The sequence below is a fragment of the Aeromonas sp. Y289-2 genome (assembly GCF_027705925.1).
Taxonomy (GTDB): Bacteria; Pseudomonadota; Gammaproteobacteria; order Enterobacterales; family Aeromonadaceae; genus Aeromonas; species Aeromonas veronii.
On the sequence record NZ_JAPDCH010000007.1, the window covers coordinates 113,287 to 212,870 of the forward strand.

General features: G+C 60.6%; 87 protein-coding genes, 2 pseudogenes and 1 riboswitch. Of the genes and pseudogenes, 36 read left to right on the forward strand and 53 right to left on the reverse strand.

Annotated features, from left to right (window positions below; genetic code table 11):
• Window positions 1–341 precede the first annotated feature (341 nt).
• The 5 genes from mdh to OKC43_RS12520 all read right to left on the reverse strand — a co-directional run bounded on the left by mdh (window position 342) and on the right by OKC43_RS12520 (window position 4,321).
• A complete protein-coding gene (gene mdh / locus OKC43_RS12500; RefSeq protein ID WP_005340384.1) occupies window positions 342–1,277 on the reverse strand; it encodes a malate dehydrogenase in 936 nt (311 codons plus the stop codon).
• Between the two features lie 221 nt (window positions 1,278–1,498).
• Window positions 1,499–2,161: an arginine ABC transporter permease ArtM gene (artM, locus tag OKC43_RS12505; protein WP_139494932.1), complete on the reverse strand. Its 663-nt coding sequence runs from the start codon at window positions 2,159–2,161 to the stop codon at window positions 1,499–1,501.
• 3 nt (window positions 2,162–2,164) lie between these two features.
• On the reverse strand, window positions 2,165–2,815 hold the full coding sequence (gene artQ / locus OKC43_RS12510) for an arginine ABC transporter permease ArtQ (protein WP_033114055.1): 651 nt from the start codon (window positions 2,813–2,815) through the stop codon (window positions 2,165–2,167).
• Between the two features lie 3 nt (window positions 2,816–2,818).
• Entirely contained in the window at window positions 2,819–3,556 is a 738-nt protein-coding gene (locus tag OKC43_RS12515; RefSeq protein ID WP_019445594.1) for a transporter substrate-binding domain-containing protein, read from the reverse strand.
• 24 nt (window positions 3,557–3,580) lie between these two features.
• Complete coding sequence (locus OKC43_RS12520; RefSeq protein ID WP_005348895.1) at window positions 3,581–4,321, reverse strand: ATP-binding cassette domain-containing protein; 741 nt, start codon at window positions 4,319–4,321, stop codon at window positions 3,581–3,583.
• A 201-nt stretch (window positions 4,322–4,522) separates the two neighbouring features.
• Between OKC43_RS12520 and argR the strand changes: the two genes are divergently transcribed.
• A complete protein-coding gene (gene argR, locus OKC43_RS12525; protein WP_005340378.1) occupies window positions 4,523–4,993 on the forward strand; it encodes a transcriptional regulator ArgR in 471 nt (156 codons plus the stop codon).
• 90 nt (window positions 4,994–5,083) lie between these two features.
• On the opposite strand, the gene OKC43_RS12530 is transcribed toward argR, so the two are convergent.
• The 5 genes from OKC43_RS12530 to glnK form a co-directional block, all read right to left on the reverse strand.
• Window positions 5,084–5,989, reverse strand: a complete 906-nt coding sequence (locus tag OKC43_RS12530; protein WP_236271933.1) for a Dyp-type peroxidase — start codon at window positions 5,987–5,989, stop codon at window positions 5,084–5,086.
• Between the two features lie 102 nt (window positions 5,990–6,091).
• Window positions 6,092–7,126: an ABC transporter ATP-binding protein gene (locus OKC43_RS12535; RefSeq protein ID WP_236271934.1), complete on the reverse strand. Its 1,035-nt coding sequence runs from the start codon at window positions 7,124–7,126 to the stop codon at window positions 6,092–6,094.
• Window positions 7,127–7,208: 82 nt separating this feature from the next.
• On the reverse strand, window positions 7,209–8,834 hold the full coding sequence (locus OKC43_RS12540) for an ABC transporter permease (RefSeq protein WP_236271935.1): 1,626 nt from the start codon (window positions 8,832–8,834) through the stop codon (window positions 7,209–7,211).
• Between the two features lie 39 nt (window positions 8,835–8,873).
• A complete protein-coding gene (locus tag OKC43_RS12545) occupies window positions 8,874–9,881 on the reverse strand; it encodes a Fe(3+) ABC transporter substrate-binding protein (RefSeq protein ID WP_005340374.1) in 1,008 nt (335 codons plus the stop codon).
• Window positions 9,882–10,139: 258 nt separating this feature from the next.
• Entirely contained in the window at window positions 10,140–10,478 is a 339-nt protein-coding gene (glnK, locus tag OKC43_RS12550) for a P-II family nitrogen regulator (protein WP_005341406.1), read from the reverse strand.
• Window positions 10,479–10,679: 201 nt separating this feature from the next.
• Between glnK and arfB the strand changes: the two genes are divergently transcribed.
• Both arfB and OKC43_RS12560 read left to right on the forward strand, forming a co-directional pair.
• Complete coding sequence (gene arfB / locus OKC43_RS12555; protein WP_021230947.1) at window positions 10,680–11,096, forward strand: alternative ribosome rescue aminoacyl-tRNA hydrolase ArfB; 417 nt, start codon at window positions 10,680–10,682, stop codon at window positions 11,094–11,096.
• A 30-nt stretch (window positions 11,097–11,126) separates the two neighbouring features.
• On the forward strand, window positions 11,127–11,618 hold the full coding sequence (locus OKC43_RS12560) for a methylated-DNA--[protein]-cysteine S-methyltransferase (protein ID WP_236271936.1): 492 nt from the start codon (window positions 11,127–11,129) through the stop codon (window positions 11,616–11,618).
• 360 nt (window positions 11,619–11,978) lie between these two features.
• Here the strand turns inward: OKC43_RS12560 and OKC43_RS12565 are convergent, their stop codons facing one another.
• From OKC43_RS12565 to tapT, 4 genes are all read right to left on the reverse strand, one after another.
• Window positions 11,979–12,404, reverse strand: coding sequence for a hypothetical protein (locus OKC43_RS12565; RefSeq protein WP_005340360.1), 426 nt, complete (start codon window positions 12,402–12,404; stop codon window positions 11,979–11,981).
• Window positions 12,405–12,598: 194 nt separating this feature from the next.
• Complete coding sequence (gene yaaA / locus OKC43_RS12570; protein WP_236271937.1) at window positions 12,599–13,372, reverse strand: peroxide stress protein YaaA; 774 nt, start codon at window positions 13,370–13,372, stop codon at window positions 12,599–12,601.
• Between the two features lie 47 nt (window positions 13,373–13,419).
• Window positions 13,420–14,529, reverse strand: coding sequence for a type IVa pilus ATPase TapU (gene tapU, locus OKC43_RS12575; RefSeq protein ID WP_236271980.1), 1,110 nt, complete (start codon window positions 14,527–14,529; stop codon window positions 13,420–13,422).
• Window positions 14,530–14,557: 28 nt separating this feature from the next.
• Entirely contained in the window at window positions 14,558–15,592 is a 1,035-nt protein-coding gene (tapT, locus tag OKC43_RS12580; protein ID WP_005340354.1) for a type IVa pilus ATPase TapT, read from the reverse strand.
• A 39-nt stretch (window positions 15,593–15,631) separates the two neighbouring features.
• On the opposite strand from tapT, the gene OKC43_RS12585 reads away from it, so the two are divergent.
• The 5 genes from OKC43_RS12585 (at window position 15,632) to OKC43_RS12605 (ending at window position 18,628) form a co-directional block, all read left to right on the forward strand.
• Window positions 15,632–16,333: a YggS family pyridoxal phosphate-dependent enzyme gene (locus OKC43_RS12585; protein ID WP_236271938.1), complete on the forward strand. Its 702-nt coding sequence runs from the start codon at window positions 15,632–15,634 to the stop codon at window positions 16,331–16,333.
• Between the two features lie 142 nt (window positions 16,334–16,475).
• On the forward strand, window positions 16,476–17,300 hold the full coding sequence (gene proC, locus OKC43_RS12590; RefSeq protein WP_236271939.1) for a pyrroline-5-carboxylate reductase: 825 nt from the start codon (window positions 16,476–16,478) through the stop codon (window positions 17,298–17,300).
• Window positions 17,301–17,311: 11 nt separating this feature from the next.
• Window positions 17,312–17,863 (forward strand): YggT family protein, encoded by a 552-nt coding sequence (locus tag OKC43_RS12595; RefSeq protein WP_005340343.1) that lies wholly within the window; start codon window positions 17,312–17,314, stop codon window positions 17,861–17,863.
• Window positions 17,863–18,165 (forward strand): DUF167 family protein YggU, encoded by a 303-nt coding sequence (gene yggU / locus OKC43_RS12600; protein WP_021230942.1) that lies wholly within the window; start codon window positions 17,863–17,865, stop codon window positions 18,163–18,165. Before OKC43_RS12595 ends, yggU begins: the two co-directional genes overlap by 1 nt.
• 43 nt (window positions 18,166–18,208) lie before the next feature.
• A complete protein-coding gene (locus OKC43_RS12605) occupies window positions 18,209–18,628 on the forward strand; it encodes a DUF4426 domain-containing protein (protein WP_005340339.1) in 420 nt (139 codons plus the stop codon).
• 101 nt (window positions 18,629–18,729) lie between these two features.
• On the opposite strand, the gene OKC43_RS12610 is transcribed toward OKC43_RS12605, so the two are convergent.
• The 7 genes from OKC43_RS12610 to OKC43_RS12640 all read right to left on the reverse strand — a co-directional run bounded on the left by OKC43_RS12610 (window position 18,730) and on the right by OKC43_RS12640 (window position 26,157).
• Window positions 18,730–19,926, reverse strand: a complete 1,197-nt coding sequence (locus tag OKC43_RS12610; RefSeq protein WP_005348874.1) for a NupC/NupG family nucleoside CNT transporter — start codon at window positions 19,924–19,926, stop codon at window positions 18,730–18,732.
• 182 nt (window positions 19,927–20,108) lie between these two features.
• Window positions 20,109–21,044 (reverse strand): LysR family transcriptional regulator, encoded by a 936-nt coding sequence (locus OKC43_RS12615; RefSeq protein WP_005340335.1) that lies wholly within the window; start codon window positions 21,042–21,044, stop codon window positions 20,109–20,111.
• A gap of 82 nt (window positions 21,045–21,126) precedes the next feature.
• Window positions 21,127–21,663, reverse strand: a complete 537-nt coding sequence (locus tag OKC43_RS12620) for a glutathione peroxidase (RefSeq protein WP_236271940.1) — start codon at window positions 21,661–21,663, stop codon at window positions 21,127–21,129.
• Window positions 21,664–21,721: 58 nt separating this feature from the next.
• A complete protein-coding gene (locus OKC43_RS12625) occupies window positions 21,722–22,285 on the reverse strand; it encodes an NnrU family protein (protein ID WP_139442975.1) in 564 nt (187 codons plus the stop codon).
• A 232-nt stretch (window positions 22,286–22,517) separates the two neighbouring features.
• A complete protein-coding gene (locus tag OKC43_RS12630) occupies window positions 22,518–23,651 on the reverse strand; it encodes a glycerate kinase (RefSeq protein WP_236271941.1) in 1,134 nt (377 codons plus the stop codon).
• Between the two features lie 9 nt (window positions 23,652–23,660).
• Window positions 23,661–24,923 (reverse strand): GntP family permease, encoded by a 1,263-nt coding sequence (locus OKC43_RS12635; RefSeq protein ID WP_058059709.1) that lies wholly within the window; start codon window positions 24,921–24,923, stop codon window positions 23,661–23,663.
• Between the two features lie 118 nt (window positions 24,924–25,041).
• Window positions 25,042–26,157 carry a sugar diacid recognition domain-containing protein gene (locus tag OKC43_RS12640; protein ID WP_005340325.1) on the reverse strand — a complete coding sequence of 372 codons (1,116 nt, stop codon included), beginning with the start codon at window positions 26,155–26,157 and terminating at the stop codon, window positions 25,042–25,044.
• Between the two features lie 209 nt (window positions 26,158–26,366).
• Here OKC43_RS12640 and OKC43_RS12645 point away from each other — a divergent pair, with 209 nt between their 5' ends.
• Window positions 26,367–26,741, forward strand: a complete 375-nt coding sequence (locus OKC43_RS12645; protein ID WP_026034971.1) for a YacL family protein — start codon at window positions 26,367–26,369, stop codon at window positions 26,739–26,741.
• A gap of 66 nt (window positions 26,742–26,807) precedes the next feature.
• Window positions 26,808–27,104 carry a hypothetical protein gene (locus OKC43_RS12650; RefSeq protein ID WP_270659330.1) on the forward strand — a complete coding sequence of 99 codons (297 nt, stop codon included), beginning with the start codon at window positions 26,808–26,810 and terminating at the stop codon, window positions 27,102–27,104.
• Between the two features lie 67 nt (window positions 27,105–27,171).
• Here the strand turns inward: OKC43_RS12650 and OKC43_RS12655 are convergent, their stop codons facing one another.
• Window positions 27,172–27,909, reverse strand: coding sequence for a substrate-binding periplasmic protein (locus OKC43_RS12655; RefSeq protein ID WP_021230935.1), 738 nt, complete (start codon window positions 27,907–27,909; stop codon window positions 27,172–27,174).
• Between the two features lie 120 nt (window positions 27,910–28,029).
• Between OKC43_RS12655 and OKC43_RS12660 the strand changes: the two genes are divergently transcribed.
• From OKC43_RS12660 to OKC43_RS12670, 3 genes are all read left to right on the forward strand, one after another.
• Entirely contained in the window at window positions 28,030–28,860 is an 831-nt protein-coding gene (locus OKC43_RS12660) for a CPBP family intramembrane glutamic endopeptidase (RefSeq protein WP_270659331.1), read from the forward strand.
• Between the two features lie 198 nt (window positions 28,861–29,058).
• Window positions 29,059–30,375 carry a sphingomyelin phosphodiesterase gene (locus OKC43_RS12665; protein WP_270659332.1) on the forward strand — a complete coding sequence of 439 codons (1,317 nt, stop codon included), beginning with the start codon at window positions 29,059–29,061 and terminating at the stop codon, window positions 30,373–30,375.
• Window positions 30,372–31,217 carry a hypothetical protein gene (locus OKC43_RS12670; protein WP_270804015.1) on the forward strand — a complete coding sequence of 282 codons (846 nt, stop codon included), beginning with the start codon at window positions 30,372–30,374 and terminating at the stop codon, window positions 31,215–31,217. Before OKC43_RS12665 ends, OKC43_RS12670 begins: the two co-directional genes overlap by 4 nt.
• 2 nt (window positions 31,218–31,219) lie before the next feature.
• On the opposite strand, the gene OKC43_RS12675 is transcribed toward OKC43_RS12670, so the two are convergent.
• Window positions 31,220–32,440, reverse strand: a complete 1,221-nt coding sequence (locus tag OKC43_RS12675) for a DEAD/DEAH box helicase (RefSeq protein WP_236271946.1) — start codon at window positions 32,438–32,440, stop codon at window positions 31,220–31,222.
• Between the two features lie 143 nt (window positions 32,441–32,583).
• On the opposite strand from OKC43_RS12675, the gene OKC43_RS12680 reads away from it, so the two are divergent.
• The gene (locus tag OKC43_RS12680; protein WP_236271947.1) at window positions 32,584–33,411 is read left to right on the forward strand and encodes a transporter substrate-binding domain-containing protein; all 828 of its coding nucleotides are present in this window, start codon (window positions 32,584–32,586) and stop codon (window positions 33,409–33,411) included.
• A gap of 58 nt (window positions 33,412–33,469) precedes the next feature.
• On the opposite strand, the gene tpx is transcribed toward OKC43_RS12680, so the two are convergent.
• Entirely contained in the window at window positions 33,470–33,970 is a 501-nt protein-coding gene (gene tpx / locus OKC43_RS12685; RefSeq protein ID WP_203119317.1) for a thiol peroxidase, read from the reverse strand.
• A 184-nt stretch (window positions 33,971–34,154) separates the two neighbouring features.
• Here tpx and OKC43_RS12690 point away from each other — a divergent pair, with 184 nt between their 5' ends.
• Complete coding sequence (locus OKC43_RS12690; RefSeq protein WP_236271948.1) at window positions 34,155–36,626, forward strand: zinc/cadmium/mercury/lead-transporting ATPase; 2,472 nt, start codon at window positions 34,155–34,157, stop codon at window positions 36,624–36,626.
• 201 nt (window positions 36,627–36,827) lie between these two features.
• On the opposite strand, the gene pulA is transcribed toward OKC43_RS12690, so the two are convergent.
• Window positions 36,828–40,892 (reverse strand): pullulanase-type alpha-1,6-glucosidase, encoded by a 4,065-nt coding sequence (gene pulA / locus OKC43_RS12695; protein WP_236271949.1) that lies wholly within the window; start codon window positions 40,890–40,892, stop codon window positions 36,828–36,830.
• Window positions 40,893–41,154: 262 nt separating this feature from the next.
• Here pulA and OKC43_RS12700 point away from each other — a divergent pair, with 262 nt between their 5' ends.
• Window positions 41,155–41,568, forward strand: coding sequence for a hypothetical protein (locus OKC43_RS12700; RefSeq protein WP_058058596.1), 414 nt, complete (start codon window positions 41,155–41,157; stop codon window positions 41,566–41,568).
• 54 nt (window positions 41,569–41,622) lie between these two features.
• On the opposite strand, the gene dmeF is transcribed toward OKC43_RS12700, so the two are convergent.
• Window positions 41,623–42,552 carry a CDF family Co(II)/Ni(II) efflux transporter DmeF gene (gene dmeF / locus OKC43_RS12705; RefSeq protein WP_236271950.1) on the reverse strand — a complete coding sequence of 310 codons (930 nt, stop codon included), beginning with the start codon at window positions 42,550–42,552 and terminating at the stop codon, window positions 41,623–41,625.
• 71 nt (window positions 42,553–42,623) lie between these two features.
• On the opposite strand from dmeF, the gene OKC43_RS12710 reads away from it, so the two are divergent.
• Window positions 42,624–42,899, forward strand: a complete 276-nt coding sequence (locus tag OKC43_RS12710; RefSeq protein WP_021230923.1) for a metal/formaldehyde-sensitive transcriptional repressor — start codon at window positions 42,624–42,626, stop codon at window positions 42,897–42,899.
• A gap of 39 nt (window positions 42,900–42,938) precedes the next feature.
• On the opposite strand, the gene bcsC is transcribed toward OKC43_RS12710, so the two are convergent.
• Genes bcsC through bcsG form a run of 7 tightly spaced genes read right to left on the reverse strand, consistent with a single transcriptional unit; the run spans window position 42,939 to window position 54,752 of the window.
• Window positions 42,939–46,382: a cellulose synthase complex outer membrane protein BcsC gene (bcsC, locus tag OKC43_RS12715; protein ID WP_236271951.1), complete on the reverse strand. Its 3,444-nt coding sequence runs from the start codon at window positions 46,380–46,382 to the stop codon at window positions 42,939–42,941.
• Complete coding sequence (gene bcsZ, locus OKC43_RS12720; protein ID WP_236271952.1) at window positions 46,364–47,473, reverse strand: cellulose synthase complex periplasmic endoglucanase BcsZ; 1,110 nt, start codon at window positions 47,471–47,473, stop codon at window positions 46,364–46,366. The genes bcsC and bcsZ overlap by 19 nt, the downstream gene beginning before the upstream one ends.
• A gap of 3 nt (window positions 47,474–47,476) precedes the next feature.
• Window positions 47,477–49,699, reverse strand: coding sequence for a cellulose biosynthesis cyclic di-GMP-binding regulatory protein BcsB (gene bcsB, locus OKC43_RS12725; RefSeq protein ID WP_265344113.1), 2,223 nt, complete (start codon window positions 49,697–49,699; stop codon window positions 47,477–47,479).
• Complete coding sequence (gene bcsA / locus OKC43_RS12730) at window positions 49,696–52,266, reverse strand: UDP-forming cellulose synthase catalytic subunit (protein ID WP_236271954.1); 2,571 nt, start codon at window positions 52,264–52,266, stop codon at window positions 49,696–49,698. The genes bcsB and bcsA overlap by 4 nt, the downstream gene beginning before the upstream one ends.
• Window positions 52,260–52,928 (reverse strand): cellulose synthase operon protein YhjQ/BcsQ, encoded by a 669-nt coding sequence (locus OKC43_RS12735; protein ID WP_236271955.1) that lies wholly within the window; start codon window positions 52,926–52,928, stop codon window positions 52,260–52,262. Before OKC43_RS12735 ends, bcsA begins: the two co-directional genes overlap by 7 nt.
• Window positions 52,925–53,131, reverse strand: a complete 207-nt coding sequence (gene bcsR, locus OKC43_RS12740; RefSeq protein WP_042084267.1) for a cellulose biosynthesis protein BcsR — start codon at window positions 53,129–53,131, stop codon at window positions 52,925–52,927. Before bcsR ends, OKC43_RS12735 begins: the two co-directional genes overlap by 4 nt.
• Before the next feature lie 13 nt (window positions 53,132–53,144).
• The gene (bcsG, locus tag OKC43_RS12745; RefSeq protein ID WP_223849281.1) at window positions 53,145–54,752 is read right to left on the reverse strand and encodes a cellulose biosynthesis protein BcsG; all 1,608 of its coding nucleotides are present in this window, start codon (window positions 54,750–54,752) and stop codon (window positions 53,145–53,147) included.
• A 454-nt stretch (window positions 54,753–55,206) separates the two neighbouring features.
• On the opposite strand from bcsG, the gene OKC43_RS12750 reads away from it, so the two are divergent.
• Both OKC43_RS12750 and OKC43_RS12755 read left to right on the forward strand, forming a co-directional pair.
• Window positions 55,207–56,403 (forward strand): amino acid aminotransferase, encoded by a 1,197-nt coding sequence (locus OKC43_RS12750; protein ID WP_236271956.1) that lies wholly within the window; start codon window positions 55,207–55,209, stop codon window positions 56,401–56,403.
• Between the two features lie 164 nt (window positions 56,404–56,567).
• Entirely contained in the window at window positions 56,568–57,500 is a 933-nt protein-coding gene (locus tag OKC43_RS12755; RefSeq protein WP_100646832.1) for a LysR family transcriptional regulator, read from the forward strand.
• A 63-nt stretch (window positions 57,501–57,563) separates the two neighbouring features.
• On the opposite strand, the gene OKC43_RS12760 is transcribed toward OKC43_RS12755, so the two are convergent.
• The 6 genes from OKC43_RS12760 to OKC43_RS12785 all read right to left on the reverse strand — a co-directional run bounded on the left by OKC43_RS12760 (window position 57,564) and on the right by OKC43_RS12785 (window position 62,232).
• Window positions 57,564–57,887 (reverse strand): DUF1820 family protein, encoded by a 324-nt coding sequence (locus OKC43_RS12760; RefSeq protein ID WP_005340296.1) that lies wholly within the window; start codon window positions 57,885–57,887, stop codon window positions 57,564–57,566.
• 138 nt (window positions 57,888–58,025) lie between these two features.
• Window positions 58,026–58,928 carry a YjjW family glycine radical enzyme activase gene (locus OKC43_RS12765; protein ID WP_236271957.1) on the reverse strand — a complete coding sequence of 301 codons (903 nt, stop codon included), beginning with the start codon at window positions 58,926–58,928 and terminating at the stop codon, window positions 58,026–58,028.
• 10 nt (window positions 58,929–58,938) lie between these two features.
• On the reverse strand, window positions 58,939–60,465 hold the full coding sequence (locus tag OKC43_RS12770) for a YjjI family glycine radical enzyme (protein WP_236271958.1): 1,527 nt from the start codon (window positions 60,463–60,465) through the stop codon (window positions 58,939–58,941).
• Between the two features lie 122 nt (window positions 60,466–60,587).
• A complete protein-coding gene (locus OKC43_RS12775) occupies window positions 60,588–60,923 on the reverse strand; it encodes an AzlD domain-containing protein (protein WP_005340292.1) in 336 nt (111 codons plus the stop codon).
• Window position 60,924: 1 nt separating this feature from the next.
• A complete protein-coding gene (locus OKC43_RS12780; protein WP_005348822.1) occupies window positions 60,925–61,632 on the reverse strand; it encodes an AzlC family ABC transporter permease in 708 nt (235 codons plus the stop codon).
• Window positions 61,633–61,752: 120 nt separating this feature from the next.
• Window positions 61,753–62,232: a L,D-transpeptidase family protein gene (locus tag OKC43_RS12785; RefSeq protein WP_047434434.1), complete on the reverse strand. Its 480-nt coding sequence runs from the start codon at window positions 62,230–62,232 to the stop codon at window positions 61,753–61,755.
• A 279-nt stretch (window positions 62,233–62,511) separates the two neighbouring features.
• On the opposite strand from OKC43_RS12785, the gene OKC43_RS12790 reads away from it, so the two are divergent.
• Window positions 62,512–65,679 carry a S41 family peptidase gene (locus tag OKC43_RS12790; protein ID WP_236271959.1) on the forward strand — a complete coding sequence of 1,056 codons (3,168 nt, stop codon included), beginning with the start codon at window positions 62,512–62,514 and terminating at the stop codon, window positions 65,677–65,679.
• A 6-nt stretch (window positions 65,680–65,685) separates the two neighbouring features.
• Here OKC43_RS12790 and OKC43_RS21700 read toward each other — a convergent pair.
• Window positions 65,686–65,820 (reverse strand): annotated as a pseudogene (locus tag OKC43_RS21700) (flavodoxin reductase); the annotation flags it as partial.
• Window positions 65,815–65,970, reverse strand: a pseudogene (locus OKC43_RS12795) (transposase domain-containing protein); the annotation flags it as partial. The pseudogenes OKC43_RS12795 and OKC43_RS21700, both read right to left, overlap by 6 nt.
• A 255-nt stretch (window positions 65,971–66,225) precedes the next feature.
• Between OKC43_RS12795 and OKC43_RS12800 the strand changes: the two are divergent.
• Entirely contained in the window at window positions 66,226–66,459 is a 234-nt protein-coding gene (locus tag OKC43_RS12800; protein WP_101530980.1) for a hypothetical protein, read from the forward strand.
• Between the two features lie 145 nt (window positions 66,460–66,604).
• On the opposite strand, the gene OKC43_RS12805 is transcribed toward OKC43_RS12800, so the two are convergent.
• The 5 genes from OKC43_RS12805 to OKC43_RS12825 all read right to left on the reverse strand — a co-directional run bounded on the left by OKC43_RS12805 (window position 66,605) and on the right by OKC43_RS12825 (window position 74,911).
• A complete protein-coding gene (locus OKC43_RS12805) occupies window positions 66,605–66,919 on the reverse strand; it encodes a hypothetical protein (RefSeq protein ID WP_064337383.1) in 315 nt (104 codons plus the stop codon).
• Window positions 66,906–68,156 carry a poly-beta-1,6-N-acetyl-D-glucosamine synthase gene (gene pgaC, locus OKC43_RS12810; protein ID WP_236271960.1) on the reverse strand — a complete coding sequence of 417 codons (1,251 nt, stop codon included), beginning with the start codon at window positions 68,154–68,156 and terminating at the stop codon, window positions 66,906–66,908. The genes OKC43_RS12805 and pgaC overlap by 14 nt, the downstream gene beginning before the upstream one ends.
• Window positions 68,153–70,111 carry a poly-beta-1,6-N-acetyl-D-glucosamine N-deacetylase PgaB gene (gene pgaB / locus OKC43_RS12815; protein WP_236271961.1) on the reverse strand — a complete coding sequence of 653 codons (1,959 nt, stop codon included), beginning with the start codon at window positions 70,109–70,111 and terminating at the stop codon, window positions 68,153–68,155. Before pgaB ends, pgaC begins: the two co-directional genes overlap by 4 nt.
• Window positions 70,111–72,495, reverse strand: coding sequence for a poly-beta-1,6 N-acetyl-D-glucosamine export porin PgaA (gene pgaA / locus OKC43_RS12820; RefSeq protein ID WP_236271962.1), 2,385 nt, complete (start codon window positions 72,493–72,495; stop codon window positions 70,111–70,113). The genes pgaB and pgaA overlap by 1 nt, the downstream gene beginning before the upstream one ends.
• Before the next feature lie 571 nt (window positions 72,496–73,066).
• Window positions 73,067–74,911 carry a M3 family metallopeptidase gene (locus tag OKC43_RS12825; protein WP_236271963.1) on the reverse strand — a complete coding sequence of 615 codons (1,845 nt, stop codon included), beginning with the start codon at window positions 74,909–74,911 and terminating at the stop codon, window positions 73,067–73,069.
• 276 nt (window positions 74,912–75,187) lie between these two features.
• Here OKC43_RS12825 and OKC43_RS12830 point away from each other — a divergent pair, with 276 nt between their 5' ends.
• From OKC43_RS12830 to OKC43_RS12855, 6 genes are all read left to right on the forward strand, one after another.
• A complete protein-coding gene (locus OKC43_RS12830) occupies window positions 75,188–76,870 on the forward strand; it encodes a methyl-accepting chemotaxis protein (protein ID WP_236271964.1) in 1,683 nt (560 codons plus the stop codon).
• Window positions 76,871–77,134: 264 nt separating this feature from the next.
• Window positions 77,135–77,220: riboswitch (cyclic di-GMP riboswitch) on the forward strand.
• Between the two features lie 65 nt (window positions 77,221–77,285).
• Window positions 77,286–78,707 (forward strand): N-acetylglucosamine-binding protein GbpA, encoded by a 1,422-nt coding sequence (gene gbpA / locus OKC43_RS12835; protein WP_236271965.1) that lies wholly within the window; start codon window positions 77,286–77,288, stop codon window positions 78,705–78,707.
• 283 nt (window positions 78,708–78,990) lie between these two features.
• Entirely contained in the window at window positions 78,991–80,253 is a 1,263-nt protein-coding gene (locus tag OKC43_RS12840) for an MgtC/SapB family protein (protein ID WP_236271966.1), read from the forward strand.
• Window positions 80,254–80,339: 86 nt separating this feature from the next.
• A complete protein-coding gene (locus tag OKC43_RS12845) occupies window positions 80,340–80,930 on the forward strand; it encodes a sugar O-acetyltransferase (RefSeq protein WP_236271967.1) in 591 nt (196 codons plus the stop codon).
• The gene (locus OKC43_RS12850; protein ID WP_204420204.1) at window positions 80,927–81,265 is read left to right on the forward strand and encodes a DUF1294 domain-containing protein; all 339 of its coding nucleotides are present in this window, start codon (window positions 80,927–80,929) and stop codon (window positions 81,263–81,265) included. The genes OKC43_RS12845 and OKC43_RS12850 overlap by 4 nt, the downstream gene beginning before the upstream one ends.
• Window positions 81,266–81,379: 114 nt before the next feature.
• A complete protein-coding gene (locus OKC43_RS12855) occupies window positions 81,380–81,592 on the forward strand; it encodes a hypothetical protein (RefSeq protein WP_005348798.1) in 213 nt (70 codons plus the stop codon).
• 85 nt (window positions 81,593–81,677) lie between these two features.
• On the opposite strand, the gene yrfG is transcribed toward OKC43_RS12855, so the two are convergent.
• Window positions 81,678–82,358 carry a GMP/IMP nucleotidase gene (gene yrfG, locus OKC43_RS12860; protein ID WP_236271968.1) on the reverse strand — a complete coding sequence of 227 codons (681 nt, stop codon included), beginning with the start codon at window positions 82,356–82,358 and terminating at the stop codon, window positions 81,678–81,680.
• Between the two features lie 144 nt (window positions 82,359–82,502).
• On the opposite strand from yrfG, the gene nudE reads away from it, so the two are divergent.
• From nudE to OKC43_RS12875, 3 genes are all read left to right on the forward strand, one after another.
• Complete coding sequence (nudE, locus tag OKC43_RS12865; protein WP_236271969.1) at window positions 82,503–83,111, forward strand: ADP compounds hydrolase NudE; 609 nt, start codon at window positions 82,503–82,505, stop codon at window positions 83,109–83,111.
• A 37-nt stretch (window positions 83,112–83,148) separates the two neighbouring features.
• Entirely contained in the window at window positions 83,149–83,961 is an 813-nt protein-coding gene (cysQ, locus tag OKC43_RS12870; protein WP_005348788.1) for a 3'(2'),5'-bisphosphate nucleotidase CysQ, read from the forward strand.
• 437 nt (window positions 83,962–84,398) lie between these two features.
• Complete coding sequence (locus OKC43_RS12875) at window positions 84,399–85,670, forward strand: aromatic amino acid transport family protein (protein WP_236271970.1); 1,272 nt, start codon at window positions 84,399–84,401, stop codon at window positions 85,668–85,670.
• 71 nt (window positions 85,671–85,741) lie between these two features.
• On the opposite strand, the gene OKC43_RS12880 is transcribed toward OKC43_RS12875, so the two are convergent.
• From OKC43_RS12880 to metJ, 3 genes are all read right to left on the reverse strand, one after another.
• Window positions 85,742–86,080 carry a tRNA-binding protein gene (locus tag OKC43_RS12880; RefSeq protein ID WP_270659335.1) on the reverse strand — a complete coding sequence of 113 codons (339 nt, stop codon included), beginning with the start codon at window positions 86,078–86,080 and terminating at the stop codon, window positions 85,742–85,744.
• 72 nt (window positions 86,081–86,152) lie between these two features.
• Entirely contained in the window at window positions 86,153–86,887 is a 735-nt protein-coding gene (locus OKC43_RS12885; protein ID WP_236271972.1) for an AraC family transcriptional regulator, read from the reverse strand.
• A gap of 41 nt (window positions 86,888–86,928) precedes the next feature.
• Window positions 86,929–87,252, reverse strand: a complete 324-nt coding sequence (gene metJ, locus OKC43_RS12890; RefSeq protein ID WP_005340251.1) for a met regulon transcriptional regulator MetJ — start codon at window positions 87,250–87,252, stop codon at window positions 86,929–86,931.
• A 205-nt stretch (window positions 87,253–87,457) separates the two neighbouring features.
• Between metJ and metB the strand changes: the two genes are divergently transcribed.
• Window positions 87,458–88,630, forward strand: coding sequence for a cystathionine gamma-synthase (metB, locus tag OKC43_RS12895; RefSeq protein ID WP_236271973.1), 1,173 nt, complete (start codon window positions 87,458–87,460; stop codon window positions 88,628–88,630).
• The gene (locus tag OKC43_RS12900) at window positions 88,630–91,086 is read left to right on the forward strand and encodes a bifunctional aspartate kinase/homoserine dehydrogenase II (protein ID WP_236271974.1); all 2,457 of its coding nucleotides are present in this window, start codon (window positions 88,630–88,632) and stop codon (window positions 91,084–91,086) included. Before metB ends, OKC43_RS12900 begins: the two co-directional genes overlap by 1 nt.
• A 92-nt stretch (window positions 91,087–91,178) precedes the next feature.
• On the opposite strand, the gene OKC43_RS12905 is transcribed toward OKC43_RS12900, so the two are convergent.
• Both OKC43_RS12905 and OKC43_RS12910 read right to left on the reverse strand, forming a co-directional pair.
• Window positions 91,179–92,444, reverse strand: coding sequence for an inorganic phosphate transporter (locus tag OKC43_RS12905; RefSeq protein WP_005343043.1), 1,266 nt, complete (start codon window positions 92,442–92,444; stop codon window positions 91,179–91,181).
• Between the two features lie 25 nt (window positions 92,445–92,469).
• Window positions 92,470–93,150, reverse strand: coding sequence for a TIGR00153 family protein (locus tag OKC43_RS12910; protein ID WP_005340244.1), 681 nt, complete (start codon window positions 93,148–93,150; stop codon window positions 92,470–92,472).
• Between the two features lie 169 nt (window positions 93,151–93,319).
• Here OKC43_RS12910 and OKC43_RS12915 point away from each other — a divergent pair, with 169 nt between their 5' ends.
• Window positions 93,320–94,288, forward strand: a complete 969-nt coding sequence (locus OKC43_RS12915) for a CYTH domain-containing protein (protein ID WP_236271975.1) — start codon at window positions 93,320–93,322, stop codon at window positions 94,286–94,288.
• A gap of 91 nt (window positions 94,289–94,379) precedes the next feature.
• Here OKC43_RS12915 and dapA read toward each other — a convergent pair whose 3' ends face one another.
• Window positions 94,380–95,252, reverse strand: coding sequence for a 4-hydroxy-tetrahydrodipicolinate synthase (dapA, locus tag OKC43_RS12920; protein ID WP_040067320.1), 873 nt, complete (start codon window positions 95,250–95,252; stop codon window positions 94,380–94,382).
• A gap of 280 nt (window positions 95,253–95,532) precedes the next feature.
• On the opposite strand from dapA, the gene rsmC reads away from it, so the two are divergent.
• From rsmC to glgA, 3 genes are all read left to right on the forward strand, one after another.
• Window positions 95,533–96,561 carry a 16S rRNA (guanine(1207)-N(2))-methyltransferase RsmC gene (gene rsmC / locus OKC43_RS12925; RefSeq protein WP_236271976.1) on the forward strand — a complete coding sequence of 343 codons (1,029 nt, stop codon included), beginning with the start codon at window positions 95,533–95,535 and terminating at the stop codon, window positions 96,559–96,561.
• Window positions 96,562–96,712: 151 nt separating this feature from the next.
• Window positions 96,713–97,930 carry a glucose-1-phosphate adenylyltransferase gene (gene glgC, locus OKC43_RS12930; RefSeq protein ID WP_005340236.1) on the forward strand — a complete coding sequence of 406 codons (1,218 nt, stop codon included), beginning with the start codon at window positions 96,713–96,715 and terminating at the stop codon, window positions 97,928–97,930.
• Window positions 97,920–99,380 (forward strand): glycogen synthase GlgA, encoded by a 1,461-nt coding sequence (gene glgA, locus OKC43_RS12935; RefSeq protein ID WP_270659338.1) that lies wholly within the window; start codon window positions 97,920–97,922, stop codon window positions 99,378–99,380. Before glgC ends, glgA begins: the two co-directional genes overlap by 11 nt.
• Window positions 99,381–99,584: the final 204 nt, after the last annotated feature.

The window sequence follows — 99,584 nt, forward strand, 5'->3', positions numbered from 1 at the left end:
GGCAACGGGTGTGACCGGCTCAGCCGGAAGCAAGACGGGGACTGCCTCAGAGGGCGCTGGCGTAACAGCAGAGACAGGGGCCGCCACCGCAGCACTGCTTGCGGTCGGTGCCGATGCACTTGCTGCAGGCGCATCGCTCGATACGGCAGCCGATACAGCCTCGGCACCATAGAGGGGCGCGGTGAATGCACCGACAAGAATGAGTAGGGTAAGGGGTTTCATCATAAGGATCTCCTGCTGCACTCTGTTATCGGCACCAAGCCCCATCCCCTTAGCCTGCCGGGCGGATCTCATCAATACAAAAGGGAGCCGAAGCTCCCTTGTTGGCACGGTTGACCCGCTTACTTGACGAAATCGACACCCAGCTGGATATCGGCTTTCAGAGTAGCCAGCATGCCTTCCATCGCTTCCTGCTCGAAGGCGCTCAGCTTGCCGTAATCCAGTACGGTTTCGACACCGTTCTTGCCCAGCAGTACCGGCTGCGCGAAGAAGGTGGCGTGCTCGCCGTTGCCTTCCACGTAGGCGCACTCAACAACGTTGGCTTCGCCCTGCAGACCCTTGATGAGGGAGAGACCGAAACGGCAAGCCGCCTGACCCATGGAGAGGGTTGCGGAACCGCCACCGGCCTTGGCTTCAACCACTTCGGTACCGGCATTCTGGATGCGCTTGGTCATGGCTGCCACTTCTTCAGCGGTGAAGGAAGCGCCTTCAATCTGGGAGAGCAGTGGCAGGATGGTGACGCCACTGTGACCACCGATCACGTTGACGCGTACTTTGTCGATGTTCAACCCTTTGGCAGCAGCCACGAAGGTCTCGGCGCGGATCACATCCAGGGTGGTGACACCGAACAGGCGACGCTTGTCATAGACACCGGCTTTCTTCAGCACTTCGGCGGCGATGGCAACAGTAGTATTGACCGGGTTGGTGATGATGCCGATCAGTGCTTTCGGGCAAGTGGCCGCGCACTTCTCGACCAGATTCTTGACGATACCGGCGTTGATATTGAACAGGTCGGAGCGATCCATCCCCGGCTTGCGTGCCACACCGGCGGAGATCAGCACCACATCGGCCCCAACCAGCGCAGGAGTCGGATCTTCACCGCAGAAGCCCTTGATGGCGACGTCGGTAGGAATATGACTGAGGTCAACGGCCACACCCGGAGTAACCGGGGCGATGTCATACAGGCTCAGCTCGGAGCCAGCCGGCAGACGGTTTTTCAACAGCAGAGCGAGGGCTTGACCGATGCCACCAGCGGCACCCAGAACGGCAACTTTCATGATCAACTCCATGTTTAAGCGTAGGTTTAAGGTTGTTTGTTGTTGTGCGCCCAACCTTAATGGATCCCCCCATAAAAAACAATCTGATAACAGTTGCAGTCACGGGTTCTGTGAGCCACGAAACATGCGGGAGCAAAAATTGGAGGGAAATACAAAAAGTTGGAGGAGAAGCACAGTTTTTCTGCACTTCTCCTTACCATAAAGAGGTAGTTCTGAGGGGCTCAGGATTGGAATGCCAGCGCCCGTTTTTCACACCAGCGAAAACCAATTGTTAACAATCCGTTCATCGCCAGATAAAGCCCGCCAGCCACCCCGAACACCGCCAGGGTATCGTAGGTCTGGGCATTCAACCTCTGTGCCAGCCCCATGATATCCATGATGGTGATGGTACTGGCGAGGGAGCTCCCCTTGAGCACCAGGATCACCTCGTTGGAATAGGCGGGCACCAGATGACGGGCGGCATGGCGCACCTTCATCCACAAGGTCTGGCGGCCGTTAAAGCCAAGCGCACGACACGCCTCCACCTCACCGGCCGGGATGGCATCGAGCGCCCCCTTGAACAACCGGGTGGAGTAGGCCGCCGTGTTGAGACCCAGCGCCAGCACGGCGCAGAACCAGGGCTGCTTGAGCAGCGGCCAGAGCGGGCTGGCTTTCAGCCACTCAAACTGGCCCGGCCCGTAGTAAATCAGGAAGATCTGAATGAGCAGCGGCGTACCGGTAAAGAGCAGCACCCACAGCTGCACCAGCTGGGTCGCCACCGGCAGGCGCAGCTCCAACACCCAGGTCATCAGGGCTGCCAACACAATCCCCAGCAGCAGGCTGAACAGGGTCAGCTCCAGCGTGGTGACAAGGCCGCCCAGCAACGTAACGAGATACTCTTGCATCGGTTAGCCTCCGTAGCGGCGGGTGTAGCGGGCGGCCAGCCCGAGGCCGTACTCGCTCACCAGACTGATAGCCAGATAGATGAGGGCTGCGGCAGCATACCAGGTGAAAGGCTCATAGGTACTGGCCGAGGCCATCTGAGCCTGACGCATCATCTCGTTCACCCCGATAAGCGACACCAGCGCGGTATCTTTCAGCAGCACCAGCCACTGGTTGCCAAGGCCCGGCAGGGCATGGCGCCACGCCTGCGGCAACACGATGCGAAAGAAGATGTGGCTCTTGCCAAGACCGAGCGCCAGAGCCGCCAACCGTTGACCTGAAGGCACCGCATTGAGCGCCGCCCGCAGGGTCTGGGTCGCATAGCTGGCGAACAGCAGGGAGAGCGCTAGCACGCCACAGGCAAACGGGCTGAACTCCACATACTCGCCAGTGATGAGGAACAGCACCTGGGTCGAGCCGAAGTAGATGAACAGCACCACCAGCAACTCGGGCAGGCCACGGATCAGCGTGGTCAGGGTGGCCACCGGCCACACCAATGCACGCTGCTTGCTGAGCTCGGCGGCACTGAACGCCAGTGCCAATACCATGCCCCCGACCAGTGATGCCAAGGCCAACCCGAGGGTCATCCAGGCTGCATCCAACAACAGGCTCAACATGGCTTACTGCGCGAAGTATTTGTCGAAGATTTTCTGATAGGTGCCGTTGGCCTTGATCTCGGCCAGCCCCTTGTTCAGCTGGGTCAGCAGCTCCTGATTGCCCTTGGCGACCGCGATGCCAAAGCCGGTACCGAAGTACTTGGCATCGGTCACCGGCGCCCCCACCACCGCATACTCCTTATGCTGCTTCAGCCAGTCGGCAGCAACTGCAGTATCGGCAAAGACACCGTCGGTACGGCCATTCATCATGTCGAGGAAGGCGCTCTGGTAGCTGGCATAAGGCACGGTCAGCAGCCCCTTGCTCACCCAGTTATCCACCAGATAGGACTGGTGAGAGGTACCGTTCTGCACGCCGACTGTCTTGTCGACCATCTCTTCCGGCCCCTTGAAGGCCCCTTTCTTGGCGACGAATACTGCCGAGTTCTCGTAGTAGATGTCGGAGAAGTCGACCTGCGCGGAGCGCTCCGGGGTCACGTCCATGGCGGCAATGGCGGCATCATAGCGACGGAATTTCAGGCTGGGGATCAGGCTGTCAAAGGCCTGGTTGTGGAAGCTGCACTCCAGCTTGGCCTGCTCGCAGATGGCGCGCGCCAGATCGATGTCAAAACCCTGAAACTCGTTCTTGTCATCCAGGTATTCGAACGGTGCGTAGGTGGCCTCGGTGGCGAACTTGATCTCTTTGGCCATGACGGAGGTACTCAACAGGCCCATGGCAGCAACCAACAACAGACTCTTTTTCATGACAGCTTCCTTATCGATTCAGTATCAATGCATCAAGAATTCGGCAAACCGGCTGGTTTGCGGGGATTGGAAAATGGCAGCGGTGCCGGATTCGATGATCCGCCCCTTCTCCAGATAAATCACCTGACTGGCCACCTTGCGGGCAAAGTCGACCTCGTGGGTCACCACCACCTGGGTAATGCCGGTCTGGCTCAGGTTGCGGATGATCTCGGCCACCTCCTTGGTGATCTCGGGATCGAGGGCGGCAGTCGGCTCGTCAAACAGCAGCACTTCCGGGTCCATCATCAGGGTACGGGCAATGGCCACCCGCTGCTGCTGACCGCCAGAGAGACGGGCAGGCCAGGCATCGCGCTTGTCGGCCAGTTGCAGCTGGGCCAGCAGATAGGCCCCCTTCTCGATGGCGGCCTCCTTGCTCATGCCAAGCACCTTGACCGGCGCTTCAATCAGATTCTCCATCACAGTGAGATGTGGCCAGAGATTGTACTGCTGGAACACCATGCCCACCTTGCGACGCAGCAGTTGGGACTGGCGGTTGAATTCGGCAGCAGAGAGGGAGCTCGGGAAAGAAAATTCACTTTCTCCAATCCGCAGAACACCCGCATCCGGGGTATCCAGCAGGTTCATCATCCGTAGCAGGGAACTCTTGCCAGCACCGCTCGGGCCCAGCAACACCAAGGTTTCACCGGGGGATGTCCGAAAGCTGACCTGTTGCAGAACCGGCACCTTGTGCCAGGACTTCTCGATACCTATTAATTCAATACCCATACAGCCCAATTGAATAAGTTTTCAAAATTTCATCCCGATTCTATCCCTAATAAAGGTTGATGCAAGCCATTTTTGAATCAATATGCAGAACAAGCGCCGCTTCCTTGCAAAAAACGGCATATGAATGCAAAATGGCCCCGCTGTTCGTATCTGCCGCCTGTATCGCACAGGCCGCCACACCTCCTCATTCGTGAGACCAAGATGAAACACAACGACAAGCAAGAAAAACTGGCCAAGGCCTTTAAAGCCTTGCTGAAAGAAGAGCGCTTTGGCTCCCAGGCAGAAATCGTCACCGCCCTGCAAGAGCTGGGCTTCGAGAACATCAACCAGTCCAAGGTATCGCGCATGCTGAGCCGCTTCGGCGCCGTTCGCACCCGCAATGCCAAGATGGAGATGGTCTACTGCCTGCCAGTGGAACTGGGCGTGCCCACCACCTCCAGCCCGCTCAAGAATCTGGTACTGGACGTCGATCACAACGGCGCACTGGTGGTGATCCACACCAGCCCGGGTGCAGCCCAGCTGATCGCCCGCCTGCTCGACTCCCTCGGCAAGGCAGAGGGGATCCTCGGTACCATCGCCGGTGATGACACCATCTTTATCACCCCGACCAGCGATACCGATATCGAAGAGCTCTATCTCTCCGCCCTCGAGCTGTTCGAACAGACGCCGTAATGGCCGCTACCACGTCATAGCGGTCACGCCAGAACGAAAAATCCCGGCCAAGGCCGGGATTTTTGTTTTCTGCAACTTCGTCAGGCGGGCTTATTTACCCTGCGCCATCAGAAAACCTTCAGATGGGGCGAAGAAGGCCGCGCCGGTCACTGCCTTGGTAAAGCGCAACAGGTGATCGAAGTGGCTGCCCTCCCCCTTGTACATGCTGGCCAGCATGGCGTTGAAGTGCTGCGGTGTGCGGCAGCAGGAGATGAAGTAGAGCCCCTGCTCGGTCATGGTGCCCCAGGGCATGCTCTGGCGCAGGATCTCCATAGACTCCCCTTTCGGCGTCTTGAGGTTGACCCGCTTGATGTGGGCGGTCAGCGGTTTGGCGGCAGATTCATACTCGATGTTGTCGGGCTTGGTACGACCGATAATGTCTTCCTGCTCTTTCTGCGCCAGCTTCTCCCAGTCGCTCATGGCGTGTACCCAGCGCTGGACATGAATGTAGGAGCCACCGGCAAACTCGCCATCGGCCACCAGCGCCACTTCGGCACGGTGCTCATCCTGCGGGTTCTCGGTGCCATCAACGAAACCGGTCAGGTCACGGCAATCCAGATTGCGGAAACCGCGCACCTCTTCGGCCAGCTCGACCAGTCCGGCCAGCAGCGCCATCACACGGTGACCGGCGTGGTGCAGCACATCCACCCGATCGGCGCGCAGCTGAATAAAGAGATCAAACGGGGTGTTGGGGGCTTCCTGACCGTTGGCGGATTGCGCCATAAAGCTGCGGAACTGGGGCGGACGGGCGGCAGGGTAGAGACCATCCCAGGCATCGGCGCCAACGGCAACCAGACCGCTGAAACCGGCATCGGGGAAATCGGCGGTGACCGCCTGCCACAGGGCGGGCAGTTTGGCCAGACGGCCGACCAGTTCGGCGGCATCGCCGGTACGATTGAACATCAGATAGAGGGCGTGCAGATTCGGCTCTGCGCAGATCCCGGCTTGGGCTTTCATATATCTCTCCCCTGAATAGGCGTAGCGTTACGGGCTATTTGCGTTGCGCGATTATAAACCAGAGTGAATCCAGTTCTTTGATTTCACGACGATATCACGCGTTCAGGGCAAAGGGGCAAACAACACCAGCACATGGGGAGCGACCTTGATCCGTGCTCGCATCCCTTCAAGGGGCTCGCCAATGCTCGCCTCCAGCTGCAGATCGCCACACTCGAACAGCACCCGGCAGTGGTGGCCGAGGAACTGCTGCTCCACCACCTTGAGCTCGCCATCTGCGGCGCTCTCCAGCAGCAGTTGCTGGGGTCTGAGCATCAGCTGCAACTGCTCGCCCACCGCCCGGCCATGAGGCTCGCTGCCACAAATGACCCCGAGCGCCGTCTGTACACAGTGGCTGTCCACCACCTCGGCAGCCAGATAGTTGACCCCCCCGAGAAACTCCGCCACGAAGCGGTTTTGCGGGCGGCGATAGAGCTGCTCAGGCTGACCCACCTGCTCGATATGACCGGCGCGAAACAGCGCCAGCCGATCGGCGAAGGCGAACGCCTCCTCCTTGCTGTGGCTGACGAAGATGGCGCCGATCCCCTGCTGCTTGAGCAGGGCGCGGATCTCGAGGATCAACTTCATCCGCACCTGGGTATCGATGTTGGAGAAGGGCTCATCCAGCAGCATCAGCCGCGGCTTGCACACCAGCGCCCGGGCGATAGCCACTCGCTGCTGCTGGCCACCGGAGAGCTGGTGAGGATAACGATCCCCCAGCCCCTGCAGATTGACCAGCGCCAGCGCCTCGTCCACCTGCTGCTGTCGGGCACCGCGGTCGAGTTTGGTCAGCCCGAAACCGACATTGTCAGCTACCGTCAGGTGGGGGAAGAGGGCGTAATCCTGAAAGATCATCCCGATATTGCGCGCCTCGGGCGGCACGCTGGCACCCGGCCCGTCGAGCAGGGTATCGCCGAGGCGAATCGAGCCCTCTGCCAGCGGCAGCAGCCCTGCGATGGCCTTGAGCAGCGTGGTTTTGCCGCAGCCACTGGCTCCCAGCAGGCAGACGATCTCGTTGTCTGCCACCGTCAGGGAGAGCTGCTCCAGCACATTGCGGCCGTTGTAACGGCAGCTGACATTTTCAACCTGCAAACAGGACAAGGCTGACTTCCTCTCGTTTCTGGCGGTGCGCTGCCTTTCGGTTCAGCACACCGCATGCAATTTCATTGACCGACGCGGCGACTCAGTGGCCCGGACTGTCCAGACTGCGGTTGACCCAGATCAGCGGCAACAGTCCTACCAGCACAATGACGATAGCCCCCAGCGCGCCGCGCTCCAGCATCTCGTCCGAGACGAACTGGTAGACGTGGGTCGCCAGGGTATCGAAGTTGAACGGCCGCAGCAGCAAAGCGGCGGGCAGCTCCTTCATGGATTCAATGAATACCAGCATGGCTCCGGCAAACAGACCACGGCGCACCAGCGGCAGATGGACCCGCCGCAGCATGCCGCCATCCCCCTGACCTAGGGAGCGGGCCGCCATGTCGAGGCTGGGGGAGATCTTGCCCATGCTGCTCTCCACCGAGCCGATGGCGATGGCCACGAAGCGCACCAGATAGCCGAACACGATGGCGGTGATGGTGCCGGTCAGCAGCAAGCCCGGGCCCTGACGCCCGAGCCACTCGGCCAGATCGTTGATGGCAAAGTCGAGGGCGGTGAGCGGCACCAGCACCCCGATGGCGAGCACGGTACCCGGCATGGCGTAACCCATGGCGGCGATGCGCAGGGGCAACAGACTCTTTATCCCGCCATCAAGACGACGGAAGAAGCCGAGCAGCAGGGCGATGCCCATCGCCAGCAGAGCAGTCAGCGCCGAGATGAGCAGACTGTTACCCGCAAAGCGGACAAACTCCGGCGTCCACGACAATTCGAAGTAGCGCACCCCGTAATCGAGCAGGATGACGAACGGCAGAGCGAAACCGGCCAGCACCAGCCCCCAGCACCAGAGACCGGCCAACCAACGGCCAATCCCCTTGAGCGGATAGCGCAGCGGCTGCTCATGGCCCATGGACTTCTGGAACACCTGCTGCCGACTGCGCGAGCGACGCTCCAGCGCGATCAGCAGCACCACAGCCAGCAACATCAGGCAGGAGAGTTTCGCCGCGGTGGCCAGACTGCCATAGCCGAGCCAGGTGTCATAGACCGCAGTGGTCAGGGTGTTGATGGCAAAGAAGTGGACGGTGGCGAAATCGGCCAGCGTCTCCATGGCCACCAACGATACCGCCACCATGATGGCGGGGCGCGCCAGCGGCAGACTGAGGCGACGAAAGCTCTGCCACGGGGTGCAGCCGAGCAGGCGGCTGGAGTGGATCAGGCTGACTGACTGCTCGAGAAAGGAGGCGCGGGCCAGCAGATAGACATAGGGGAACAGCACCAGCGCCAGCACCCAGGCGGCGCCACCAAGGGAGCGAATGGCAGGAAACCAGTAATCGGCAGGGCTGTTCCAGCCAAAGAGTGCTCGCAACCCGGCCTGTAGCGGGCCCGAGTAATCGAGCAAGTCGGTATAGACGTAGGCGACGATATAGGAGGGCATCGCCATCGGCAGCATCAGCGCCCACTGCAGAGCGCGCCGCCCCGGCACCTGACACATGGCCACCAGCCAGGCGGTGGGCACGCCAAACAGCAGGCTGAGTAGCACCACGCCGACCACCAGCCCCAGGGTATTGCCCAGATAGTCGAACAGCACGGTATCGGCGAGGTGGCGAAACAGCTCCCCCTCAGCCGAGAAGGCAGAGAAAAGCAGGGCAATCACCGGTAAACCCAGCAGCAGGGCGATGGCCCAGCTGCCGGTCATCCATCCAAAATTTTTCATGAGACCACAGATGTTGATGGGGCCGTTGGCCCCATCTGATTACAAGTCGAACTTCACTTCATCCAGCAACTGCAAGGCGTCCTTGCGATGCTTGGCGTAATCGCTGACCGGTAGTGCGTCAGACTTGAAACTGCCCCAGGACTTGACCATGGCGGAAGGCTCGACCCCGGCCTTGACCGGATATTCGGCGTTCACGTCCGCATACATGTGCTGGGCGGTGTCGCCAGCCAGAAACTCCATCAGCTTCTGGGCCTCTGCCTTGTTCTTGGCATACTTGGTCATGGCCACGCCGCTCACGTTGACGTGGGCACCGCGGTCAGCCTGGTTCGGGAAGTTGATATAGACCGCATCCGCCCAAGACTTCTGCGCAGGATCTTTCAACATGGCGCCCAGATAATAGCTGTTGCCGAGCGACACGTCACAGATACCATCCTTGATCGCCTTGACCTGATCCCGGTCGTTGCCCTGCGGCTTGCGCGCCAGGTTGGCCTTGACCCCTTCCAGCCAGGTTTTGGTCTCAGCCATGCCGTGATGGGCAATCATGGAGGAGACCAGCGCCACATTGTACTCATGCTTGCCGCTGCGGGTGCAGATTTTCCCTTTGAATTCCGGTTTGGCCAGATCTTCGTAGCTGATGGTATCGAGCTTGCCGAGGCGATCCTTGCTGGAGTAGATGGCGCGAACCCGGGTGGTCAGGGCGAACCAGCGATTCTCCGGATCACGATAGATGGCGGGGATGTTCTCCTGCAGGATCTTGCTGTCCACCGGCTGCACCAACCCCTTGTCCACCAGATCGGTCAGACGGCTGATATCAACGGTCAGCATCAGGTCGGCCGGAGAGAGCTTGCCTTCCCGCTCCAGACGCTCGTTCAACCCCTCTTTGGCGAACACCACGTTCACCTTGATGCCAGATTCCTTCTCGAACTGCTGGATGATGGGCTTGATCAGCTCATCCTGCCGGTTGGAGTAGACATTCACTTCCCCGGCCGCCAATGCCGACTGAGCTGCCAACGCAGAGAAAGCCAGTGCCAACATCTTCATTTTCATCATCCATTCCTTGATTAGCTATACAGAGTGATAACGATTTCCGTTTGCATTCTGCATACATCTTATAAGCGGATCAAGAAAGCTCGCCGTCGCCACATCACATATTTAATCGCCCATAAATGAAAAGGGCCGGATGGAATCCCATTCGGCCTCTTCTGAGCAAAACGTTATGTTGATCAGGCTTCAATAAGCGCTCACTCCATCGGGATTCCCCGAGATCGGGAGGTCAACAGATCTGTACGTCACTGATGCGGTTCATCACAGCGCCTCGTCGTCACTCTCGCCGGTGCGGATGCGCACCGCTTGCAGCAAGTCGTAGACAAAAATCTTGCCGTCGCCGATCTTGCCGGTATAGGCCGCCTTGCAGATCGCCTCGATCACCCCTTCCACGTTATCATCGGCGGTAGCAATCTCCAGCTTCACCTTGGGCAGGAAGTCGACCTGATACTCGGCTCCCCGGTATAATTCGGTGTGTCCCTTCTGGCGGCCAAATCCCTTGACCTCGGACACGGTCAGCCCTTCCACCCCCAGGTTGGCAATAGCCTCGCGGACATCGTCCAACTTGAACGGTTTGATAATCGCACTAATCAGCTTCATCTGGTTGCTCCCAATCCATGGTGTGTCATGAATCGGGTTTCAATTCTTATGCCAAGTATTTTTATTGTTTTATTTCATATAGATAGAGTTTAATGTCGGCGCCATTCGCCAGGCACATCCCCATAACCGGCCAGCACGCCCCATAATGAGGCACCATGCTGCAGCGGTCAGCGGGTATGCACCAAACAAGAGCAAAACAGCATGTTAGTTATCTCCAACAGCGTCACGATTCCCTGGCATGAGCTGCAATTTCAGACCATGCGGGCACAGGGCAACGGCGGACAGCACGTCAACAAGACCGACTCCGCCGTCTGGCTGCGCTTCGATTACCGCAACTCTCCCAGCCTGACGCCCCTCTACAAGGAGGGTCTCGACAAGCTGAGCGACAGCCGGGTACACGATGGCTTTATCCTGATCCGGGTCGAGAGCCATCGCAGCCAGGACATGAACCGCAAGGAGGCGATGAGCCGTCTGGTGGAGTTGCTGAAAAAAGCAGCCTGGCGCCCCAAGGCCCGCCATGCCACCAAGCCGACCCGCAGCTCCCAGCGCAAGCGGGTTGATGCCAAAAAGCGCAAGGGTGATATCAAGTCCGCCCGCGGCAAGCCGGTGCTGGACTGATCCCCCCCAGCCTCCAAAGGATGTCAGCCGATGAGATACAGTTTTTGCGACAGCGCACGCGGCCCCCTGCTGGTCGCCATCGATCAGGATGGCCTGCGCTATGTGGAGTTCGTACAGGGGGAGCAGCCGGTAACTCCGACCGATGAGTGGCTGCGTGATGACCTGACTCTTGCTCCTTTCGTCGAGCAGTTCAACGCCTATTTCGCCGGAAAATTGCAGCAGTTCGATCTGCCCATGGCAGCGAAGGGCACCCCGTTCCAGCAAACGGTGTGGAACGCTTTGTGTGATATCCCCTATGGCGAGACCGTGAGCTATCTCGAGATTGCCCAGGCTATCGGCAATCCCAAGGCAGTGCGAGCAGTAGGCGCTGCCAATGGCCGCAATCCGCTGAGCATCATAGTGCCCTGCCATCGGGTGATCGGACGCAGCGGCGAGCTGACCGGCTACGCAGGCGGCATTCCCATCAAGCGCTGGTTGCTGGCACTGGAACAGACAGGCACAACATTCGAGCTGGCCCCATGAGACGATGACCGCCCCGGAGAGGAACGGGACAATATCGTGGCCAAAATGAAAAGGCTTTCAGCCAGTAGCCACGCTTTGCTGACAAGATGAACAGAAAATGAAGAATCGCCTCAGAACTACTTCAGATTGAGCTTGGCATGATGGCTCCATACTTGAATGGCACGGCTCATTCGCTGATTCAAGTAGCACCCATGTGACGCTTCCAATCTGTCTTTTTCCCCGCGCCTCTTCTGAGGCGCTTTTTTTGTGCCGACACAACAGGCCACCACTTGGGCTGAATGGCCTGAACGCCACAAAATCTGCGCCCGCCCAAAAACCAAGAGGCGAAGGATCATCCTTCGCCTCTGACGTAACAGCTGGCTACTCGCTCTGGGGCAGGAACTGCAGCTCCGGCGCCGAGGAGGTCAGCACATCGGCGCAATAATCCCAGGTCGAGATGCGATAGTGCTGCAGATCTTCATCCAGATGCAGGCCGTCCGACTCCTGATGGAACCAGCTGGCAAAACGGGATGGGGTGATGAGCTGGATCTGCTCTTCGATAGCGTGGCTATCCTTCCCCTCGGCCAGATCGCAATCTTCGATAACCCGCAGGGCGTAGATATGGCGAAAATAGACCCGGCAGAGGATTTGCGGGGGCAGATCGATGCTGCGTGCCCGCCCCAGCATGATGGTCAGAGAGTCGCTCCAGAGATCCTGATGCAGCTCGGCAACGACCAGCCCGGGTGGGAGCTGGCGGGACGGAGCCCAAGGTACGGCAACCTGCCGAATGGCATTTTTCTGTTCCATATTCACCTCGCGACGACTCGCTCCCTGTCTTGAGTCTATCTGAACCACATAGTCCCGGCGAAGGCAATCGATGGACAATAAAAACGGCAATAAAAAAGCCGACGTATCAAACGTCGGCGAATAAAAAGTGCTTACAACAGAGGATTCACATATTCAGACCCGCGGGTCGAAAGATTGGTTCCCTCTTTTTATAATTAATTTTCGGCGCGTTTAAACATCAGGGTATTGGCGTCCGACTCTTCCGGCACGAAGTAGTAGCCCTCGGCGTTGAAACCGGTCAGCTGCTCAACCTCGGTCAGACGGTGCTTGATGATGTGGCGAGCCATCATGCCGCGCGCCTTCTTGGCGTAGAAGCTGATGATCTTGAACTGGCCGTTCTTCTCATCCTTGAACACCGGTGTGACAATCCGCCCTTTCAGGCTCTTGGGCCGTACCGACTTGAAGTACTCGTCGGAGGCCAGATTGATCAGCACTTCATCCCCCTGAGCGGCCAGCGCATTGTTGAGGTGGTGAGTGATCACCTCGCCCCAGAACTGGTAAAGATCCTTGCCGCGACTATTGTCGAGTTTGGTCCCCATCTCCAGCCGATAGGGCATCATCAGGTCGAGGGGGCGAAGCACGCCGTAGAGGCCGGAGAGCATCCGCAGGTGTGCCTGAGCGAAGTCAAAATCGGCCTCGCTGAAATCCTCTACCGCCAAACCGGTGTAGACATCCCCCTTGAAAGCCAGCAGAGCCTGACGGGCATTGGCGGGGGTGAAATCTGGCTGCCACTCGGCAAAACGGGCAGCATTGAGACCGGCCAGCTTGTCGCTGATCTTCATCAGAGTGGCGATCTGGTCCGGGCTCAGTTGGCGGGCCCGGCTAATCAGTTCGGCGGAGTGAGCCAGCAGTTCGGGTTGGGTGAAACGGGGTGTCACCAGCGGTGACTCGTAATCCAGCGTCTTGGCCGGGGAAACCACAATCAGCATAACGTTCCTTTATGGCGAGGGGCCGAACGGCAGAGCGGCCCCATGATTCATTCATCCAGCGTCACATTGTCCAGCGTGCCTGTGCCGAGCCGTTCGCGACCGGAGAGCTTGATCAGCAGTCGCAGGTCGTTGGCCGAGTCGGCGTGGGCGAGTGCCTCACTGTAGCCAATCTGGCCAGCGCAGAACAGGCTGAAGAGCGCTTGATCGAAGGTCTGCATACCCAGCTCGGTGGATTTGGTCATCACCTCCTTGAGGCGATGCATCTCTCCCTTGCGGATAATGTCAGTGATGAGCGGGGTATTGAGCAGGATCTCGAACGCAGCGCAGCGCCGCTTGCCATCCATACTCGGCACCAACTGCTGGGCGACGATGGCCTTGAGGTTGAAAGAGAGATCGAACAGGAATTGGCGGTGCTTGTCTTGCGGCACCAGATGCAGGATGCGATCCAGCGCCTGGTTGGCATTGTTGGCATGCAAAGTGGCGAGACAAAGGTGTCCCGTCTCGGCGAACTGCAGGGCAAACTCCATGGTATCCTGACTGCGGATCTCACCGATCAGGATCACGTCTGGCGCCTGACGCAGCGAGCTTTTTAGCGCCACATCGAACGACTCTGTGTCGATCCCCACCTCTCGCTGGGTCACCAGACTACGACCATGCTGATGAACGAACTCCACCGGATCTTCCACCGTCAGAATGTGACCATCGGCATGCTGGTTGCGATAGCCGATCATCGCCGCCTGGGTAGTCGATTTGCCCGCCCCGGTGGCGCCGACAAACAGCACCAGCCCCCGCTTGGCCATCGCAACCTCTTGCAGGATCTTGGGTAGCTGCAGATCTTCAAAGGTGGGAATGCGGGTCTCGATACGCCGCACCACCATGCCGGGCAGCTCCTGCTGCCAGAAGGCGCTGACCCGAAAACGACCAAGTGCCTCGCGATAGATTGCGTAGTTGGCCTCCTTGGTGCGGATATAGCGCTCGAAGTGATCGCTGCTGAGGGTATCCCTGACCAGCGTCAGCGCCCCCTTCTTGTCAAGCGCTTCGCCCCCCAGCGACACCAGATGGCCATTCACCTTGAGGGTGGGCGGCGAGCCCACCGTCACAAACAGATCCGACCCCTTTCGCTCGACCAGCTCGCTCAGCAGATCATCCAGATTCATCATCTATCCCTCCCTGGGTGCGAGTCTCTTAAATGCTGTTGGGATCGACGGCCTTGGCCTTGGCATCGAGGGATGCCACCACGCCACGACTAACCAGCTGCTTGAGGCTCTGATCCATGGTCTGCATGCCGTGGGTCATCCCGGTCTGGATCACCGAGTAGAGCTGGGCAATCTTGTCCTCCCGGATGAGGTTACGCACCGCCGGAATGCCCATCATGATCTCGTGAGCCGCCACCCGACCGCCACCAATGCGCTTGAGCAGGGTCTGGGAGATGACCGCCCGCAGGGATTCGGAGAGCATGGAGCGCACCATGTCCTTCTCCGCACCTGGGAAGACGTCGATGATACGGTCGATGGTCTTGGCCGCCGACGAGGTGTGCAGGGTGCCAAACACCAGATGGCCGGTTTCGGCGGCGGTCATGGCCAGACGAATGGTCTCAAGGTCTCGCATCTCGCCAACCAGAATGATGTCCGGGTCTTCCCGCAGTGCCGAGCGCAGGGCGTTGCTGAAGCTCTTGGTATCTCGATGCACTTCCCGCTGGTTCACCAGACAGCGCTTGTTCTCGTGGACGAATTCGATGGGGTCTTCGATGGTGAGGATGTGGTGATGGAAGTTCTCGTTGATGTAATTGACCATGGCAGCCAGGGTGGTCGACTTACCGGAACCGGTCGGGCCGGTCACCAACACCAGACCCCGCGGGAACTCGGCGATCTTGCGGAAGATCTCCGGCGCATCGAGATCCTCGAGGCTCAGCACAGTGCTGGGGATGGTACGAAATACCGCGCCCGAGCCGCGCGCCTGCTGGAAGGCGTTGACCCGGAAACGGGCCAGATTGGGCACCTCGAACGAGAAGTCGACCTCGAAGTTCTCCTCCAGCTCCTTGCGCTGATGGTCGTTCATGATGTCGTAAATGAGGGCATGCACTTCTCGGTGTTCCAGGGCGGGCAAATTGATCTTGCGAACCTCACCATCAACCCTGATCATCGGGGGAACCCCGGCCGAGAGGTGTAGATCCGAGGCTTTATGCTTTACACTGAAAGCCAATAACTCTGTGATATCCATAGACTTGTCATTCTCCCATCACAAGATCACTAACGAAATATGAACCAGATTGCCCAGCACCTGTTTCAGGTAAAGGAACGTATTGCCCAGGCCGCCGAACGGGCGAGCCGCAACCTGCAGCAGATCCGCCTGCTGGCCGTGAGCAAGACCAAGCCGGTCGAGGCCATCATGGCTGCCCATGCCGCAGGTCAGCGCTGCTTTGGCGAATCCTACGCTCAGGAAGCGGCGGCCAAGATCGATACCTTGCGCCAGCAGCCGGAATATAGCGACATAGAGTGGCACTTTATCGGCCCTTTGCAATCGAACAAATCCAAACTGGTCGCCGAACGGTTTGACTGGGTGCAGAGCGTGGATCGGGACAAGCTGATCGACCGCCTCAACAACCAGCGCCCAACTACAATGGCACCGCTAAATGTTTGTCTGCAAATCAATATTAGCGGAGAGAGCAGCAAATCCGGAACGTCGGAACAAGAGATTTTCCGCCTTGCCGAGCTGGTCTCCCACAGTGACCGACTGGTGCTGCGGGGGCTGATGGCCATTCCCGAACACACCAGTGACGAGACCGTCTTGGCCGCCCAAATGACCCGCATGCAGACTCTGTTCACCGAGCTTTCGCGACAATACCCCACGGTGGATACCCTCTCGATGGGGATGACCGAAGATCTCGAACTGGCGATCGCCCACGGCAGCACCATGGTGCGGGTCGGCACCGCCATCTTCGGCGCCCGTGACTACTCATAGGCAAGGCCAGCGGATAACCCATACGTCCGCCTCTTGCCGCGACTTCATCAACAGGAGCGTTTGATGGAACACCAAATTCTGGCGTCTGGTGGTGCAGGCAGCACCCACCCCGCCGCGACCCCATGTGCTACAGGAGCATCTGATGCAGAATAGAACGCTGGCCTTTATCGGCGCGGGCAACATGAGCCGCAGTATCATCGCCGGACTGGTCAAGGCGGGTTATCCCGCCGGGCAGATCACTGCTGCCAACCCGAGCCAGCCCAAGCTGGAGGCGCTGGCGAGGGAACATGGCATTCGCATCACCCAGAGTAATGCCGAGGCAGCCCGAGGCGCCGAAGTGATCGTGCTGGCGGTCAAGCCGCAGTTGATGGCCGGCATGCTGGCAGCACTGGTTGAAGAGCTGGGATCCCTTGAGGGCAAGCTGCTCATCTCCATCGCGGCTGGCATCAAGGTGGCGCGCCTTGGCGAGATGGCCGGTGGCCATGACCGCATCATCCGCACCATGCCCAATACCCCGGCCCTGCTGGGTCTGGGCATGACCGGCCTCTATGCGCCCGAGCATATTGCCGCCGCGGATCGCGACTTTGCCGAGCTGATGATGCAGGCGGTCGGCAAGACCCTCTGGGTGGAGCAGGAGTCCGGCATCAACGGCGTCATCGCCGCAGCGGGCAGTGCCCCGGCCTACTTCTTCCTCTTTATGCAGGCGATCGCCGAAGAGGCAGAGGCAATGGGCTTCTCGCCCGAGCAGGCTCGCCTGCTGGTGCAGCAGACCGCGCTGGGCGCAGCCGCCATGGTGGAGCAAAACCCGGAGCTGGCGCTGCAGACCCTGCGTGAACAGGTGACCAGCAAGGGCGGCACCACAGCCGAAGCCATCAAGACATTCCAGCAGCAGGGGCTGATGCCGCTGACTGCGCAAGCCATGCAGGCGGCCGTTGCTCGCGCCACCGAAATGGAAACCCTCTTCTAACAGGAGCCCAGATGAACACTGCTTACTTTCTGATTAACACCGTTTTCGATCTCTACCTGATGGTGATCCTGCTGCGCGTCTGGCTGCAGTGGGCCCGTGCCGACTTCTACAACCCGATGAGCCAGATGGTGGTCAAGCTGACCAATCCGCTGGTGATCCCGCTGCGCCGTGTGATCCCGGGCTTTGGCGGCATCGATCTCGCTTCCGTGGTGCTGGCGCTGGCTGTCGCCTTCCTCAAGCTGGCCCTGCTCAAGAGCATGAACGTGCTGCTGGCGGACTGGCTCAGCATCAGCCTTTTCGCGGCACTGACTGTGCTGAAAAAAGCGGGCTCGATGATCTTCTGGGTACTGCTGATCCGCGCCATCCTGAGCTGGGTCAGCCAGGGCCGCAACCCCATCGAATACGTGATGCATCAGCTGACCGAGCCGTTTCTCGCCCCTATCCGCCGCGTACTGCCGGCACTGGGCGGACTGGATCTCTCGGTGCTGGTCGCCTTTATCGGCCTGCAAGCCATCAACTACCTGCTGGGTGACCTGTTCGGCCAGCTGTGGTGGATGATTTGATGCCAGCCGTCCTGCAACAAGGGGATGAACTGGTACTGCATCTGGTGATCCAGCCCAAGGCAAGTCGGGATCAGATCATCGGATTGCATGGCGAAGAGCTGAAAGTGGCCATCACGGCGCCGCCCGTCGATGGCCAGGCCAACAGCCATCTGATCAAGTTTCTGGCCAAGCAGTTCAAGGTGGCCAAGGGCCAGGTAACCATAGTGCGGGGCGAGCTGGGGCGACACAAAACCGTCGCCATCGACAGCCCCAAACAGTTGCCGCAAGAAGTGAGTGCACTGCTGAATGACACGCAAGGCTGAATGAATCGGCCTGCGCCAACCGTAGATATGAGAGGGATGACAGATGAAAACAGCCTGGATGAGTGGCCTGCTGGCACTGCTGATGACCCTGCCGCTCAAGGCAGAACAGATGAAGGAGCTGGGGCCCTGGTTGGTGCACTACAACGCCTTCAACTCCAGCTTCCTTACACCAGAAGTCGCCAAGGCGTATGGACTGGAGCGCAGCCGCTACAACGCCATCATCAATATCGCGGTACAGGACAAGCAGAAAGTGGCGCAAGCCGTAGGGATCACCGGTGAGGCCAAGAACCTGACCGGCACCATCCGCACCCTGAACTTTCAGGAGGTAAAAGAGGGGGATGCCATCTACTATCTGGCGACCCTCCCCTACCGCAACGAAGATACCTATCAGTTCACCCTGAAGATCATGGGCGGCGGGCAGCAACAGAACCTCAGCTTCCAGCAAACCTTCTACGTCGACTGAGCAGCAACAAGAAGCCCCGACCAAGGCCGGGGCTTCATTTTATCCATATGACAAGGGCGCCATCAGGGCGCCCTTGTTACATCTATTCCGTACCGCAGCGGTTACAGGGCAAGGAACAGACCGGCCAGACAGGCGCTCATCAGGTTCGCCAGCACGCCGGAGAGAATGGCGCGCATACCGTAACGGGCGATGAAGGATTTGCGCTCCGGCACCATGGAGCCCAGACCGCCGATCAGGATCGCCATGGAGGAGATGTTGGCAAAGCCGCACAGGGCGAAGGTCACGATGGCCTTGCTCGACTCGCTCAGGGTCTGATCCTGCACCAGACCGATAAAGGCGACGAACTCGTTGACCACGATCTTGGTACCGATCAGGGCGCCAGCGGCTTGCGCCTGATCCCAGGGCACACCGATCAGCCAGGAGACGGGGGCAAACAGCCAGCCCAGAATGATCTGGAAGCTCAGGTCCAGTCCTACCAGACCGCCAGCCCAGCCGAGCAGGCCATTCAGCATGGCGATCACGCCAACGAAAGCCAGCAGGGTGGCACCGACCGCCACCGCGATATTGAGGCCAGACATGGCGCCATCGGCAGCCGCTTCGATCACGTTGGTAGCGCGGGGGATCTCCACATCCTGATGGTGATCGACCTCTTCAGCTCCCGGCGGCACCAGGATTTTGGCCATCGCCAGACCGGCAGGGGCCGACATGAAGGCTGCCGCGATCAGGTATTTCAGCTCAACCCCGAGGCTGGCATAGCCCACCAGGGTGCCACCGGCGACGGAGGCGAGACCACAGCTCATCACAGCGAAGAACTGGGAATCGGACATCTTGGAGAGGTAGGGTTTGACCACCAGCGGCGCTTCCACCATGCCGACGAAGATGTTGGCGGTCGCGGAAAGACTCTCGGCACGGCCGGTGCCCAGCAGCTTCTGCAAGCCACCACCCAGCAGGGCGATCACCCGCGGCATGATACCGATGTGGTAGAGGATGGCGATCACCGCGGAGAAGAAGATGATGACCGGCAACACGTTGAAGGCAAAGATGAAGCCCAGCTTGAACTTGGCCAGATCGCCGAACAGGAAGGCGATCCCCTCCTGACCATAACCAATCACGCTGCTTACGCTCTCGCTGACCCCGTTCAGCACATGCTGACCGGCAGGCAACCAGAGCACCAAACCGGCAAACATGATTTGCAAGCAGAGGGCAAGGCCAACTGTTCGCAACGGGATACGACGACGATTATCAGAGCATATGACGGCAAGCGCCAGGATACTCAGGATGCCGAGCAGGGCAATCATAGGGACTCCATCAGGTGGGGCAAAAGATGGGCGCGGATTCTGCGCCTCTCACCCCGTCACTGCAAGTCCACTTGGTTACAACCCTGTTAGAAAAAACGTTTGCACGATATCGGTTGCGCCAACTGGCTGATTTGGTTCGATTTTAGTATCAGGAGAAATCGAGAGTTCTTAAATGGAAACAATCATTCCTCACCACCGGACAATTTACCCCCGAGCCAGGGGGCCAGTCGCTGCTCCCAATAGGGTTCGGGGCCAAAGCGGGCCTTGAGGAAATCGATGAAGAGACGGATCTTGGGATCCAGATGTTCACGCCGGGCATAAACGGCGTGTACCGCCATCTGCTGGTTCGGTCGCCACCCTGGCAGCACAGGGATCAGCTTGCCGCTCTGTAACTCCTTGTCCAGCAAGTAGTTGGCGATATAGGCGATGCCGAGCCCGGCCAGTGCCGCATCCCGCACCGCCTCCGCCATATCCACCCGATAGTTGCCCGCCACCTGCACCGTCTGGCGCTCCTTGCCCTGGCGAAACGACCACTGGTGATAGCGCCGCTCCCGACTCTGGTAAGTGATGCAGTTGTGCTGGGCCAGATCCTTGGGATGAAGCGGCGTGCCGTGGCTCAGCAGGTAATCCGGCGACGCCGCCACCACGAAGCCGATGTCGGCCAGCCGCTGTCCCACCAGCCCTTCCGGCTTGTCCTCATAGGTGGTGAGCCAGAGATCCAGCCCCTCATCCACCAGATTGGTTCTGTGGTCAAACAGCGAGACCTCCAGCTCCAGCTCGGGATAGCGATCCTGAAACGCCTTGAGATGGGGAATGACGTGCAGACGGCCAAATGATTGGCCCACCCCGAGATGGAGCACGCCGCTCACCTTGCCGCGCCGCTCGGCGATCATGGAGTCCGCTTCCTGCGCCACCGCCACCAGCGCATGACAGTGACGGGCATACTCCTGACCCAGCTCGGTCAGGACAAAGCGGCGGGTGGTGCGCTGGACCAGCTGGGCGCCAAGGGTGGTCTCCAGCAGCGCCAGCTGCTTGCTGATATGGGATTTGGAGACCCCGAGACGACGGGCGGCGGCAGAGATCCCCTGCTCGCGCACCAGCGCATCGAAGATCACCATTTGAGGAAGACGTTGCAGCACAAGATAACCGGATTGAGTGGCGGGAGCCCATTATTCCAGAGCCGCCCGCCAAGGGGTAGGGTCAGAGCCCCAGCGCCCGGGTGATCTGCAGTTTGAGGGGGTCGTCAGCCGGATTCTGGTTGGCGCCGTAGCTGGCGATCAGCTTGCCATCGCGCCCCACCAGATACTTGTGGAAGTTCCAGTTCGGCTCATCCCCATCAGCGGCCGCAGCCAGCCCCTTGAACAGTGGCACAGCATCGGAGCCCCGCACCGCTACCCGATTGAACATCGGGAAGGTGACGCCATAGTCGCGGCGACACACCTCGGCGGTCTTGGTCTCGTTGCCCGCCTCCTGCCAGAAATCGTTGGAGGGGAAACCGAGAATAATCAATCCCTTATCCTTATAGCTCTGGTAGAGCTTCTCCAGATCGCGGAACTGGCCGCTGTAGCCGCAGTAGGAGGCGGTATTGACCACCAGCACCACCTTGCCCTCGGTCAGCTGACAGAGGTTGTGGCGCTGGGCTTTGTTGAGCTCCCGCATCTCCACATTGAAATAATCTGGGCACGCCGCAGAGGCCGCACCGGCCACCAATAACAGCAACAGAGTGAACCATTTCATCGCCAAGACTCCTTTTGTTTTGTCCATCATACGCGGTTACCAGAGCCGCAGTTCACTCTCAATGCAATGGAATGCCAGTCAGCCAGCCGTGGCCCCAGAACACCAGCAGCGCGGTGGCAACAAGGCCAGCCCCGACGCTGATGCCGGTGCCCGTCCAGTTGGCCGCCGGACGGGGATATCGCTGCCAGTCCCGCACCGAAATCCAGACCATGCTCACCAGCGCCCACAGCCCGATGCCGCCAAACAACACCAGAGAGCGCGCCTCGCTGTTGACCAGCAGATGGGCCACCGCCCAGAGCAGGGTACCGAGCAGTTGGGGATGCACCAGCCAGCGCCGCAGATGGTTGGGCCCCTGGCCGGAGAAAAAGAGGATCAGCGCAAAGGGCATCATCACCGTCATGGTCATCGGCCCCCACTCCGGCAGGAAGTAGAGCGGCAGCGAGTTGGCCGAGCGCCAACCGGCAATGATGCAGGCGATGGCGACAAACACCAGCAGGGAGAAGAGCCCCTTGTAGCGGTTCTCACCCAGCCGCTCGCGCAGTCGCGCCCGATGGGCCACCGCAAAACAGGGGTAGAGATGGATCAGGGTAAACAGTGCAACCCCCAGGGTCAGCAGGAACATGAGTCTCTCCTTGTACTTGGTACGACCACTATGCCGTAAAGGGAGATGTGCGCCTATCAAAACCGCGCTGACCCATGGAGTCAAAAGTGTGGCAAAACAAAGGAGCAGAAAGAAAAGAGCCGATCACGATGGATCGGCAAATAAGTGCCAGGGCAGTCAGACATCTCGCGAGATGGGAGATGCCCCAAACGGGGATATTGAGTGGCCGATGGTACCCATCGGCCGAACCGGATCAACCCTTGAGTTGATAGAGCGCCGCTACGTTGCGCGCAGTGAGTTGAATATTGGTGCTGGCGCTCTCCAGCGCCTCCGGTAGAGACATGGCACGGTTGACCACGGCGAATACCGCGTCCAGTCCGTGATCATGTACCACACCGCAATCATCGGTCAGGCAACCGGAGATGCCGATCACCGGCTTGCCGAACTGCTTGGCGCAACGTGCGACACCGATTGGCGTCTTGCCATGGATGGTCTGGCTGTCGATGCGACCTTCACCAGTAATGACCAGATCCGCATCGGCCACTTCATCGGCCAGTTTCAGCGCTTCGATGACGATCTGGATGCCGGGCTTGAGCTCGGCACCAAGCAGGCCGACCAGCGCGGCACCCATGCCACCGGCGGCACCCGCCCCCGGAATATCCTTCACCTGCTTGCCAAGGGCCTGCTCAATGCAGTCGGCATAACGGGAGAGGTTGGCATCGAGTTGCGCCACCATCTCTGGAGTCGCCCCCTTCTGCGGGCCAAACACCGCGGAGGCGCCTTTCGGACCGCACAGCGGGTTGTTCACATCACACGCCACCTCGATAACCAGGTCGCTCAAGCGCGGATCCAGACTACTCAGATCGATGGTCGCGAGCTCAGCGAGACCTGCGCCACCCAGCTCGATGGCAGAGCCATCGGCTTTGAGCAGCTTGCCGCCGAGCGCCTGGATCATACCGGCTCCGCCGTCATTGGTGGCGCTGCCGCCGATACCGAGAATAAGGTGCTTCACCCCCATCTCCAGCGCGGCCAGGATCAGCTCGCCGGTGCCGAAGCTGGAGGTGAGCAGCGGATTGCGCTGCTCGGGCGCCACCAGATGGATGCCGGAGGCGGCAGCCATCTCGATGACGGCGCGCTCGCCATCGCCCAGCAGGCCGACGAAGCCCTGTACCTTGTTGCCAAGGGGGGCGGTCACTTCGACCGGCAGGATACGGCCACCGGTGGCATCCACCAGCGATTGCACCGTACCTTCACCGCCATCGGCCATCGGCAATTTGACGTAGGTGGCGTTCGGCAGCACCTGCTTGAAACCGGCCTCGATGGCATCAGCCACCGCCATGGCGCTCAGACTCTCCTTGAATGAATCGGGGGCAATAACAATTTTCATATCAATTCCTTAGGCGAGGCCAAACACGCCAAACATCAGGGTGGAGACAGTGGCAATGGTCAGACCGACTGCAGTTTCGTAAGGGATAAGTTTCAGGCGCTCACCCACCCCCATGTGGACGCTGCCACCGGTGGCATGGAAGAAGGAACCGTGGGGCATGTGGTCAAACACAGTGGCACCGGCATGGATCATGGCCGCCCCGGCCAAACTGCTGATCCCCAGTTCAATCAGGGTGGAGCTGAATACGTTGGAGGCCACCACGGTACCGGCGGTGGTCGAGGCAGTCGCCAGCGACATCAAAGCACCGGAGATGGGCGCCAGCAGGTAAGAAGGCAGACCGGAGGCGGTCAGGCCGCTGATCAGCACATCTTTCAGGCCGGAGTTGGCGATGATGCCTGCCAGGGTACCGGTACCCAGCAGCATGATGGCGACCGGCGCCATACGAGCGAGGCCGGAGACCGCAAACTGGTTCACCTTGCTGAATTTACCCATCATCAGGGCGCCGACCAGACCACCGAGGGGTAGCGCAATAAGCGGATCCACCACGATACCAGCGACCGGCCGCAGGGCCAGCAGCAGGATGGCGACCAGCGGCGCGCTGATGGCGGCGGCAAAGCCCGGCAGTTTGGTACCCTCGAAGCTCACCACCTCGTCGGCGGCCACCTTGCTGCCCTTGTTGTTCAGCCGCTTGGCGAGCCAGTAAGCCATCACCAGACCGAACAGACCCGGGATGATACCCGCCGCCATCACAGAGGTGAGGGGCAGATGGAAGGCATCAGCCGCGGCAATGGCGTTGGGGTTGGGGGACATGACGTTGCCCGCCTTGCCGCCGCCGATCATCGCCAGCAGGATGGCCGCCTTGGAGAGGTCGGCACGGCGGGCGATAGCCAGCGCGATGGGCGCCACCGTGATAACGGCCACATCCACGAATACGCCGACCGCAGTCAGGATCAGAGTCGCCAGCGCCAGTGCCAGCAGGGCGCGGGTTTCACCGAGTTTCTTGACGATGGTCTCGGCGATAGTGGTGGCCGCACCCGATTCGATCAACACGCCGGCCAGTACACCGGCCGCCAGGATCCGCATCACCGCAGTGGTGATCCCCTGGGCACCGCCGATCATCAGGGCGACGGTCTGGGTCAGATCGGCACCGCCAATCAGGCCACCGGCCAGGGCACCCACGATCATGCCGTAAGCGGGCGGCACCTTTTTCAAAATGAGGATGATGGCGATGGAGAGCGCCGCGATGGCGCCAAGGGCTGTAACCGGGATCATGACGGACACCTTCAATGGGAGTGAATGGCCGCCATTATGGAGATTTGCAATCAGAATGCTTTGGCTTAAAAACCAAAAATTGCGCCATTTAAAAGTGTTTTTTTGTCCAAATTCACAATCACAAGTCGAGATTAAGGCCGAGATAGAGCAAAAATTTGTCGTCTAACTTGTTGAAATTCAACCCGGTTATCTGCTCTATCCGCCCCAGCCGATAGCGCAGAGTATTGGGGTGAATGAACAGGGCTTCGGCACAGCGATGCAGATCACAATCCTGCAAGAAATAGTGGCGCAGGGTCTTCTGCAGCGCCCCCTTGCCATCTTCCCGGGCCAGTTTCTGCAGCGGTGTGCGCAGCTGATCCGCCTGCCAGGAGTCCGCCAGACTCCCCAGCAGCACCGGCAAGCGGTAATCCTCGAAGAAGTAGACCTGTTTGCGCGGCGCCTGCCGCATGCCACGGCGCAATGTATCTCGCGCCGTCTGGTAAGAGCGCGCCAGCCCGTCGATCCCGGCGAAGTAATCGCCCACCGCGATATGCACCTTGAAGTGGGGAATACGGGCCAGCAACTGCTTGATCCGGCTGCGCTCCTGCGCCGATTGCCAGACGCCATCACTCAATTGCGCCGGTTTGAGCACCACTATCTCGTCGAGCCCGTTGATGGCGACCAGATTGTCCCGCTCCGGATTTTCCAGCTGATGAACCAGCTCCCGCAGACGAGCCGGATCGGCCTCCTCCAGCGCCAGCACGGCCACCACCCGAGGCTGGGCCAACTCCAACCCGAGAAAGCGGGCCGCCTGCTGCAATTGATCGACTCGCCCCTCACCACGTATAAGCTGCAACACCAGCTCCTCCTTGTGGCGCTTGTCCCACTGCAACTGCTCGGTGAGCGCCGCCTGCTCCAGGATCAGTTCGGCGGTCATTCGCACCAGCTCGGCGTAAGCACGCACTTCCTCCGGATCGCCGGAGATACCGATCACCCCGATCAGCTCCCCCTGATAGGAGATGGGCAAATTGATGCCGGGTCGCACCCCTTTGAGCTGCAAGGCAGTCGCTTCGCTGATCTCCACCACTCGGTTTTCGGTCAATGCCAGCACGGCCCCTTCGTGGCGCTGATGAATCCGCTCCGGATTGCCGGACGCAATGATGAGGCCATGTTCGTCCATCACGTTGACCGAGAACGACAGGATTTTCATCGCCCGTGCTACGATCTGGCGGGCAAGGTTATCGTTTAGCTGCATAACATCTCCGGACAAGGGGCTGATCTGGCGGCGCCACCACGGGCTGATTCAGGACACATGGGCGCAAAGATGCCACATCATCAAGACAAGCGAGAGGGGGATCGCTAGAATAGGCCACTTTACCCGATGTGTGCCCCGCCATGGAGCAGGAATTGCGTGCTTGCACCCGCCTGCCCGTGATGGCCCATCCCTCCGATCTGGACTGTGCTATGGATTATGAATTTCGCCGCGACCCGTTTGGTGGCTATCGCGCCCGGTTCTCCATGGGCCATGAAGCCATCGGTCAGTGGCTGATCGACGAGGTTGGCAAGGATGAGGAGAAGCTCGACGAGCTCTTCTCCATCATTGACCAGCTCTCCAACCGCACCCGAGTCGAATACCGGCTCAACGGCGGTGACTACTCCCTGCTGCTGACACATGAAGAGGCGGAGGTGAAAGCCAACGCCCTCAATATCGAGCTGGGTGAGGATCTTGACGATCTCGCCTACTACGATGATGAACAGCTGGCCATGTGCGGGCTGGAAGATTTTGCCCAGGTGCTCACCTCCTGGCGCGCCTTTATCCGTAACGAGGATATGGGCTGATTGACCCAATGTCGGATTACTATGTCGGGCAAACGTGCCCTTTTGCCTAACTCAACAGGATTGACTATGTCTATTTACGATTTTGATGACGAACTGCCGGAAGAAGAAGAACAGGAATCCACCAAGAAAGCGGCTGCACCTGCCAAGAAGAAAGGCAAGCAGGTGATGAACACTCAGGTCAACCTGAGCCCGCGCGATGCCAGCCGTCTGAATGGCATGCACGTTGAAGCGATCACCACCCTGGACGATGTCAGCCTGCCGAAGAACGTGATCTTCAAAGCGGGTCTGATTGCGCTGGGCGAACTGGAAGCCGGCAAGCGCGCTGATATCATCGCCCGCGTGATCGCAGAATCAGGCCGCTAATCGCCCCTGAAGGCATAAAGAAAGCCGGAGCCACTGCTCCGGCTTTTTGTTTTCCGCCTAGGCACTCTCAACGGCAATCGATCCCCTTTCCGGCTCGGGAGACCAGTTGGTCATAGCGACCATCGGCACGGGCGGCAGCCAGGGCATGATTGAAGCGCTCAAGCAGGTTGGCGGCCTCCGGATACTGCCGTGAAATGATCAGGTAAAAGGTGTCGCTCTGACGAAAGTGGGGCAATGCCTGCAGATGGCAGGGGTCGCCAAACAGCTGACGGCTGGCATCCCGGGTCACCGTCTCGTTCATCGGCAGCAGATCGATCCGTTTGCGATCCAGCAGTTGCAGACACTGTGCCAGGGTCTTGGGGCGCTGCAGATCCAGCCCGAAACGCTTGATCACCCCGTCGGCATGGCTGGTGCTCCACCCCAGCGGAATGCAGACTCGCAGCCCTTGCCAGCGGCCAGCCTGAATGGCCTCGCTCCCCCGATAGGTAAACCAGGAGAGGCGATCTATATGAATGGGAGCGCTGTAGTGGAAGAGCTTGGCCCGATCGGCAGTCCAGGCGTAGGGGAAGGTGGCCGCGACCAACCCATTGCGGGTCAACTGATAGCCGCGGGGCCAGGGCAGGTAGTCGACCTGGAGCTCTCGATACCCGGCCTCTTGCAGCAGGGTCGTCACCAGCCGGGTGCTCTCGCCGCCTTCAGGCAGTGCCTTGCCGGTATAGGGGGTGAACTCACCGGTCACCAGCAGCAAGGGTGCGGCCTGCAGCCAGACACACCAACAACACAACAACCACAGACAGTGCTTCATCAGCTGCTCTCCCTTTACCCTGTTGATGAGTATAGAGAAGGGATCCGACCACCTCCTGCGCGGTTGTCCTGCTGACGCCCTCTTGTTAAGGTTGCCGCCTGCCTCGATCAAGGAGATCCAATGTTACCCCTTCCCGACTCATTTATCTGGGGCGCGCTGGCGCTGGCCGTGCTGCTTGCCCTCTTCCGCCAGCGTCTTCCCGCCTTGGCCCTGCTGGGACTCTCCCTGCTGCTGGCACTGTGGCTTGACCGAATGACACTACCCGCCCTGCTGGTCTCGGTCGCAGGATTACTGCTGGCGTGGCGTACGCCAACCCTCCCCGCCCGCCGGGCGATGGCGGCCAGAGTGGTGCTGATCCTCTGGGCGATTGCGCTGACCCTGCACCTCATCCCCGGCTTCAACAATCTCAAGGTGCTGGATCAGGCGCTGGCAGGCCCCGCCAGCGTGCCGTTCAACATGTATCTGAACCTCGACAAGCCGCTGCTGCTCTTTGGCTTGCTGCTGGCCTGCCCGATGCTGCTGGGCAAGGGGGGCGCAATCCGCTGGCGCCCGCTGGCCCTGTTGCTGCTGCCGCTGGGAGCCCTGCTGGTCATCGCCTGGCAGTTGGGGGCACTGAAACCGGAAGTGGGTCTGCCCCACTGGTGGTGGCTGTTTGCACTCAACAATCTGCTGTTCACCTGCGTGGCGGAAGAAGCGCTGTTTCGTGGAGCTATCCAGCAGGGGTTGACCGAGCGTTACCGCCCCTGGATTGGCATCGTCGTGGCTGCGCTACTGTTCGGAGCCATCCACCTGCCCGGTGGCCCGCTGCTGGCGCTGTTTGCGACCCTGGCAGGCTGCTGCTATGGCTTGGCATTCCAGCTCAGTGGGCGACTCTCCGTGGCCATCCTGATCCACTTCGCCTTCAACTTCGCCCATCTGGCGCTCTTCACCTACCCGCTGGCCCACCGCTAACTCCTGAAGGCGCCTGACACGGGCGCCTTCCCTCGCTCTTCCCTCTCTCTTTAAGCGTGCTGCCTCGCTCGCTTTACACCTCCACAAAGCTCCAAACAAAACCAATTCATTTACTTGTAATCAAAATGTAAACAAACTGACCTCTGCATTCGCCATAACAGTCACTTTCCATTGCCCTGCAACCAAAAGGATCCTGTGATGCAGAAAACCCTCAGTTATGCCGCCCTGCTGCTGGTCAGCCAGTTCCCGCAACTGGCACTGGCCGATACCGATGTCTATCTCACCAACAACAGTCCTGAACCGCTTCAGATCGACATCCGCCAAAGCGGCAGCGGCCAGCTGCAACCCGGCAGTCAGTGGAGCCAGCACCGCACCGAGCTGGGCCCGTGGGAGAGCGCCATGGTACTCAGCTTCAATCGCTATGAGGGGGTCAAGGCGGGCAAGAGCTATCTGTTCGAAACCCGCGTGACCACAGCGGGTGGCGACGTCTATCGGCTCAACCAGCTGATGGAGGGAACCTGGTGGAACACCACCTTGCAGCACGGTGGCGAGACGCCGACCGGCGCATCCGGCTGGCAAAACGATCGGGCGATCCATCGCGTTGCAGGGTCACAAGAGCTGGCCTTTGCCGCCAAGTTCACCGGCCGCTACGACGATCTGCACTATATGATCACGCCTCCCCAAAAACGGGAGCAGCCGGAACCGGCAGAAAACAGGCTCAAGGTGGCCAGCTACAACGTCTGGGCGCTGCCTGTGATCGCCTCCAGCATCGGCGAGCGATTGACCTTGCTGCCTGATTATCTCAAGGATTATGACGCCCTGCTGCTGCAAGAAGTATTCGATGGCCGCCGCGAGGGCTTTTTGCAGGCGCTGGCGAAAGAGTACCCCTACCAGACCAAGGTACTCGACAAGCCCGGGATCAACGTCCACGACGGCGGCGTAGTGATCGTCAGCCGCTATCCCATAGTGCGGGAGGCCCAGCTGGTCTATCCCCAGTGCACCGGCACCGACTGCTTCGCCGACAAGGGGGTGATGTACGCCGAGGTGATCAAGGGGGGCAAGGCGTGGCACCTGTTCGCCACCCACACCGCCAGCTTTGACACCGACGAGGCGCGCAAGCTGCGGCAGATCCAGTTCGGTCAGATCCGCTCTCTGGCAGCCAGCCTCAAGATCCCCGCCAGCGACACCGTCATCTATGGCGGCGACTTCAACGTCAACAAACGCAAGTTTGCCGATGACTACGCCAACATGCTGGCCAATCTGAACGCCCATGAACCCGCCTATGGCGGCTATACCGAAGCCACCTTCGATCCCAGGATCAACCCCTATGCCGGTGGCCCGCTCTCCGGTGGCGCCAACGTTGAGTATCTGGACTATCTGGTAGTAAGCCGGGAATACGGCAGCGCCAGCCACAACCTCAACACGGTCTGGATCCCACGCAGCAGCGATGGCAGCCTCTGGCCCGCCAGCAACCTCTCAGACCACTTCCCGGTCAAGGGAGAGATCAGCCGATGACTCGCCGTTACGGGATACTGGCGCTGGCGATCCTGACCCTTTTGCTGGTGAATCTGGGCTGGCAGGAAGAGCAGTCCCCGATATCGCCAGAACGGTCGGCGACGCCTTCTCCGGCCGATGTGCAATTGCCAGCAGAACCGGGGAGCCAGCCTCCCCACATGCCAAACGCTGAGGGGATGGATGGCAAAAGCAAAGAAGTGCCCAGCAGCTGGCAGGCGATGCCGGATGAACTGATCAACCAGCTTGCCAGCGAGATCAGCGACAGCGAGATCAGCGACAGCGAGATCAGCGACAGCGAGATCAGCGACAGCGAGATCAGCGACAGCGAGTTGCCGCTGGCGCAGCGTGTGAGCAATCTGGAAGCAACAGAGGACGGGTGGCTGAGCGAGGGGGAGAGCCTGATCCGGCTACAGGGGCGCTATGCCCTGGCGCTGGATCAGTTGGCGCAGGAGAGCGAGCAGTTGCCGCTGGCCGAGCGGCTGGACGCCCTCAGCCGCTTGCAGGATCGGTGGGCGGCGGATAATCCGAATCTGGCAGGCGAGCTGTTCAACCCGGATGCCCGCCTGCAGCAAGCTCGTCAGCTTTGGGGAGATGAGGATCTGGCCACCCTGGCCCGCCACTTCCTCCCCGCAGAGAAGGCTGAAGCCACGCTGGCGTTTGCCGAGGCGCGCCAGCAGCAACTCGATCAACGTAGCCGCTACCAGCGAGAGCTGGCCGAGCTGGAGCAGCAACTGGCGACCAGCCAACAGCAGATGGATCCTGCGCTGTGGCAACAGCACAAGGAGGAGGTATTGAGCCAGTGGCGTCGTGACTTCTTCGCGCGGGAGCAAGGCAAACCCTGAGGTCAGCGCTTGCCCTTGAACTGCTTGACGCTGCGTTTGGCCTGAGTACGGCGATTGGCCTGCTTGTCACGAGGGGGGCGCTTGCCCTCCCCGCTGGCAGGCTGGTCGGTGACAGGGAACCCCACCAGATCGCCCAACGGCAGTTCGCGGCCGGTCAGGGTGCGGATAGCTTGCAGCATGTCACTCTCGCCATGACAAACCAGCGAGATGGCCAGTCCCTCGCGGCCAGCCCGGGCGGTACGACCGATGCGGTGTACATAGACAGGGGCGCTGGCGGGCAGATCCAGATTGATCACCACCGGCAGCGCCTCCACATGGATGCCGCGCGCCATCAGGTCGGTGGCCACCAGCACCCGAATTTTGCCCTCTTTGAAATCGCCGAGCGCCTGCTCGCGCACCGCCTGCTCCTTCTCGCCATGAAGGGCGGCCACCGCAATGCCCGCCTTGGCCAGCTTTCTGGCAACCCCGTCGGCATCATCCCGCGCACTGATAAAGACCAGCACCTGCGGCCACGCCTGCTCCTTGAGCAGGCTGATGAGCGCCGGGACCTTGCTGCTCTTGTTGACCAGATAGAGCCGCTCTTCGATCTCGTTCACCACGCTGTTGAGGGGGTTTGCCTCGATACGGTTAGGCTCGTGCAGCAGGCCGTTGGCCAGCGTCTCCAGCTCGGCAGGCAAGGTGGCGGAGAAGAGCAGGGTCTGGCGATCCGCCGGAATAAAGCCGAGCAGTGCCTTGATGTCGGGAGCAAAGCCCATCTCCAGCAAGCGATCCGCTTCATCCAGCACCAGCAGTTGCAAACCATCCAGCCCCAACAGTTGCTGGGTCAGCAGATCCCGCAACCGCCCCGGTGTGGCGACCAGCAGCTGTGGCCCCTGCGCCAGTTCGGCCTGTTGCCGCTCCTGCGCAACGCCCCCACACAACGTCACGATGCGCAGCCCCAGCGCCTCGGCCCCCTCTTTTAGCGCGGCAGTGACTTGAATCGCCAGCTCGCGGGTCGGCACCAGCACCAGACCCTGCACCTGACTGGAGGCAGGATCCAGCCGTTGCAGCAGCGGCAAGCCAAACGCCAGCGTCTTGCCGCTGCCGGTCTGGGCCAGTGCCAGCAGATCCTGCCCCGCCAGCGCCGCCGGAATGGCCAACTGCTGGATGCGGGTAGGCGTCTGCAAGGTGGCGGGCAAAGAGGCAAGCAGAGCAGGATGAAGGGCAAGTTCGCTAAAGGTCATGGCGCTACGTCAACAAAGAAGTGGGAGGCGAAGTCTAGTGAGCGGGGGCCGAGAAGTAAAACCCTATCCATGATGGCCTGGCCGAGGGGGCTGGCGACCGGCTGACTACACTTTAGCTGACCCATCACCAAGAGAGACTCGCCATGACCAGACACATCCCCCTTCTGCTGCTCGTGGTCACCCTGCTCGGCAGCGCCACCCTCGGCCTGTCGCAGACTCCGGAAAACGACGCCGCCCCCGAGCCGTCTAAACCGGTGCGCATCCTCAATGCCCACCTTGGTGAGCTGCCGGGGCTGATCAATGCCGACAAGACAGGCCCCTTTGTCGATCTGGTACACGCCATCGATGATCTCTACCCCGATGTGACCATCAAGATCACCATCTACCCCATCGCCCGTGCCATGGCTGGGGTGATCTCCGGCAAGGCTGATCTGGGGCTGCCCGCCATCCGCAACCTCAAGGATATCGATATGCTGGCTTATCGCTTCAGCACCCGCAGCTTTGGCAAGGTTGCCCATGTGATTTACAGCAATACCGCCTATCCGGTCACCACGGATATGGCCTATGGCATAGTGCCCACCAAACGGGATCTGCTGATCGAGGCCGTACCCGACTATATGCCCTTCCCGGTGCAGCGCTCGATGAGTATCGAGCAGTCACTGCGCAAGCTCTCACGCGGCCGTATCGACGCCTTTGTCTGGGCACAAGAGGAGGCCGACCTGATGCTCAAGCAGCTGGGGCTGACCAATATCAGGCGAGAATTTTTCGGTGATTTCGAGGATGTCTTCATCATCCAGAAAGGGGCAGCAGGTGATGAGATGGACGAATTTCTCCGCCAAGCCATTGATCAGCTGGCTGCCACTGGCAAACTGGCCGAGATCTACGAGAAGATCCACCGCCCCTATGCAGAGTGGCAACCCTCCCCACCCGCCAAGGCTGAACCGGCGACCACCCCGCCAGCTACGCCCTGAATGGACAATTCCCGCATAAAAAATCCCGCCGAAGCGGGATTTTTTATGGCTTGCAGCCTTACAGCACGGCCAGCGCCGCAGCGTAGTTCGGCTCGTCGGCCACTTCGGTGACCAGCTCGCTGTGCAGCACCTTGTTGTCACCATCCAGCACCACGATGGCGCGAGCGGTCAGACCGACCAGCGGGCCGGAAGAGAAGGCAACGCCGTAATCTTCCATGAAGGCCGCACCGCGCAGGGTAGAGAGGGTTACTACCTTGTCCAGACCTTCGGCGCCGCAGAAGCGGGACTGGGCGAACGGCAGATCGGCGGAGATGCACAGCACAACTGTGTTCTCCAGCGCGCTGGCCTGCTCGTTGAACTTGCGCACAGAGGTCGCGCAGGTCGGAGTATCGACGCTCGGGAAAATATTCAGGATTTTGCGCTGACCGGCAAAGCTTGCCAGGGTCACGTCGGAGAGATCCTTGGCCACCAGAGAGAAGGGCTTGGCTTGCTCACCGGCGACCGGGAAGTGACCAGCGACGGAGACCGGGTTGCCTTGCAGAGTGACTGAGTTGCTCATGTGTTATGTCCTTTATTGGTGTAGTAAAAATCCGGGTGATCAGTATAGGGGCGGCGAGACCAGACAAACACCCGCGAAGACAAGGGATATAAAGGGGTTGACCTTGGACTTAACACCAAGGTTTAGACTCCTTCTCGGTAATCAGGGATCTCGCAGGGGCGGGATCCATCAAGAGGGACTCATCATGAGCAAATCCTGCTGCAATCATCAGCACGCCGCCCCCATCAAGGCCGTCAGCAAGGCGGCCCCCGGCCAGAGTGAGCATCACCACGATAGCCACTGCTGCGACAACACCACGCCCGTCAGTTGCTGTTCAACCCCGACGCCTCATGAGAACGCATCCCGTGACAGCAATGAATCCCCCGGGGATGAAGAGCCTCCCCGAGGAGGTTGCCACGATCAAGCGTGCTGCAGTGCCCCCTTATCGCCAGCTCACGATCATAAGCATGAGCATGAGCATGAGCATGAGCATGAGCATGAGCACGATATGCCCCCTGCCGACCCGCTGGTTGCGCCTGTGCAAGGCAATAGCCGCCACAGCTGGCAGGTGTTGGGGATGGATTGCCCCAGCTGCGCCCGCAAGATCGAGACCGCCGTCAGCCGGGTGAACGGCGTGCAGCAGGCGCGCGTGCTGTTTACCACCGAGAAGCTGGTAGTGGATCTGGCACCCGGCCTCTCCCCCGATCCCGTCACCGCCGCCGTGCTGGCCGCCGGTTTCCAGCTCAAGGGGGAAAGCGCTGACAAGCAAGCAGCTGGCCGTAAGCAAGCTTCACAACAGCCCCTGCAGGGCAATCTATTCGGTAACCTTTTGGGCAAATATTGGCAGCCCCTGTCACTGGCCGGCCTGATGCTGGTCGCCGCCCTGCTGCCGAAAGAGCTCGGTCAGCCACTCTTTACCCTGGCGACCCTCTGGGGGCTGTGGCCCATCTCCCGCAAGGCGTGGGCACTGACCAAAAGCGGCTCCCCCTTCGCCATCGAGACCCTGATGACGGTGGCCGCCCTGGGCGCCCTGTTCCTCGGTGAAACCGCCGAAGCGGCCATGGTGCTGCTGCTCTTTATGCTGGGTGAACATCTGGAGGCCTACGCCGCCGGTCGCGCCCGGGCTGGAGTGACCGCCCTGATGGCGCTGGTGCCTGACAAGGCGCTGCGGATCCGTATCACTGCTGAAGGCGAGGTGCGGGAAGAGGTCGGCGCCGATGAGCTGCGTCCAGGCGATATTATCGAAATCGCCCCGGGTGCCCGCTTGCCTGCCGACGCCCGCCTACTCGATGAGCTCGGTGCGTTTGACGAGAGCGCCCTGACCGGTGAATCCATTCCGGTGGAACGTCGCCAGGGGGACAAGGTGCCGGCCGGCAGTCTGGCTGCCGATCGAGTGCTGCGCCTTGAAGTCGTCTCCGAGCCTGGCAACAACGCCATCGACCGCATTCTGCACCTCATCGAGGAGGCCGAAAGCGAGCGCGCCCCCATCGAGCGCTTTATCGACCGCTTCAGCCGCTGGTATACCCCGGCCATGATGCTGATCGCCCTGCTGGTGGTGCTGGTGCCGCCCCTTGCCTTCGGCCAGAGCTGGGAAGAGTGGATCTATCGCGGACTGGCGTTGCTGCTGATCGGCTGCCCCTGCGCGCTGGTCATCTCCACCCCGGCAGCGGTTACCTCGGCGCTAGCCGCCGCCACCCGTCAGGGGGCGCTAATCAAGGGCGGGGCAGCGCTGGAGCGACTGGCCCATATCGACACTGTCGCCTTTGACAAGACCGGCACTCTGACCCTGGGCAAGCCGCAACTGACCGAACTGGTGAGCCTCAATGGCCAGCCGGAAACCGAACTGCTGGCACTGGCGGCTGCCATCGAGCAGGGCTCTCACCACCCGCTGGCCCGCGCCGTGGTCGCCAACGCGACCGAACAGGGGCTGACGCTGGCGGAGGCCCGCGACCTGCGCGCACTGCCGGGCATGGGGGTTGAGGGACGCATCAACGGTGAACTGTGGCAACTGCTGGCACCGAGCCGGGTGGCGACCCTGAATGTGGAACAGCAGACCCGGATTGCTTCGCTGGAGCGGCAGGGCAAGACCGTCGTGGTGCTCTGCCAGAGCAGCGGCGACCAAGCGCTGCCGGTCGCCCTGCTGGCGCTGCGGGATCAGATCCGGCCGGAGGCGGCAGCCGCGCTGCAAGAGCTCAACCGACTCGGGCTCAACAGCATCATGTTAACCGGGGATAACCCCCGCGCCGCCGAGGCGATCGCCACCGAGCTGGGCATGGGCTGGCGCGCCGGTCTGCTGCCGGAGGGCAAGGTCAATGAAATTGCCAAGCTCGCCAGCTCGCAGAAAGTCGCGATGATCGGCGATGGCATCAACGATGCCCCCGCCATGAAGCGGGCCAGTATCGGCATCGCCATGGGGGGCGGCACCGATGTGGCGCTGGAGACGGCCGATGCGGCGCTGACCCACAACCAGCTCGGCGGTATTGCCGCGATGATCCGGCTGTCGCGGGCGGCACTGGCCAATATTCACCAGAATATCGCGCTGGCACTGGGATTGAAGGCCATCTTTCTGGTCACCAGCCTGCTCGGCATCACCGGCCTGTGGATTGCGGTGCTGGCCGATACCGGCGCCACCGCGCTGGTGACCGCCAACGCCTTGCGGCTGCTACGCAAGGGTTAAGCCAGCCAATGGCATCCCAGCCAAAAGCCGTCCCCCAACCGGGACGGCTTTTCTTTTTCCTCTCACGGCCCCCCGTAAAAGAAAAAGCGCGCCTGCCGGTCGGCAGTCGCGCTTTGCTTACTCTCTCGGAGTTATCCCACCCTTGGCAAGGTGGAATTCAACCCGGGGGCGCCGAGCCATCCCCCGGACTCAATGGCTTGCTTACTTGACGCTGCACTCCTGAATGACGGCAGTACCCGCCTTGACGCCAGCCGGGTCAACCTTCACCAGCACACTCCACAGCCCCTGCGGCAGGGTGATGCTGTTATTGGCACTGCCACCCTTGGAGAAGGCGAACGAATAGCCGGTTTCAGCGTTCACCGCGCCGCCACCGTTGAGCAGGTACTCCTTGCTCCAGTCCTCGTTGGCGACCTTGAACTCGGTGCTGCCGGCGTAGTTGAACGCCGCCTGATAGATGGCGAGATCACCGTCCATCCCCTTGTAGCTCAGCTGGTACTGAGGTTGGGCTCCCCAGCTGGAGAGCTCACCCTTGACGAACAGGTTGTAGCCGAGCGGATTGCCCGCCACCGTATCCAGCACCTTGCAGCTCTGCACCGGCTCGGTGAAGCTGACGCTCAGGGTCGGTTTGTCCTTGTTCATGGCGGTGAAGACGAACTTGTAGCTGCCTGCCTTGGCCAGATCGACACCGATATTGCCGGTTTCTCCCCCCTTGCAAAGGGTCAGCGGAGTGCCGACCACCAGCTTGTCACCGGCGTTGCAGCTGCCGTAGTTGACCGGCCCCCAGCTGGCGTCAGCGATCTTGACGTTGGTGGTACCCAGCTTGTCGGTGCTCACCTCGGTAGTGAACTCGTACATAAAGTTGCCGCTGAAGGTCATCTGGTTGGTGTTGCCCCACTCATCGAGGAACCCCTTCAGATAAACATCGGTGTTGCCAAACGGTGGCAGGGTGCTCAGGTCGGTCTTCTTGCTGACCGGCAGGCCCGCGCCTTGGGCGCCATTCTGTAGCTTGACGAACACAGCGGCAGACCAGGCCCCCAGCGTCAGCTGGCCGTTATCATAGGCGGCGCCGCTGGCGATGCTGTCGACTGCGCGATGCTTGCTGCTAAGCAGCATACCGCTCAGATCGATCGGCTGATCGTTACCGTCACGGAAGTCGCCGATGCTTTGGCTCTGGTTGCTAGCGTTGATCATCACCACCAAACCGTCGATGGCCGGATCCAGATCCCCCCCGGAACTGACGCCATCATCCACCGTCATGACGATAAGGCCGGGCACCTGATCCGGGCCGGTATTGCGAAAATCAACCCGCTTGATCACCTCGGCGCCGCTGCCCAGACGCAGCAGACGGGAAGAGTTGCGTAGCTCCACCAGCTCCTGATAGAAGCTCACCATCTGCGCCATCTCGGCCGAGCCCGGCTTGGCATACTTGCCAAGCACCTGCTCGATCAGCGGATAGTTGTCGCCATCCTTGTCTTTGCGCGGCAACCCCTTGTCGAAGTTGTTGTCGCCCAGGGTGTAGTCGACTTTGTTGTACCAGTCGCCCGAGTCATAGCTGTCCCGCTCCATGGATTTGGAACGCAGCAGCTCGACACCGGCGTGGGTGAAGGGAATGCCCTGACCCAGCATGGCTGTCGCCAGCGAGACCCCCTGCATCCGCACCAGATAGGCTCCGGCAGGCGCCTTGTAGATCAGGTTGTCGAACAGGGTCTGGTTGTCGTGCTTGTCGACGTAGTTCTGCACTTCCACCGGATCCTGGGCATAACCGGCGCTCTGACCGTTGTAGTCGATCTCGGCGCCTTTCTTTGGCATGCCATCCTTGTCGGTCAGCACGAACTCCTTGAGGTTGCCCGCCATGCCGAGCCGCACCAGATCGGACTGGTGCAAGGCCGTAGCCAGATCCACCTTGCTCATTTCGTTAGGATCGACGAAAGCACCGTTGCCAAAGCCCTGGGTCTTGCGAATGGTATCGCCGCCGTCGAACGGACTACCGCCGCGCACCGCATCGCGCAAGCGATCGGAGAAAGAGCCGATACCGGTACCGCCCAGATGCTTCTGGGTCGCCTGCACGAAGCGCTTGTCATCCTGCACTTCGCCGAAGTTCCACCCCTCGCCGTAGAAGTACATCTCGGGATTGACCTTCTTCACCGCGGCCAGCGCCTGCACCATCTGATCTTTCGGATGGTGGCCCATCAGGTCGAAGCGGAAGGCGTCGATCTTGTAGTCGCGCGCCCAGGTGACCAGAGAGTCATCCATCAGCTTGGCAAACATGGCGTGTTCCGGCGCCGTGTTGGAGCAGCAAGTGGAGTTCTCCACCGAGCCGGTCTCCGGATTGAGGCGCTGATAGTACCAGGGCACTATCTTGTCGAGCACCGACTTGGGGCCGAGCCCGGATTCGTTGGTGTGGTTGTAGACCACGTCCATCACCACGTTCATGCCGATGTTCTGCTTGATGGCCTTGACCATCTCGCGGAACTCCAGAATACGTTTGGTGCCCTCGGCATTGGTGGCGTAGGAGCCTTCCGGCGTGGTGTAGTGGTAGGGGTCATAACCCCAGTTGAAGGAGTCGACCCCGCGCAGGTAACCGGAGAGCTCCTGCACCTGCGGATTATCCTTGCTGTCGCCCCCTTGCAGGTCGGCCAGCACATCTCCCACGGTCTGACCGCCACCGCAATAGCCACCAAATCTGGATGTTTTCACATCCGGATTGACCTGACAGAGCTTGCTGAAGTCATCGCCGAGATTGGCTACCTTGGCCGGATCCTCGTTGACGGTAGCGATATCGAACACCGGCAGCAGGTGCAGGTGGCTGACGCCGCTTTTTGCCAGCGCTTTCAGATGGTTGACCGGTACAGAGTCGGGCTGGGTCAGACCGACAAACTTGCCGCGCTTCTCTTCATCGGTGGAGGCATCGTTACCGGTCAGGTCGCGAATATGGGCCTCATAGATGGTGATGTCGGCGGGGTTCTGCTGGCTGTGGGGCGCCTTGAGGCTGTCCCATCCTTCCGGTTTCAGGGCCGGATCGTCGAGATCCACTACCTGACTGAACTCGGAGTTCATCGCGAGGCTCAGGGAGTAGGGATCGGTCACCTCGTAGTGCTCGACCTTGCGGCTCAGCGGATGGTAGACCTCCATGTCGTAGCGGTAGAATTGGCCGATCAGCTCGCTGCCCCCTTCGTAACTCCAGCTGCCGCTGGCGCTGTCGAAGGTCATGGCCACTTCACCACTCTTCTGGTGGCTGGCGTTGTAGAGGGCCAGCTTGACCGACTTGGCGGTCGGTGCCCAGAGACGGAAGGTCACCCGGTTGCCCTCTACCACGGCGCCATAGCTCAGCTTGGTCGCCTCTGTCGCATAGAGTGCATCGAGAGCACCGGCACTCTGCACCAGGGTCGCCCCCTGCAGGATACCATCGGCATCGGTGCCGATAGCCACCAGTTCCCCCTTGAGCAGGGGCTTGAGATCTTTACCGGCAGGCAGGGCAAAGGCGGCGGCATCCTTGAGATGCGGATATTTGGCCTGCAGCTCGGCAGTCAGACTGGTCGCGGTCAGGCTGATATAGGGGAAATCGAACACCCCATCGGCATTGGCCTTGATGGTGCCCGAGTCGCTGTAATAGAGGCGAACGTGGGGCTTGTCCTTGCCCCCTTGCCAGATAAGAGTATTGCCATCGATAAGATGAGCGCTGGCCCCCGCCACGCCAAAGGCGGCGGTAAAGGCTTCGGCACGGCTGCCAAACAGATCTTTCTTGCCCGCGACGATGGCCACGGTGCGATCCGGGTGCTCACTGAAGCTCACCTTCATATCACTGCCGGTCAGGTTGGCCAGATCGCCGTTGCGAGCGATAAAGTTGATGCACCCTTCCACATTTTTGAGCGGAACGACCCAGGCCGGACCAAAGCTGTCGACGGTGGCAGGAGTCTTGCTCTTGTCATCCCACCCGGTATTCAGGCCACTATCAGCGGTGGCGTTACAGGCATCGTTGTTCCACAGATGCAGGCTGTGGCTGTCAAACGGTGCCTTGGCCCCCTTGGCTGCCGACTGGGTATCCACCAGCGCAATGACCACTTGATTCTCCCCGGCAACCAGCAACTCTTTCGGGGGATCCATCTTGGGCAGACGGGCGACAGGCCCATCGGTGACTTCAGGTGTAGGCGGTGTAGGGGGGACGGGGTTCACACCGGAGGCATCAGAGCTGTTGTCATTACAGCCAGACAAAAGCGCGAGCAGTGAGGCTGTTACCAGCGCCACTTTGGTCTTTTTCATATCCATATTTTTATAATTCCCGCTGTAGTTAGTCTCGATAGTCGAGCACCCGGTCATTGCCAGGCGGTGCCATATTAATCAGCGGCAATCGATTCAAATGTGAGCGGAAGGGCAAAAAAACCATCCAGTTTCAACAAGATAACGTTTTCAGACTGAAACTTCGATCCGGCTCACAGACCTCGCGGCCATTTGGCCTCATATCTGGAAAACGGCAGTCACGGGGTCAGAAAAGCAATATCTGATCAAGTGGATAGACAAGGAGTAAACAATGAAACGGATTGAAGAACAGGCAAGACGACTCGATCAGGAGTATCAGGCGATCGGGCAGCTGTTCGACCAGTTTTGCCAGCAGGCTGGCACCCTGGCCGAGCAGTATCACTTCTTCAACTGGCCAGATTATGAAGACTCGCCCCCGCTGAGCCGCGCCTTCACCCTGCTGGGGGAACCCCGCGAGCTGCGGCTGCGCTGTCAGCCCGGCGAGCGCTCCGCCCTCCATGGCCTGATCCAGGTGGTCTCGGAGGATGGCACCATAGATGCCAGCCTCGGGTTTCGCGCCGATGGTCAGCTGCTGCTGGAGTCCGGCAAGCTGCTGGACAACCCGCCCGGACTGCTGCTCAAGCTGCTTCTCGGCGCTGTGTGGCAACACAAGCCCCAGGATGAAATCACCGGACAGCCGCACTGACATCAGGGAACCAACGGCACTGAAACCAAGGGGGCCAAGACCCCCTGTTTGCTTTTATTCGGTCGCGATCTCGATGGTCACATGCACCAGCTCTTCATGGATCGCCAACCGTTCGCGGATCTGCTGCGCCGGTAGCGGATTGACCATCAGCAAAGAGAGCACGCAGGCATACTGCTGCTGCCCTACCCGCCAGACATGCAGATCGCGAATATCAGTGCCCGGCAGCTCGGCAATCACCTCACGCACCTCCGCCACCACAGGGGCGTCCATCTCGGCATCCAGCAGCACCCGACCAGAGTCGCGCAACAGCCCCCAGGCCCATACCGCAACCAGTCCGGCACCGACTATGCCCATCAGCGGATCGAGCCAGTCGGCCCCCCACAACATACCCCCAGTCAGCGCCAGAATCGCCAGCACGGAAGTGGCCGCATCCGCCAGCACGTGGATATAGGCGGCGCGCAGGTTGAGATCCTGATGGCCGTGGTGATCGCCATGGTCATGATGGTGGTCATGCCCATGGTGATGGTGGCCGTGATCATCCTTGAGCAGCCAGGCACAGGCGAGGTTCACCAGCAGCCCCACCAGCGCGATAGCGATCGCCTGTTGATAGTGGATCGGGCTGGGATCGAGCAGCCGGAACACCGACTCGAACAGCATCACCCCGGCCACTCCCACCAGTAACAGGGCGCTGGTGAAGCCACCCAGCACCTCGATCTTCCAGGTGCCGAAGCTGAATCTGTGGTCGCGGGCGAAGTGGCGGGCGGCGCGGTAGGCCAGCACCGAGAGACCGAGCGCCAGTGCGTGGGAGCTCATGTGCCAGCCGTCGGCCAACAGCGCCATGGAGTTGTAGAACCAGCCGCCGCCAATCTCCGCCACCATCATGATGACGGTCAGCAATACGGCCCAGCGGGTCTTCTGTTCGGCCAGCGGATTGCCCTCGTGGATGACGGGTTGATGGCAGTGGGATTGAGCGAGGGATGACATGGATTTCTCCTGAGAGCGACGATGCAATATACTATACCCCAGTATAGTTTTATTGATCGAGAGGATCCGTCATGTCCCACACCATTCACGACAAAAAGAAGTTGCTGGCACGGGTGCGCCGCATCAAGGGACAGGCCGGTGCGCTGGAGAGCGCGCTGGAGCAGGAGAGCGACTGCACCGCCATTTTGCAGCAGATTGCTGCCATCCGCGGCGCCGTCAACGGCCTGATGCTGGAGGTGCTGGAGGGACATATGCGCGAGCATCTCGGCGCCCCCGATGCCACCCCTTCCGAGCGATTGGAGGATCTGGATCAGGTAGTCAGCGTCCTGCGATCCTATCTGAAGTGACGCCATGCAAAGATGCCCGGTGGCAAACCAGGCATCTCGTCAATCAAACTCCGCATACGGGGTCAGAGGCAGTGGCGGCATATCGAGATCTCCCCGCCACGGCTTGAAGGTGTAACGCAGGAACAGAGTGGCATGGCTGGGGGCATAGTCATCCGCCTGCTGAATATCGATGCGACCACCGATACGCCAATGATCGGTCAGGCGGTGCTCGACCATCCCATTGAGGGTATAACCCATGCCACTGCTGCTGCCCCCCGCCACGGGGGCATCCTTATCCGGCAAGCCATCCGGCAACAGACCGGGCAGAGGATAACGGCGACTGTCATCGGTTCTGGCCTGTGACCAGGAGACAGAGCCACCAAGCTCCCAGGACCAGTCCTGCACACGCTGGCGATAGCTGACCGGCAGCGATACCGAGAGATAATGCTGGGGACTGTAATACCCCCCTTGCCCCAGGGTGTAACCACTCAAATCCTGCTGATAGTGCCACCACATGGCGTTCAGTCCGACACTGACCCGACGGTGATCCTCATTGATCAGCTTGTAATAACTGCCGCCCATCAGCCGGGTACGCCAGTTGTCAGGCACATTCTTGCCCGTCAGGAGATGCTGCTGAACGCTACCCCAGAGACCTGTGTCCCCACCTTGGTCATGGCTCAGATCCAGGCGTATGCCATTGGCTCGCACACCGCCCCAACGAATACCACTGCCGGGATCGCTGACACCGGCATAGGAGAGCAGAGAGCTATTGAGCGGCCGGCGTGACGCGGTGGCCCGCCACCCCAGGCTCTGCCAATCCCCTCTCACACTTGCACCGCCGACCCAGTCCACCACCTCGAACCCGACCGGTGTTGTCCCCAAATCAAACGACCAACGCTCATCGTGCCAACCGGTGGCGACCGCAGTACCCTGCTGTCGCTGTCGCTCCATGCCACTGCAACTTGTCTCGGCACAGGTGCCCAGTTGCTCCTTGTAGGGCGAAGCAGGCAGAGTTCCCGCATCCATCTCGACCAGCTCGAGTCGGTTGAACCAGGTTCCGCCTGCCAAAGGCATATCCAGCTGCAGCATCTGGGTCAGGGCGCGAAGATTGGACAAGCCTGGCGTACCACTGGAGCCCCAGTAGTCACTGTCAAACGAGAAGGTGGTTTGCTCCTGACGATAGTGCCGATCAAGATCGCTGCGCAGGCCTGAGAGCAGCCAGTCGTCACCACGCTGGCGACGCGCCTGCTCGCTCAGATCGCCATCAGATATATCTTCCCGGGGGACAATACCGCCGGCCAACAGGGCCTTTCTATCCAGGGCCAGGGCCCCCTTGTTGTCTCCGCTGGCAAAACGCTGGCGTGCAGCGTCACGCCAAAACAGGGTGGTCTCTTGAGAGGAGGGCAGCCCGGACACCAGCGGGGTATAGGTGGCAAAAATCGCCTGTGCAATATCAGGCTCCCCCAGCTGCTGGTAAAGATTGGCAGCCTGACGATAGAGATTCACCTTGTCGGGCGATGGGCTATCTGGCCATGCAGGCAGCCAGCGATAAGCCGCTTGGCGATCCCCTCTGGCCAACGCGATTTCAGCAATGCCAAGCCGCGCATCGGGATGCAGCGGATGTTCAGCCAGAATACTCTGATAGAGCTGCGCGGCACGTACCCTGTCACTTAGCACCATCGCCCATTGCGCCAACCGCAAAGCGATATCCTCATCAGGCAACAGGGGTTGCAGCAACCGCTCGGCCGCAGCCTCATCGCCCTGCTCACGAAGTCGGGTCGCTTGTGCCACCAGTTCCCGGCGAGCAAGTCGGCTATCCAGCTCACGCATATCGTCGCTCCAGCGTGCAGCGGGATCTTCGGCCAGCAGAGTGCGGGCTTGCGCTAGGTGGCCCTGTCCGGAAAGAAAGAGTGCGGTGGCATAACGCAACGAGAGATCACGAGGCGTGGCAGCAAGGCGTTGCCGCAGCAGATGCTCACCCGCAGCAGAGCCATCGACATGAGCCAAATCTTCAGCCAGCCGATACGCCAGCCAGACATCATCAGGTCGCAAGCGCAATGCCTCCTGACGCCGCGCTACTGCCTGCGGCCATTTGCCCGCCTGAACAAGCGTGTCGGCCTCCTCCTCCAGCTGCTTTGCCTTGAGCTGCGCAGCTTGTGCCTGCAAGCGAGGAGATCGACTCTGTTTGGCCAGCGCTACTGCTTTGGCAGGGTCCTGCTTTACATAAAGATCAAACAGACGCCCCAGCGCCCGCTCGTTGCCGGGAGCAAAGGCAAGCACCTTGCGATAGGCCTGCTCTGCCTCCCGCTCTTGTTGACGAGCGAGTTCGCTGTCACCGACCCCAAGCCACCCCTCAGGTTCCTGCGGATCAAGCAGGGTGGCTTGCCGGTAAAGAGTCGCAGCCTCTTCCCACTGCCGGGTGGCGGCAGCTTTGTCGGCACGTTCAAGCAATAACCAGTAACGGTTGGTCGCCAGCAAGCTCTCCCACTTTGCGCGCTGGGCTACGTCAGGCTGCCGCAACAGCTGCTCCAGCTGGGCTACCGCTTCCGCACGCCGGTTGTTGCGTGAGTAGGCTTCGGCCAGGGCGCCTCTCAGCCCCTGATCATCAGGGTTGGCAACCAGCGCAGCGCTGATCTCCCGCACCGATGCCTTGCCGGCACGGTTGCGTGCCAGTGCTTCCTGACGCTGACGAAAGGCCGGAGATGCCCACTGCTGCTCCTGGGTATCAAGCAGCTTCAAGGCCTCATCCACCTCGCTGTCAGAGCCAAACGTCACAACGAACTGGCGCAGCGCATCCATGCTCTCAGTACCGACCGGCATATCGCGGATCGAAGCGAGCCAGAGAGAGGCGGCAGCATCTCGGCTACCGGGATGAAGTGCCATGCGCTTGAGCAACACCATGGCCTCCTGATAGCGACCATCCTGCTGCAGGTTGCTCACCAGACCGGCCCGCAACCCGGCATGACCGGGATAGCGCAGCTCAAGATCCTGCAAGGTGGCCATCGCAGCCTTGTGGCTAGCGGGAATGCGGGCCTCAAGCAGCGCATATTCCACCGCCAGATCCAGCGTCGGCGGCCCATCAGAACCAAACAGCTTGCGGTATTCGGCTTGCGCCTCCTGCAAGCGCCCTGCGCTGGCAAGCACGCGAGCCTGCTGCAACTGCTGGCGCACAGCGGGAGCTTCCAGCGCCAGTGCGGCCATGATCTGCCGGTACTGGCTCGAATCCGGCGCCACGCTGGCCAACTTTGTCAGCGCTTGCCGGACATCGACCAGCTTGCCAAGACGCAGCGCCTGACGAGCCCTGGCAGCCAGCAGCTCGGGGTGGTTCGGCTCAACCAGAGAGAGGGAGTAGAGCGAATTGCTGATCAGCGCCTCGTTATGGGTCGCCTCCCCGACGCGCACCTGCTCCAGCAACCAGCTGACGGGCTCAACCGCACTCTGGGCCTGACCGCTCATCAGTAACCCGAGCGCCAGGCAGAGGGATGTCACTCTGGTTGATGACATTGCTCGCTCCAGCGGGGGATCAGATTGCCATTTGCCGCAAAACGATAACGCTGCTGATCCCAGCCTGAGCCGAACAGCGTCAGCACGCTGCCATAGTAGGCATGGGCATCCCAGCCGCGCTGGCCGACTTGTTCGCGCAGCGCCTCAAGTGCAGGCTCTCCTTGCATCAGGGGGAGCAGGGCCGCGGCAAAACCGCCCGCACCACTTCCCTCAACCTTGCCGGTGGCGGTATCGATGCGCTCCGGAACCTGGCCGGTTCGATTGATATAGGCCTGCATGGGCGAGAAGTGGGCCACCAGTTGCTGTTTCGCCGGATCGTCAGCGCTGAGCATACCGACCCAGAGATAGACCCGGATCGCATCATAGCTGCCGCGATCACCATGCTTGGCGTTGCTCACCCAGCCTGTCGGCTGCTGCCAGTCGACCCAGTCAGGGGCAAATCCCCCGGGGGCACTTGCCATCAACATGGCGGGCCACTGCTTGTGCATCTCTTGCCACGGCCCCTGCATGCCGGCGACTCGCGCCAGCAACTGGGGCGGCAAATAGGCGGGGTTGATCGTCCAGCGATTTTCCGCAACAAATCCTTTGGGCCCCGGCAGCAGCACCGGCCCCAAGCCCGGCACTCGTGCCACCTCTTCCCGGGCGATACGACGCAGCAGCATGGTGCCGATGGATTCGTAGCTGTGGTTCTGCCACAAACGCCCGGCCTCCAGCAGGCTGTAGGCGATCCAGAGATCCGAATCTGCCGCGCTATTGGCATCCAGCACACCCCACTTATCTCCCTGCTGCCCCCATAGCCATGTAGGCAGGAAGCCGGTCAGATCCCCTTTTGCCAGCTCGCGTTCGGTCCAGTTCAGCACCAGCTCGAACGTCTCCCGATCATCGTTGACCAGCGCAAAAAAGAGCGCATAGCTCTGCCCTTCCGAGGTGGTGATGCGGCGCGCGTCTGACGGGTCAACCACCCGTCCCTCGGCAGTCATGTAATCCCGCTTGAACTGCTGCCACTCGGGCCAGTCACACGCTGCTCGTGCCGGGAGTACGCTGGCACACCAGAGCAGCAGTAACGCGATCTGTCGGATCATCTTTCTCATCTCTTACTCTTCCTTCAAACGACGACGACTGACCTGAGCCAGCAACAACCTGAGACCCCATCCCAGCAGCAGCATGCTGATCAGCGTGACCCCGGCCAGACGCACCGGATGGTTGGCCAGCAGATGCCACACGCGCTCCCACCAGGGGAGATAACCCACCTCGTAGCGATCGCCAACATCCAGCGCGGTGACCCCGGCCTCCCGGATAATCGCCACCGAGCCCTCAACCTGAGCCCGCAGCGAAGGCGCTTGCATCGTCTCGTTCAGCAATCGGATACCGGCGTTACCATCTGCCAGCAGGGCCACCACGCTGCGCTGCGGGTGAGCAGGCGATTGCAGACCAAGTACCACGGCTATCGCATCATTCCCGCTGATCCCGACCCTTGCCTCTGGCTGGCGGTCGCTGGCTGACGAGTGCTCGACCGACCTGAACTCGCGCCTCGGCTGATTTATCCAGCTCTGCAGCGAGGCGAGCTGCGCATCCGGTTCGGCATCATGGCGAAATTCGGCGGGCAGATCGCCGATCAGCAGGGTATCAAGGTCGGCATCCCGCACCTTCTGCCAATCATTGGTCAGGGTCACCGCCAGGGCCGGATAACCGGTTTCTGCACCGATCGCCCCCAGGGTATCGAGCAGGGTAGATATCTGCTCTGAAGATGGTTTAAGCGGCATAACTATCTGTGTTTCAGATAGATCAGCCAGCTTGCTGAACGGGAAACCCGATCCGGAGAAGGCCTTCAGGTTCGGCATCTCGATCAGATGGCGGTAGCCGGTAAAGTCGAGGGTCGAATTCTCATCAATCCGAACCTGATGGGCCGGTGGCAACAGCAGATCGCAGCGACCATCCTCATGCCCGCCCATGAGCTGCTGACCATATTGGAACGCGAAACTGAGACGATTGGGTTGCCCGCTCTTGAGCCCGGGCATCCGCAACGCTCTGGACTCATCGTCGCCAGTCAACCAGAGGGGCAGCGTCAGCAACTGCTTGCCCTTGATCTCGTCGGGCTCCAGGGGATACGACTTCATCAGCTGATCGTTCACCTTCACATCCAGCCGGGAGCCGTCATGCAGCACCGGTGATGTGTAGTGATATCCCAGCTGCAGCTTGATCCCGTTCGCCCCCGGCTGATAGAGGTCAGGTGGCAACTTGACGGTGAGATCCAGCGGCCAGATCGCTCGCCCGCTGGCTTGCAACTGACCCGGATAGTCGAGCAACTCGGCAAAACGCACCGGCCGATCCAGCCTAACCCAGTTGGGTGCGTCATAGGGCACTCTTGGAGCCAGAGGCTTGAGCTCTTCAACCCGTACGCTCTGACCACGCAACAAGACATTCCCCTGCGCGATCCCTTTGCTGGCAAGCAGCAGGTCATCCTCATTTCGCCCCGATATCACCAACAATTTCACATAGGGGTTATCAGGCGCACTCACCATATCGATGGTGGGCCCCGTCACCTTGGGGTAATCGACCAGAAAGTCGGGGCGACTATCGTTGGTGATAAAAATGATGGCATTGCGTGTCGGGATCTCATTGATCAGCACCGGAAAATGCTGGCCGCGCCATTGCGCCTTGGCCCCAAACCAGGACGCCAGCACCGCTGCCGCCTGTTGCTGCTCCAGCGAAACCGCCCCGGCAAATACCATGGGCAGCACCAGCTGCGCATCATCACGCGTGTCGAGAAACGGCATCGGGAAGAAGGAGAGCTCATTGCGTACCGGCAGGGTCTGCAACTGCAGATTGAGGCGGGTATCCCGATTGATATTGAGCCACAGGGTATCGCTGGCCGGGTTTTCACAGACCTTCTGATAGTGGCCGATGAAGTTCAGTTTGAGCCGGTTGAAATCTTTGCTGTAACGGGGATCAAGCACCATAGAGGCGTAGCTCCGCTGCCCCATCTGCTTGTCAACAAAGGGCTGCACGCCCATCAGCTCGTCATTGAGATAGACCTTGAGCTGCGAAACCAGCGGCAGCAGGGAAGGCGAAGGGGTGAAATCCAGATCCAGTGTGGCCTGGGTCACCACCTCGTCACGCCGTACGGTGAAATCGGCGAGCCCATCTGGCAAGTTGCCGCGCAGGGAGAAAGTGCCTGGCTGTGCAGCCATCTGCTCCAGCGTCATGGAACGAGTGCGAACCGGGGCATCTACCGCGGGCAGCGGTCCCGTCATCTCTGTCGCCGATACCGTGGAAGCCGCCAGTATCAATGTAAGCAAGTAAGGTTTTGGTTTCATGATGCTTTTACTGTCTGTGCTGTCGGGGTTCCGGAACGAAAATCCGAAGAGACGCGACGTGGAACAAAAGAGAGCAGCCAGAACACCAGCTTCTCACTGAGGATGCAGAGCGAAGCCAGCGGCGTGGAGCGCAGCAGACGCCAGTAAGCCCCCCAGCCCAGCTGAACTATCTGGAAAAAACTGTGCAACGGACGATCGCTGCCCAGCCGTTTTTGCCACAAAGACCAGGTATCGGCGCGGGCAAAGGTGCACTGGATAAACGCAATATGTTGCGCCTTGTCCATTGGCTCCAGCTCCAGCCCGAGGCGACTGCCAAATATGCGCTGAACCCGGGCGGGGAATGCCGCTTCCCGGTGTCCATAGCGCAGCAACAGCCAGACCCGCTCCTTGCCAGCCAGAGGCAGAGGCGCATCGAGACGAATGCCCACACCGCCGTTCGAGTAGTCGCTGAGGGTACAGGGATAAAGATGTCCATTGGCCAGTTTGATGGCGGCAGGCATCGCCATCTCCACCCGTGGATTGCTGCGCATCTGGCGAGATTCGAAGGCAACGGCCAATGCTCCACCCAGAATGGTCATGTTGTAGAGGGCCCACAACATGCTGAGGATCAGGGTCGGGATCTCGTCGGACGGCCCGACCAGAATGCGCCAGATACCGAATCCAAGACCGCAGATATTGAGCAGCACCAGGATCAGATAGGGACGTGATACTTCCAGATCGAGATAGACCTCCTCCGTCAATCCCCCTTTGCTTGTCACGTTGAACTGGCCTTTGTGCGGGGCAAAGAGGGCCACAGTGGTAGGCCGCGCGATATACCAGGCCAGCACTGTCTCGTAGACCTCACCCCAGAAGGAGTGACGTACCTTGCCCTGGATCCGGGAGTTGGTCATCGCGCTATGGAACAGGTGCGGCAACATGTAGAGGGCGATCGCCGCCGCGGGGGCGTAGATGACATAGGCATGAAGGATCAGAAAGGCCAGCGGAGCTGTCAGAAAGATCAACCGCGGAACCCCGGCCAGGAAATGGAGCATGGCGTTGAAGTAGCAGAGTCGTTGCCCCAGGCTGATCCCTTTGCCAAACAGCGGGTTGTCCAGCCGCAGGATCTGCACCATACCGCGGGCCCAGCGAATACGCTGGCCGATATGAGCCGACAGGCTCTCGGTTGCCAACCCCGCCGCCTGGGGGATCCGCATATAGGCAGAGGTGTACCCCTGACGATGCAACCGCAACGAGGTATGGGCATCCTCGGTCACCGTTTCGACCGCCAGCCCGCCAATCTCATTCAGTGCCGAACGCTTGATGACGGCACAGGAGCCGCAGAAAAAGGTGGCATCCCACATGTCGTTGCCATCTTGCACTAACCCGTAGAAGAGGGCCCCCTCGTTGGGCATTTTGCGAAAGCGATGCAGGTTGCGCTCAAAGGGATCGGCCGAGAAGAAGTGGTGGGGAGTCTGCACCAGACCCAGTGCGGGATCCTTGAAAAACCACCCCACCGTCATCTGCAGGAAGGAGCGGGTCGGCAGGTGATCGCAGTCGAAGATCGCCACCAGCTCCCCACTCGCCAACTTGAGGGCATGGTTGATATTGCCCGCCTTGGCATGCTCGTGAGTAGGACGCGCCACATAGCGGATCCCGACCTCCTCGGCGAACAGTCTGAACTCCTCGCGCCCGCCATCGTCGAGCAGCCAGATGGTCAGTCTGTCTTTTGGCCAGTCCAGCGCCAGCGAGGCATAGACAGTCCCTTTGACGATGGCCAGATCCTCGTTGTAAGTGGGGATCATCAAATCCACCGAAGGCCAGCTGGCAATATCAGCCGGCATAGGTACGGGCGGGCGATTGAGTGGCCATGCGGTCTGCCAGTACCCCAGGATCAGGACAACCCAGGCATAGGTCTCCGCCGCCAGCAGTAACAAACCGCAGAACAAGCTTATGGGGTCAAGCCAGTCCAGGGTAGAGGTATAGCGCCACCAGATATAGCGACATGAGACGGTCAGGGAGAGCACCATCATCATCAGCATGGGATAACGCCCCGGTACGGCGCGCAGCACGAATGCCATCACGGCCAGCATGAGGACAAAGACCAGCTGGGCATAAAGATCAAAAGGCTGAGTAATACAGAGCAGGCTAAACAGCCCCGCCACGGTACAGAGCAACACGCTCTTCCATCTGGCAACAGCCACGGCATTGCGTGACCGCTGCAACTGGTTGCGCTCGAAGTGTGCCAGCCGCCCCTCCAGCCACAAGGTACCTTTCTGCCACAGCCGCAGGCACCATGCCGGCCAGCGGAACGGTCTGGGTTCTGGCCTGCAGATAAGTAGCCAGAGTGACTGCAGTAGCCAGCGAAGCGGGTCCCCGGGGCGGGTATGCGTCACATGTGGATAAAGGGTATCGCTCCGGGCAAGCAAGCGTTGCCAAGCAGGTTTCTCAAGTGGAAACAGTGCCCACGCCAGCAACCGCAACAGCGTCACTGACGCAGCGGCCCAGCGGGATGAGCCAGAGCCCCGCAACTCCCGGTAACGGTCACGTAACCAGCACATGGCGGCAGGTGTCAGCAAGGCAGTTAGCATGAAACGTCTCTATCGTGACTGAGGCACCAGCGCGCCAACGCATCCAGCTCATGGGCAATCAAGCTGTCGGGCGCATAGTCACCGACCGGCAATTTGGCTGCCATCGCCTCCGCCATCGATTCATCCCGATGCAGGCGAATAGTGAGCAGAGGGACCCCCCCCTCCATCCAGAGGTCGAGCAGATCCTGCTGCAGTGCACGCCGACTAGTAAATTGAGTGACCACTACCTGTTCTTGGGGAAGAAATGAATGGCGATAGAGCCGCGTATGGGCGTTAGCGTCGGCATTGACCACGGTGAGCAATCGGGTTGATGCCACCGGCGTCACGCCAGCAGGCAGGTCCAGCAGCACCAGATCATACCCCTCAACCGCAGATAACCACTCAGTAGACAACAGTCCCGTAACACCGCCCTGAGCCAACAGATCCAGATCGGGTTGCCAGCAATAGATGGCGGAGCGCCAATTGTTTGTCGGATCAGCCAGCAAACCCCACCCGCACACCTCATCGTGAGGTCTCCCGAAATGGAGCGGCAATTGATTGTCAGGACAGAGATCAACAGCCAGCACCCTGGCGCCCTGCCGCCTGGCAGCCAGCGCCAACCCCGCAACGATTGAGGTCGTTCCCACGCCACCTCTTATCCCTTGCAGCGCAACGGTAATCACTCTTCGTTCCTTTTTTTCAAATCCAGCTCGGCGAGCAGAGGAAAGCGCGACCGGATCTCTGTCAGATGCTCTTCCAGGGCGATATCGTGATAAAGAAAACTGACACCAAACGCCTTCTGGACAAGCTCGATATCAGTGCCCCCCCCCCCTTCTACGGATACATCAAAAGGTGCCGGTTTACTGACCTGCTCATCAGTCGTCATGCTGCTCTCCGGATCATTGGGGATAAGGAACCCAGTCGCCCTGTCCCAGTTTGATTTGGTAATCATCCTGGTAATGCACCACCACGGTTCCCTGATTCTCCGACACCATGGGGGTCTTGGGTAGGTTGTTGATCAGCCCATTCCAGTCGATGGTCGGCATGCCGAACAGGTCACTCGCCAGCGTTTTGGCCACCAGATCGGAAATGGCTAGGTAGCTGCTTTCTCCCGGGATATGGCGCGTCGGCTCATGGGGAGCCTGGGTGCCGATAAAGGCCACGCCAACAGGAATGCGGGTAATCGCAGGGCTCGGAATATCCCGCAACCCCGACATCTGCATACGGTCACCGGTCAGGGCGGCACCATGCTCCGGCACCACCACCACCATCACCTTGCGACCGGAGCGCTCCAGCTCGGAGAGGAAGTGATCCAGTTGATCCAGCAAAGTGCGCAGCCGTGCTTTGTAGGGGGCTGGCTGCCGATTTTTGGCATAACGATTGCCATCATGCAGAGCAATAAGGTTAAAGAAGGTGGCATTGCGATCAGCTTGGCTCTGGCTTCGTTTCTGCAACCAGCGAGCAAACAAGGCATCATCCCGATAGATAGGCTCACCATCAAAAGAGGCCAAATCATGCGGTAAGCCTTCCCTGCTCATAGGTTCAATATCGAGAGCGACCAGCTCTTTTAGCTCCTTGAGATAATTCCCAAACCCACCAGAGTGGTCCATTGCCACCTGCTTCTCAAATCCCAATTGAGCCAACTGTTCCATTAACAAGCACTGTTTGGGGGCGGCTAAATAGAGATCCTGATGGCTGGGCTGACCACAACTGGCACGCAGCAGACGAATCGAGGCAGGGCCGCTATAAGAGGTGGCAGAATTAAAGCTGTCGAACATCAGATCGAAATGACGCCATACAGGATGCTCCAGCAGACCGCTCGCCTCGACATCACTCCAGGCCAAAGAACAGATATTGATGACAAGCACATCGAAAGGAGTCGCTTTGGCAGGCAACTGCTGTGGAAACCGAGTCTCGCGCCCACGCTCTTCAAGATAAAAATCATTCAGATAGGTATTGAGGTTGGCACTGGTGGGCGGAGCACTTTGATCAAGCTGCTGTTCCAGTTCTCCCGTCCCCGATTCGTGTTCAGCGACCCTTTTCACCGGTTGGGTGGCCACGCTTGATGCTTGTGCATTCATTCCCGGCAGCACACTCGACAACTGAGGGGAGAACCACAGCCAGAGCAGAGCAACCAGCACCCAGGGTGTAAACCGTAACCACTGCGCCAAAAACAGGTAGGTCGTCAACATGACAAAACCAACCCCGACCATCTCCCAATTAATGAAACGCTCGAATAACTCCAACCAGTAATCAGCCGTAAAAGAGAAAACTTGCCCCCCTTGACTGACAATGCTCTCGAAACCAGGCAGCCAGGTGTCGTGATAGAAGAGCCCGATACCTATCGGCAGGGCGATCAACGACCTTGCGCGCCGCATTGGTGTAGTAGTGGAGAGTGGAAAAAGCAGAAACGCAGCAAATACCAGATTGGCCAGCGGGTGATAATTGAGATATCCCCCCCAAAGCAACGCCAGCTTCCCCAGAAAATAGAGGTTCCAGCCACCCAATCCGAGCCAGTTCCTAGTAGGGGTAGAAAAAGAGTCTGAAGATGTATGTCGCGTCATTGAAACCGATCTACCTGTAGCCACCAAACCGAACAATTGCGGCTAGGGCACAACTTCAAAATTGACAAGAACGTTATTTACCTATGCAGCGTAACATGCCATCAGTTAAATATCTTCATTCCAACCTCGAGAGCAGTATTACATACCAAATAAATGCAAGTTATTAGCTACATAATTCAATAATATTGCGTACACTTTACAATCAAAATAAGAGGGTGTCACTTAACTCCCACTCCAGACATCACAATTTCATTGCGCCACTGGCCCCAATGAACTGGGCACCGTCTGCACATGCACCACAACACGCGAACTGCTTGAGGCAAAATGGGGATTGCGCCATGATGTCCAGCCCGGCTGACCGCCGGTTTTACTGGACAGTCAATTTCAAGGATCCCCCATGTTTGAACACGTCGATGCCTATGCTGGCGACCCCATCCTGACGCTAGTCGAGACCTTCCACAAAGACACCCACGAGCAGAAGGTGAACCTGGGGATCGGCCTCTATTACGACGAGCAGGGGCGTATTCCGCTGCTGCCGTCGGTGCAGCAGGCCGAAGCCGAGCGCGCCGCCGCCCCGGCCCCGCGCCCCTACCAGCCGATGGAAGGCGCCGCCAACTACCGCACCGCAGTGCAACACCTGCTGTTGGGTGCCGACCATGAAGCGGTCAAGGCGGGACGTATCGCCACCATCCAGACCATCGGCGGCTCCGGCGCGCTGAAGATCGGGGCCGATCTGCTCAAGCGCTACTTCCCGACCTCCGAGGTGTGGGTCAGCAACCCGACTTGGGACAACCACAAGGCGATGTTCGAGGGGGCCGGCATTAAGGTGCATGACTACCCCTACTACGATGCGGCCACTGGCGGCGTGCAGTTCGATGCCATGATCGACTGCCTGAGCACTCTGCCGGCCAAGAGCATCGTGCTGCTGCACCCCTGCTGCCACAACCCGACCGGGGTGGATCTCTCCCGCGCCCAGTGGGATCGGGTGATCGCGCTGGTGGTCGAGAAGAACCTGATCCCCTTTATGGACATCGCCTACCAGGGCTTCGGTGACGGGCTGGAAGAGGATGCCTACGCCATCCGCGCCATGGTGGCCGCCGGTGTCAGCTTCTTCGTCAGCAACTCGTTTTCCAAGAACCTCTCCTTCTACGGCGAGCGCTGCGGCGGCCTGTCGGTCATCTGTCAGGATGCCGAAGAGGCAAGCCGCGTACTGGGCCAGATGAAGGCCACCGTGCGCCGCAACTACTCTAGCCCTCCCACCCATGGCGGCCAGATCACTGCGGCGGTGATGAGCCAGCCGGAGCTGCACGCCATGTGGGTCGATGAAGTGACCGAGATGCGCACCCGCATCAAGGCGATGCGCCAGAAGTTGTTCGAGGTGCTGAGCGCCAAGGTGCCGGGCCGCGATTTCAGCTACTTCATCAACCAGCGCGGCATGTTCAGCTACACCGGCTTCACCCCGGAGCAGGTGGACAGACTGCGCGAGGAGTTCGCCGTCTATCTGGTGCGATCCGGTCGCATGTGCGTGGCGGGCCTCAACAGCCGCAACGTCGACTATGTGGCTGACGCCATGGCCGCGGTGCTCAAGGGCTAATCTGCATCAGCCCCGCTTTGGCGGGGCTTTTTTTGTCTGTTGCGTTCGCAGTCACCTCTTGAGGGGTCTGCTCACCCTCCCCCTGCTGTGAGAGAATGCCAGCAGGTCACGTTGAATCTTTCTGATTCCAAGCCTGTTTATCTTCATCAATTTCAGGAGCCACTATGGATCTGATCGCTCTCTCTAGGCTGGGAGGTCGCCATCTGGTCACCCTGCACCTGTTGCTCGACAACCAGAGCGTCACCCGCACCGCCGAGCGGCTCTGCACCACACCTTCCACCGTCAGCAAAACCCTCAACCAGCTGCGGGATCTGCTGGGGGATCAACTGCTCTACCGTCAGGGAAACCAGCTGTTGCTCACCCCCATGGCCGAGCGACTGGCGCCCACCCTGCACAGGCTGTTGGGGGAGCTGAACGGCCTCACTCGCCAGAACGCCTTCAACCCGCAGCAGTGGCAGGGCACATTGCGGCTGGGATTGCGCGAGAGCGTGATGACCTGGCCGGTGGGCCCCATTCTGGGTCAGCTGATGAAAGAGGTGCCGGGCATGGTGCCGGAGATCTGGAACAAGGATGAGCAGGGGCTGGAGGCGCTGGCAGCGGGCAAACTCGACTTCGTGATCCTGCCCCATGACCAGAGCCAGCCGTTGCCGCGCCAGCCCGGGCTGGTGTGGGAGACCCTGCGGGAAGAAAAACTAGTCTGCCTGCTGCGCAAAGACCACCCCGCGCTGGCCAAACCCTGGGATCTCGATGCCTACCTGAGCTGGCGCCATATCGCCATCCGGGATCAGGAGCTGGCCAACCCCTTCTTCGAACAGAGCCTGGCCCAGCAGCAGGTGCGTCGCCAGATTGGCGCTACCCTGCCCGATTTTGCCAGCGCGGCGGCTCTGCTGCCCCAGACTGATCTGATCCTCACCGCCATCGGTGGCTGGGCGGCCTGCATGGCCAGTCAGCCGGATCTGGTGATGCGTCCGGCACCGTTCGATTACGGCAAGGTGAGTCACAGTCTGGTCTGGTATGGCCCGGCCGGTGATGGCTCGGCCCGTCACTGGTTCCGCCAGCGGATCCTGCAACTGGGTCGCGAATTGATTGAGCCCTGAGCCGGATGACAACGAGCAGAGATTGATGTTTCACCGCGGCGAAACATCAACGGCAAGTAGGGACTAGGGACGTTTGGTATAGATGGGGCTGGGGAAGGAGGCGACGTTGCTGCCCAGATCCGTGATGCGGGCAGCCCCCTGCTTTTTCACCTGATCGATGCGCAGCACCTGATGCATGGGAATAAGGGTCTGGCGCACATCGGCAAATTCACTCTTGAGCTTCTCGTGACTGGGATCGACGATAAGCGCCGTATGGTTATCCCAGACAAAATCGGCGATCTCGATAAAACCGAACAGCTGGCCCTGATTGACTTCGCGCACATAGACTTCATAGCGCTCGCTGTGGCAAATAAACTGAACCCGATATAACGCCTTGCTTTCACTCATGATTATCTGTCATTGAGGGGTAAGAAGATGGCCATTATTCTAGCCGCCGTTCTCGCCCCCTCCAATAGACAGAAATCACAGTTGCGGCCTTTCCATGCCACACCTCACACCATGACGGTCACCGGATGACGCAACCACTCAGCCCATCAAGGCAGGCAGTGAGACCGGCCCCAATCCCGCTGCACGCAAACGGCTGGCCAGCTGTTCCAGCTCGGTTTGGTGAGCCTCTGGCCATTGCGCCGCCTCCCCCCGCACCCCGTGGTGGCGAAAGCCGTTGAGGCGAATGGGCACAAGCCCAAGCTGCTGCAAGAAGGCGGCGAGATCCGCGTCAAGCTCACCACTTGCATCCAGAAAATCACTCTTGCCCGGCACATGGAGCAGCCGCAACTCGGCCAGCTTGCCGTGGCTTGCCAGCAGTTGCAGCGATGCCAGCACTCGCTCGCGGCCATAGCCGGTCAGGGTGTGATGCACCGAGTCACGCCATCCCTTGAGATCGAGCATGGCGCCATCGAGCACCGGCAATAGCCGCTGCCAGCCGGTTTCGGCCAGCGAGCCGTTGCTGTCGAGCAGGCAAGTGAGATGGGCCAGATCCGGCGCGCCCTTGATGGCGGCAAACAGCGCAACCACGAAGGGGAGCCGGGTGGTCGCCTCACCACCGGAGACGGTAATTCCGCTCAGCATTGGGCCGTAGCGGCGCAACAGGGCCAGCACCTCGTCCACCGTCATGGTTGTGGTCTTGGGATTGGCACTGCGCGGACAGACATCCAGACAGGCGTCGCAATCGGTACAGCGCGCCGCCTGCCAGCGCACGCTGCGTTTGCCAAGGGCCCCCTCGGCAAGGGTGAGGGCGCCGCTCGGACAGACCGCAAGGCAGTCGCCACAATCGTCGCACAGCCCGATGGTGTGCGGATTGTGGCAGCCGGGGCAGCGAAAGTTGCACCCTTGCAGAAACAGCACCAGCCGGTTGCCCGGCCCGTCGACACAGGAGAACGGCAGCACCCTGCTTACCAGGGCGCTGCGTGTTGGCAAGACATCAGCCATCGGTGCGAACTCAATACTCGCCGATAGTCGATTCGTGGGCGACCACTCGCGGAGCCCGCTGACGAATGGCGGTCACTTCACTCGCCTCGGCACCGAGACAGGTGGTCTGCAAGCGTGACCCCTCCTCTGCGAAGCGGGCCACGTCGCTCTTGCGGATCATGTAGCCGGTCACCCGCACCAGATCGCTGTCGGCCACGTTGGCGGTGAACTCGCGCATGCCGATGGCGAGCGCCCCTTTGCAGAGCTGCAACAGCGCCTGCGGATTCTGACGGATGGTGGGATCCAGGGTCAGGATCTCGCTGATCCCCGAATGGTAATAAGTGTGGTGCGGCGCCAGCGCCAGCACATGACTGGCGGGATTCGGCTCCTGCCCGTAGGGAATGCGCACCCCGGGGGTGACAGCCACATCGATGCTGAGGCCACCTTGCGAGTGCAGCAGCGCACGACCACCCCAGGCATGGGTTTGCGGCGTCGCAGTGACATATTCCGAGAGCTGAGCCGAGATGCGATAGCCAAGCTGGTTCGCCTCCTCGCCATGGCCGTAACGATCCGGCAGATTCTCTTTATCCATCAGGATATTGACCGCTTCCGCCATGCCGTAGATGCCGAACATGGGGACAAAGCGATCCTCATCCAGCAGCCCCTCTTTCACCAGAAAGCTGTCGAAGAAACCGGACTCATCGTGGAGGAAGGCGGCCCGCGCTTCGATCAGCTGAGAGGCCAAGCGGCAGTAATGGGGCAGCAGGCAACCGAGGAAGTCATCGATCCCCTGACACTGCTCGGCGACCCGCTTGAGGGAGATGCGCACCAGGGTATTGGCGCCACCCGCCTGCGGCAGGGCGTTGTAGCAGCTGACTATGCCAAAACCACGCTGGTCAAAGGTATCGCGATGGATAGGGTAGTTGGCGATGTGCGGCTTGCTGCACTCGGCGATATTCTTCACCGCCAGCAGCAGCAGATCGTCGGGAGTCTGCTCCGGATCGTGGAAAAAGGTGAGGTTCGGCGCCACCTGCTTGAGCTCGTTGTCGATGCGCAGGATCAGACGGCAGATGCGGTTGTCATCCGGCCCGATGTTGACGTGCATGAAGGCGTCCGGCAGCACCCGATCCAGATAGACCCAGAACCCCTTCAGCTTGCGATAGAGGGTCTCGTCATCCAGTTCGCCGACGAAGGGCAGCAGCAGGTGGTCGAGCCGCCCCAGCCAGACCGGCATGCCTGTGACTGAGGGGACATGGTGATAGAGGATGCGCAGGGCGTTGAGCGCCTCGTCGAAATCCTGCGGCGCCGCCAGCTCCAGCCAGGAAGAGCCCTGACTCAGGAATTTTTCATAGTCCGGCAGCACATAACGCGGCTTGTAGGGGGCGTGCCCTTCGAACATGTCGCAGATAAATCCCTGCTCCATCGCCTCGGCGACTGCGGCAGGCAGGTCGGGGTAGGGCAACGCATTCTCGGCGGCCAGCGCCAGCGCGTGGCTCTTCTGGGCAGCGGAGAGATGGGGATCGCGCACGATGCGCTGACAGGTTTCGATCAAAGACATGGGACACTCCTCCACGGATAGAACCCATATCCTCACCATTTGCAGGCTTTTTTTGAAGTGACATTCATGACATGACGGATGTCTAATAATGACATCCATTACACAAGATCACGGCTCGCGCTTCACCAAGGCAAGAGCTCGGCTATGCCTCCCAGCCAGCGCAGCAGGAAGAAGCCCCCCATTCCACCCACCACCACAACCAGAGTCGGCAGCCGCAACAGGGTCAAGAGCATCACCCACAGGGTGGCGGTCAGGTAGTCAGGATCCCAGTCAAGACCTATCCCCGGCTCGTAGCTAAAGACGATGGGCAACCAGATGGCAGTCAGCACCGACTGGGCCGAGAAGCCGAGAAACGCCCCCATCTCGGCACCCGGCTGATATCGGGTCAACCGAGAAAAGAAGGCGAAGCGGTTGAAAAAGGTGATCAGGGCCAGCAGGCCAATCATCAGCCAGCTCACGCTACCTCCTCATCCGGTGCAGCACATAGCCCACCACCATGCCAGCCAGAGCCGAGACGATGATGTGGATCTCCGCCAGCAGCGGCTTGGTAAGCAACGCTGTGCCGCCGCTCACCAGAGTGGCCGCCACCATGGGCAAGTTTTTCATGGCGGGAATGGTCATGGCGATGAAGGTAGCCGCGATGGCAAAATCCAGCCCCATGCTGTCCAGTCCATCGATGTACTGGCCGGCCGCGATGCCGAGCAGGGTCGCCAGATTCCAGAACAGATAGAAGACGAATCCCGCGATGAGCGCGTAGGCCGGATCAAAGTGGCCGCTGCGCTCCCGGTCTTTCAGCGCCACAGCGAACATCTCATCAGTCAGGAAAAAAGCAAGGCTGGCCCGCCAGCGCAGGGAGAGCGGCAATACGTCACGGCGGAAGGTGAAGCCGTATAGCAGATGCTGGGAAGTGATCACCATGGTTGAGCCCATGATGGGCAGCAGGGGCGTGCCCGCCCCGAACAGGGTCGTGGCCGAGAGCTGGGCGGCTCCGGCGTAGACCAGCAACGACATCAGCTGAGCCTGAAGCGGACTCAGCCCTGCCTGCAACGCCAAAGCGCCACACAGGATCCCCCAGGGGATCACCGAAATGGAGAGCGGGAGCATATCCAGTGTGGCACGCCACCAGAGCATCCCCGTTCGCTCGGGCACGCTCGTTACTGACATCATGTGATCTTCCTTGTCACAGCCAAAGCGAGCCGAAAAAACTAGCACGGGACAGCAAGCGCTGTCACGTCATCACTGGCGGGAAATAAAACGCCCGCGGAGTCGCGGGCGTGCACAAGGGGATCAGGGCTCGATGACGATGGGCGTGCCCGGGTCAACGGCGTCCCACACTTCATCCAGCTCGTGATTGAGCATGGCGATGCAGCCATTGGTCCAGTTGGAAGGCTGAACCCTGCGGTTGCCAATGCTGTTGCGCTGGCCGTGGATCATGATCATGCCACCCGGACGAACACCCAGCTCATTGGCGCGCTTGATGTCATCCAGGTTCGGATAGTTGATATGGATGGCTTTGTAGTAGCCGGAATTGGTCTTCTTGTAGTCGAGGGTGTAGCGCCCTTCCGGCGTACGCTGATCCCCTTCCTGCTGCTTGTGCCCCTTGGGCGCCGGGCCCAGAGCAATCCAGTAGCGCTTCAGTTCCTTGCCATCCTTCATCAGGGTCAGGCTATAGGTCGACTTCTTGACCACCACCAAATCGGCTTTTTCGGTAAAGGCAAAACTCAATGCGGGCCAAAGCCCCAACAAACACAGTAATACGGCTCTCATTCCATCCCTCGACAAGCCTCTGGTGCGGGCTTTTCTTGTTACCAGATCATCTGAACGATGCCCGCCGAGCGGCGAGCGAGCGCCATGATATTGGATCGCCATCAATACTCAATATGCCCGGCAAAACATATCTTGCCGCAGCAAGGCCATCTTCCTTGAACGCTGTCATTTTGCATTGGTAATTAACAGTTAAAACAACAAGATACCAAAAATTATCGCGCTGGCACCCGGGGCAATGATCGGCGAAGATAACACTCCACTCCCCGACAGGATCATGCAATGCGCTCTTCGTGCCGCCTCGCCACCCTGCTGTTCTCGCCACTTCTGCTCTGGCTGCCCGCCAGTGTCGCCGCCGATGCACTCTGGCTGCGCGAGCCCGCCCTCTCCCCCGATGGCAAGCAGCTTGCCTTCACCTGGCAGGGGCGCATTTTTGTCGCCAGTGCCGAGGGTGGCCCCGCCACGGCGCTCACTGGCAGCGACTACCTGAGCCAGCGGCCAATCTGGTCGCCGGATGGCAAACAGCTCGCCTTTGCCGCCAATCTCTACGGCAACGAAGATGTGTTCGTGGTGCCTGCCAGCGGCGGCGAGATGGTGCGCCTCACACGCGATTCGCGCACCGATCTGCCGCAAGCCTTCAGCGCCGATGGCAAACGACTGCTGCTGAGCAGCCAGCGGCCGGGTTCCCCCGAGGCCGACCATTTTGTCGCGGAAGGCTACCAATGGGGCGAGCTCTACTGGACCCCGATCACCGGCGGCACCTTGCAGGCCAATCTGCCGCTGCCTGCGACCCTCGCACGTCCCCACGGGGAGCGGCTCGTCTACCAGATGCCCGCGGCGGATCAACCCTTTCGCAAGCATCAGCACTCGTTCGCGGTGCCCCGTCTCTGGTTGTTTGATGGCAAGCAGCACAAGCAGCTGACCGAAGATCGGGTGGCGGCCACCGATCCGGTCTGGAGCGACAAGGGAGATACCCTCTTTTACCTGAGCGAGCGCAGCGGCGATTTCAACGTCTGGCGCCGGGATCTCGCCAGCGGCAAGGAGCAACAGCTGACCCACTATCAGGGCCATCCGGTGCGGGGGCTCAGCGCCTCTCGCAATGGCGATCTGGTCTGGTCATGGCTCGGTGAACTCTATCGCCTCGATGCCGGTAGCAGCGAGTCACGCAAGCTGACCCTCACCCCGCAAGTGGCAAGCACGCCGGATGAGGCGAGCGAGGCCCTGACCCTAGCAGACGAAGCGCTGGTCAGCGAAGAGGCGGATGAGCTGATCCTGGTGAGCGAGGGCAACCTGTTTGCCGTCGACCCCGAGCGGGAGCGGGTGCGTCAGCTGACCCGCGATCCGAGCGAGCAATCCAGCCCTCTCTTTGCCGAGCAGGGGCGCGCCCTCATCTATCTGTCGGAGCAGCAGGGGCACGCCGCCCTCTATCGCCTACGCAAGGGGGATCCGGATCTGCTGTTCAGCGATCCCGGCACCCTGACCGAGAGCCTGCTGCTGGCGATTCCCGACAAAGGAATCAGCCGTCCGGTACTCTCCCCCGATGGCAAACAGCTCGCCTTCGTGGTGGATGGCCAGGCAATCCACCTGCTGGATCTGGCGAGCAACAAGCAGCGGGAGCTGGTGCCTGCCAGCTTCAACCCGTCGCGCCACGAGGTGCATCTCGCCTTTGCCCCCGACTCCCGCCATCTGGCGCTCACCTTCCGCCCCGATGCGGCAGAGCAGGAGATCGCGGTGATCGACATGGCCAATCCCAAGGCCAAACCGGTCAATGTCAGCCTCAACGGCTATCAGGATGGGCAACCGGGCTGGAGTCAGGATGGCGCCATCCTCTACTGGCAATCGACCCGGTTTGGCGCACTGGGGCCCGATGGCGAGCCCCTCGTCACCAACCTGCTCGGCATTTACAGCAGCCGCGCCGCCAGAGCCGATGCGATTGCCGAGCTGGAGCCGCCGAAAGGGGGATACGGCTTTGAGAGCGATCGTCTCAACCATCGCGAAGCGCTGCTGCTGCAACCCACCGGTACCCTGCTCGCCAGCCGCATCATCGGCGACCAAGTGATCTATCTGGTGGAAGAGATGGGGGTCAACAGCGAGAGCGAGATCAAGGGCTACAGCCAGGATCTGCGCAAGGGCAAAACCAGCGAACTGTTTGGCGAGCAGCCCGGCCCAGCGCTGGCAAGCCTCAACCAGCAGGGCACCCTGGCTACCCTGGTGCGGGATGGGGAGATCACCCGGATCCACCTCGACTCCGGCGAAGCCACCAGCGCCCCCTTCGCCTTGCAACCCACCAGCCGCTGGCAGGCACGCATGACTGCCGCCTTCGATCAGATCGCCCGGCTCACCCGGGACGAGTTCTATCTGGACGACATGAACGGGGTGAACTGGGATAGCTATGTCGCCACTTACCGCCGCCTGCTGCCGGGCATCGGCAACCCGCGGGACTTTGGCAACCTGTTGGCGGAGCTGGCTGGCGAGCTCAATGTCTCCCACACCTGGGGCAGCGGCCCCGCCCCCTTCCCACGCATGGCGGACGAGACCGCCAGCCTGGGTGGCTACTGGCAGGATGGCGAGCAAGGGGTCGAGCTCACCGCCCTGCTCTCTGGCGGCCCGCTGGCTCAGGAGAGCGATATCGCCCCGGGCGCCCGCCTGCTCGCCATCAACGGCGTCCCGATTGCCAATCTGGCCGAGCTGGATCAAGCCCTCAACCATCAGGCTGGCGCCCGGCTTGCCCTCACCTTCCAGCAGGAGGGCAACAAGCAAACTGACGAGGTGGTGATCACCGCCATCGACAAGCAGCAGGAGTACCAGCTGCAACAGGATCGCTGGATTGAGAAACGGCGGGAGCTGGTGGCCAGCCTGAGCGGAGGACGGGTCGGCTATGTCTATCTGCCGGCAATGAATAGCGAGGTCTACGATGCAGTGGTGGCGGATGCCCTCGGCAGACAGCGCAATCGCGATGCGCTGATTGTCGATGTCCGCTTCAACAGCGGCGGCTATCTCGCCAATACCCTGGTGGAGTTTCTGACCGGCAGCGGCAGCGCCAAGGGGATGGCCAGCAGCTGGCCCCGTCAGGGCAAGGGTGAAACCGACGCCGCCACTCGCCAGTGGACCAAGCCTTCTGTGGTGCTGGTCAACGCCGCCAGCTACTCGGAGGGCTCCGCCTTCCCCGAGTACTACCGCGCCCTCAAGGTCGGCCCCATCGTCGGCGATCCGGTGCCTGGCACCGGCACCATGGTCTACAACCATGACTCTAGGCTAATCCCGGGACTCTCCTACGGCATTCCGACCCTGGGGCTGCGCAAACCGGACGGTACCTTCTACGAGAATCAGGAGCTGATCCCGGACCTGCAGGTGCCCCTCACTCCGGCTGACATGGTGGCCGGACGCGACCCGCAGCTGGAGGCGGCGGTACAAGCCGCCCTCAAGCAGTTGCCAGCCAGCACCCAATAACTGCGCTCAACGAAAGCGAAACAGCTCGCGATGCAGATGCCCGTCCGGCAACAGCCGGGTCAGGGCATCTGCCATCCCCTCCGGCCCGCAAAACCACACTTGCTCGGGCGCATCCTGCGCGATGCGGGCCAGATCCAGCCGCTCCATGGGCATACGGCGACGGCGCAGGGTAGCAACGCCCTCTTCGTCGAGCAGAGTGGTGATGAGCTTGTTGGGAATGAGGTCTGAGAGTGACTCAAACTGAGCGGCCTTACTGGTGTGGAGGAAGTCGAGAGCTTGAGCGATACGCATAAAAAATCCGAAACCAATCAACAGGTTTCGGATTTTCACACATCAGAAGGATTGGTCAATGAATCCTTAACTGATCGGCATTAGGCCGACTGGCCCCTCACGATCACGTTTGTTGGCTCGCCCCTCTTCATAGGAGATGGCGCAAAATCCACCTCTGCCGTGATTGACGAGCCGCCTGCAAAGGAATCAAATGGGGACGGTATATATCTGCGGCGAACAACCTGCTGCCCACTCTTCTGGACAAGGAGTCCCCCCTTGCTTTCATCCACCGAACAACGCGTCTGCCCGAGTTGTCAGCGCGAAACCAACCATGTCGTGGTGCTGGTCGACAAATCCTATGGAAAAGAGGTGAAACCAGAGCAAAAGCGCACTGCATTTATCAAAGACTTCATTACCGGCTGGGCCGCAGGCCCCTTTCTGGCCAACATGGATCGCTTTGAACGCCACGCCATCTGTGAAAATTGCGGAAATAAAGTTATTGATGAATGAAAAATTAGGGGCAAAACGACTGGTTTTGGGAGTGTCGGCGACATCACGATGGCAAACCGGCCCGGAAAAAACGCTCCGGGTACCCCGCCCGCTTCGCAGTGCTTGATCGGTGATAAAAAGTGAGGGGCCGACCGGCCCCTCATGATTACGGCGCTTTTGAGGCCGTTCGCTTGCCCACCAACCGGTGCAGCAGCCTGTTGTATTTTGCCCAGGAGTGGATCAGCAGGAAGATGCCGAACAGCAGGGCCAGAAACAGTTGCCCCACTTCGATGGCATCCAGCGAGCCGATAAAGCTCTCATCCTCCTCCGCCTCCAGATAGTTGAGCCAGGGTTGCAGGGCCAGAAAAATCCAGCCGACCCAGGTCACCAGCAGGATCAGCAGATCCCGCAGCCGATACTTCCAGCTGCGCCGGGTACCGTTGCTGATGATCATCTCGTTCGCCAACTTATGTTTTGTCACGGAACGACTCCCCCCTGTCAGGACTCTCCCACACCGCCAACTGGCCACGACGACGCAGGATCGCCTTGGGCACCGCCACCACCACGGTCACCAGATTGAGCAGCCAGTAGATGAGCGGATACCAGACGCACCAGATAAAGCTGCGGGCCATGCTCTTGTCGTAGTGGTTGTCGATAAAGATGCTGACCCCGAACTGCACCAGACAAATCGCGGTCATCATCACCCCAGTCCACTGGAACAGATGACCCACTGCCAGTCCGCTCAAGTCAGGCTCAATCAGCCAGATCAGCGCCAGCAGCAACATGCTGTAGCACCAGGCCACGCTGGAGAGATACTCCAGCAGCAGCAACCAGAAGCGGCGGTTGCGCCAGCGCATCGCCTGCAACCCGTAGCGCAGAAACACCTCGGCGCCCCCCTGCGCCCAGCGCAGCCGCTGCTTGTAAAGACCGCGTACCGTCTCCGGCATCAGCACCCAGCAGAGCGCTTGGGGCTGATAGTGGATGAGCCAGCCGGCCAGCTGCAGCTTCCAGCTGATGTCGATATCCTCAGTCACCATGTCATTGCTCCAGCCACCGACCGCCTCGACCGCCTGCTTGCGAAAGGCCACCACCACCCCGGAGACGGTAAAGACAGTGCCGTAGATCCGCTGGGCCCGCTTGATGAGGCCGATGATGGAGCTGAACTCGCCGGTCTGAATCTTGCCGATGATGGTGGAGCGGGTGCGTACCCGCGGATTGCCGGTGACCGCTCCGACCCTCGGGCTCTCGATGAAGTGCTTCACCATCCAGCGCACCGCGTCATAGTCGAGCACCGCATCGCCGTCGATGCCGACCAGGATCTCCCCGCTGGCCACAGCCAGCCCGTTGTTGAGCGCCATCGCCTTGCCCTGATTGTGCTGGTGGAGCACGATCAGGCGCGGATCCTGCTGTGCCAGCCGATCCAGCCGCGCGCCTGTGTCGTCCTTGCTGCCGTCGTTGATGGCCAGCACCTCGAAATCGGGATAGCGCTGGCGCAGCAGGTGGCCGATGGTCTCCTCGACGTTGGCCCCCTCGTTGTAGCAGGGCACCATCAAGGTCACTCTGGGGTAATAGGGGAGCTCCAGCCCCCGCTTGGCCAGCGCGATATCCCTTCGCTCCCACTGGAAGTAGTAATAGAGACCACCACAAACCCACACCATGGCCATCAGACTGGGATAGACCAACGTAAAGATGGCTATCCCTTCCAGAAGATCCTTCACCGCATCGCCTCCCCTTGGGTGGCTTTAGCGGCACTGACTGCGACCGGTGTCACCGGCAGCTGGGTCGGCTGAGGCTGGGTCTGCACCGAGAAGACCGGCTTGAGCACCGCCGGATCCGGCTGGTTGTTGTGAAAATCATCCGGGTAGTAGCCAAAGTTGGTCACCCCCTTGCGCTGGATGATCTCCATCCAGCGCACCAGCTCGGCATCGGGGATAGGCTGGTCGGTGCGCCAGTTGCGGCTCTGCAGTTCGAACACCAGCCGATTGGCCGGCACCTGTGCCAGCGAATCTTCCGCCAGCCTGGCCAGCCACTCATCGGGGTTTTCTGCCTGCTCCATATAGGGCATGGCCATTACGGCGGTGTAGTCATAGGCCTTGGCAAACGCCGCCATGCTCTGGGCAAACCACTGTTGGGATTGCGGCTCGGTCACCAGCGCCGCATAGATGTTGCGGGCAGTCTTGAGACCATCGGCGCCCCCTTGCCGGTAACGAGCGGCGGCATCACGCAGCGCCATGGTGAAGTCGATCAGCAGATCGGTCTTCTGCTCCCCCTGTGCCTGCAGCGCATTCGGGGTGCGAGCCAGCGGCATCGGCCCCTCGTAGTCGCTGAGGAAGGCGTCGTCATGGAACAGCAGGCCATCGAACTTGGTGTAAAAACCGAGATCCTCATAGATATCCAGCAGCAGCTGACGGCTGGCAGGATCCCAGGGCGAGAGGCGCAGATACTGCCCCTTGGCGGGGGCGCCGGTACGGCTGTCGGTGACATAGGCGTGGTTCGGCCCCATGTCGTAGGCCATCACCGGCATCCAGGCGAACACCTTGACCCCGGCACGGGTCTTGAGCTGCCAGGACACCCGATTGAAGAGATCCGCCTTGACCGGCATATGACGGTTGGGGAAATAGAGCGCCTCCGCTACTCCATCGCCGTTGTCATCGGCATAGGCCTGCAGATAGACGGTGGTGATACCGTAACCCTTGATCCGGTCCAGCAGCATGTCGATGTTCTTGTTCATCTGCTGCGGATCCTTGTCGTAGACATAGTCCAGATCCACGTGCACCAAGCGCTCCACCTGCCGCTCCCAGGTGTTGCCCCCCATGATCTCGTCCAGAGTTTCGAGGCTGGTGTCCTCCTCCAGCAGATAGCGGCGCACCGTGCTGCCCGAGTCACTCAGCTTGTTGAGCCCTTCCGCCAGGGTGAAGGTGTATGGCATCCCCGCCGCACGGGCCAGCTCCAGCGCCGTCTGGTTGAAGGCGCCGTAGGGCCAGACCAGGATCCGTGGTGCCCGACCGGTCTGCTCCCTGAGCTGGCTGGCTGATGCGTCGAAGTCCGCTTTTATCCGGGCCCGATAGTCGGCCATGCTCTCATAGCCATTCTGGCTCCAGCCTGCGGTGGTCACCGCCGGCTGCACGTTGCCCTGCGGGTTGGCGAGCAGCCCGTAGTGGGAGGTGAAAGTGTGGGAGGCCAGCTCCACCAGTCCGGAGTCCTGCATCTCGCGGATCTGCGGCCAGCCGACGAAGTAGCTGCGTGGCAGCTTGTCATTGCCGTACGGGACCATCTTGTCATCGGCCACATCCAACCAACTGCCCACCAGCGCAAAGACCGCCGGATAGTTGTAGAGCTTGAGCAGCGGATAGACCAGCCGGTAGAAGCTCTCGTAGCCGTCGTCGAAGCTGAGCAGGATCGCCTTCTCCGGCAGCTGTGCTTTGCCTGCTTTGGCATCCAGGATCTGCTGGAAGCTGACCGGGTGATAACCCTGCTGCTTGATCCAGTTGAAGTGGCGGATCAGGGTGTCGCGCCGGATGGTCTGGGGATAGAGCTTGAGGTTGGGGGTCAATTTCAGATCAACGATATCGTGGTAGCAGAGCACCACATAGTCATCGGGTTGCCGGGCCGCCTGCGTCAGCGAAGGCAGCAGTGCAAGCAGCAAAACGAAAGGAGCAAGCCAGCGTCTCATCACATGAAACTCCATTGCAGATTGGCGAAGATGAAATTTCCGAACTCGGGGTTGCCGTCATAGATGGCCTGACGGCGGCCCAGGCCATAGCCCAGGCTGAGAGCGGGAGAGAGGATCCAGTCATGGCGATAGCTGAGCTGCCACCCCTGATCGCTGCCATAGCCCTGCTGCCAGTAGTGGTTACCACTCATGGTCAGGCTCTGCAGCAGGGAGCGACGCCCATCCAGCGGCAGCCGGTAGCGCCCCGCCAGCTCCAGCTCCAGATTGCGATCCTGCAGGGGGTTGAAGTAGTCGACCTCCACCGCCTCGTTGCGTGAGGTGGCGCCGCGCAAGGTGGTATCAAACCACCAGCGATCCCGGCGCCAGAGATCCTGACGCAGCCAGCCGGAGGCCGTCAGCCGCCGGTTGCCATCGCTGATATCCATCCGCTCCAGCCGCAGTGCCCCCTCGCGGGTCTCATCCTGACGCCAGCCCAGATCGAGCTGGTATTGATCGGCGTAGTTGCCGCGCGCCAATGCCCGCAGCGGGGTGTCGGCACTGTTGAGGTTGATGGCCGAGCCCAGCGTCCAGTGATCATCCAGCCGCCAGTCGAGGCGACTCCACAGATAGCCTTTGTGGTTGAGCTCGTTCCCCGTGCCCCCCTCAAGCGTCAGCTGCAGCGGGTAGAAAAAGATCTCGGCCCCCAGCCCGGTATAGGCAGCGCGTTCGGGCTGCTGGTCGAACTCGCCAAAGCTGCCCTGACGACGGACAAACAGCCGATCACCGCCATCGCTGCGAGCGCTGTAGAGGCGGCTGTCGTAGCTCCAGTCACGGCTGGCCTGCACCGAGCCCCCTTCGTTGCGGCCATGGGTCAAGTCGGTGACAAATTGTGGCGCCTGCTCCAGAGTCAGCCGCTGCTGCAACTCCTGACGATCCCGGGTCAGGTTGCCAAGGGTGCGCACGGCCTGCGGCGTGCCCTGCCAGTCCCCCTTGTCGAGCCGGGCATTGAGGCGACCCGGCTCGGCCAGCACGGTGCGCCCTGCTGGCAGCCAGCGCACGGCCTGCAGATACGCCTGCTCGGCCCCATCGGGATGACCCCGCCAGCGGCGAATATCCCCCAGTTGCAGCCAGAGCCAGGGGTTGGCAGGTGCGGTTTGCAGCCACGCTTCCAGCTGCTGCTCTGCCGCCCCCGCCTCACCACGCCAGGCCTGCAGCAAGGTTTTCAGCTGCAATACCTTCTCGTAGTCGTCATTGGCCATCCGCATGTTGCCGGTGAAATCCCAGCGAGTCGGTGGCTCCTGCCAACCGGCCAGCAGACCCTGTGCCGCGCCATAGCGCTCGCCATCCGAATAGGCGTAGAAGCGCTTCTCCAGCAGCCGCTTGTCTTTGGCCCGTGCCGGGGTCGCCAGTTGCTGGTAAATCACGGAAGCCTCATCCACCAGTCCCAGCCCGGCCAGAGCATCGGCGCGCGCCTCCAGCACATAGTCGGGTAGCGGCCCTTCGGCCTGCAGCGTAGCGGACTCCCGTTCGGCCCGGGCAAAATCGCCGAGGGCCACCAGGGTCACCACTACATCGCGACGGGCACTGATATAGAGCACATGATCGTGGGGGGCGCGGGCCAGGATCCGCTCTTGCAGCGCCAGCGTGCGGGTAAGGGAGCGACGGGCCAGCGCCGGATCTTCGGTCTGGGCCGAAATCCGCAGCAAATTGACCGCCTGGTAATAGTCGAGCCAGAGCCGGTCGACCGGTTTGAACAACTTGGGGTAACGGCCCATCAGATCTGCAGCGGCAGGCCCCGCCCCCAGGCTCACGGCTACCCGATAGAGTGCCAGCACCTGTTCGTGATTATCCGGTTCCAGCTCCAGCCACTGCTGGCGAGCCAGCAGCTCGCCCATGGGATCCTCACCCTGACGGGCTGCATAGATGCTGGCTTCGAGGATCGCCTGATCGCGGCCAAAGTTGGCCTCATATTCACCCGCAGCGTGGCGGGCCAGCTTGCGGTTGCCCTGATCACTGGCAGTGAGAAACAGCCCGAGCCAGCCATTGCGGTTGGCGGGATCGCGTCCCTGCAGGATGCGGTAATAGCTGATCGCCTCGGAGTAGCGCTTCTCGTCGCGGGCGGCACGGGCCACCCCTTCCAGCGTACTGTTGCTGATGGGGCTGAGCTCGCACGGTTCACAGGCGGCCAACGCCCCCTTGCGATCACCCCTCCACAACTGCACGGCGATCAGGTCATCGAGCACCTTGCCATCACCACTTTGTCGATAGAGAGCATCCAGCCCGTGCGCTGCCGCATCCAGCTCTCCCGCTCGGGCCTTGATCACCCAGGCTTCACGCACTCTGTCCACCTCACTGGCACACACCAGCAGGGGCAACAGCGCCAACATCAAAAAGATGCGATTCATTCGCAACATACCACCCATAACAAACGCTGGTCGTATCGTCCCTGCACGGCCATACGGATATACACACCCGTCCGCTCCTGCCTGATGAGCAAGAGGGCTTCCTGACTTGTGTGCTGATTTCGAGGGTGAAAGGCGGGCAACGGCCACACCTTTCCTATGTGCGGCCCAGCCATCTCCGGGCGGAGATCTGAGGCTTTCCGAACCCGATTCACATCGGGAGTGGCAAGGTGGGCGATTTTGCAGCTGTGGACAATTTAGTCAATCCGACAAGATGGGAATGGTTCTCAAAAAGATGAATAGATCAATCTTTATGCACAAAGGTGAGTGCAAAAAACACTATTAACAAAATAAACAAAGATATGAGGCGATAAGGTTCTAAGAGCTTATGGCCTGCTCTGTAGAGACTTGTTCATATGAATACATATTTAATCTGAAATCCGCATACCAAAACCATCATGCGACAGCCTGTGTCATCAGCATTTCTAAAGTCGCACCAGCCAGTCATCGCCGCGAACAGACATCAGAACCACGCCAAGAGTGCCCCCGGCTCAAGAACCGGGAGCATTCCAGCTTACGCAACTGAGGCTCGTGCGCTGTGGCTCAGGATCCACGCTTCGAAGTCGGCCAGCATGCGGGTTTCCGACTCGCTGTTGTCGGCGATAAGCTCGGCGCCATGTACCACCCGGATATGGGCATCGAGCGGGCTTCCCTCGCCAGCCACGGGGCGCTGCTGGGCGGCAGCCATGCAGGCCTGCGCCTGTTGCCACGCTTCGTCTGCGCTCAGGTTGCATGCCTCGGCCAGCGGCACCGCGCTGAATCCCTCGCCGGTCAGGCTGCGCAGGGTCTCATCGTGACTCATGCCGTTGCCCGGCCCCCAGTAGTGGGCGGCCAGATCCGGCCCGATACGCGGGTTGTCGGTGAGGTAGCCATCACGTTTGAGGAAAAAGGCGCGGGTCTGCTCCACCGCCATCAGCGCCAGCAGGTAGCCGTGATAGGCGCAGGCCGACTCCTGATTAAGAAGGTGCGGAATAGCCAGCAGCGGACGCGGGCTCTCGACCCCGACAATCTTGCGCTCCCATTGGCGGGCCAGCGCCAGCACCACCTCGGGGCTACGTTCGGCCTCATCCATGGCGTAGAGATCCCGCTCGAAGTAGGCCACCAGCGCGATCTGGCGTTCGTTAAACGCGCGAAACGGCTGACGCGCTTCAATCATCTCCTTGATGAGGGCATCGGGAACTGACTCTCCCACCGCATTTCTGGCGTAGCGTTTGAGCCAGTCGGCATCGTCCAGCAGGCTGTCGCAGAACATCGACTGGGTCTCGGCATAGGCCATTGAGGTGGGCGGAAACTCCTGTGAGAAGCAGGGGGCATTGCCGGTGACATTGGCAAAGTGCGCGGCGTGGCCTCCCTCGTGGAACAGGGTGTTGAGGCCACTCCAGCCGCTGCCCACCTGCGCCGGATCGGCCAGGCTGGTGAAATTGACCACAGCTGGCACCCACTCCCCCTGTTGGAAGAAGCTCGGTACCGGGCCGTGGCAGAAGCCGTTCTCGTATTTCCCCTCCCGGGTCAGCAAATCCAGCGTCAGGGTCGCCCCGCGATACTGGATGCCGAGCCGGCGGAAGCTCTCGACCCAATCCCGCAGCGCCCGCGAGAAGGGCACGTAAGGATCGAGCTGGCGGGTCACGTCGCCGCTCACGCTGTAACGCAGATTGTGAGGCAGCAGGGCCGCCTCGCCCTTGGCGGCCTTCAGCTCGGCCAGGCTCTGCTGCAACCGGGCGTCGGTGCGGGCAATAAAGTCGTCGAGGATGGCGAACAGCTGCTCCGGGCTCATCTGCTCGTTCTTGCGCACCTTGTAGTCGAAGTAGTCGCGATAGCCCATGGCGCGGGCAAAGCGGTTGCGGATCGCCACCACCTCGAGAAAACCGTTGCCGACCACCCACTGCTCCAGGGTGTGGAACATGGCGAGCGCGCTCTGGCGCACAGCCTCGTTCGGGCTGGCGGCAAGGGAGGTACTGGCGGCAGGCAGGCTGCCTGCGACCTGCTGACCCTGCTCATCCAGCAGGGTCAGTTTCAACCCCTTGCGGCGGGCAAACAGCGCCGCCTCGGCAGCCACCAGCTCATCCATCAGGGCGGCAGCGGCGGGATCTTCTATCACATTGCACTCGAAGAAGGCGATCCAGCCTTGCAGACCGCGCTTGAGGTCATCCTCGTCGGCCTGCGCCAACATCTCACGCAATTCGGGCAGACGGGCTGGATTGGCACAAAAGGCCTTGTAGGCCTGCTCGGCCGTGGTGAAACCGGCCTGATCATCGCTGGTGCCCATATAGGTGGACCAGAAGAGATCCTCCTTGCGCCTGTGCACCTGCAGGTAGTCGGCGTTGAGCTGGTTGAAGTAATTCCTGGCAATGGAACTCATAAATTCCCTCTTGTTATGGGGTCACCCGCAGCGGGGCCCACTCCTTTTTTTGAAGAAATGCCAAACCATTCACACTCTTTGGCAAAAATTGCGCAGGGATGCGCATCAACACGCTACCAAAAAGTGGGGGTTGCTGTCTGCTGACTATACTGATGTTAAAACGCTCATTTGAGAAAGCTCGGCAAGAGACTGAAAGTAAATGAGTTGTTAACTTTTACAAACTGGCTGCCGCAGTACAGAGCCACATAAAATCAACAGGGAAATGAGGGTTTAGTCATGTTCAAGCTCGGTGATATCACCGTGAGCCGCAAATTGATCTTGCTGCTCGCACTGGCGTTTGTCGGTTTTGTCTCGCTGCTGCTTATCTCGGCCAACGCGCTCCAGCGCAATCTGATGAGCGAGCGAGAGGCGCGGCTCAATGCGGTACTGGAGCAGGCCATGAGCCAGATCCAGTTTCTGGCCAACACCCTGCCAGCAGAGCAGGCTCAGCAGGAGGCGCGCAAGCTGCTGACCAACACCCGTTTTGATGGCAACAACTACCTGTTCGTCATCGACGAGAACCGCACTATGGTGGTTCACCCCATCCGCCCCGAACTGGTCGGCCAGAAGATGGGCGAAGGTGGTGCCGCCACCACCGGACAGTTCTGGTATCAGATGGTGGATATCGCCAAAGGGGGCAAACAGGGCACCCTGCAATATGTCTGGACAGGCCCATCGGGCGAAACCGCCGACAAGCTCTCCATGGTATCCGGCTATCAGCCCTGGGGCTGGATCCTCGGTTCCGGCATGCTGCTGCAAGATATTCAGCAGACCATCTGGGCCCAGTACATGAAGATGGGGACCGCCACCGCCATCGTGATCCTGCTGATGGGGCTGCTGGGCTGGCGCATCACCCACTCCATCGTCTCCCCCCTCAGCCAGATCAACAACGCCATGCAACGGGTCGCCAAGGGGGATCTGGTGGTGAGCATCCCGGTACAGGGCAAGGATGAGCTGGGAGTGGTCGCCCACTGTACCAACCAGAGTCTCGATGCCATCCGTCACGCCCTGCTGGAAGCCAGTCAGGGCGCTCGCAACGTGGCGGATGCAGCCCTGCGCATCGCCTCCTCTGCCGAGCAGACCAATCAGGCAGTCACCAGCCAGCGGGATCAGCTGGCCCAGCTCGCTACCGCCATGAACGAGATGAGCGCCACCATCTCCGATGTGGCCGGACACGCCGAAAATACCGCGCGGGATACCCAGGAAGCGACCGGTGAAGCGGGCCTAGGCAACCGTGACGTTCATGCCAGCGTGCACGGCATCAAGGCGCTGGCCACCGAAGTGGAGCAGGCCACCCAGCAGGTCAACCAGCTCAAAGAGGGGGTAATGCAGATCAGCGAAGTGACCGCCGTCATCAGCGCCATTTCGGAGCAGACCAACCTGCTGGCCCTCAACGCTGCCATCGAAGCAGCCCGTGCCGGCGAGCAGGGCCGCGGCTTTGCCGTGGTAGCCGACGAGGTGCGCCAACTGGCCAGCCGGACTCGCCAATCCACCGAGGAGATCCAGAGCACCATTGCCCAGTTGCAGCAACGGGCTGTCACCGCCGCCAACGCCATGGATACCAGCCGCAAACTGGCGGAGAGCAGCGTCAACCAGTCCCAGCAGGCGGGGCAGGATCTCACCCTGATCGTCAACCACATCCAGCATGTAAGCGACATGGCAACCCAGATCGCGACCGCCGCCGAGCAGCAGAGCATGGTGGCCGAGGATATGAACCGCAATGTCAGCGGCATCAACGACTCGGCGCTGGAGATGTCCCAGTCCGCCTCGCAACTGGCGCAGGAGAGCGAGCTGCTGGCCGGTCTCTCCCGCAGCCTGGATGAGCGGCTTGCGGTGTTCAAACTGGGCAAGGAGTCCGCCGCGGCGCCGATGATGGCGCCCCAATCTCCCCCCTCCGGCGAGCAGCACGCCCGTCATTGATGGCGTCAACCTGTGTCGCCTTGTCACCCGACCTGCCAGCCAAGCTGGCAGGTTTTTTTACGCCGCTAACACGCAGTCAGCATGCATCTTATCGGCATCTTCAACGTTAATCGGCGCCATTCACAGATAAGAGAACAATTTAAAAACAGCCAGTTAGAATGATTTGCGCGCCATTTGATGATGCGTTTAAACATTTAACTTCAAATAATTAATCAATGCGGTGCACAATGCTGATGGCCGAACATTTGGCCCATCACTAACCATCTAGTCATTTGGCAAACTGACCGAAAGGTCGGGACGCAAAGCCTCCGGTCTACAGACGTTTTGTCCAGGATAGCGGGGTTGCCACACGCAAGTGTGCATCGGGGAACTCCCCGGCCAACTGACTGCCCACATCTATCGAACAGAGGAATGTATGGCAGCAAAAATCCAACTCCATCACATCGCAGCGGTGCTGGCTCTGCTGGCCAGCGGCAGCGCCCTGGCTCATGGCTACATCAGCCAGCCAGAGAGCCGCAACTATCTGTGCAAAACCGGCGGCAACAGCCAGTGTGGCGGCGTGCAGTGGGAACCCCAGAGCGTGGAGGGCCCATCAGGCTTCCCGCAAACCGGCCCGCAGGATGGTCAAATCGCCTCGGCGGGCAGCCCGCGCTGGAGCGAGCTGAACATCCAGACCAGCGACCGCTGGACCAAGCGTGAAGTACAGCCCGGCCCCTTCGCCATCAGCTGGACCTTCACCGCAAACCACGTCACCCGCAACTGGCGCTACTACCTCACCAAGCAGGACTGGAACCCCAACCAGCCGCTCACCCGCGCCTCGTTCGATCTGACCCCCTTCTGCGTCATCGACGGCAACATGGTGCAGCCGCCCAAGCAGGTGACCCACAACTGCATCCTGCCGGAGCGCACCGGTTATCAGTTGATCCTCGGCGTGTGGGAAGTCGGCGACACCAGCAACAGCTTCTACAACATCATCGATGCCAAGTTCAAAGATGGCAGCCAGCCGCCGCTGGAGTGGAGTCAGGCCGGCACCATCTACCCCTCCATCGACCTCGCGGCAGGCGACAAGGCGATGACCCGGGTATTCGATGCCAACGGCGAGCGCCCCGATCTGCAAACCGTGCTGACCATCACCACTGCCGAACAGGGCCAGAAGAACAACTGGGCCCATGCCCTCGCCAGCAAGATCAACGCCGAACAGAGCCTGATCCGCGCCGGTCAGCAAGGAGCCGATGGCCAGTTCAATCCGGTCTACGGTATGAACCCCATCTATCTGCATCGAGACAGCAAACTGAAGCGGGTCGAGATTGACCTGCAACAGCAGCAACCGCCGGTGGTGGACAGTATCAGCGTCAGCGGTCTGGCCAGCGACTATGTGCTGGACAACGGCAAGGCAACCCTCGATTTCACCGTCACCGCACAGGGCGATCTGGCCGTCACCAACACCCTCTATGACCACGGCGGCGTGGCCAAGGGTGAAAGCAGTGCCGACATCAAGGACAGCAGCCACACCTTCACCATGGCGCTGGAAGGGCTCAAGGCAGGTCACCACCAGCTGGTGATCAAGGCCACCCCGAAAGCGGGCGGCGAGACCATCCAGCAGACCATGGACCTGATGTTCAAGGAGCAGAGCAGCGGCGAATATGACTTCGTCTTCCCGAACAACATCAAGTCCTACACCGCCGGTACCAAGGTGCAGCAGCCGAAAAATGGCAAGGTCTATCAGTGCAAGCCCTTCCCCTACAGCGGCTACTGCGTGCAGTGGGCCACCACCGCCACCCAGTTCGAGCCGGGTGTCGGGTCCCACTGGCAAGAAGCCTGGATTGAGCTGAAGTGATCCGCAGCGGGTCATGACGCCATCAATAAAACGGGGAGCCATTGGCTCCCCTTCTTGTCTTCTATCCCCGTTCAAATCTGGACGTCGATGGCGGGCTAGCAGCCCATAACACCTCCCCGATAGCCTGTACGACTCTTGCGCAGTGCTCGCGATCCATCTCTATTGCTCATATCAGCCACTCGCATCGGGAGCCGGACGCAGACTCTGTGAGCCATGCCCCTCTGCCACCTTTAACCCTGTGCCATCATGGGATCAGGCAGCAACGACGCGAAAGGAAGCCGCCATGTGGATCAATGCCGAACCCGTCAACGGAGCCCTGGTCTCGCTGGCCATCGGCCTGATTATCGGGCTGGAGCGGGGCTGGCAGGTGCGCCAGCTGGGGGATAACCAGCGCATCGCCGGGATGCGGACCTACGGCCTCATCGGCCTGCTTGGCGGGGTGTGCGGCTTGCTGCTGCCGATCCTGGGCCCCTGGCTGCCGCTGCTCGGCCTGCTGGCGGTGGTGATCGGCTGCGGCCTCTCGGTCTGGCTGGCCCAGCGCTGGCAGGGAGAGTTCGGCCTCACCAGCTCGGTAGCCATGCTGCTCACCTATCTGCTGGGGCTGATGTCGGTACTGCTGAGCCCGAGCGAGGCGGTGGCCTGCGCCGTGCTGGCGGCCCTGCTGATGGGGCTCAAGGGCAAGATCCAGCAGGGGATGCTGTTTCTCAGCGAGACCGAGTTTCACGCCACCCTGCGCTTTCTGCTCATCTCGCTGGTGCTGCTGCCGGTGCTGCCCAACGAGGAGATGGGGCCCCTCGATGCCTTTAACCCCTTCAAGATCTGGCTGATGGTGGTGGTGATCGCCGGCATCTCGTTTTGTGGCCACTTCGCGGTGCGGCTGCTCGGCACCCGCGCCGGGCTGGTGCTCACCAGCATACTGGCGGGATTGGCCTCCTCCACCGCCCTTACCCTGCAGTTCGCCCGTCTCAACAAGGAGCAGGGCGGGCTGGAGCGACTGCTGGCTACCGGCATCCTGCTGGCAGGGGCCACCATGTGGCTGCGGCTGCTGGTGCTGGTGCTGCTCATTCACAGCGAGCTGGCGATGCGCCTCATCGCCCCGCTCGTATTGCTGGCGGCCACGGTCTACGGCTTTGCCTTCTGGTTCTGGCGCCAGCGCGAGGAGCTGACAGACGGCCCGGTACAGCCGGAAACCAGCAACCCGCTCGATCTGGCCACCGCCATCAAGTTCGGCCTGCTGCTGGCGCTGATCGGCTTTATGGCAACTCTGCTGCAAGACAAGGTAGGCAACTCGGGGGTCTATCTGCTGGCGCTGGTGTCGGGGATCACCGACGTGGATGCCATCACCTTGTCGCTCTCCCAGCTCTCCCACAAGGAGCTGGCGCTGGAGGTGGCTGCCCGCGGCATCCTGCTCGCCGGTTTGATCAACTCGCTGGTGAAGGGGTTGCTGGCCCTCGGCATCGGCGGTCGCAGTCTGGGGCTGCGGGTGCTGCTCCCCTACTTCGTCTCGGCCCTGCTGATCCTCCCCCTCGTCTGGCCCGCAGGTTGACGGAGATCACCTGCAACAAGTGACAGACTGACGGCGCCCCTGACAGTCACGTATACTGCCTGCTCTTGCAGCATTAGGAGGTAGCAATGGCGAGCGACTGGGACAAGGTACTGGCAGGCGGGGCACTGGATAGCCAGAGTGAGGAGATAGCCAACGACCGGATCCGCGGTCAGGCGCTGCTGGCCCGGCTCAATGGTTCATCGGCGGGAGATGGCCCTCTGCGCCAGCAGATTTGCCGCGAGCTGTTCGGCCACTGCCCCGACTCCTGCTGGATCAGCACGCCCTTCACCTGCGAGTTTGGCCGCAACATCCACATCGGCGAGAAGACCTTCTTCAACTTCAACGTCACCATTCTCGATCTGGGTGAAGTGCATATCGGCAGCCATGTGCTGCTGGCCCCCAACGTGCAGATCTACACCGCCACCCACACCATGAACTATCTGGAACGACGCAACTGGACTGCCTACAACAAGCCGGTGCGGATCGGCGATGACTGCTGGATTGGCGGCGGCGCCATCATCTGCCCCGGCGTCACCATAGGGCCGCGCTCCATCATAGGTGCCGGCGCCGTGGTGACCCGCGACATCCCGGCCGACTCGGTGGCGGTGGGCAATCCGGCCAAGGTGATCCGCACCCTCAAGCAGGACGAGGAGCGCTGCTGGGAGCTGGCCCAATGATGGCGCTGGCGCTGCTGCCACTGGGCGCCGCCCTCTGGCTCGGCCTCGGCGAGCAGCTGTGGTGGCCGCTGGCCGTGTTGCTCTTCATGAGCCTGCTCACGGTAGCCGCCTACGCCTGGGACAAGCGGCAGGCGGTACGGGGTGAGTGGCGCATTCCCGAATCGAGGCTCCATCTGCTGGAGCTGTGCGGCGGCTGGCCGGGGGCGCTGGTTGCCCGCCAGTGGCTGCGCCACAAGACCCAGAAGCGCAGCTACCGGCTGGTCTTCTGGTTTATCGTGCTGCTGCACCTCACCCTGTGGGCGCTCTGGGTCGGTCGCCCCCTCTGGCAGCAATAGCCAACTGCATCACAAAGGCGAAACGGGACCCATTGCGGCCAATTGGCGGCTGTGAGAAAACAGAACGGATCCCATCAGCGTTTTCGCCGTTTATAGACGACAAGGAGTCGTGACATGACCATGTGGACAGGCATAGTCCTGATCGTATTTATCAGCGTATTGTTCGGATACCTCGGCAAGCGGGCCCGCTACCAGATGGGGGATGCCCGCATCACCGACCGCCTCGGCAAGCAGGATCTGGTCATTCGGGAGCTGCAGGAGCGGGTCGCCAATCTGGAGGCGATCGTCATCGAAGAGGAGAAGCGGCGCCCGTTTCGGGAGCTGTGATTTTTCGCCATCAGGCGTCAGATAACCAAAATTCAAATCAAAGAAAGAGGGCTGCATGATGCAGCCCTCTGTCGTTTTAGCAGATTCAGATCGCCAGCGGCAGCAACTCGGCATAGTCGCGGATCGCCGGAAAAGCGGTGATGCTCTGCTCCGGCTTGCAGCTATCCGGATTCTGGATCGCCAGCTGATAGCCGATACCGTAGTCGGCGGCAGCCTGCAGGATCCGCTCGCTATCATCCACAAACAGGGTGCGGGCCGGATCGAACGCCAGCCGCTCGGCCAGCGCCTGCCAGCAGTGCTGGCTCTCCTTCGACCAGCCCAGCTCGTGGGTGCTCACCATCAGATCCAGATGGTCGGCAAGGCCGAGCTGCGCATCCTTCACCGACAGACTGGCGGGGTGGGCGTTGGTAAAGAGCACCAGCTGTTTGCCCGCGGCACGTAGCTCGGCCAGAAAGGGGATGGCGTGGGGGCGCCACTGGATCTTGGCAAGCAACTCCTGCTTGAGGGCGCGAATATCGAGCCCTAGGGTCTCGCTCCAGTAATCCACGCAGTACCAGTTGAGGGTGCCGTTGACGGCGTGATAGTGGACGTCGATCTGTACTTTGGCTTCATCCAGCGGCAGACCGAGCCGCTCGGCGTAACGCTCCGGCACCAGCTGCTGCCAGAGGTGGTTGTCAAAATGCAGATCGATCAGGGTGCCATCCATATCGAGCAAGACGGTGTCTATCTGGTGCCAGGGCAAGGTGGTAGCGCGGGAGTGTGGCATCGGGCCTCTTGATCGCGGATCTCGGAAAACGGGGCGGCAGTATAACGGATTTTTCCTCCCCCTTTGCCATCCCTGGCCCGTGGTGTTCGGTGTGAGAGTCGTTTACTCTTGAAGCACGATTTTTTAACGAGCTGCCAGCGTCCGATGAGCGACCCCCACAAGAGCAAACCCGAGCACATCTCTGCCGACCAACTGGATCACCCCAAGAGCAAACCGGAGATCCTCAAAGCCGATATCGTCGCCGAGAGCCGACTGTTCAAGGTGGAATCGCTACACCTCAAGTTCTCCAATGGCGAAGAGCGTATCTACGAGCGGATGCGCGGCGGCAACCGGGGCGCCGTCATGGTGGTGCCGCTGTTCGATGCCCACACCCTGCTGCTGGTGCGCGAATATGCCGCAGGCACCCACTCCTACGAGCTGGGCTTCCCTAAAGGGCTGATCGACCCGGGCGAAGATGCCTTCGAGGCGGGCAACCGGGAGCTGATGGAGGAGGCAGGCTTTGGCGCCAACAGCCTCACCCTGCTCAAGCAGGTGTCGCTGGCGCCCGGTTACTTCTCCAGCCGGATGGACATTTTACTGGCGCGGGATCTCTTCCCCGAGCAGCGGATCGGCGACGAGCCCGAACCGCTGGAAGTGATCCCCTGGCCGCTGAACCGGATCGACGAATTGCTGGCGCGACCCGACTTCACCGAGTCGCGCAGCATCAGTGCCCTGCTCCTGGCCCAGAAGTGGCTGGCGGAGCAAGCAGAGTAGCCCGCAGACGGGCAGTTAACAGACAGAGGATAACGAGATGCAGGAGTTGTTGGCCTGGGTGCCGGGGGTCAAGGAGATTGCCCGCGAAGCCGGAAGGATCCTTCACGACATCTATCATGGCGGCCAGTTCGAGCGTCAGCTGAAGGAGGATGCGACCCCGGTCACCAGTGCCGATCTTGCTGCCGATGCCTACCTCAAACAGGCGCTCTCGGCGCTCACCCCCCATGTGCCGGTGCTGACCGAAGAGGCGGCCGACATCCCCTTCAGCCAGCGATCCAACTGGCGGCAGTACTGGCTGGTAGATCCCCTCGACGGCACCGGCGAATTTATCGCGGGCAGCGGCGATTTCGCTACCCTGATCGCCCTGGTGCGGGACAATGTGCCGGTGCTCGGGGTCATCTACGCCCCCGAGTCCAATGTGCTCTACTGGGCGGTGCGCGGCTACGGCGCCTTCAAGGAGGTGAATGGCGAAGTGTTGCCCATCAGCGCCATGCATCACGAGCATGAGCAGCCCGACTCACTGGTGGTGGCTATCAGCCGCCGCCAGAAGCTGGAGAACCTCACCCGCCGCCTCAACCCGGCCATCAACTACGAGCTGATCCCGCTTGGTTCCAGCTCCCTCAAATCCTGTCTGGTGGCGGAAGGGGCGGCCGATTGCTACGTGCGGCTCGGCCCCACCGGCGAGTGGGACACCGCCGCCGCCCAGTGCATCGTCGAGGCGGCCGGTGGCCGCATCCTCAGCCTAGCGTTGCAGCCACTCAGTTACAACGAAACCGAATCGCTGGAGAACCCTGACTTTATCGTGATGGGAGATCCGGATCTCGCCTGGGGCAACATTCTGGCCCACTAGGCGGATAGCGATATCATCACACCAGACAAGCAGGCGGCCCGATGGCCACCTGCTTTTTCAGGGAAGTTGCCCCGGGTGATGGCCGGTGTGATCCGCTGGTCAAGGCGCTCTTGAACAGCGTGATACGCTGGCAAAGCGGCAAAATGATAGTGAAACATCACAATCGGTCGGCGAGAAATGGTACGATTTTTCACGTAATTCTGAAAACACCTGATTAGCCAAAATAAAAAAATGACAGTGGATCAAATTTTGGTTTTATATTTCACAAAAATCACCAATATCAGTTTTGTTTCATTCTGCGATCCAGATTCCATTCCCAATCTCGCTGGCTAAACCCCGCAATGGCAGTGATATGTTTCAGTCTCGCTTTTTGAGAATTAAATCCCGATAAACCACAATGAACTCAGATTAAAACACTAACAAAAAGTGAATTAGTAATGAGTTTATCTGTAGAGGCTACCAAGGAGCTATCCGGTTCCGGCTCCACCACGTCCAGCACCACCCGCTGGCGCCGTCACGACACCCACTGGGTCATCAGTCTGTTTGGCACCGCCGTTGGCGCCGGCATCCTGTTCCTGCCCATCAATCTGGGCCTGGGCGGCATCTGGCCTCTCGTCATCGTCGCGGTACTGGCAGGTCCCATGACCTTCCTCGCCCACCGCGGGCTGGCGCGCTTCGTGCTTTCCTCGTCACGCCCCCACGCCGACTTCACCGAAGTGGCGGAGGAGCATTTCGGCAAAATGGCCGGTCGCCTCATCTCGGCGCTCTACTTCCTCTCCATCTTCCCGATCCTGCTCATCTACGGGGTCGGGCTGACCAACACGGTGGAGAGCTTCATGGTCAACCAGCTCGGCATGGCGACCCCGGATCGGGTGATGCTCTCCGGCGTGCTGGTGTTCGCCATGATCGCTGTGATGCTGGCGGGTGAGAAAGCGATGCTGCGCGCCTTCGCCTTTATGGTCTATCCGCTGGCGGCCATTCTGGCGGCCCTCTCCTGCTACCTGATCCCTCAGTGGCAGTGGCCGGAAGTGACCGCGTTTGAGGGAGTCAGCTTCCTCAATACCGTCTGGCTGGCGCTGCCGGTCACCGTGTTCGCCTTCAGCCACGCCGCCGCCATCTCCGGCTTTGCCAACGTGCAGCGTCGTGAATATGGCGAGCAGGCAGAAGCCAAGAGCGGCCTGATCCTGCGCAACACCACCGTAATGCTGGTGGGCTTCGTGCTCTTCTTCGTCTTCTCCTGCGTGCTGAGCCTCTCGCCAGCCCAACTGGCCGAAGCCAAGGCCCAGAACGTCTCCGTGCTCTCCTATCTCGCCAACATCACCGACAACCCGGTGATCGTGACTCTGGGGCCACTCATCGCCTTTATCGCCATCAGCTCCTCCTTCCTCGGTCACTTCCTCGGTGCCCGCGAGAGCCTGAAAAGCCTGATCGCCAAGCCCACCGGCCTGCCGCTGGCCAAGGCGGACAAGGTCGGCATCGCCCTGATGTTCTTCTCTATCTGGGGCGCCGCCGTCATCAACCCGGGCATTCTGGGGCTGATGGAGACCCTCTCCGGCCCGGTCATCGCCATGATCCTGTTCATCATGCCGGTGATTGCCATCTACAAGGTGGAGGCGCTGGCCCGCTTCCGTCACGGCTGGACCAACGGCTTTATCCTGCTGACCGGTTCGCTGGCGGTATCGGCGCTGATCTTCAGCCTGTTGAAGTAACGACTCGCAGCAGAAAACAAAAAGAGAGGCGACCCCGGGGTCGCCTCTCTTGTCTCTGTTCGGGTGTGAACTCAGCCCAGCTTGGCGCCGTTTTCCACCGCCCGCTCAGGGATAGCCATCACCACGGCGCCATCCGGCCGGTAGAAACCGGTCAGCAGAAATTCAGACTGAAACGGCCCTATCTGTTTGGTCGGGAAGTTGACTACGGCGATGATCTGGCGGCCCACCAGCTGCTCTGGCTGGTAGAGGGCGGTGATCTGGGCACTGCTCTTGCGTATCCCCAGCTCGGGGCCAAAATCCGCCCACACCTTGTAGGCCGATTTGCGCGCCTCGGGGAACGGCTCGACCCGCACCAGAGTGCCCACCCGGAGCTCCACCATCTCGAAATCCTGCCAGCTAATCGTCTCCATTTTGGCTCCTGTTTATCGTGCACCTTGCATGACCCGCAGCATGGCCCAAAGAGAGCATCTCGTCTTCGGCGATCAGCCGTTTCGTTGCGGCAGGCGGCCGTTTTGCTGGCGCCAGAGGGACGGAGTGAGCCCGGTCTCGGCCAGGAAGCGCTCGCCGAAGGCCCCCTGATTCTGGTAACCGCAGCGGCTGGCAATCTCCCCAATGGGCAGTTGCGTACCGGCAAGCAGGGTACGCGCCAGCGCCATGCGCCGACTGCGAATGTAGTGGGAGACGCTCATCCCCAGCTGCTGGCGAAAAGCGAGCTTGAACTGGCTCTGGCCAAGACAGGCGATGGCGGCGAGTTGCTGATTGGTCAGCGGGGCAGCGAGGTTGGCCTCGATATGGCGTTGCACCTTGAGGATGCGAGCGGCAAGGCGTGGAATGGCTGCGCTCTGCATCCCCTGCCCTTCCGCCAGCAGGGAGAGCCACACCTGCTCCATGCCCGCCACCTGCCGCCCCTCGGCCACCATGCGGTGCAGAAACGCGAGGTAGTGGCGCTGAGGCTCATCCAGCTCGATAAAGGGGCGGACTGCCAGATCCCCGGGCAGCCACTCGCTCTCCTGCACCAGAAACGAAAGCGCGGGATCGGCGGCGTAGTCGTGCCGCTCGCCGGGAGCGATGACGCAAGCAGAACCGGGGACAAGCCTGTGCCCCCGGCCCTGCACCTCGATCTCGAGGGGGCCATCGAGGGGGATCACCAGTTGGGCAAAGTCGTGGCTATGACTGCAGACATGGTGGTGATAGTGGCGCAGGCTGAAGCGGGACATGGCTGATAGCAATGACGCGGCCAGGGCCGCGTCATTGGGGGTTATTCCTTGTCGAAATCTTCGATCTCTTTGCCCAGCGCTTCCATGATGGCGCGCGCTTCGGCCGGGACACTGTCCGGTTGATCCTTGCGCAAGTCTTCGTCGCAAGGGAGCGGCTGGCCGGTGAAAGCGTGCAGGAAGGCTTCACAGAGCAGCTCGCTGTTGGTCGCATGACGCAGGTTGTTCACCTGACGGCGGGTGCGCTCATCGGTCAACACTTTCAACACCTTGAGCGGGATCGAGACGGTAATCTTCTTGACCTGTTCGCTCTTCTTACCGTGTTCCGCGTAGGGGCTGACGTAGTCGCCGTTCCACTCTGTTCCCATGACTCACCTGTTCTCATTTAGCCGTGAGCGCGGATTTTAACCCTTAAGGAAATTAATGGCAATCCAACAGCAAAGCCATTTAGACGTCTGGAAGTGTTGACGTCTTTTTTAAGCTGGCGTAGTGTGGTTGTCCATGAGCCCGCAATGGCGGGATGGCGCGTGGCAGCAAGATGCCGGCGTGTGAAGAGACATCAAGGAGAGTGATATGACCCACAAGGCCACCCTGGCGGTTCGCACCGGGATTGAGACAGACCAGCAACACGGTGCCGTGGTGCCCCCCATCTACCTCTCCAGCAACTACACCTTTGCCGACTTTGGCGAGCCCCGTCAATACGATTATGCCCGCTCCGGCAATCCGACCCGCACCAATCTGGCGGACGCGCTGGCGGCGTTGGAAGGGGGCGCTGGCGCCGTGGTTACCGGCACCGGCATGGGCGCTATCCATCTGGTCACCACAGCCCTGCTCAAGGCGGGGGATCTGCTGCTCGCCCCCCACGACTGCTACGGCGGCACCTGGCGCCTGTTCGAGTATCTGGCGGCCAAGGGCCACTACCGGGTGCAGTTTGTCGATCAGGGGGATGAGGCCGCACTGGCCGCCGCACTGGCGCAAAAGCCTGCACTGGTATGGGTCGAGACCCCCTCCAACCCGCTGCTGCGAGTGGTAGATATCAGTATCATCGCCAGCGCCGCCCACGAGGTGGGTGCGCAGGTGGTGGTGGACAACACCTTCCTCTCCCCCCTGCTGCAACAACCCCTGGCCCTCGGTGCCGACGTGGTGGTGCACTCCACCACCAAGTACATCAACGGTCACTCAGACGTGGTGGGCGGAGTGGCGATTGCCAAGGAGGCAGCACTGGCCGAGTCGCTGGTGTGGTGGGCCAACTGTCTGGGGCTCACCTCCGGGGCGTTCGACTCCTACCTCACCCTGCGCGGCCTGCGCACTCTGGCCCCCAGATTGCGCACCCATCAGGAGAACACCGATCGCATCCTCGCCTTCCTGCAACAGCAGCCACTGGTGAAACGCATCTATCACCCCAGCCTGCCGAGCCATCCGGGCCACGATATTGCGCGCCGTCAACAGTCCGGCTTCGGCGCCATGCTAAGTTTTGAACTCGATTGCAGCGAGGCAGGCATTCGCGCCTTCCTCGCGGCCCTCACCCTCTTCTCGGTGGCCGAGTCCCTAGGTGGGGTGGAGAGTCTGGTGGCCCATCCGGCCAGCATGACCCACAGGGCCATGACCCCGGCGGCGCAGCAGGCAGCAGGCATCAGCGCCCAGCTGCTGCGGTTGTCAGTCGGTATTGAACACGGTGAAGACCTGGTGGCCGATCTGGCTCAGGCTTTTGAACAGGCACAGCAGGCAGAACAGGTAGCGAAGTAATGGAACAGCAGCAACAAGGAGAGATCGCGGTGGCAGCAGAAGCAGGATTGAAGCGACGTCACGTCCACAAATTTGGTGGCAGCAGTCTGGCGGATCCGGTCTGTTATCGCCGGGTCGCCAGTATCGTTGAACAACAGGTGGGCGGGGATGAACTGATCGTGGTCTCTGCCGCCGGCAAGACCACCAACCGGCTGATCCAGCTGGTGGAGCTGGCCGAAGCGGGGGACGAAGCCGCCGGTGAAGCCATCTCTGCCCTGCTGGCCTATCAGCAGAGCCTGATCGACGGCCTGCTGGAGGGTGAACTGCAGCTCGATCTGAGCAAGCAGCTGGCCGACGACATGCAGCTGATCGCCAAAACGCTGGAAGGACAGTTTGACCGCTTCGCCCGCAACGGACTGCTCGCCTTTGGCGAAGTGTGGTCGGCGCGCCTGCTGGCAGCCCTGCTCACCAGCCGCGGCGACAAGGCTATCTGGCTCGACGCCCGCAGTTTCCTGAGCGCCGAGGATGGCGCTCTGGTCAAGGTGGATACCGCCCTCTCCAGCGAACTGCTCAAGGCGCGACTGGCGGAGCATGCCGGTCGCATCGTGGTAACCGGCTTTATCGCCGCCGACATGGAGGGGCGCTCCCTGCTGCTCGGTCGCAATGGATCCGACTACAGCGCCAGCCTGTTGGCGCTGCTGGCGGACGGCGAATCCACCACCATCTGGAGCGATGTGGCCGGGGTCTATAGCGCCGACCCGCGCCGGGTGAAAGAAGCGCGTCTGCTGGAGCGGCTGAGCCTCGCCGAAGCCAACGAGCTGGCCCGTCTTGGCTCTTCGGTATTGCACTCGCGCACCCTGCAACCGGTGGCCGACAGCCGCCAGCGCCTCACTTTGCGCTGCAGCTACAACCCGGATGAGGGCTGTACCCATATCCTGCGCCGCGCCCCCCGCTCCGGCGGCGCCCGCATCGTCTCCTCGGTGGATCAGATCGCCCTCATCGAGCTGAAGGTGCTGCCGCAGACCAACTATGAGCAGACGGTGGCCACCATCGAGGCCCATCTGGCCCGTCACCGCCTCAACCCGCTCACCCTGCAGCGCCAGCCGGATCGCAGGGTGCTGCGCCTCGCCTACACCCTCGAGGTGGCACAAGGCGCCTTCGAGCTACTGCGCGACTTCCAGCTGCAAGGGAGCTTCACCGGCCTCATCCAGAAAGAGGGGTTCAGTCTGGTGGCGCTGGTCGGCGCCGGTGTCACCGACAACGCGGAGCAGTGTCACCGCTTCTATCAGCTGCTGGCAGATCAACCACTGGAGTTCGTACAGGTGGCCCGAGATGGCCTGAGTCTGGTTGCCGTGCTGCGTCAGGTAGTGCTGGAGCCGCTGCTCATCGCCCTGCACAGCGCCCTCTTCAGCCGCCCGACCCGGGTCGGACTGGTGGTGTTCGGCAAGGGCAATATCGGCGGCCACTGGCTGAGCCTCTACGCCCGCGAAAAGGCACGGCTCGAACATGAACTCAATCTGGCGCTCACCCTCTACGGGGTGTTCAGCTCGGAAGGGGGCCTGCTCGATGAAGAGGGGCTCAACCCCCTCAAGGTACAGGACAACTTCAATCCCAAGCCACTGATCTGGCCGGAGTTGCTCTCCCAGCTTGAGCAGCACGGCTTCGATGCGCTGATTGCGCTGGACATGACCGCCAGCGAAACGGTGAGCCGCTACTACCCCGACTTCGCCCAGCTCGGCATTCACATCATCGCCGCCAACAAGTTTGCCGGTGCCGCCGACAGCGAGTTCTACCAGCGCATCAAGCAGACCTGTCGCGACCATCAGGTGCAGTGGCGCTACAACGCAACCGTGGGCGCTGGGCTGCCAATCCAGTCCAGCATCCAGATGCTGCGCCAGAGCGGCGACCGCATTCAGGGGGTCTCCGGCATCTTCTCCGGCACCCTCTCCTGGCTGTTCCAGCAGTATGACGGCACCCGCCCCTTCTCCGAGCTGGTGGACGAAGCATGGCAACACGGTCTGACCGAACCGGATCCCCGCGAAGATCTCTCAGGTCAGGATGTGCGGCGCAAGCTGCTTATTCTGGCGCGGGAAGCAGGCTTCGAGCTCGACTCCGCCGATATCGAGCTGGAGAATCTGGTACCCGTCACGCTGCGCAAGGTGACCGCCGATCAGTTCATGGACAGACTGAAAGAGCTGGATGGTCCGATCCAGACCGCCTTCGAAGGGGCCAAGCGCCTCGGCAAGGTACTGCGCTACGTCGCCCGCTTCGAGCATGACGGCAAGGCGCGGGTCGGACTGGAGGCGCTGGAGCCCCACCACCCGTTTGCCAACCTCTTGCCGTGCGACAACATCTTCGCCATCGAGAGCGACAGCTACCGCACCAACCCGCTGGTGATCCAGGGGCCGGGGGCAGGCCGGGAAGTGACCGCCGCCGCTATCCAGTACGATCTGTGGCAAATCTGCGCCAGCCTCTAAGGCTGATATGCAACGGGAGCAGCACTCAGCTCCCGCGCACAATAAAAAAGCCCGAGTCGATGACTCGGGCTTTTTGCTGAATGCCGCTTCGATTAGGAGAAGCAGGCCTGCAGCACGTAGAAGATGGCGATAGCCAGGATGGCACCGGCAGGCAGGGTGATGATCCAGGAGACCACGATGTTGCGCAGTACCCCCAGGTTCAGCGCCGCAATGCCGCGCGCCAGACCGACACCCATCACAGCACCGACCAGGGTCTGGGTGGTGGAGATGGGCAGACCGGTACCGGAGGCAATCACCACGGTTGCGGCAGTGGCCAGCTGGGCAGCAAAACCACGGCTCGGGGTCAGGTGAGTGATGCCGGTACCGACCGTCGCCATCACCTTCTCGCCCATGGTCGCCAGACCGATCACAATACCGATACCGCCAAGGGGCAGGATCCACCAGGCAATGGCTGCCTGACTGGAAATCTCGCCACCGGAAGCCACGATAGAGGCCACCGCAGAGAGCGGGCCAATGGCGTTGGCCACGTCGTTGGAACCGTGGGCAAAGGCCATGGCACAGGCAGTGATCACCATCAGGATGCCGAACACCTTCTCCACGTTGGCGAAGTGCATCTTGCTGTCATCCTGCGGGTTGTACTTCTGGCCGCGAATGTAGATCCAGCCAGCAAACGCCACTGCGATGGAGATGGCGATGGAAAGCAGAATGCCCTCGCCATCGCTCAGGTGCAGACCGACGTGGGTCAGCCCCTTCTTGATGGTCACCAGACAGATCACCAGCGCAGTCAGGAACATGTAGAACGGCACATAGCGCTTGGCGTTGTTCAGGGGATCATCGGTGTTGAAGATAAGCTTCTGCACGCTGATGAACATGAAGTAGGCGATGACACCTGAGATGGCCGGGGTGATGACCCAAGAGCCGACGATGCCGCCAAACTTGCTCCACTGCACCGCTTCCGGGCCAATGCTCACCACCGCAAAACCGACGATGGCGCCGATGATGGAGTGAGTGGTCGAGACAGGCCAGCCGAAGTAGGAGGCGAGGATCAACCAGGCGCCTGCCGCCAGCAGGGAGGCGATCATGCCGAGCACCAGCAGGTCCGGGCTATCGACAAACGCATTGCTGTCGATGATGCCGTTACGGATGGTGGCCGTCACTTCGCCACCAGCCAGATAGGCACCGGCAAATTCGAAGATCATGGCAATGATGATCGCCTGACGGATGGTCAGGGATTTGGTGCCGACCGATGTCCCCATGGCGTTGGCCACGTCATTCGCGCCAATGCCCCAAGCCATCAAAAAGCCGAACAAGGCCGCCACGAGCACCAGAGTGGTGCCGTAATTCGCGATAATGTCCATTAGTAGTGTTTACCCAGTCAGTCGATTACGAACGAGCCAGCATCAGTTCCAGACGGGCGCCTACGCGCTCGGCCTGATCTGCCAGGTCACCTACCCATTCGAGGATCTTGTAAAGGAACATCACATCGATCGGATTGTAATTGTGCTCAACCGCTTGCAGCTGTTGGCGCAGTCCGATCTGCATGGTGTCTGTATCGTCCTCGATCAGATCCAGCTGGTGGATCATCTCGGCAACCATTTCCACTTCCCGTCCTTTGAAGCCGGTCTCGAGCAGCTCGTCGAGCTCCCCGATCGCTTTCTCGGCCTGAGCGGTCGCATCAATACAACGTTTGAGGTAAGCCATGAAATCCGTCCGCATTTCGGCGGGGAACTCCATGCGACGGCCAAGCATGCGGCCGGAGATATCCTTGGCACGGTTGGCAATCTTGTCTTGCTGGGTCAACAGCTCCAGCAGGTCGGTACGTGCAACCGGCAGGAACAGGCCGCGAGGCAGTTTCAGACGGATTTCACGCTTGAGGGTATCTGCCTCTTTTTCCAGTTGGGCGATCTGTTGCCGGATCTTCTCGGCATCTTCCCAACGGTCTTCGGCAACAGCGTCAAAGAAGGGAACCAACTGCTGGGAGCACTGGTGAACCTTGACGATATGCTTCTGCAGCGGCTTGATGGGGGACTTGGCAAAAAGCCCCAAAATAGTATTTACTGGCATGGCCAAACCTGTGTCGGTGAAAAAACACTCGATACGATTTTATGAGGCGCGCATGGTAACCGAACTGCGCCCTCAATTAAACCGCGAATTAATCTAGTCGTCTCGCGGGCATTATATCCCCGCGACCCGAATCCTGCCCCCCAAAGTTGCCTGCCAGCCCGGAATGACTATGCAAACTGAGATCGAGATAAAGTTTTTTGTCGCCCGCGACATTCAAGCCAAGTTATCCAACCTGCTGAATTCTCTTGAGATTAAAGAATCGTCACAACAGCAGCTCGGCAACGTCTATTTCGATACGCCGACCTTGGCTCTGCGCCAGCTGGAGATGGGACTGCGGATCCGCCGCTGCGATGCCTTCGCCGAGCAGACCATCAAATGCCGCGGTCAGGTGGTGGGCGGCCTGCACGCCAGACCCGAGTACAACGCTCCCGTGAGCGGCGATCTGCCGACCCTCTCGGCCTTTCCCGATGAGATTTGGCCGACTCTGACCGAGCGTGACCACATTCAGCAGCAGCTGGTCGCCCAGTTTCGCACCGACTTCCTGCGCCGCCACTGGTTGATCGCCTTCGAGGGGGCCGAGATTGAGCTGGCCTGGGATCAGGGAGAGATAGTCGGCAGTCAGGGCAGCACCACCATCAACGAGCTGGAACTGGAGCTCAAATCAGGCGCGACCGCGGCGCTGTTTGCACTGGCCCGGCGCCTTGCCAGGATCGGCGGGCTGCGCCTTGGCGCCCAATCCAAGGCCCAGCGCGGCTATCGACTGGCTGGTCTTGGCAAACCGCTGGCCCTGCAGGCGCTGGTCGAACATGAAGGTATGGATGGCATAACGGGGGTAAGCGAGGGGCTGCGTCACTGGCAGCATCACGAGCAGCTCTGGCTGGAGCATCCTCAGGATAAAGGCATTCAACAGCAGGCACTCGCGGCCCTGTGCCAGGGGATCGATCTGGTCGCCCGCAGTGCGGCCGCGCTGCCACAACCCGCACCTTGGCTGCCTGCATTGACCAACCTGCACGCCCATCTGCAAGCCCAGTCGGGCGAGCAAAACGAGTGGCCTGCCGAGCTGGCCGATCTCTTCCTCTATCCGGCGTATGTCGAGTTGCAGCTGGCCATCGCCGCCTGGTTGCATCACGCAGCCTGAGCGTGGCCATACCGTTACTAAAGGTCGGAAATAAAGACCGGAAACAAAAGCCGAAAACAAAACGGGTGAGCCTTGGCTCACCCGTTTTGCACTACAGCAGGTTGAGCTGCTGCATGGCGCTGCGAATGCGCTCGCGGGTCGCTTCTGACAGCGGCATCACCGGCAGGCGGCACTCCTCGCTGCAGAAACCGAGCAGGGAAGCGGCATATTTGGCACCAGCCGGGCTCGGCTCGGCAAACATCGCCTGATGGAGCGGAATGAGCTTGTCTTGCAGTTCACGCGCTTCTTGCCACTTGCCGGCCAGCGTGAGGTTCTGCACCTCGGCCACCAGCTTGGGGGCCACGTTGGCGGTCACAGAGATACAGCCCTGACCACCGCCGATGTTGTAGGCCACAGCCGTGGCATCTTCACCGGATAGCCAGGCGAAAGGCTTTTTGATCAGCTGGCGTTCGGTCCAGGGGCGCGCCAGATCGCCAGTCGCGTCTTTCACCCCGGCAATGCGCGGCAGTTCGGCCAGACGGGCCAGGGTCGCGGGCTGCACGTCAACGATGGCGCGCGGCGGAATGTTGTAGACGATGATCGGCTTGGCGGTGGCATCGTGTACCACCTTGAAGTGGTGGTAGAGCCCCTCCTGATTGGGACGGTTATAGTAACCAGCCACATGCAGGGTGGCATCGGCGCCCACCCGCTCGGCATGGAGGGTGTACTCGATGGCTTCGACCGGATTGTTGGAGCCCGCTCCGGCAATCACCGGAATGCGACCAGCGACCTGCTTGACCACCAGCTCCACCACCCGGCAGTGCTCGTCATGGGTCAGGGTCGGGCTTTCCCCCGTGGTACCCACCGGCACAATGCCGTGAGTGCCCTGTTCGATATGCCACTCCACCAGACGCAGCAGCGCCTCTTCATCCAGCTTTCCCTGTCGAAACGGGGTGATCAACGCAACGATTGAACCTTGAAACATGGGATCTCCTTCTCCTAAATGACGCGCATATGGCAATAAAAAACCCCGGTACGATGTGCGCAACCGGGGTTTGAAGCTTCTCAGGGATGAGAGGTTACGCGCGAACGTCGGCAGGCCCGAATTTCAGGCTTTTTTTATGCTTTCGTTTCAACCCGTTGAACCGCATTTCGTCATCTCTGGTCAAAAAATGGTGTCTGGGCATATTTCGGGAACACGGCATAAATGTCAAGGCGAAAGGGGCTATGTATAATGGCCGCCCAAAATTGCGTGGAGAGACCCGATGAGCAGCCCAATCAGTGCCGTCAGCCAGATGCTGGAACGAAACCAAGCCCTCTTTGTCGGCAAGCGGCTACTTGTCTGCGGCGCGCTGGAGGATGACTACCCCCGCCAGCTGGCGAGCCTGGCCCAGACCCTGACCGTCTTTACCACCGATTACTGCTACTACCGCAGCCAGCAGGCCGCCCTCGGCGAGGCTATCCTGTTCGACCACCAGCTCGGTGGAGCCCCGCGCTTCGATGCCCTGTTGCTGCTGATGCCCAAGGCCAAGGCCGAAGCACAATATCTGCTGGCCATGATGACCCCCTTGCTGGAAGCGGGTGCCGATCTGTTCCTCGCCGGTGACAACCGCGGCGGCATCAATGGCGCCGACAAGCTGCTGGCCCTCTATGGCGAAAAGCCAATCAAACGTGACTCGGCCCGCCGCTGCTCGCTCTATCATGGCGAGCTCTGCAAACCGGTCGCCCCGTTCGATCTGGATAGCTGGTTTGGCCGCTACCAGTGCAAGGCCGGTGATACCGAACTGACCGTGCTGGCGCTGCCCGGCGTCTTCAGCGCCGCCGAGCTGGATCTCGGCACCCAGATGCTGCTGGCCGCCGTGCCGCCGATGAAAGGCGAGCTGCTCGATTTTGGCTGCGGCGCCGGGGTGATTGGGTCCGTGCTGGCCAAGCGCAATCCGGATCTGCGGGTCAACATGGTAGATATCAGCGCACTGGCACTCGAATCGAGCCGCCGCACCCTGGCGATCAACGGTCTGCAGGGCAAGGTCACCGCTTCCGATGTCTATTCGGATGTCTTCACCCGTTTCCAGCACATCGTCTCCAACCCGCCATTCCATGCGGGTCTCAAAACCTTCTATGCGGCAACCGAGCAGTTCCTGGCCAAGGCGCCGGAATTTTTGCTGCCAAATGGTTCGCTGACCATTGTTGCCAACGCCTTCTTGCGCTACCAGCCTATACTGGAGACACACTTCAAACGGACTGAAGTGATCAGCAGTGATGCCAAATTCAAGGTCTATCTGAGCAAAATGTAAATAAGTGTAAGCAGCACAATAAAACAGCTAGAGAGCGCCATCCGGCATCTGATAAGGTATTAAGCACACGATAAAAACCACCCCTTTAGGGGTGTTTTTATACCGAACATTGAAAGCCTTTTCATGTTGTTAATTCAGGGAGAGAAATACGATGGCAGGCATTTTGACCATGATCCTGGCTGGTGGCGAAGGTACTCGCCTGCAGCCTCTGACCACTACCCGCAGCAAGCCTTCCGTCCCCTTTGGTGGCAGCTACCGGCTGATCGACTTTGTCCTCAACAACTTCGTCAACGCCGACTTTCTGCGCATCTATGTACTGACCCAATTCAAATCACAATCCCTCTACCTGCACATGAAGAAGGGGTGGAATATCGTCGGCATCACCGACCGATTTATCGATCCCATCCCGGCCCAGATGCGGATGGGCAAACGCTGGTACGACGGCACTGCCGACGCCATTTACCAGAACCTCGGCTTTATCGAGCGGGCCGAACCGGATCATGTCTGCATCTTCGGCTCCGACCACATCTACAAGATGGATGTGAGCCAGATGGTCACCTTCCACAAGCAGAAGAACGCCGCCATGACGGTCGCGGCCCTGCGCATGCCCATCGAAGAGGCGAGTGCCTTCGGGGTGATCGAGGTCGACACCGAAGGGCGGATGATCGGCTTTCAGGAAAAGCCAAAACAGCCCAAGCACATTCCCGGCGATCCGACCCAGGCGCTGGTCTCCATGGGCAACTACATCTTCGAGACCGATGCCCTCTGCCGCGAGTTGAAGCGGGATGCCGCCGAGGAGAACTCCAGCCATGACTTTGGCAAGGATGTGATCCCGAGCCTCTACCCGCGCGCCCCCGTCTATGTCTATGACTACAGCACCAACGTCATCCCCGGCGAGAAACCGCACGTCTACTGGCGGGATGTGGGCACCCTCGACTCTTATTGGCAAGCGCACATGGACCTGGTGGCCGACAATCCCCCCTTCTCCCTCTATAACCGCAAGTGGCCCCTGCACACCCACTATCCGGCGCTGCCGCCTGCTACCTTCATCGACAGCGACGAGTGCAAGGTGAAGATCGCCAACTCGCTGATCTCCGCCGGTTGCTTCATTCAGGGCAGCCAGATCCAGCGATCCATCCTCGGTTTCCGCTGCAATATCGGCGCGTGCAGCCATATCAGTGAATCCGTTCTGCTGGGGGATGTGAAGATTGGTGAAGGGTGCTCCATCCGGCGCGCCATCATTGATAAAAACGTTGAAATTGCGCCAGGCACCGTTATCGGTGAAAATCTGGACCACGATAGAGAGCGATTTACCGTATCCGAAGGCGGTATCGTGGTGGTACCTAAGGGAGCAAGAGTTGGCTATTAACCCACTGAAAATCCTGTTTGTTGCCTCGGAAGTTGAGGGGCTGGTCAAGACCGGGGGCCTGGCCGATGTCGCCAGAGCCCTGCCGATGTACCTGGCCCAGAAGGGGCATGATGTCAGGATCATGCTGCCCTTCTACAAGACGATAAAGCGACGGGATGAGGCCAGACTGGTGGCATCACGCTGGTTGCCAACCCACCCCGGGCTGCCGGATATCGGTTATCGCATCTACCAGATGGAGCTGGATGGCGTCTGCGTCTATCTGCTCGACTGCCCACAATATTTCGATCGTCCCCAGCTCTACGCCGAGAACAATCAGGCCTATCCGGATAATGGCGAGCGCTTTGCCTTCTTCTCGGCCGCGGCCCTCCATGCCTGCGAGCAGCTTGGCTTTGCCCCGGATATCGCCCACTGCAATGACTGGCACACCGGCCTGCTGCCACTGCTGCTGAAAACCCGCCACGCTCACAACCCCTTCTTCCAGCAGACCCGCAGCGTAATTAGCATTCACAATGCGGCGTTTCAGGGAGTGTTTGGCCGCGAGCAGTTCTGGGCCATGCCCGAGATCGCCGACTACGAACGCCGCATCAACTACGACTACGGCCACGTTAATCTGCTCAAATGTGGGGTGCTCTACGCCGACAAGATCAACGCGGTCAGTCCCAACTATGCCCAGGAGCTGCTGACTCACCTAGGCGCCCACGGCATGGCGCATATCTTCCAGCAACGGGCGGCCGATCTCTGCGGCATCCTCAACGGCTGCGACTACAAAGACTGGGATCCGGAGTTCGACGAATTCCTGCCTGCGACCTACAGCATCGACAACATGGCTGGCAAACAGATCTGCAAACAGAGCCTGCAGCAGGAAGCGGGGCTGGCCGTAGCGGACTTGCCCATCTACGGCATGGTTTGCCGCCTGACCGAGCAGAAGGGCGTTCCCCTGCTGCTCCCTGCGCTGGAGAAATTCCTCCACCATCAGGTACAAGTGGTGATCGTCGGCTCTGGCGATCCTACGCTCGCCACGCAACTGCAAACCATGGCCCGGGATTATCCGGGCAAGCTCGCCTTCATCAACACCTATGACGATCGGCTGGCTCATCTGGTCGAAGCCGGTGCCGACTTCTTCCTGATGCCCTCTCTGTTCGAGCCTTGCGGCCTCAACCAGATGTACAGTCTCGCCTATGGTACCCTGCCACTGGTGCGCGCCGTGGGTGGTCTGAAAGATACCGTGGTGGATTGGGATGCCGATCCCGAGCATGCCACCGGCTTCTGTTTTAACGATCCGACTGCCGCCATCCTGCTCGATACCATGCGCCGCAGCCTGCTCTATTTCCTGCAGGACAAAGAGCGTTTTACCAAGGTACAGCGCAATGCCATGAGCACCCGCTTCAACTGGCCTGACTCGGTCACCCAGTATGAACGGATGTATCAGAGCGCATTGGGCCGTTACTGAACGCCAAACGTCAGCTGATTGCTGAAGTTTTGTACCCTTGGCGCCACTTTGAGCGTCAACAGCGAAAAAAGTCCCCTTTGGCTGTTGACGCTCCCCCAAAACTCTATAGAATCCCCCTCCGCAGTGATGCGAAGGTGGCGGAATTGGTAGACGCGCTAGCTTCAGGTGTTAGTGTCCCACGGATGTGAGGGTTCGAGTCCCTCT

Coding starts and splice junctions, on each gene's coding strand:
- mdh (WP_005340384.1), bottom strand. CDS start 1,277: ATGAAAGTTGCCGTTCTGGGTGCCGCTGGTGGCATCGGTCAAGCCCTC.
- artM (WP_139494932.1), bottom strand. CDS start 2,161: ATGCAAGAGTATCTCGTTACGTTGCTGGGCGGCCTTGTCACCACGCTG.
- artQ (WP_033114055.1), bottom strand. CDS start 2,815: ATGTTGAGCCTGTTGTTGGATGCAGCCTGGATGACCCTCGGGTTGGCC.
- OKC43_RS12515 (WP_019445594.1), bottom strand. CDS start 3,556: ATGAAAAAGAGTCTGTTGTTGGTTGCTGCCATGGGCCTGTTGAGTACC.
- OKC43_RS12520 (WP_005348895.1), bottom strand. CDS start 4,321: ATGGGTATTGAATTAATAGGTATCGAGAAGTCCTGGCACAAGGTGCCG.
- argR (WP_005340378.1), top strand. CDS start 4,523: ATGAAACACAACGACAAGCAAGAAAAACTGGCCAAGGCCTTTAAAGCC.
- OKC43_RS12530 (WP_236271933.1), bottom strand. CDS start 5,989: ATGAAAGCCCAAGCCGGGATCTGCGCAGAGCCGAATCTGCACGCCCTC.
- OKC43_RS12540 (WP_236271935.1), bottom strand. CDS start 8,834: ATGAAAAATTTTGGATGGATGACCGGCAGCTGGGCCATCGCCCTGCTG.
- OKC43_RS12545 (WP_005340374.1), bottom strand. CDS start 9,881: ATGAAAATGAAGATGTTGGCACTGGCTTTCTCTGCGTTGGCAGCTCAG.
- glnK (WP_005341406.1), bottom strand. CDS start 10,478: ATGAAGCTGATTAGTGCGATTATCAAACCGTTCAAGTTGGACGATGTC.
- arfB (WP_021230947.1), top strand. CDS start 10,680: ATGTTAGTTATCTCCAACAGCGTCACGATTCCCTGGCATGAGCTGCAA.
- OKC43_RS12560 (WP_236271936.1), top strand. CDS start 11,127: ATGAGATACAGTTTTTGCGACAGCGCACGCGGCCCCCTGCTGGTCGCC.
- OKC43_RS12565 (WP_005340360.1), bottom strand. CDS start 12,404: ATGGAACAGAAAAATGCCATTCGGCAGGTTGCCGTACCTTGGGCTCCG.
- yaaA (WP_236271937.1), bottom strand. CDS start 13,372: ATGCTGATTGTGGTTTCCCCGGCCAAGACGCTGGATTACGAGTCACCG.
- tapU (WP_236271980.1), bottom strand. CDS start 14,529: ATGAATCTGGATGATCTGCTGAGCGAGCTGGTCGAGCGAAAGGGGTCG.
- tapT (WP_005340354.1), bottom strand. CDS start 15,592: ATGGATATCACAGAGTTATTGGCTTTCAGTGTAAAGCATAAAGCCTCG.
- OKC43_RS12585 (WP_236271938.1), top strand. CDS start 15,632: ATGAACCAGATTGCCCAGCACCTGTTTCAGGTAAAGGAACGTATTGCC.
- proC (WP_236271939.1), top strand. CDS start 16,476: ATGCAGAATAGAACGCTGGCCTTTATCGGCGCGGGCAACATGAGCCGC.
- OKC43_RS12595 (WP_005340343.1), top strand. CDS start 17,312: ATGAACACTGCTTACTTTCTGATTAACACCGTTTTCGATCTCTACCTG.
- yggU (WP_021230942.1), top strand. CDS start 17,863: ATGCCAGCCGTCCTGCAACAAGGGGATGAACTGGTACTGCATCTGGTG.
- OKC43_RS12605 (WP_005340339.1), top strand. CDS start 18,209: ATGAAAACAGCCTGGATGAGTGGCCTGCTGGCACTGCTGATGACCCTG.
- OKC43_RS12610 (WP_005348874.1), bottom strand. CDS start 19,926: ATGATTGCCCTGCTCGGCATCCTGAGTATCCTGGCGCTTGCCGTCATA.
- OKC43_RS12615 (WP_005340335.1), bottom strand. CDS start 21,044: ATGGTGATCTTCGATGCGCTGGTGCGCGAGCAGGGGATCTCTGCCGCC.
- OKC43_RS12620 (WP_236271940.1), bottom strand. CDS start 21,663: ATGAAATGGTTCACTCTGTTGCTGTTATTGGTGGCCGGTGCGGCCTCT.
- OKC43_RS12625 (WP_139442975.1), bottom strand. CDS start 22,285: ATGTTCCTGCTGACCCTGGGGGTTGCACTGTTTACCCTGATCCATCTC.
- OKC43_RS12630 (WP_236271941.1), bottom strand. CDS start 23,651: ATGAAAATTGTTATTGCCCCCGATTCATTCAAGGAGAGTCTGAGCGCC.
- OKC43_RS12635 (WP_058059709.1), bottom strand. CDS start 24,923: ATGATCCCGGTTACAGCCCTTGGCGCCATCGCGGCGCTCTCCATCGCC.
- OKC43_RS12640 (WP_005340325.1), bottom strand. CDS start 26,157: ATGCAGCTAAACGATAACCTTGCCCGCCAGATCGTAGCACGGGCGATG.
- OKC43_RS12645 (WP_026034971.1), top strand. CDS start 26,367: ATGGATTATGAATTTCGCCGCGACCCGTTTGGTGGCTATCGCGCCCGG.
- OKC43_RS12650 (WP_270659330.1), top strand. CDS start 26,808: ATGTCTATTTACGATTTTGATGACGAACTGCCGGAAGAAGAAGAACAG.
- OKC43_RS12655 (WP_021230935.1), bottom strand. CDS start 27,909: ATGAAGCACTGTCTGTGGTTGTTGTGTTGTTGGTGTGTCTGGCTGCAG.
- OKC43_RS12660 (WP_270659331.1), top strand. CDS start 28,030: ATGTTACCCCTTCCCGACTCATTTATCTGGGGCGCGCTGGCGCTGGCC.
- OKC43_RS12665 (WP_270659332.1), top strand. CDS start 29,059: ATGCAGAAAACCCTCAGTTATGCCGCCCTGCTGCTGGTCAGCCAGTTC.
- OKC43_RS12670 (WP_270804015.1), top strand. CDS start 30,372: ATGACTCGCCGTTACGGGATACTGGCGCTGGCGATCCTGACCCTTTTG.
- OKC43_RS12675 (WP_236271946.1), bottom strand. CDS start 32,440: ATGACCTTTAGCGAACTTGCCCTTCATCCTGCTCTGCTTGCCTCTTTG.
- OKC43_RS12680 (WP_236271947.1), top strand. CDS start 32,584: ATGACCAGACACATCCCCCTTCTGCTGCTCGTGGTCACCCTGCTCGGC.
- tpx (WP_203119317.1), bottom strand. CDS start 33,970: ATGAGCAACTCAGTCACTCTGCAAGGCAACCCGGTCTCCGTCGCTGGT.
- OKC43_RS12690 (WP_236271948.1), top strand. CDS start 34,155: ATGAGCAAATCCTGCTGCAATCATCAGCACGCCGCCCCCATCAAGGCC.
- pulA (WP_236271949.1), bottom strand. CDS start 40,892: ATGGATATGAAAAAGACCAAAGTGGCGCTGGTAACAGCCTCACTGCTC.
- OKC43_RS12700 (WP_058058596.1), top strand. CDS start 41,155: ATGAAACGGATTGAAGAACAGGCAAGACGACTCGATCAGGAGTATCAG.
- dmeF (WP_236271950.1), bottom strand. CDS start 42,552: ATGTCATCCCTCGCTCAATCCCACTGCCATCAACCCGTCATCCACGAG.
- OKC43_RS12710 (WP_021230923.1), top strand. CDS start 42,624: ATGTCCCACACCATTCACGACAAAAAGAAGTTGCTGGCACGGGTGCGC.
- bcsC (WP_236271951.1), bottom strand. CDS start 46,382: ATGTCATCAACCAGAGTGACATCCCTCTGCCTGGCGCTCGGGTTACTG.
- bcsZ (WP_236271952.1), bottom strand. CDS start 47,473: ATGAGAAAGATGATCCGACAGATCGCGTTACTGCTGCTCTGGTGTGCC.
- bcsB (WP_265344113.1), bottom strand. CDS start 49,699: ATGAAACCAAAACCTTACTTGCTTACATTGATACTGGCGGCTTCCACG.
- bcsA (WP_236271954.1), bottom strand. CDS start 52,266: ATGCTAACTGCCTTGCTGACACCTGCCGCCATGTGCTGGTTACGTGAC.
- bcsR (WP_042084267.1), bottom strand. CDS start 53,131: ATGACGACTGATGAGCAGGTCAGTAAACCGGCACCTTTTGATGTATCC.
- OKC43_RS12750 (WP_236271956.1), top strand. CDS start 55,207: ATGTTTGAACACGTCGATGCCTATGCTGGCGACCCCATCCTGACGCTA.
- OKC43_RS12755 (WP_100646832.1), top strand. CDS start 56,568: ATGGATCTGATCGCTCTCTCTAGGCTGGGAGGTCGCCATCTGGTCACC.
- OKC43_RS12760 (WP_005340296.1), bottom strand. CDS start 57,887: ATGAGTGAAAGCAAGGCGTTATATCGGGTTCAGTTTATTTGCCACAGC.
- OKC43_RS12765 (WP_236271957.1), bottom strand. CDS start 58,928: ATGGCTGATGTCTTGCCAACACGCAGCGCCCTGGTAAGCAGGGTGCTG.
- OKC43_RS12770 (WP_236271958.1), bottom strand. CDS start 60,465: ATGTCTTTGATCGAAACCTGTCAGCGCATCGTGCGCGATCCCCATCTC.
- OKC43_RS12780 (WP_005348822.1), bottom strand. CDS start 61,632: ATGATGTCAGTAACGAGCGTGCCCGAGCGAACGGGGATGCTCTGGTGG.
- OKC43_RS12785 (WP_047434434.1), bottom strand. CDS start 62,232: ATGAGAGCCGTATTACTGTGTTTGTTGGGGCTTTGGCCCGCATTGAGT.
- OKC43_RS12790 (WP_236271959.1), top strand. CDS start 62,512: ATGCGCTCTTCGTGCCGCCTCGCCACCCTGCTGTTCTCGCCACTTCTG.
- pgaB (WP_236271961.1), bottom strand. CDS start 70,111: ATGAGACGCTGGCTTGCTCCTTTCGTTTTGCTGCTTGCACTGCTGCCT.
- pgaA (WP_236271962.1), bottom strand. CDS start 72,495: ATGAATCGCATCTTTTTGATGTTGGCGCTGTTGCCCCTGCTGGTGTGT.
- OKC43_RS12825 (WP_236271963.1), bottom strand. CDS start 74,911: ATGAGTTCCATTGCCAGGAATTACTTCAACCAGCTCAACGCCGACTAC.
- OKC43_RS12830 (WP_236271964.1), top strand. CDS start 75,188: ATGTTCAAGCTCGGTGATATCACCGTGAGCCGCAAATTGATCTTGCTG.
- gbpA (WP_236271965.1), top strand. CDS start 77,286: ATGGCAGCAAAAATCCAACTCCATCACATCGCAGCGGTGCTGGCTCTG.
- OKC43_RS12840 (WP_236271966.1), top strand. CDS start 78,991: ATGTGGATCAATGCCGAACCCGTCAACGGAGCCCTGGTCTCGCTGGCC.
- OKC43_RS12845 (WP_236271967.1), top strand. CDS start 80,340: ATGGCGAGCGACTGGGACAAGGTACTGGCAGGCGGGGCACTGGATAGC.
- OKC43_RS12850 (WP_204420204.1), top strand. CDS start 80,927: ATGATGGCGCTGGCGCTGCTGCCACTGGGCGCCGCCCTCTGGCTCGGC.
- OKC43_RS12855 (WP_005348798.1), top strand. CDS start 81,380: ATGACCATGTGGACAGGCATAGTCCTGATCGTATTTATCAGCGTATTG.
- yrfG (WP_236271968.1), bottom strand. CDS start 82,358: ATGCCACACTCCCGCGCTACCACCTTGCCCTGGCACCAGATAGACACC.
- nudE (WP_236271969.1), top strand. CDS start 82,503: ATGAGCGACCCCCACAAGAGCAAACCCGAGCACATCTCTGCCGACCAA.
- cysQ (WP_005348788.1), top strand. CDS start 83,149: ATGCAGGAGTTGTTGGCCTGGGTGCCGGGGGTCAAGGAGATTGCCCGC.
- OKC43_RS12875 (WP_236271970.1), top strand. CDS start 84,399: ATGAGTTTATCTGTAGAGGCTACCAAGGAGCTATCCGGTTCCGGCTCC.
- OKC43_RS12880 (WP_270659335.1), bottom strand. CDS start 86,080: ATGGAGACGATTAGCTGGCAGGATTTCGAGATGGTGGAGCTCCGGGTG.
- OKC43_RS12885 (WP_236271972.1), bottom strand. CDS start 86,887: ATGTCCCGCTTCAGCCTGCGCCACTATCACCACCATGTCTGCAGTCAT.
- metJ (WP_005340251.1), bottom strand. CDS start 87,252: ATGGGAACAGAGTGGAACGGCGACTACGTCAGCCCCTACGCGGAACAC.
- metB (WP_236271973.1), top strand. CDS start 87,458: ATGACCCACAAGGCCACCCTGGCGGTTCGCACCGGGATTGAGACAGAC.
- OKC43_RS12900 (WP_236271974.1), top strand. CDS start 88,630: ATGGAACAGCAGCAACAAGGAGAGATCGCGGTGGCAGCAGAAGCAGGA.
- OKC43_RS12905 (WP_005343043.1), bottom strand. CDS start 92,444: ATGGACATTATCGCGAATTACGGCACCACTCTGGTGCTCGTGGCGGCC.
- OKC43_RS12910 (WP_005340244.1), bottom strand. CDS start 93,150: ATGCCAGTAAATACTATTTTGGGGCTTTTTGCCAAGTCCCCCATCAAG.
- OKC43_RS12915 (WP_236271975.1), top strand. CDS start 93,320: ATGCAAACTGAGATCGAGATAAAGTTTTTTGTCGCCCGCGACATTCAA.
- dapA (WP_040067320.1), bottom strand. CDS start 95,252: ATGTTTCAAGGTTCAATCGTTGCGTTGATCACCCCGTTTCGACAGGGA.
- rsmC (WP_236271976.1), top strand. CDS start 95,533: ATGAGCAGCCCAATCAGTGCCGTCAGCCAGATGCTGGAACGAAACCAA.
- glgC (WP_005340236.1), top strand. CDS start 96,713: ATGGCAGGCATTTTGACCATGATCCTGGCTGGTGGCGAAGGTACTCGC.